Source organism: Halosegnis longus (assembly GCF_009663395.1).
Classification (GTDB): Archaea; Halobacteriota; Halobacteria; order Halobacteriales; family Haloarculaceae; genus Halosegnis; species Halosegnis longus.
On record NZ_QKNW01000001.1, the window covers coordinates 2,149,562 to 2,259,278 of the forward strand.

Annotated in this window: 115 protein-coding genes, 1 tRNA gene and 1 pseudogene (1 of these 117 only partly in view); 53 read left to right on the forward strand and 64 right to left on the reverse strand. The window is 67.1% G+C overall.

Annotated features, from left to right (window positions below; all coding sequences use genetic code 11):
- Positions 1-57: 57 nt before the first annotated feature.
- Together DM818_RS11660 and DM818_RS11665 are read left to right on the forward strand one after the other, a co-directional pair.
- Entirely contained in the window at positions 58-1,059 is a 1,002-nt protein-coding gene (locus DM818_RS11660) for a DNA-methyltransferase (protein WP_075938396.1), read from the forward strand.
- Between the two features lie 43 nt (positions 1,060-1,102).
- Positions 1,103-1,786 (forward strand): type I 3-dehydroquinate dehydratase, encoded by a 684-nt coding sequence (locus tag DM818_RS11665; RefSeq protein ID WP_075936563.1) that lies wholly within the window; start codon positions 1,103-1,105, stop codon positions 1,784-1,786.
- A gap of 12 nt (positions 1,787-1,798) precedes the next feature.
- Here DM818_RS11665 and DM818_RS11670 read toward each other — a convergent pair whose 3' ends face one another.
- From DM818_RS11670 to DM818_RS11690, 5 genes are all read right to left on the reverse strand, one after another.
- Positions 1,799-2,959 (reverse strand): 3-dehydroquinate synthase II, encoded by a 1,161-nt coding sequence (locus DM818_RS11670; protein WP_075936562.1) that lies wholly within the window; start codon positions 2,957-2,959, stop codon positions 1,799-1,801.
- Between the two features lie 43 nt (positions 2,960-3,002).
- Complete coding sequence (locus DM818_RS11675; RefSeq protein ID WP_123124152.1) at positions 3,003-3,839, reverse strand: aldo/keto reductase; 837 nt, start codon at positions 3,837-3,839, stop codon at positions 3,003-3,005.
- Between the two features lie 56 nt (positions 3,840-3,895).
- Entirely contained in the window at positions 3,896-5,170 is a 1,275-nt protein-coding gene (locus tag DM818_RS11680; RefSeq protein ID WP_123124151.1) for a digeranylgeranylglycerophospholipid reductase, read from the reverse strand.
- Positions 5,171-5,283: 113 nt separating this feature from the next.
- On the reverse strand, positions 5,284-6,150 hold the full coding sequence (locus DM818_RS11685; protein ID WP_123124150.1) for a 2-oxoacid:ferredoxin oxidoreductase subunit beta: 867 nt from the start codon (positions 6,148-6,150) through the stop codon (positions 5,284-5,286).
- Positions 6,147-7,916 (reverse strand): 2-oxoacid:acceptor oxidoreductase subunit alpha, encoded by a 1,770-nt coding sequence (locus DM818_RS11690; protein ID WP_075936558.1) that lies wholly within the window; start codon positions 7,914-7,916, stop codon positions 6,147-6,149. The genes DM818_RS11685 and DM818_RS11690 overlap by 4 nt, the downstream gene beginning before the upstream one ends.
- Positions 7,917-8,128: 212 nt before the next feature.
- Between DM818_RS11690 and DM818_RS11695 the strand changes: the two genes are divergently transcribed.
- The gene (locus tag DM818_RS11695; RefSeq protein WP_075936557.1) at positions 8,129-8,764 is read left to right on the forward strand and encodes an FAD-dependent oxidoreductase; all 636 of its coding nucleotides are present in this window, start codon (positions 8,129-8,131) and stop codon (positions 8,762-8,764) included.
- Between the two features lie 216 nt (positions 8,765-8,980).
- The gene (locus DM818_RS11700) at positions 8,981-9,562 is read left to right on the forward strand and encodes an NUDIX domain-containing protein (RefSeq protein WP_123124149.1); all 582 of its coding nucleotides are present in this window, start codon (positions 8,981-8,983) and stop codon (positions 9,560-9,562) included.
- On the opposite strand, the gene mce is transcribed toward DM818_RS11700, so the two are convergent.
- The 3 genes and pseudogenes from mce to DM818_RS11715 all read right to left on the reverse strand — a co-directional run bounded on the left by mce (position 9,559) and on the right by DM818_RS11715 (position 12,672).
- Positions 9,559-9,945, reverse strand: coding sequence for a methylmalonyl-CoA epimerase (gene mce, locus DM818_RS11705; protein WP_123124148.1), 387 nt, complete (start codon positions 9,943-9,945; stop codon positions 9,559-9,561). The two genes, DM818_RS11700 and mce, sit on opposite strands and share 4 nt — an antisense overlap.
- A gap of 54 nt (positions 9,946-9,999) precedes the next feature.
- Positions 10,000-10,947, reverse strand: a pseudogene (locus DM818_RS11710) (formate/nitrite transporter family protein); the annotation flags it as partial.
- Positions 10,948-10,995: 48 nt separating this feature from the next.
- Positions 10,996-12,672 carry an acyl-CoA mutase large subunit family protein gene (locus tag DM818_RS11715; RefSeq protein WP_123124146.1) on the reverse strand — a complete coding sequence of 559 codons (1,677 nt, stop codon included), beginning with the start codon at positions 12,670-12,672 and terminating at the stop codon, positions 10,996-10,998.
- 150 nt (positions 12,673-12,822) lie between these two features.
- Here DM818_RS11715 and DM818_RS11720 point away from each other — a divergent pair, with 150 nt between their 5' ends.
- Entirely contained in the window at positions 12,823-14,589 is a 1,767-nt protein-coding gene (locus DM818_RS11720) for a CocE/NonD family hydrolase (protein WP_158601433.1), read from the forward strand.
- 18 nt (positions 14,590-14,607) lie between these two features.
- Here DM818_RS11720 and DM818_RS11725 read toward each other — a convergent pair whose 3' ends face one another.
- Positions 14,608-15,090, reverse strand: a complete 483-nt coding sequence (locus DM818_RS11725; protein WP_075936551.1) for an Lrp/AsnC family transcriptional regulator — start codon at positions 15,088-15,090, stop codon at positions 14,608-14,610.
- Positions 15,091-15,256: 166 nt separating this feature from the next.
- Here DM818_RS11725 and DM818_RS11730 point away from each other — a divergent pair, with 166 nt between their 5' ends.
- Positions 15,257-16,192, forward strand: a complete 936-nt coding sequence (locus DM818_RS11730; protein ID WP_123124145.1) for a DMT family transporter — start codon at positions 15,257-15,259, stop codon at positions 16,190-16,192.
- Positions 16,193-16,250: 58 nt separating this feature from the next.
- Here the strand turns inward: DM818_RS11730 and DM818_RS11735 are convergent, their stop codons facing one another.
- Positions 16,251-16,823 (reverse strand): GNAT family N-acetyltransferase, encoded by a 573-nt coding sequence (locus DM818_RS11735; protein ID WP_075936549.1) that lies wholly within the window; start codon positions 16,821-16,823, stop codon positions 16,251-16,253.
- Positions 16,824-16,904: 81 nt separating this feature from the next.
- Here DM818_RS11735 and thyA point away from each other — a divergent pair, with 81 nt between their 5' ends.
- The 4 genes from thyA (at position 16,905) to DM818_RS11755 (ending at position 20,097) form a co-directional block, all read left to right on the forward strand.
- A complete protein-coding gene (gene thyA, locus DM818_RS11740; RefSeq protein ID WP_123124144.1) occupies positions 16,905-17,915 on the forward strand; it encodes a thymidylate synthase in 1,011 nt (336 codons plus the stop codon).
- Positions 17,912-18,409 carry a dihydrofolate reductase gene (locus DM818_RS11745; protein WP_123124143.1) on the forward strand — a complete coding sequence of 166 codons (498 nt, stop codon included), beginning with the start codon at positions 17,912-17,914 and terminating at the stop codon, positions 18,407-18,409. The genes thyA and DM818_RS11745 overlap by 4 nt, the downstream gene beginning before the upstream one ends.
- A 77-nt stretch (positions 18,410-18,486) precedes the next feature.
- Positions 18,487-18,561 (forward strand) — tRNA-Glu (locus tag DM818_RS11750).
- Positions 18,562-18,789: 228 nt separating this feature from the next.
- The gene (locus DM818_RS11755) at positions 18,790-20,097 is read left to right on the forward strand and encodes a glycerate kinase type-2 family protein (protein WP_123124142.1); all 1,308 of its coding nucleotides are present in this window, start codon (positions 18,790-18,792) and stop codon (positions 20,095-20,097) included.
- Here the strand turns inward: DM818_RS11755 and DM818_RS11760 are convergent, their stop codons facing one another.
- Both DM818_RS11760 and DM818_RS11765 read right to left on the reverse strand, forming a co-directional pair.
- On the reverse strand, positions 20,098-21,804 hold the full coding sequence (locus tag DM818_RS11760; protein ID WP_123124141.1) for an ABC1 kinase family protein: 1,707 nt from the start codon (positions 21,802-21,804) through the stop codon (positions 20,098-20,100). It abuts the gene before it with no gap.
- Positions 21,805-21,841: 37 nt separating this feature from the next.
- Entirely contained in the window at positions 21,842-22,327 is a 486-nt protein-coding gene (locus tag DM818_RS11765; protein WP_233571957.1) for an AAA family ATPase, read from the reverse strand.
- Between the two features lie 59 nt (positions 22,328-22,386).
- Here DM818_RS11765 and DM818_RS11770 point away from each other — a divergent pair, with 59 nt between their 5' ends.
- Positions 22,387-22,653 (forward strand): hypothetical protein, encoded by a 267-nt coding sequence (locus DM818_RS11770; protein WP_123124139.1) that lies wholly within the window; start codon positions 22,387-22,389, stop codon positions 22,651-22,653.
- Here DM818_RS11770 and queC read toward each other — a convergent pair.
- Genes queC through DM818_RS11785 form a run of 3 tightly spaced genes read right to left on the reverse strand, consistent with a single transcriptional unit; the run spans position 22,650 to position 24,547 of the window.
- Positions 22,650-23,339, reverse strand: coding sequence for a 7-cyano-7-deazaguanine synthase QueC (queC, locus tag DM818_RS11775; protein WP_123124138.1), 690 nt, complete (start codon positions 23,337-23,339; stop codon positions 22,650-22,652). The two genes, DM818_RS11770 and queC, sit on opposite strands and share 4 nt — an antisense overlap.
- A gap of 3 nt (positions 23,340-23,342) precedes the next feature.
- Complete coding sequence (locus DM818_RS11780; RefSeq protein ID WP_123124137.1) at positions 23,343-24,101, reverse strand: 7-carboxy-7-deazaguanine synthase QueE; 759 nt, start codon at positions 24,099-24,101, stop codon at positions 23,343-23,345.
- Positions 24,101-24,547 carry a 6-pyruvoyl trahydropterin synthase family protein gene (locus DM818_RS11785; RefSeq protein WP_123124136.1) on the reverse strand — a complete coding sequence of 149 codons (447 nt, stop codon included), beginning with the start codon at positions 24,545-24,547 and terminating at the stop codon, positions 24,101-24,103. The genes DM818_RS11780 and DM818_RS11785 overlap by 1 nt, the downstream gene beginning before the upstream one ends.
- An 82-nt stretch (positions 24,548-24,629) precedes the next feature.
- Between DM818_RS11785 and DM818_RS11790 the strand changes: the two genes are divergently transcribed.
- The 3 genes from DM818_RS11790 to DM818_RS11800 all read left to right on the forward strand — a co-directional run bounded on the left by DM818_RS11790 (position 24,630) and on the right by DM818_RS11800 (position 27,093).
- A complete protein-coding gene (locus tag DM818_RS11790; RefSeq protein WP_123124135.1) occupies positions 24,630-25,211 on the forward strand; it encodes a protein sorting system archaetidylserine decarboxylase in 582 nt (193 codons plus the stop codon).
- 40 nt (positions 25,212-25,251) lie between these two features.
- Positions 25,252-26,442, forward strand: a complete 1,191-nt coding sequence (locus DM818_RS11795) for an alpha-hydroxy-acid oxidizing protein (protein WP_123124134.1) — start codon at positions 25,252-25,254, stop codon at positions 26,440-26,442.
- A gap of 276 nt (positions 26,443-26,718) precedes the next feature.
- Positions 26,719-27,093, forward strand: coding sequence for a hypothetical protein (locus DM818_RS11800; protein WP_143823780.1), 375 nt, complete (start codon positions 26,719-26,721; stop codon positions 27,091-27,093).
- A 57-nt stretch (positions 27,094-27,150) separates the two neighbouring features.
- On the opposite strand, the gene DM818_RS11805 is transcribed toward DM818_RS11800, so the two are convergent.
- Positions 27,151-28,884, reverse strand: a complete 1,734-nt coding sequence (locus DM818_RS11805; RefSeq protein WP_075936536.1) for a DNA mismatch repair protein — start codon at positions 28,882-28,884, stop codon at positions 27,151-27,153.
- 106 nt (positions 28,885-28,990) lie between these two features.
- Here DM818_RS11805 and DM818_RS11810 point away from each other — a divergent pair, with 106 nt between their 5' ends.
- Together DM818_RS11810 and DM818_RS11815 are read left to right on the forward strand one after the other, a co-directional pair.
- Entirely contained in the window at positions 28,991-29,938 is a 948-nt protein-coding gene (locus tag DM818_RS11810; RefSeq protein ID WP_075936535.1) for a transcription initiation factor IIB, read from the forward strand.
- A gap of 41 nt (positions 29,939-29,979) precedes the next feature.
- Positions 29,980-31,524 (forward strand): succinic semialdehyde dehydrogenase, encoded by a 1,545-nt coding sequence (locus DM818_RS11815; protein WP_123124132.1) that lies wholly within the window; start codon positions 29,980-29,982, stop codon positions 31,522-31,524.
- On the opposite strand, the gene DM818_RS11820 is transcribed toward DM818_RS11815, so the two are convergent.
- Positions 31,521-32,345: a class I SAM-dependent methyltransferase gene (locus DM818_RS11820; RefSeq protein ID WP_123124131.1), complete on the reverse strand. Its 825-nt coding sequence runs from the start codon at positions 32,343-32,345 to the stop codon at positions 31,521-31,523. The two genes, DM818_RS11815 and DM818_RS11820, sit on opposite strands and share 4 nt — an antisense overlap.
- An 83-nt stretch (positions 32,346-32,428) precedes the next feature.
- On the opposite strand from DM818_RS11820, the gene DM818_RS11825 reads away from it, so the two are divergent.
- The gene (locus tag DM818_RS11825) at positions 32,429-32,833 is read left to right on the forward strand and encodes a GIY-YIG nuclease family protein (RefSeq protein WP_123124130.1); all 405 of its coding nucleotides are present in this window, start codon (positions 32,429-32,431) and stop codon (positions 32,831-32,833) included.
- Here the strand turns inward: DM818_RS11825 and DM818_RS11830 are convergent.
- The 3 genes from DM818_RS11830 to DM818_RS11840 form a co-directional block, all read right to left on the reverse strand.
- Positions 32,830-33,681, reverse strand: coding sequence for a DMT family transporter (locus DM818_RS11830; RefSeq protein ID WP_123124609.1), 852 nt, complete (start codon positions 33,679-33,681; stop codon positions 32,830-32,832). The two genes, DM818_RS11825 and DM818_RS11830, sit on opposite strands and share 4 nt — an antisense overlap.
- A gap of 94 nt (positions 33,682-33,775) precedes the next feature.
- The gene (locus DM818_RS11835; protein WP_123124129.1) at positions 33,776-34,264 is read right to left on the reverse strand and encodes an SRPBCC family protein; all 489 of its coding nucleotides are present in this window, start codon (positions 34,262-34,264) and stop codon (positions 33,776-33,778) included.
- A 40-nt stretch (positions 34,265-34,304) separates the two neighbouring features.
- On the reverse strand, positions 34,305-34,733 hold the full coding sequence (locus tag DM818_RS11840; RefSeq protein WP_123124128.1) for an Lrp/AsnC family transcriptional regulator: 429 nt from the start codon (positions 34,731-34,733) through the stop codon (positions 34,305-34,307).
- A gap of 91 nt (positions 34,734-34,824) precedes the next feature.
- On the opposite strand from DM818_RS11840, the gene hisF reads away from it, so the two are divergent.
- Positions 34,825-35,640, forward strand: a complete 816-nt coding sequence (hisF, locus tag DM818_RS11845; protein WP_123124127.1) for an imidazole glycerol phosphate synthase subunit HisF — start codon at positions 34,825-34,827, stop codon at positions 35,638-35,640.
- A 168-nt stretch (positions 35,641-35,808) separates the two neighbouring features.
- On the opposite strand, the gene DM818_RS11850 is transcribed toward hisF, so the two are convergent.
- Entirely contained in the window at positions 35,809-36,093 is a 285-nt protein-coding gene (locus DM818_RS11850) for a DNA-directed RNA polymerase subunit L (RefSeq protein ID WP_075936528.1), read from the reverse strand.
- Between the two features lie 458 nt (positions 36,094-36,551).
- Between DM818_RS11850 and DM818_RS11855 the strand changes: the two genes are divergently transcribed.
- The 3 genes from DM818_RS11855 to DM818_RS11865 are packed head-to-tail and all read left to right on the forward strand — an operon-like array spanning position 36,552 to position 39,957.
- The gene (locus tag DM818_RS11855) at positions 36,552-38,507 is read left to right on the forward strand and encodes a 3-hydroxyacyl-CoA dehydrogenase/enoyl-CoA hydratase family protein (protein WP_123124126.1); all 1,956 of its coding nucleotides are present in this window, start codon (positions 36,552-36,554) and stop codon (positions 38,505-38,507) included.
- A gap of 1 nt (position 38,508) precedes the next feature.
- Complete coding sequence (locus DM818_RS11860; RefSeq protein WP_123124125.1) at positions 38,509-38,940, forward strand: PaaI family thioesterase; 432 nt, start codon at positions 38,509-38,511, stop codon at positions 38,938-38,940.
- Between the two features lie 57 nt (positions 38,941-38,997).
- Complete coding sequence (locus DM818_RS11865; protein ID WP_075936525.1) at positions 38,998-39,957, forward strand: calcium/sodium antiporter; 960 nt, start codon at positions 38,998-39,000, stop codon at positions 39,955-39,957.
- On the opposite strand, the gene DM818_RS11870 is transcribed toward DM818_RS11865, so the two are convergent.
- The 9 genes from DM818_RS11870 to DM818_RS11910 form a co-directional block, all read right to left on the reverse strand.
- Positions 39,958-40,296, reverse strand: a complete 339-nt coding sequence (locus DM818_RS11870) for a helix-turn-helix transcriptional regulator (RefSeq protein WP_075936524.1) — start codon at positions 40,294-40,296, stop codon at positions 39,958-39,960.
- Between the two features lie 24 nt (positions 40,297-40,320).
- Positions 40,321-41,103, reverse strand: coding sequence for an NRDE family protein (locus DM818_RS11875; RefSeq protein ID WP_123124124.1), 783 nt, complete (start codon positions 41,101-41,103; stop codon positions 40,321-40,323).
- 36 nt (positions 41,104-41,139) lie between these two features.
- Positions 41,140-42,624, reverse strand: a complete 1,485-nt coding sequence (locus DM818_RS11880) for a class I adenylate-forming enzyme family protein (protein ID WP_123124123.1) — start codon at positions 42,622-42,624, stop codon at positions 41,140-41,142.
- Positions 42,617-43,621, reverse strand: coding sequence for a mandelate racemase/muconate lactonizing enzyme family protein (locus DM818_RS11885; protein ID WP_123124122.1), 1,005 nt, complete (start codon positions 43,619-43,621; stop codon positions 42,617-42,619). Before DM818_RS11885 ends, DM818_RS11880 begins: the two co-directional genes overlap by 8 nt.
- On the reverse strand, positions 43,618-44,553 hold the full coding sequence (locus DM818_RS11890) for a 1,4-dihydroxy-2-naphthoate polyprenyltransferase (RefSeq protein ID WP_123124121.1): 936 nt from the start codon (positions 44,551-44,553) through the stop codon (positions 43,618-43,620). The genes DM818_RS11885 and DM818_RS11890 overlap by 4 nt, the downstream gene beginning before the upstream one ends.
- 679 nt (positions 44,554-45,232) lie before the next feature.
- Positions 45,233-46,120, reverse strand: coding sequence for a 1,4-dihydroxy-2-naphthoyl-CoA synthase (locus DM818_RS11895; RefSeq protein ID WP_123124120.1), 888 nt, complete (start codon positions 46,118-46,120; stop codon positions 45,233-45,235).
- A 37-nt stretch (positions 46,121-46,157) separates the two neighbouring features.
- A complete protein-coding gene (menD, locus tag DM818_RS11900) occupies positions 46,158-47,924 on the reverse strand; it encodes a 2-succinyl-5-enolpyruvyl-6-hydroxy-3-cyclohexene-1-carboxylic-acid synthase (RefSeq protein ID WP_123124119.1) in 1,767 nt (588 codons plus the stop codon).
- A complete protein-coding gene (locus tag DM818_RS11905) occupies positions 47,921-49,252 on the reverse strand; it encodes an isochorismate synthase (protein ID WP_075936517.1) in 1,332 nt (443 codons plus the stop codon). Before DM818_RS11905 ends, menD begins: the two co-directional genes overlap by 4 nt.
- Positions 49,253-49,305: 53 nt before the next feature.
- A complete protein-coding gene (locus DM818_RS11910; protein ID WP_075936516.1) occupies positions 49,306-49,896 on the reverse strand; it encodes a sulfite oxidase-like oxidoreductase in 591 nt (196 codons plus the stop codon).
- Between the two features lie 148 nt (positions 49,897-50,044).
- On the opposite strand from DM818_RS11910, the gene DM818_RS11915 reads away from it, so the two are divergent.
- The 5 genes from DM818_RS11915 (at position 50,045) to DM818_RS11935 (ending at position 54,375) form a co-directional block, all read left to right on the forward strand.
- Entirely contained in the window at positions 50,045-50,257 is a 213-nt protein-coding gene (locus DM818_RS11915; protein ID WP_075936515.1) for a ribbon-helix-helix domain-containing protein, read from the forward strand.
- 54 nt (positions 50,258-50,311) lie between these two features.
- Positions 50,312-50,590, forward strand: a complete 279-nt coding sequence (locus DM818_RS11920; RefSeq protein WP_075936514.1) for a UPF0058 family protein — start codon at positions 50,312-50,314, stop codon at positions 50,588-50,590.
- A 75-nt stretch (positions 50,591-50,665) separates the two neighbouring features.
- Positions 50,666-52,318 carry a long-chain fatty acid--CoA ligase gene (locus tag DM818_RS11925; protein WP_153952632.1) on the forward strand — a complete coding sequence of 551 codons (1,653 nt, stop codon included), beginning with the start codon at positions 50,666-50,668 and terminating at the stop codon, positions 52,316-52,318.
- A 68-nt stretch (positions 52,319-52,386) separates the two neighbouring features.
- Entirely contained in the window at positions 52,387-53,541 is a 1,155-nt protein-coding gene (locus DM818_RS11930) for an acyl-CoA dehydrogenase family protein (protein WP_075936512.1), read from the forward strand.
- A gap of 45 nt (positions 53,542-53,586) precedes the next feature.
- Positions 53,587-54,375, forward strand: a complete 789-nt coding sequence (locus DM818_RS11935) for an N-acyl homoserine lactonase family protein (RefSeq protein WP_123124118.1) — start codon at positions 53,587-53,589, stop codon at positions 54,373-54,375.
- Between the two features lie 152 nt (positions 54,376-54,527).
- Here the strand turns inward: DM818_RS11935 and DM818_RS11940 are convergent, their stop codons facing one another.
- On the reverse strand, positions 54,528-55,244 hold the full coding sequence (locus DM818_RS11940; protein ID WP_075936510.1) for a DICT sensory domain-containing protein: 717 nt from the start codon (positions 55,242-55,244) through the stop codon (positions 54,528-54,530).
- A gap of 166 nt (positions 55,245-55,410) precedes the next feature.
- Between DM818_RS11940 and DM818_RS11945 the strand changes: the two genes are divergently transcribed.
- The 3 genes from DM818_RS11945 to DM818_RS15025 all read left to right on the forward strand — a co-directional run bounded on the left by DM818_RS11945 (position 55,411) and on the right by DM818_RS15025 (position 58,454).
- Entirely contained in the window at positions 55,411-57,300 is a 1,890-nt protein-coding gene (locus DM818_RS11945) for a 2-oxoacid:acceptor oxidoreductase subunit alpha (protein ID WP_123124117.1), read from the forward strand.
- 3 nt (positions 57,301-57,303) lie between these two features.
- Entirely contained in the window at positions 57,304-58,239 is a 936-nt protein-coding gene (locus tag DM818_RS11950; RefSeq protein WP_123124116.1) for a thiamine pyrophosphate-dependent enzyme, read from the forward strand.
- A gap of 62 nt (positions 58,240-58,301) precedes the next feature.
- On the forward strand, positions 58,302-58,454 hold the full coding sequence (locus DM818_RS15025) for a DUF7550 family protein (protein WP_172977319.1): 153 nt from the start codon (positions 58,302-58,304) through the stop codon (positions 58,452-58,454).
- Positions 58,455-58,456: 2 nt separating this feature from the next.
- Here the strand turns inward: DM818_RS15025 and DM818_RS11955 are convergent, their stop codons facing one another.
- Both DM818_RS11955 and purL read right to left on the reverse strand, forming a co-directional pair.
- A complete protein-coding gene (locus DM818_RS11955; RefSeq protein WP_123124115.1) occupies positions 58,457-59,725 on the reverse strand; it encodes a hypothetical protein in 1,269 nt (422 codons plus the stop codon).
- A gap of 37 nt (positions 59,726-59,762) precedes the next feature.
- Complete coding sequence (gene purL, locus DM818_RS11960) at positions 59,763-61,880, reverse strand: phosphoribosylformylglycinamidine synthase subunit PurL (RefSeq protein ID WP_153952633.1); 2,118 nt, start codon at positions 61,878-61,880, stop codon at positions 59,763-59,765.
- Between the two features lie 102 nt (positions 61,881-61,982).
- Between purL and DM818_RS11965 the strand changes: the two genes are divergently transcribed.
- Positions 61,983-62,666 carry a PHP domain-containing protein gene (locus DM818_RS11965; protein WP_075936505.1) on the forward strand — a complete coding sequence of 228 codons (684 nt, stop codon included), beginning with the start codon at positions 61,983-61,985 and terminating at the stop codon, positions 62,664-62,666.
- Here the strand turns inward: DM818_RS11965 and DM818_RS11970 are convergent.
- The 3 genes from DM818_RS11970 to DM818_RS11980 are packed head-to-tail and all read right to left on the reverse strand — an operon-like array spanning position 62,654 to position 64,437.
- Positions 62,654-63,130, reverse strand: a complete 477-nt coding sequence (locus DM818_RS11970; RefSeq protein ID WP_075936504.1) for an NUDIX hydrolase — start codon at positions 63,128-63,130, stop codon at positions 62,654-62,656. The two genes, DM818_RS11965 and DM818_RS11970, sit on opposite strands and share 13 nt — an antisense overlap.
- Positions 63,131-63,164: 34 nt before the next feature.
- Positions 63,165-63,416, reverse strand: coding sequence for a hypothetical protein (locus DM818_RS11975; RefSeq protein ID WP_075936503.1), 252 nt, complete (start codon positions 63,414-63,416; stop codon positions 63,165-63,167).
- Between the two features lie 40 nt (positions 63,417-63,456).
- Positions 63,457-64,437: a transcription initiation factor IIB gene (locus DM818_RS11980; protein WP_075936502.1), complete on the reverse strand. Its 981-nt coding sequence runs from the start codon at positions 64,435-64,437 to the stop codon at positions 63,457-63,459.
- A 148-nt stretch (positions 64,438-64,585) separates the two neighbouring features.
- Here DM818_RS11980 and gatC point away from each other — a divergent pair, with 148 nt between their 5' ends.
- Both gatC and gatA read left to right on the forward strand, forming a co-directional pair.
- On the forward strand, positions 64,586-64,852 hold the full coding sequence (gene gatC, locus DM818_RS11985) for an Asp-tRNA(Asn)/Glu-tRNA(Gln) amidotransferase subunit GatC (RefSeq protein WP_075936501.1): 267 nt from the start codon (positions 64,586-64,588) through the stop codon (positions 64,850-64,852).
- Positions 64,849-66,114, forward strand: a complete 1,266-nt coding sequence (gene gatA / locus DM818_RS11990; protein ID WP_075936500.1) for an Asp-tRNA(Asn)/Glu-tRNA(Gln) amidotransferase subunit GatA — start codon at positions 64,849-64,851, stop codon at positions 66,112-66,114. Before gatC ends, gatA begins: the two co-directional genes overlap by 4 nt.
- A 9-nt stretch (positions 66,115-66,123) precedes the next feature.
- On the opposite strand, the gene DM818_RS11995 is transcribed toward gatA, so the two are convergent.
- The 8 genes from DM818_RS11995 to DM818_RS12030 all read right to left on the reverse strand — a co-directional run bounded on the left by DM818_RS11995 (position 66,124) and on the right by DM818_RS12030 (position 72,545).
- On the reverse strand, positions 66,124-66,351 hold the full coding sequence (locus tag DM818_RS11995) for a hypothetical protein (protein ID WP_075936499.1): 228 nt from the start codon (positions 66,349-66,351) through the stop codon (positions 66,124-66,126).
- Positions 66,352-66,388: 37 nt separating this feature from the next.
- A complete protein-coding gene (locus DM818_RS12000; RefSeq protein ID WP_075936498.1) occupies positions 66,389-66,904 on the reverse strand; it encodes a winged helix-turn-helix domain-containing protein in 516 nt (171 codons plus the stop codon).
- 37 nt (positions 66,905-66,941) lie between these two features.
- Entirely contained in the window at positions 66,942-67,784 is an 843-nt protein-coding gene (locus DM818_RS12005) for an alpha/beta fold hydrolase (protein ID WP_075936497.1), read from the reverse strand.
- A gap of 109 nt (positions 67,785-67,893) precedes the next feature.
- Complete coding sequence (locus DM818_RS12010; protein WP_233571956.1) at positions 67,894-69,063, reverse strand: acyl-CoA dehydrogenase family protein; 1,170 nt, start codon at positions 69,061-69,063, stop codon at positions 67,894-67,896.
- A 61-nt stretch (positions 69,064-69,124) separates the two neighbouring features.
- The gene (locus tag DM818_RS12015) at positions 69,125-69,916 is read right to left on the reverse strand and encodes an enoyl-CoA hydratase/isomerase family protein (protein WP_075936495.1); all 792 of its coding nucleotides are present in this window, start codon (positions 69,914-69,916) and stop codon (positions 69,125-69,127) included.
- Positions 69,917-70,067: 151 nt separating this feature from the next.
- Positions 70,068-71,051, reverse strand: a complete 984-nt coding sequence (gene fen, locus DM818_RS12020; protein ID WP_075936494.1) for a flap endonuclease-1 — start codon at positions 71,049-71,051, stop codon at positions 70,068-70,070.
- A 54-nt stretch (positions 71,052-71,105) separates the two neighbouring features.
- On the reverse strand, positions 71,106-71,975 hold the full coding sequence (locus tag DM818_RS12025; protein ID WP_143823779.1) for a DUF7260 family protein: 870 nt from the start codon (positions 71,973-71,975) through the stop codon (positions 71,106-71,108).
- A gap of 39 nt (positions 71,976-72,014) precedes the next feature.
- Complete coding sequence (locus DM818_RS12030) at positions 72,015-72,545, reverse strand: GNAT family N-acetyltransferase (RefSeq protein WP_075936492.1); 531 nt, start codon at positions 72,543-72,545, stop codon at positions 72,015-72,017.
- Positions 72,546-72,610: 65 nt separating this feature from the next.
- Here DM818_RS12030 and DM818_RS12035 point away from each other — a divergent pair, with 65 nt between their 5' ends.
- From DM818_RS12035 to DM818_RS12045, 3 genes are all read left to right on the forward strand, one after another.
- Positions 72,611-73,006, forward strand: coding sequence for a DUF3054 domain-containing protein (locus tag DM818_RS12035; protein ID WP_075936491.1), 396 nt, complete (start codon positions 72,611-72,613; stop codon positions 73,004-73,006).
- Positions 73,007-73,053: 47 nt separating this feature from the next.
- Positions 73,054-74,043: an ornithine cyclodeaminase family protein gene (locus tag DM818_RS12040; protein ID WP_075936490.1), complete on the forward strand. Its 990-nt coding sequence runs from the start codon at positions 73,054-73,056 to the stop codon at positions 74,041-74,043.
- A 102-nt stretch (positions 74,044-74,145) separates the two neighbouring features.
- Entirely contained in the window at positions 74,146-74,751 is a 606-nt protein-coding gene (locus DM818_RS12045) for an NUDIX hydrolase (RefSeq protein ID WP_075936489.1), read from the forward strand.
- Positions 74,752-74,762: 11 nt separating this feature from the next.
- Here DM818_RS12045 and DM818_RS12050 read toward each other — a convergent pair whose 3' ends face one another.
- Positions 74,763-75,746: a presenilin family intramembrane aspartyl protease PSH gene (locus tag DM818_RS12050; RefSeq protein ID WP_075936488.1), complete on the reverse strand. Its 984-nt coding sequence runs from the start codon at positions 75,744-75,746 to the stop codon at positions 74,763-74,765.
- Between the two features lie 81 nt (positions 75,747-75,827).
- On the opposite strand from DM818_RS12050, the gene DM818_RS12055 reads away from it, so the two are divergent.
- Complete coding sequence (locus tag DM818_RS12055; protein ID WP_123124114.1) at positions 75,828-76,727, forward strand: DMT family transporter; 900 nt, start codon at positions 75,828-75,830, stop codon at positions 76,725-76,727.
- 30 nt (positions 76,728-76,757) lie between these two features.
- Positions 76,758-77,342: an MBL fold metallo-hydrolase gene (locus tag DM818_RS12060; protein WP_123124113.1), complete on the forward strand. Its 585-nt coding sequence runs from the start codon at positions 76,758-76,760 to the stop codon at positions 77,340-77,342.
- On the opposite strand, the gene DM818_RS12065 is transcribed toward DM818_RS12060, so the two are convergent.
- The 5 genes from DM818_RS12065 to DM818_RS12085 all read right to left on the reverse strand — a co-directional run bounded on the left by DM818_RS12065 (position 77,339) and on the right by DM818_RS12085 (position 80,710).
- On the reverse strand, positions 77,339-77,605 hold the full coding sequence (locus DM818_RS12065; protein WP_075936485.1) for a DUF5827 family protein: 267 nt from the start codon (positions 77,603-77,605) through the stop codon (positions 77,339-77,341). The two genes, DM818_RS12060 and DM818_RS12065, sit on opposite strands and share 4 nt — an antisense overlap.
- Before the next feature lie 191 nt (positions 77,606-77,796).
- On the reverse strand, positions 77,797-78,138 hold the full coding sequence (locus DM818_RS12070) for a type II toxin-antitoxin system PemK/MazF family toxin (protein ID WP_123124112.1): 342 nt from the start codon (positions 78,136-78,138) through the stop codon (positions 77,797-77,799).
- Positions 78,135-78,494, reverse strand: coding sequence for a MarR family transcriptional regulator (locus DM818_RS12075; RefSeq protein ID WP_123124111.1), 360 nt, complete (start codon positions 78,492-78,494; stop codon positions 78,135-78,137). The genes DM818_RS12070 and DM818_RS12075 overlap by 4 nt, the downstream gene beginning before the upstream one ends.
- A gap of 99 nt (positions 78,495-78,593) precedes the next feature.
- Positions 78,594-79,205, reverse strand: a complete 612-nt coding sequence (gene sod, locus DM818_RS12080; RefSeq protein WP_075936484.1) for a superoxide dismutase — start codon at positions 79,203-79,205, stop codon at positions 78,594-78,596.
- A 101-nt stretch (positions 79,206-79,306) separates the two neighbouring features.
- Positions 79,307-80,710, reverse strand: a complete 1,404-nt coding sequence (locus DM818_RS12085; RefSeq protein ID WP_123124110.1) for a cryptochrome/photolyase family protein — start codon at positions 80,708-80,710, stop codon at positions 79,307-79,309.
- Positions 80,711-80,788: 78 nt separating this feature from the next.
- Here DM818_RS12085 and DM818_RS12090 point away from each other — a divergent pair, with 78 nt between their 5' ends.
- The gene (locus DM818_RS12090; protein ID WP_075936482.1) at positions 80,789-81,019 is read left to right on the forward strand and encodes a BolA/IbaG family iron-sulfur metabolism protein; all 231 of its coding nucleotides are present in this window, start codon (positions 80,789-80,791) and stop codon (positions 81,017-81,019) included.
- Here the strand turns inward: DM818_RS12090 and glpK are convergent.
- A complete protein-coding gene (gene glpK, locus DM818_RS12095) occupies positions 81,016-82,500 on the reverse strand; it encodes a glycerol kinase GlpK (RefSeq protein ID WP_123124109.1) in 1,485 nt (494 codons plus the stop codon). The genes DM818_RS12090 and glpK overlap by 4 nt on opposite strands.
- Positions 82,501-82,587: 87 nt before the next feature.
- On the opposite strand from glpK, the gene DM818_RS12100 reads away from it, so the two are divergent.
- Positions 82,588-83,772 (forward strand): FAD-dependent oxidoreductase, encoded by a 1,185-nt coding sequence (locus DM818_RS12100; protein WP_123124108.1) that lies wholly within the window; start codon positions 82,588-82,590, stop codon positions 83,770-83,772.
- Here the strand turns inward: DM818_RS12100 and DM818_RS12105 are convergent.
- Positions 83,753-84,208 (reverse strand): universal stress protein, encoded by a 456-nt coding sequence (locus DM818_RS12105; protein WP_123124107.1) that lies wholly within the window; start codon positions 84,206-84,208, stop codon positions 83,753-83,755. The genes DM818_RS12100 and DM818_RS12105 overlap by 20 nt on opposite strands.
- 104 nt (positions 84,209-84,312) lie before the next feature.
- Here DM818_RS12105 and DM818_RS12110 point away from each other — a divergent pair, with 104 nt between their 5' ends.
- Both DM818_RS12110 and gatE read left to right on the forward strand, forming a co-directional pair.
- Positions 84,313-85,719, forward strand: coding sequence for a class II fumarate hydratase (locus DM818_RS12110; RefSeq protein ID WP_123124106.1), 1,407 nt, complete (start codon positions 84,313-84,315; stop codon positions 85,717-85,719).
- A 45-nt stretch (positions 85,720-85,764) separates the two neighbouring features.
- Positions 85,765-87,627, forward strand: coding sequence for a Glu-tRNA(Gln) amidotransferase subunit GatE (gatE, locus tag DM818_RS12115; protein WP_123124105.1), 1,863 nt, complete (start codon positions 85,765-85,767; stop codon positions 87,625-87,627).
- On the opposite strand, the gene DM818_RS12120 is transcribed toward gatE, so the two are convergent.
- Both DM818_RS12120 and DM818_RS12125 read right to left on the reverse strand, forming a co-directional pair.
- Complete coding sequence (locus DM818_RS12120; RefSeq protein WP_075936476.1) at positions 87,624-88,361, reverse strand: RNA methyltransferase; 738 nt, start codon at positions 88,359-88,361, stop codon at positions 87,624-87,626. The genes gatE and DM818_RS12120 overlap by 4 nt on opposite strands.
- On the reverse strand, positions 88,358-88,945 hold the full coding sequence (locus DM818_RS12125) for a hypothetical protein (RefSeq protein ID WP_123124104.1): 588 nt from the start codon (positions 88,943-88,945) through the stop codon (positions 88,358-88,360). The genes DM818_RS12120 and DM818_RS12125 overlap by 4 nt, the downstream gene beginning before the upstream one ends.
- 193 nt (positions 88,946-89,138) lie before the next feature.
- On the opposite strand from DM818_RS12125, the gene folP reads away from it, so the two are divergent.
- The 3 genes from folP (at position 89,139) to DM818_RS12140 (ending at position 92,373) form a co-directional block, all read left to right on the forward strand.
- Positions 89,139-90,266 carry a dihydropteroate synthase gene (gene folP / locus DM818_RS12130; RefSeq protein WP_075936474.1) on the forward strand — a complete coding sequence of 376 codons (1,128 nt, stop codon included), beginning with the start codon at positions 89,139-89,141 and terminating at the stop codon, positions 90,264-90,266.
- Positions 90,267-90,393: 127 nt separating this feature from the next.
- A complete protein-coding gene (locus DM818_RS12135) occupies positions 90,394-91,083 on the forward strand; it encodes a 6-hydroxymethylpterin diphosphokinase MptE-like protein (RefSeq protein WP_075936473.1) in 690 nt (229 codons plus the stop codon).
- Between the two features lie 39 nt (positions 91,084-91,122).
- Entirely contained in the window at positions 91,123-92,373 is a 1,251-nt protein-coding gene (locus DM818_RS12140) for an MFS transporter (RefSeq protein WP_075936472.1), read from the forward strand.
- Between the two features lie 22 nt (positions 92,374-92,395).
- Here DM818_RS12140 and DM818_RS12145 read toward each other — a convergent pair whose 3' ends face one another.
- Positions 92,396-93,943 (reverse strand): long-chain-fatty-acid--CoA ligase, encoded by a 1,548-nt coding sequence (locus tag DM818_RS12145; RefSeq protein WP_075936471.1) that lies wholly within the window; start codon positions 93,941-93,943, stop codon positions 92,396-92,398.
- Positions 93,944-94,127: 184 nt separating this feature from the next.
- Between DM818_RS12145 and DM818_RS12150 the strand changes: the two genes are divergently transcribed.
- Together DM818_RS12150 and DM818_RS12155 are read left to right on the forward strand one after the other, a co-directional pair.
- Positions 94,128-95,558, forward strand: a complete 1,431-nt coding sequence (locus tag DM818_RS12150) for an FAD-binding oxidoreductase (RefSeq protein WP_075936470.1) — start codon at positions 94,128-94,130, stop codon at positions 95,556-95,558.
- 39 nt (positions 95,559-95,597) lie between these two features.
- Positions 95,598-96,344, forward strand: a complete 747-nt coding sequence (locus DM818_RS12155) for an HpcH/HpaI aldolase family protein (RefSeq protein ID WP_123124102.1) — start codon at positions 95,598-95,600, stop codon at positions 96,342-96,344.
- A 6-nt stretch (positions 96,345-96,350) separates the two neighbouring features.
- On the opposite strand, the gene DM818_RS12160 is transcribed toward DM818_RS12155, so the two are convergent.
- Both DM818_RS12160 and DM818_RS12165 read right to left on the reverse strand, forming a co-directional pair.
- The gene (locus DM818_RS12160) at positions 96,351-98,045 is read right to left on the reverse strand and encodes a thiamine pyrophosphate-binding protein (RefSeq protein WP_075936468.1); all 1,695 of its coding nucleotides are present in this window, start codon (positions 98,043-98,045) and stop codon (positions 96,351-96,353) included.
- 45 nt (positions 98,046-98,090) lie between these two features.
- Entirely contained in the window at positions 98,091-99,503 is a 1,413-nt protein-coding gene (locus DM818_RS12165; RefSeq protein ID WP_123124101.1) for an MATE family efflux transporter, read from the reverse strand.
- Positions 99,504-99,581: 78 nt separating this feature from the next.
- Between DM818_RS12165 and msrA the strand changes: the two genes are divergently transcribed.
- On the forward strand, positions 99,582-100,136 hold the full coding sequence (gene msrA, locus DM818_RS12170; RefSeq protein WP_123124100.1) for a peptide-methionine (S)-S-oxide reductase MsrA: 555 nt from the start codon (positions 99,582-99,584) through the stop codon (positions 100,134-100,136).
- Here the strand turns inward: msrA and DM818_RS12175 are convergent.
- Both DM818_RS12175 and DM818_RS12180 read right to left on the reverse strand, forming a co-directional pair.
- On the reverse strand, positions 100,133-101,128 hold the full coding sequence (locus DM818_RS12175) for a TIGR04024 family LLM class F420-dependent oxidoreductase (protein ID WP_123124099.1): 996 nt from the start codon (positions 101,126-101,128) through the stop codon (positions 100,133-100,135). The two genes, msrA and DM818_RS12175, sit on opposite strands and share 4 nt — an antisense overlap.
- A complete protein-coding gene (locus tag DM818_RS12180; protein WP_075936464.1) occupies positions 101,125-101,910 on the reverse strand; it encodes an SDR family NAD(P)-dependent oxidoreductase in 786 nt (261 codons plus the stop codon). The genes DM818_RS12175 and DM818_RS12180 overlap by 4 nt, the downstream gene beginning before the upstream one ends.
- Before the next feature lie 132 nt (positions 101,911-102,042).
- Here DM818_RS12180 and DM818_RS12185 point away from each other — a divergent pair, with 132 nt between their 5' ends.
- Both DM818_RS12185 and DM818_RS15030 read left to right on the forward strand, forming a co-directional pair.
- A complete protein-coding gene (locus DM818_RS12185) occupies positions 102,043-103,017 on the forward strand; it encodes an MBL fold metallo-hydrolase (RefSeq protein WP_153952634.1) in 975 nt (324 codons plus the stop codon).
- On the forward strand, positions 103,014-103,697 hold the full coding sequence (locus DM818_RS15030; protein WP_158601431.1) for an HAD family hydrolase: 684 nt from the start codon (positions 103,014-103,016) through the stop codon (positions 103,695-103,697). The genes DM818_RS12185 and DM818_RS15030 overlap by 4 nt, the downstream gene beginning before the upstream one ends.
- A 109-nt stretch (positions 103,698-103,806) precedes the next feature.
- Here the strand turns inward: DM818_RS15030 and DM818_RS12195 are convergent, their stop codons facing one another.
- A complete protein-coding gene (locus DM818_RS12195) occupies positions 103,807-104,280 on the reverse strand; it encodes a redoxin domain-containing protein (RefSeq protein WP_075936461.1) in 474 nt (157 codons plus the stop codon).
- Positions 104,281-104,358: 78 nt separating this feature from the next.
- Here DM818_RS12195 and DM818_RS12200 point away from each other — a divergent pair, with 78 nt between their 5' ends.
- Positions 104,359-104,637, forward strand: coding sequence for a glutathione S-transferase N-terminal domain-containing protein (locus DM818_RS12200; protein WP_075936460.1), 279 nt, complete (start codon positions 104,359-104,361; stop codon positions 104,635-104,637).
- On the opposite strand, the gene DM818_RS12205 is transcribed toward DM818_RS12200, so the two are convergent.
- From DM818_RS12205 to DM818_RS12220, 4 genes are read right to left on the reverse strand one after another with little or no spacing between them, the layout of a single operon-like run.
- Complete coding sequence (locus DM818_RS12205) at positions 104,634-105,035, reverse strand: cupin domain-containing protein (RefSeq protein WP_075936459.1); 402 nt, start codon at positions 105,033-105,035, stop codon at positions 104,634-104,636. The two genes, DM818_RS12200 and DM818_RS12205, sit on opposite strands and share 4 nt — an antisense overlap.
- A 33-nt stretch (positions 105,036-105,068) precedes the next feature.
- Positions 105,069-105,974 carry a WD40/YVTN/BNR-like repeat-containing protein gene (locus DM818_RS12210; RefSeq protein ID WP_148040771.1) on the reverse strand — a complete coding sequence of 302 codons (906 nt, stop codon included), beginning with the start codon at positions 105,972-105,974 and terminating at the stop codon, positions 105,069-105,071.
- Positions 105,974-106,738: an SIR2 family NAD-dependent protein deacylase gene (locus tag DM818_RS12215; protein ID WP_123124096.1), complete on the reverse strand. Its 765-nt coding sequence runs from the start codon at positions 106,736-106,738 to the stop codon at positions 105,974-105,976. The genes DM818_RS12210 and DM818_RS12215 overlap by 1 nt, the downstream gene beginning before the upstream one ends.
- A 29-nt stretch (positions 106,739-106,767) precedes the next feature.
- Entirely contained in the window at positions 106,768-107,961 is a 1,194-nt protein-coding gene (locus DM818_RS12220; RefSeq protein WP_123124095.1) for an MFS transporter, read from the reverse strand.
- 151 nt (positions 107,962-108,112) lie between these two features.
- On the opposite strand from DM818_RS12220, the gene DM818_RS12225 reads away from it, so the two are divergent.
- The 3 genes in view from DM818_RS12225 to DM818_RS12235 are tightly spaced (at most 42 nt apart) and all read left to right on the forward strand, a layout consistent with a single transcriptional unit that may run on beyond the window.
- On the forward strand, positions 108,113-109,186 hold the full coding sequence (locus DM818_RS12225; protein ID WP_075936455.1) for a phosphotransferase family protein: 1,074 nt from the start codon (positions 108,113-108,115) through the stop codon (positions 109,184-109,186).
- Positions 109,187-109,228: 42 nt separating this feature from the next.
- On the forward strand, positions 109,229-109,429 hold the full coding sequence (locus DM818_RS12230) for a hypothetical protein (protein WP_075936454.1): 201 nt from the start codon (positions 109,229-109,231) through the stop codon (positions 109,427-109,429).
- A gap of 41 nt (positions 109,430-109,470) precedes the next feature.
- Positions 109,471-109,717, forward strand: the start of a protein-coding gene (locus tag DM818_RS12235) for an MFS transporter (RefSeq protein WP_075936453.1). The gene runs 950 nt beyond the window's last position; only the first 247 of its 1,197 coding nucleotides appear in the window; it begins with the start codon at positions 109,471-109,473; the stop codon falls past the right edge of the window.

Consider the following 109,717-nt stretch of genomic DNA (forward strand, 5'->3'; position numbering starts at 1 on the left):
GTTCGGCTGTGCGATTCAGACCGCAAGACCCGTAAGCGCGACCCTCTCGTGGAGAGTGTGGAGACGAGCCACGAGGTGCGAGTCGGCGACGCACGCGACCTCTCGGTGGGGAGTGTCGACCTCGTGGTCACCTCGCCGCCGTACCCGATGGTGGAGATGTGGGACGACAGCTTCACCGCACAAGACCCCGCTATCGGGGCGGCACTCGACGCCGCAGACGGCGACCGTGCCTTCCAGCTGATGCACGACGTGCTCGACGACGTGTGGGCGCGACTCGCCGACGCCGTGAGCGACGGCGGTATCGTCGCAATCAACGTCGGCGACGCCACCCGCAACACGGGTGAGTTCCAGCAGTACCCCAACGCCGCGGAAATCACCAGCCGGATGCGGAGCCACGGGTTCAGCACGCTCCCCGATATCCTCTGGCGCAAGCCGACCAACGCACAAAACAAGTTCATGGGCAGCGGGATGCTACCGACGAACGCCTACCCGACGCTCGAACACGAGCACATCCTCCTGTTTCGCAACGGGGGGCCCCGGGAGTTCCCACCCAGCGACGAGACGCGCTACGAGTCGGCGTACTTCTGGGACGAGCGGAACACGTGGTTTTCGGACGCGTGGGAGATTCGCGGCCGTCGCCAGACCCTCTCCGACGGCGGCCGCGACCGGTCGGGCGCGTTCCCGTTCGAGGTGCCCTACCGGCTCGTCTCGATGTTCTCCGTCTACGGCGACACGGTGCTCGACCCCTTCTGGGGGACCGGCACTACGTCGCTTGCAGCACTCGTCGCGGGCCGCAACTCCGTCGGCTACGAGCGCGACGGCTCGCTCCTCTCGGCCTTCGAGCAGGCAGTCACAGAGGCCCCGACCCTTTCGAGTGAGGTCGTCGGCGAGCGACTCGACAGCCAGCACGCCTTCGCCGCCGACCACCCCACCAGCTACGAGGCCGACCACTACGACTTCGGCGTGAAGACGCGCCGCGAGCGCCGGATTCGCCTCTACGAGGTCGCGGACGTGAGCCGCGACGGTCGGACGTGGCACGCGACGTACGACCCCGTCTGAGCCGTGTCGTCGGGGTTTTCATCCCACCGCGCAACCTTCGGGTATGACCGACTACGCGCTCGATTTCGAGCGGTTCCGACTCGCCGCCTCGACGGCCACGCTCGCCGACGAACCCGCGGCCCGCGACCACGCCGACCTCGTCGAGTTCCGGATGGACCTCGCCGCCGACCCGCTCGACCAGCTCGCCGACTACGACGGCGACCTCCCCCTCCTGTGCACGAACCGTCCGACGTGGGAGGGTGGCGAGGCCGGCGACGACGGGCGGCTGGACGCGCTCGAAACGGCGAGCGAGCACGACGCCGTCGCCGCAATCGACGTCGAGGTCGCCGCCATCGAGGACGGCGCACAGCCGACGCTCGAGTACGCCCACGAGCACGACGCCGCAGTAATCGCAAGCGTCCACGACTTCGAGGGAACGCCCGAGAGCGAGCAGCTGGCGCGACTGCTGGCGCGGGCGGCCGCGGCCGGCGACGTTGGCAAGCTCGCCGTCACGGCGGAGACGCGCGAGGAGACGCTTCGACTGCTCTCGATTACGCACGCGATGACCCGGGAGGGTGCGGCCGTCGCGACGATGGCGATGGGCGAGGTCGGGGCGCACACCCGCGCGGTCGCGCCGGGCTACGGCTCGAAGCTCGGCTACGCGCCCGTCGACCCCGCCGACGCGACCGCGCCCGGCCAGTACGACCTCGAAACGCTCGCGGGCCTCGTGGAGTCGCTATCAGAATAAGCTGCGGGGGGATTACTTCTCGATGATGCTCTCGTCGACTTCCTCGCCGAAGTGGCGGGCGGTGTCCTCGTAGTAGACGAGAATCTCGTCGCCGGCCTCGAGTTCGGTCACCGCCGTCCGGCCATCTTCGGTGGCGACCTTGATGGTCTCGGCGTTCTGGAGTAAGGTCTCGATGCGGTCGCCGTTTTCCGTTTCGGCCTCGACGCGGAACATCGGGCGTTTCTCGATTTTCGCACGACCCACGATTGCCTCACGCGTCGAGCCGTCCGTCGCGACGATCTGTACCTCGTCGCCGGAGCCGAGTTCGGCCAGATACTTCGTCCCGCCGCCGGGCGTGCGGGCGTAGGCGTGGACCGCGCCCGCGTTCACGCGGAACGGGCGGGAGGCGACGTACGGCGACTCGGCGGTCTCGGCGTGGACGAAGAACAGCCCCCGCGACATCGAGCCGACCAACATCCCCTCGTCGTGGTCGAACATCGAGCCGGTGTCGACACAGACGCGGTCGGCGCTGCCGGTCTCCTCGACGGCGGTGACGGTCGCGTACTCCAAATCGAGCTGTTCGCGCTCGGAGGCGTCGCGCACGTCCACCACGTCTCGAATCGTCCCCACGTCGCCGCTGTCGAGTAGGACGGCGTCGGCACCGAGTTCGAGCGTCTCGAAGGCGGTGCGAGCCTCCTCGGCGTTGCGCACACCGGTGACGAGCTCCGTCTCGTCGCCGATGCGCGCGATGAGATTCTCGAGCGGGATGATCTGCCAGTCCTCGCCGATGACGACGGTGTAGTCGGCCTCGGTGGCGGCCTCCTGCGCGAACGTCTCGTACTCTTGGTTCAGAATCCGGACGTAGGAGGCGTCGGCGTTGCCACGACGCAGCGTCGTCAGGTCCGCACTCCCGGAGAAATCAGACGGGAGGTCGACCGTCGAATCGCCCTCGCCGCCCTTCCCGACGACGCGGATGTCCGGTTCGCCGTAGTCGTCGTCGCTGTCCATCACGTGCACGTCGTCACCGACGAAGGCGGCCACGGTCACCTGTCCGAGTTCGCGGACGCGGTCGACGTCCTTCGCATCGACGAGAACGACGTCGACGCCGGCCTCCAGCCCGGCGGTGATGCGCTCGCGGCGTGTCTCCCAGTCGCCGACGGTGTCGTCGGCCTTCAGCCAGACAGAGCGTGTCATACCGGAGATTCGAGAAGCCGAATCTTGAACGTGGCGAAAGGGGTTACGCCCAGCTGTCCGGACCGAAATCCGGATTCACGCACCGCTCTGTCGTCTCGATGGCGTCGATTGCCTCGATATCCTCGTCGTCGAGTTCGAGGGCCAGACTCTCCCAGTTATCGCGGATGTGACTCTCGCTGGTCGCCTTCGGAATCGCAGTGACGCCCTTCTCGCGCAGCCACGCCAGACTCACCTGCGGCTCGCTCACGTCGTGTTTGTCGGCGATGTCGGAGACGGTCGGCATCTCGAAGACGCCGCCGCGAGCGAGCGGGGAGTACGCGACAAGTTCGATGTCGGCGTCCGCACAGTACTCGCGCAGTGCTTCCTGTCGGAGCTGCGGATGCATCTCCACCTGATTGACGAACACGTCGTCGCCGAGCACGTCCCGTGCGGCGTCGAGGTGCTCCGGCTCGAAGTTGGAGACGCCGATGCGCTCGATGAGCCCATCCTCCTTCAGTTCGGCAAACGCCGACAGCGTCTCCTCGGCGTCGTACGCCCCGGCCGGCCAGTGAACGTACATCAGGTCCACGTACTCCGTACCGAGCTTTTCGAGACTCTCCTTGGTGGAGGCGATAACGTCGTCGTGGCCGAGCTTCGGTATCCACACCTTCGAGGCGAGGAAGATGTCCTCACGCGGCACGTCGGCGGCGGCGATACCGTCACCGACACCCTCCTCGTTGCCGTAGATTTGGGCGGTGTCGATGTGGCGATACCCCATCTCCAGTGCGGACTGGACGGAGTCTGCGACCTGCTGTTGGTCGTCGTTCTCCCACGTGCCCAGTCCGAAGACGGGCATGCCGTCGCGTACCGGAACCTCGTCGGTCGACTGTTGTTGTGACATACGTCCGGATACACGACGAGACGGAAAACGGCTTACGGTCGCGGCGGGTCCCCGCGCTACGAGAGCGGGTTCCAGCGGCCGTAGGGGTCGGTGATGCGGTTGCGCGCGAGCTGGGCGAGATACGACAAATCGCCCGGTTCGAGGAGCTTGGCGATAGAACGCAGACTTCCGGTGTTTGCACTCGACAGCGTGTCGTTCGGCAGCTCACGCATGGTGCGGACGAACCGGTCGTACCGGTCGTTGTCGACGAGATACAACAGCTCGGTCATGAGCAGCCGCTTCGACATCTTCGGTGCGACCTGCTCGCTCCAGAGCCCGTCGTAGATGCTCATCTCGTCGGCGGAGACGTTGCGGTCCGTCCCCGTCAGACAGTGGTCAGCAGTCACCGCCGCCGCGCGACCCGACTTCATCCCCTGGTGAATTCCCTCGCCCCACAGCGGGTCGATGGTCGGAACGGTGTCGCCGACGGCCATGAAGCCGTCCGTCGAGAGCGAGCCGGGCATCTGGATGTGCGCCGACCCCCGGAGGATGTGCTCTCCCTCCATGGCTTGTGCGCCCTCGAACCGCGGGTCGGTCTCCCGCCAGTAGTCGAGGTAGTCGTCGATGCGCATATCGTCGCGTGCGACCTCGTCGTGGCGCTCGTTCTGGATGTAACAGACGCCGACCTTCGCGGTGTCGCCGCCGGTGTGGAAAATCCACGAGTAGCCGCCGGGCGCGATGTCGTGGTCGAGCCGCAGCATCATCGACCCGGTGAGGTCGGCGTACTCCTCGTGGTCGAGGTTCAGCCCTTCCAGCTTGTAGTCGATGCCGATAGCCTGGTTCGCGCGGTGGAGGTTCACCACGTCGAGTTTCTTCGCCAGCGACGCGCTCGGCCCCGTCGCGTCCACGACGATGTCGGCGTGGACTTCCTTGGACCCGTCGTACGTCACGCCGACGACGCGGCCGTTCTCGGTGATGGGCGTGTTCACCCGCGCGTCGAAGCGCACTTCCGCACCGTTCTCGCGGGCCTCCTCGACGAGCCACTGCTTGAACGCCACGAAATCGAGGACCGCGCCCGGCTGCTCCTGTTCGTAGTGGTCGTTCGGCGACTCGACGATGACGCTGTCCGTGAACTGCTCCACGAGGCGGTCGGGAACGCCGAATGCGCCGGTCATCCGCGGGAACGTTCCGGCGGTCGATTTGTTGCTCTGGCGCGGGAACTCGTCTTCGGGTTCGGTCTCTAAGAGGAGGACATCGTAGTCGCGTGCGGCGAGGTCCCGGGCACACTGTCCCCCGGCCGGACCTGCGCCGGCGATGATGACGTCGAAGTTGTCGGCATCGTCTCCGCTCATACAGATTACGCGTGCTCCCGGCTATCAGGCGTTTCGGTTGGGGACCGTCGCCCCCCTCGCTTCGGAGCCGAGTGCCGCAGCTGTCGGACGGCAAAAACGGAAAGAAGTCGGCGTTAGTAGAACTCGCGCACGAGGTCCATCGCCTCCTCCGGCGGGGACTCCTCGATGTCGGCCATGTTCTCGGTCGCGCCTTCGAGTTCGTTGTACGGCGTCGAAGACTCGTCCTGATAGAGGACGCCCTGGTACTCGGTCTCGCGGTCGAGAATCTTCTCTTTCGCGGCGTCGTAGTCCGTCGGATCGTGGTCGGAGTCGCCGACGTCGACGAGCGAGTCGCGGAAGTAGTCGTACGTGTCCACGTCGTTGAACGTGACGCACGGCGAGAAGACGTTCACGAAGCCGAAGCCGTCGTGTTCGACGGCCTTCTGGACGATTTCTGCGTGTCGCTGTGCGTCCGACGAGAACGACTGCGCGATGAAGCTGCCGCCGGCGGCCATCGCGAGCGCCAGCGGATTGATGGGCTGTTGGTGGGTGCCGTCCGGCGAGGTCGAAGTCTCGAAGTCCTCGCGCGAGGTCGGCGAGAACTGCCCCTTCGTCAGCCCGTAGATGCGGTTGTCCATGACGACGTACGTCATGTCGACGTTGCGGCGCACGGCGTGGACGAAGTGCCCGGCACCAATCGAGTAGCCGTCACCGTCACCGCCCGCGACCATCACTTCGAGGTCGGGGTTGGCCATCTTCACGCCCGTGCCGACCGGGAGCGCGCGCCCGTGCACGCCGTGAAGCGCGTACGAGTGCATGTACGTCCCGATCTTCCCCGAGCAGCCGATACCCGCGACGACGAACGTGTCGTCCGGGGTGTTGCCCGTCTGGGCCAGTGCTTTCATCATCCCGTTCATCGTCCCGAAGTCACCGCAGCCGGGACACCAGGTTGGTTGTTTGTCGGACTTGAAGTCGACGAATCTGACGTTGTCTGAGCTCATGCTTGCACCTCCGCCTCGTCGACGATGCCAAGGGCCTCCTTGAGCTCGCCGGCGAGTTCGTCCGCCTTGAAGCGGACACCGTTGTACTTGTTGACCCGCTGCACCCGCTGGAGCGTGTCGTGTTCTAACACGTCCGCGAACTGCCCGGTCGCGTTACACTCCACGACGACGACATCCTCCGCGCGCTCGAACTCCTCGGTGAGGTCCGGCCGCGGGAACAGATACGGCACCGACAGGACGCGAATGTCCACGTCGTCTTCCTCCAGGAGGTCGATTGCCTCGCGGAGCGCGCCCTCGTTGGACCCCCACGAGACGACGAGGTTGTCGCTGTCCTCGTTCCCGAACTCGCGGGGCGAGAGGTCCTCCTGTTCGCGAGCGGTCTCGACCTTCCGGTTGCGCTTGTCCACCTGCTCGATGCGCATGTCGGTGGACTCCGTTCGGCGACCGAGCTCGTCGTGTTCGAGACCGGTGCTCATGTGTGCACCCTCCTCCGTGCCCGGGAAGGCACGCGGGGAGACGCCGTCGTCGGTGATGGCGTGCGGCTTGAAGTGGCCGGACTCGTCCTGCCACTCCTCGATGGAGTCTTCGTCGACGACCTTCCCGCGGTCGATTTCGACGTCGTCCATGTCGAAGACCTCCGGCGGGAACGTCTGTTCCGTGACGGCCATCGCGAGGTCCGACAGGACGTACACGGGCGTCTGGTACTGCTCGGCGAGGTTGAACGCCTCGACGGTCTTCCAGAAACACTCCGAGACGCTGGACGGCGCGAGGACGAACCGCGGAATCTCGCCGTGCCCACCGTACAGGGCCATATTCAGGTCGCCCTGCTCCTGTTTCGTCGGCATCCCCGTCGAGGGACCGGAGCGCATCACGTCGGCGATGACGAGCGGGGTCTCCGAGGTGGCGATGAGACCGAACGTCTCGGCCATCAGGTCGATACCCGGGCCGGAGGTGGCGGTCATCGACCGCGCACCCGCGCGGGCCGCGCCGAGTGCCATGTTGATGGCCGACAGCTCGTCTTCCGCCTGGACGACGTTCCCGCCGAAGCGCTCGATGCGCCCCTTCAGATACGTCATCACGTCGGTCGCGGGCGTAATCGGATAGCCGGCGTAGAAGCGACAGCCGGCGGCGATTGCGCCCATACCGATTGCCTCGTCACCGTTGAGGAGGACGTAGTCGTTGTCGGTCGTCTCCAGCTCGTACGGCGTCGAGAGGTCGTACTCCTCCTGGACGTACTCCTGGCCGAGTCGGGCCGCCTCCTTGTTGTTGGCGACGATGGACTCGCCTTTGTTGCCGAAGCGCTTTTCGAGCGACTCGTCGAGATTCTCGATCGGGAACTCAGACACCTCACACGCGGCACCGAGCGCGACGATGTTGCGCATGATTGCGCCCCCGGCGTCCTCGGCGAGCCGCTTGAGCGGCACGTCGAGTCCGAACATCTCCCCGGGCGCTTCGAAGTCCGACATCATCGAGCGTTCGCCGTCGAAGATGATGATCGAGTCGTCGTGTAGTTCGTCCATGTTCTCCTCGACGGTGCGCTCGGTCAGCGCGATGAGGATGTCGAGGCGATCGACCACGCTCTCGACGCGGTCAACGGACGTGCGAACCTTGTAGGCCGTGTAGCCACCGCGGATCCGGGAGGCGAAATCCTTCGAGGTGAAGACGTGTCGTCCCGCCCGCGAGAGAGCCTGAGCGAAGATCTTCCCCGTGGAGTCGATCCCGTCGCCGGCTTCCCCGCCGACGGCCCAGTTGAGGTCCTCTGTCATGCTGTGTTGCGATTCACTCCGCCGGACGTTAAGACTTCTGAATAGCCTACTCCGCGCTATCTCGAATCCCTCGAAGGACGGGCAAATACCGGCGATTACGGCCCGTTTCCACAACTCTGTCCACGCAGTCGCACAGAAGCGTTCGAACGTCCAATCGCGCCCGGCGGCCGCTGACCGAAAGTGCCTTTCACCGCCCGCCACTCCCCACCGGTATGGAACCCACCGAAACGACCGTCCGTACCGTCCGCGATGTCGGTCCCGACACCGTCGCTATCGACCTCGATACGCCCGCCGACTTCGAGGGCAAACCCGGCCAGTTCGTGAAGCTCTCGACCATCATCGACGGCGAGCAGGAGGCCCGATTCTACACGATTTCCTCGCCCGATACCGAGGAGACGTTCGAACTCACCGTCGGCTACGACCCCGAGGACGGCGGCGACTTCTCCGAGTATCTCCTCTCGCTCGACGCCGGCAACGCCGTCACCGTCACTGGCCCGTTCGGCTCCGACTTCTACGAGGGGGAATCCGCGTCGCTCGTGCTCGCCGGGGGGCCGGGCGTCGGTCCCGCGGTCGGCATCGCCGAGGCCGCCGTCCGCGCCGGCAACGACGTGACCGTCGTTTACTTCGACGACGAGCCGGTTCACGCCGAGCGGCTCGACGCCCTCGCAGCCGACGCCGAAGTTCACGTCGTTGACGACGAGGACGGCTTCCGCGATGCCGTCGCGGCCAGCTTCGACGACCAGCAGCTGTTCGTCTACGGCTTCGCCGACTTCCTCGAACTCGCCGAGGATGCTATCGAGGACGCGGGCGGGAGCTTCGAGGACGCGAAGGTGGAGAACTTCGGCTGAGCACCTTTTTCGCCGCTCGGGTGTCCTCGGCACGGCTTCGCCGTGCCTGTGGGCACCGCTCGGGCGAAAAATCTGCACCAAAATCCGCAGCCGAGCCTCCCTGCGGTCGGCTCGGTGAAACGGCGCGCTCGCGGTGCTCGCGCGCCGCATGCTGGACGTAGTGGTTTTCATCGATTTCGGCAGTTTCTTTCAGTTCGCCTCGATGGTTGTTCTCCGATGGTCTCACACAACGCCGACACCGTCCGGTCGCGGCTCGCTCGCCTCACCGACGAGTACGACCCCGAGGTTATCGAAGAGCGCGAGACGCTGGACGACGACCTCTTCGCCGAACTCGCCGACTACGCGGCCGACGGCTACACCGGCGGCGGCTACGCGTGGGTCGTACGCGAATCGCCGCCCGACCTGTCGGATTCGATGCCCGACGCCGAGGACATAGCGGAACCCTACCCCCGCGTCCTCCTCGGCTACGGGCGCGGCGACAGCGCGTGGGGACCGACCGGCGGGGGCAGAGAAGACGGCGAGACCTACGAGGAAGCCGCACAGCGCGAGGTGTTCGAGGAGACCGGCACCGAGTGTTCGGTCACCGACTGCCGGCGCGTTCGCCATCTCGTCAGCGAGTCGGAGACGGGCGAGGGGACGATTCACACGCTGTGGGTCACGTTCCTCGCTGCGGAGACGGGCGGCAGCATCGACGTACAGGAATCGGAACTCAACGGCGCGGCGTGGTTCCACGACCTCCCCGACCGACTCCACCCGACGGTCGAAGACCGGCCCCTCTCGTGGGACGAGTGGGGTTAGTGTTCGACGAACTCGACGAGCATCCCGCCCGTCGACTTGGGGTGGAGGAAGGCAACGTCGTGACCCCACGCGCCGTCGCGCGGCTCCTCGTCGATGAGCTCGACACCCTGCTCGCGTGCGCGTTCGAGCGCAGCCTCGATGTCGTCGGTCGCGAAGGCGAGGTGGTGAATCCCCGGCCCGTTCGCGTCGAGATAGCCGGCGATTGCGCCCTCGCCGTCGACGGGTTCGATGAGTTCGAGGTAGTCGCCGCCAACGTCGAGAAAGGCGATTCGCATCCCGTCGAACAGTTCCTCGTGGGCGACCTCGGCGTCGAGTAAGTCTTCGAAACAGAACAGCAGCGAGTCGAGGTCGGTCGTCGCGAGCCCGGTGTGGTCGAGGTGCATACCCGACAATCGGCGACCGCCACCAACAGCGTTGTGCTCGTCGGCTCAGTCGTCGTCCTGCTGTGGCACGTACGACCGCCCGGCGCGCTCGCCGACGAAGAGTTCTTTCGTCGTGAGCCGGCGGTCGACCCCGTCGGCTCTGGCGATGTCCAGCCGCTCTTCGGTCGTCTGGAAGTAGTTGACGACGGTGACGAGGACGACCCCCCCGACCGTGTTGCCCAACAGGACGGGCACGACGAATCCACCGAGCGCCGGGGCCAGCCCGACGGTTCCGTTGAACACGAGATACATCCCCTCGGTGAAGGAGACGACGACGTGGAAGAGGTCACCCAGCGGAACGGCGAGGAAGGCGAGATAGATGACGAGCACCCGCGCCACGTCGTCGCGGACGGCGTACACGAGCCAGACGATGCCGGCGACGATGAGGCCCGCGAAGGCGGCCTTGAAAAACAGCGTCACCGGCGTCGCCTCGATCCCTTTCCGCGCTAGGTCGGTCGCGGCCGCCGCGCTCTCCGACGAGAACACGCCCGTCTGTGACAACACGAGCGCCCCCGCCAGCCCGCCGGTGAAGTTGCCGAGCAGGACGATACCCCAGATGGAAAGCAGCCGCGGCACGCTGATGAGCCGCTCCAACAGCAACACCACGGGCGGGAGCGTGTTCTCCGTGTACAGCTGGTAGCCACCGAGGATGATGAAGACGAACCCGAGCGGATACAGGAGAACGCTGGCGATTGGTGCTCCTCCCGTCGCGGCCGTCATGGAGGCGTACAGCAGGTAGGTGACGGTGATGGCGAACCCCGCCGCGAGCGCGCTGAAGAACAGTTCACGCGCCCCCGTCGTCGCCTCCTCGTCGGCCGCGACGACGATACGCTGGAACACTTCGTGGGTCTCGAACCGGTCTCTGACGGTGTGGCCGACGGCGGGCGCGCCGCTTCGCGACCGCTCGATGGCCGTCCGGACGGTCTCGCCGTCCGTCTCCGACTGCTCGGTGTCGTCGCTCATGTTCACGTCGAACGACTGGCCAACTCAAAAAATCCAGCTACTTCCGTCTCAGATGCCGGCGCGGTGCTCGCCGAACACGTCACGCATCGCGTTCGCAATCTCGCCCGTCGTCGCGTACGCCTTCACCGCGTCGACGATGGCCGGCATCACGTTCTCGTCGGAGTCACACACCTCGCGCAGTTCGTCGAGGGCTTCCTCGACGGCCTCGCTGTCGCGGTCCTCCCGCAGCTGCTGAACGCGCTCCTTCTGGCGCTCCTGTTCCTCCTCGCTGACTTCCTCGATGTCCTCTTCCGGCTCCTCGTCGACCTGGTAGTCGTTGACGCCGACGATGGTGCGCTCGCCGGTCTCGATTTCGCGCTGGCGCTCGAAGGCCACGTCCTGAATCTGGCCCTGCACCCAGCCGGACTCGACGGCCTCCTGCATCCCGCCGCGCTCGTCCACCTCGTCGATAATCTCGAACGCCTCCGCCTCGATGTCGTCGGTGAGACTCTCGACGTAGTAACTGCCAGCAAGCGGGTCAATCGTATCTGCTGCACCCGACTCGTGGGCGAGAATCTGTTGGGTTCGCAGCGCGGTCCGGACGGACTTCTCGGTCGGCAGCGACAGCGCCTCGTCTTTCCCGTTCGTGTGGAGCGACTGCGTGCCGCCCAACACGGCCGCGAGCGCCTGATACCCCACCCGGACGACGTTGTTCTCGATCTGCTGGGCGGTGAGCGTCGACCCGGCCGTCTGGGTGTGGAACTTCAGCTGTTTGGAGGCGTCCTTCTGGGCGTCGAACCGCTCGTCCATAATCTGGTACCACATCCGGCGGGCGGCCCGGAACTTCGCGACCTCCTCTAAGATGTTGTTGTAGGAGGCGAAGAAGAAACTCAACTGCGGGGCGAACTCGTCCACGTCCTGGCCGGCCTCGATTGCCCGCTCGACGTACTCCATCCCGTCCGCGAGGGTGAAGGCGATCTCCTGTGCGGCCGTCGAGCCGGCCTCCCGGATGTGGTACCCCGAGATGGAGATGGTGTTGAAGTTCGGAATCTCCTCGGCGGAGAACTCGAAGATGTCCGTAATCAGTCGCATCGACGGCTCCGGCGGGAAGATGTAGGTGTTGCGCGCGATGTACTCCTTCAGCACGTCGTTTTGAATCGTCCCGCGCAGTTCCTCGCGGGGGACGCCCTGCTTGTCGCCGACGGCGATGTACATCGCCAGCAGAATCGAGGCGGGGGCGTTGATGGTCATCGACGTGCTCACCTCGTCCAGCGAGATGCCGTCGAACACCGTCTCGAAGTCGGCGAGCGAGTCGATGGCGACCCCCGACTTCCCGACCTCGCCTTGTGCCATGTCGGCGTCCGAGTCGTACCCCATCTGTGTCGGAAGGTCGAACGCCATCGACAGCCCCGAGGATCCCTCGTCGATGAGATACTGGAACCGCTCGTTGGTCTCTGCTGCGGTCCCCATCCCGGCGTACTGGCGCATCGTCCACAGTCGCCCGCGATACATCGTGGAGTAGACGCCCCGCGTGAACGGGGCCTCAGCGGGATAGCCGGCGTCGTCCTCGTAGTCGTGGTCGTCGATGTCGGCCGGCGTGTACAGCGGGTCGACCTCGCGACCGCCGGTGTCGGTGGTGAACTCCTCTTTGCGCTCGCCGAACCGGTCGACCGTCGGCTCGAAGGTCTCCTCGTGCCACTCTTCTTTCCCCTCGCGAATCGCGGCGAGGTCCTCGTCGTCGAACATACCACCGCTCCGTTCCGGCGTCGCTTAACGGTTGGTGGGTCACCGACGACCGCTCGCCTGTTCTCTCGGACATCGCCCTCGGTCGGCGTCCTATTGTGTCCCTTGTACACCTCCAAACATTTAATATTCGTATGTACTCGGAGTTATGCCGTGGCAGATAGTGACACGCAGACGACGGAGACGCGGCGAAACGTACTGAAGTATCTCGGCGCGGCGACGGGACTTGCCCTCGCGGGGAGCCAGCTGGACCCGTTCGCTCACCCGGTGGCGGCACTGGAAAGCGACGAGGCGACCTTCGAGCGCGACGAGCGCCGAATCGAATCCTTCGACGGGACCGAACTCGCGGCCACGTTCTATGAGCCGACGAGCGAGGGACCCCACCCTGCGATCCTGATGACCCACGGGTGGGGTGGGAACAAGAGCGACCTCCAGCCGCTCGCGGAGGTGTACGCGAGCAACGGATTCGTCGCGCTGGCGTACACCTCCCGCGGGTTCGGACAGGGAGAAAACGCCGACCCTTCCGGCGGCGAGGTCCACTCGACGAGCGAACTCGAACGACAGGACGCGAGCGCACTCATCGACTATCTCGCCGGACAGACCGCGGTGATGACGGACGGCGAGAACAACCCGCGAATCGGGATGGACGGCACCTCCTACGGGGGTGGGATTCAGATGCGAACCGCCTCCGTCGACGATCGGCTCGACTCCATCGTTCCGCGGGCGACGTGGAACAACCTCGCCCAGTCGCTCGCCCCGAACGGCGTCATCAAACGCGGCTGGATCGAGGCGCTCGAATACGGCGCACAGACCGGCGACATCTCCGAGGAGAACACGGCGACGACGAGCGGCGTGCTCGAACGCGGCCGAATGACCGAGGCCGACCGAGAGTACTACCGCCAGCGCTCGCCCGTCTCGTACGACGCCATCGAGGACACCCCGGCACTTGTGATTCCGGAACTCACCGACCAGCTGTTCCCGATTAACGAGGGCGTACGGAACGCCCGGAAGCTCCAGTCGGACGGGAGCACAACGACGCTCGTGCTCGGACAGGACGGGACTCACATCCTCGGGCGGGCCGACAGCTACCCGCCGGGGTCGGAAACGTCCAGGGAGTTCGTCGGCCAGCTGGCGCTTCAGTGGCAGGAAGCCCGGCTCAAGGACGGCGACATCGACGTGTCGCCGCTCCACTACTACGACGCGCAGGCAGACGAGTTCATGGCCGCCGAGGAGTACCCCCCGCACCCGGAGCGCTCGACGACGAGGACACTCTCCGAGGCGGTCGAACTCGACGGCGCGGAGGGGAACGTCGCGGGCGTCGATATCGAGATTACCGAGGCGACCGAGGTTCTCGGCATTCCGTCGCTCAGCGTCGACCTGACGCCGACCGGCGAGGGACGAAGCCACCTGTTCGTCGCCCTCCAGCGCGTTCGCGACGGTGAGGCGACGACAATCAAGGACAAGGTGACGCCGCAGGCCGTCACGGAGTCCGGCGAACTCGAACTCGACCTGTTCGGCGTGCACGCGCACCTCGAAGCCGGCGACACGCTGCGGGTGGCGATGAGCGCCCGCGAGGACGACCTCACCGCCGCCGAGGTCATTGACCTCTTCGGCGGGTCGCTGTACCGACCGTCGGACGACAACGCGGGCATCGAACTGGCTGCCGACACCGAGGTCGAACTGTCGATTCCGGCGAGTCAGGCGCTGTCTGCGCCTGCGACCGCAACCCCGACCGCGACCGATACGGAGACGGCGACTGCGACCGCGACGGACACCGCCACAGAGCAGACGAGTACGAGTGGGAGCCAGCCCGGATTCGGGGTGCCGGCGGCCCTCGGGGGCGCAGGTGGACTCAGCTATCTGCTCTCCCGACGGTTCGGGCGGTCGGAGTCGACCGAATCAGCCGAGGGCGACGACTGACGCTGCGGCGTCCATCTCTCACTCGGCCAGCAGTTCGACCAGCGTCTCCAGCGAGTACGACGACAGCGCGCGGGCGTCGTCGTACAGCGTCTCGATGACGTACGTCGAGTTCGTGCGTTCGACAGCCGAAATCTCCTCGAACTCACGGAGCAGTCGTCCGACGGCGTCCTCGTCGGGCAGGTGTGCGACGGCCACGAAGTCCGTCTCGCCCATCGTCGAGAGCAGGGTCGTCACGCCCTCCAGTTCGACAATCTCGTCGGCTACGTCGCTGTGCTTGCCGGCGTAGTCTGCCAACACCTCCACCAGAATCGTCACACCGAGCCCGAGCGCGTCGAGGTCGATATCGTAGAGGTCGTTCTCGATGATGCCCGCCTCGCGCAGATTGTTGAGTCGGTAGTGAACCGTCGAGACCGGAATGTCGGTTTCCTCGTGAATCCGCTCTGGACTGCCGGTCCCCAACTCCGAGATGGCCTTCAGTATCGCGAGATCGCGCTCGTCCATACCAATCCTGTAGCGGCCCGCCTGATAATTCCACTCCTATCTAAGATACGCGCCGATTCTCGAACCCAATCCGAACTATCTCCAATCCGCACGGTTTTGCTCTCAACCATTTGTCTCTGTTTCGAATAGCTTATTACCAGATGTGGCTTTCACCGGAACAGAACCAATGAATCTCGATTCTCTTTGGAGTCGGCTCCCAACGGCTCCCCTACTGTTCGTCACGGTTGCACTGTTGTGGGGCGGCTCGTTCGTCGCCATCGAGCGCGGCGTCGAGTCGTGGCCGCCGCTGCTATTCGCGGGGCTGCGGTACGCGCTGGCCGGGGTCCTCGTGCTCGGAATCGCTCGACTCCGACACACACAGCTTGCCGTCCGCACGCGCGACGACTGGCTCGCCGTCGCGGTGACGGGCGTGTTCATCATCTTCGCCCACCACGCGCTCCTGTACGTCGGCCAAGAGACGGTTCCCGGTGCGGTCGCGTCGGCGCTCATCGCACTCTCCCCGGTCGTGACCGTTCTGCTCGCGCCCCTCGTCGTCGGTGACGACCGACTCACGCCGGTCGCGCTAGTCGGTGTCGCCGTCGGCTTCCTCGGCGCGGTGACGATTGCCGGTCCCGGCGGCGGCGGTGACCTCCGCGGTATCGCGCTCATCGCCGGCGCGACCGTCGCCTTCGCCCTCGGCAGTCTTCTCCTGCGACGGGTCGAGCCGACCCTCTCGCTCGCCGGGATGCAGGGGTGGGGAATGCTGCTCGGTGCCGGACTGTTGCTCGTCGGCAGTCGCGGGCTGGGCGAGCCGCTCACAATCCCGGGTTCGCCCGTCGCGCTCGCGACGCTCGTGTACCTCGTCGTCGGTCCGGGCGTCATCGCGTTCTTGCTCTACTTCCGGCTGCTCGCGACCGTCGGCCCGTCGCGCGCGAACCTCGTCGGCTACCTCGAACCGGTCGCGGCGACGGGACTCGCGGTGCTTCTACTGGGGTACGAGCCGACGCTCGAAACGCTGGTCGGCTTCGCGCTCGTGGCCGTGGGCTTCGCGCTCGTTGACGGTCGCCGCGTTCGCGGGGTCGCTCGCACCCTCGCCGGTCGGGTTCGCGCGTCGGTGGCATAACGCGTAGAAGATCGGTGGTCGCGCTCACCCGGTGTCGTACACCGTTGAGCCGGAACCGTTACCCAGTATCGTACTTGTACGTCGCCGAGTCGCTGTCGATGCCGAAGTCCTCGGGCGACTCGGTCGGCTCCGGCTCTGTGCCGACGTTTTCGGCGGCGTTCTTGAACCGCTCGCGGAGCTTCTCGGGCATCGAGAAGCCGTCGCTGTCGATGACCATCGGAATCACCGTGTCGTGGCGTTCGCGCTTTTCGTCCAATCGCTTCTGGAGCGCGTCGGGGAGCTCGTCGGCGTCGACCGGTTCGAAGCCGAACTGCGCGAGATACTCGTGTGCGGGCGAGAGCGCGTACACGCGGTCGTACCCCTCGATGCCGGCGTTGCGAATCAGTCGCTCGACGATGTGGGCCCCGACGCCGTTCCCCTCCCAGCTGTCGAGGACGCCGATGCTCGTCAGCTCACAGACGTCGTCGTCGCGGTGGACCCGGAAGCGGCCGAAGCCGGTCTTCGAGGTGGAGTCGTCATCGACCGCGATGACGTAGTCGCGGGAGCGGAACGCCGTGTCGTCGAGTCCCATCGCCTCGATGTGGTCGAGGAGCCACGCCTCGTCGCGGTTCCGTGCATCCCTGACGTACATACCCGCGGGTAGGACGCGGGGGCTGAAAACTCCTCGCCAGAGGACGGTAACTCTATGCCGATGGCTTCGTACGTCCCGCCAATGCGTCAGTATCTCGACCTCGTGGCCGACACCCTCGCCGCCGGCACCCACAAGCCGAACCGGACGGGCGTCGACACGATTTCCGACTTCTCACACCACTACACCGTCGACCTCCAGGAGGGGTTCCCGCTGCTCACGACGAAGGACCTCTCGGGCTTTCGGTGGAACTCGCTCATCCACGAACTGCTCTGGTATCTCTCCGGCGAGGAACACATCCGGGACCTCCGCGAGGAGACGGGTATCTGGGACGCGTGGGCCGACGACGATGGGCACCTCGACACCGCGTACGGCCGCTTCTGGCGACGCTTTCCGGTCCCGGAGGAGCCGGCCCAACTGCCCGGCGAGTCGTGGGCCGGTGGGGACGAGCTCCACCGGTGGCAGAACGACGACGGCACCTTCGACCAGCTCGCGTACGCCATCGAACAGCTGAACGAGAACCCCCACTCCCGGCGTATCGTCGTGAACGCGTGGCACCCGGCCAACGCGACGGTCTCGACACTCCCGCCGTGTCACTACACCTTCGTGTTCAACGTACAGGACGGGCGACTCAACACCCACCTCACCCAGCGCTCGGGCGACATCGCGCTGGGGGTGCCGTTCAACATCGCGGCCTACTCGCTGCTCACCCACGCCGTCGCCAACCGGACGGGCCTCGATGTCGGGGAGTTCGGCCATACCATCGTCGATTCGCACATCTACTGTGGGACGGACGCCCGCGCCGACTGGTACGCCGACAACCTCGCCGACCTCCAGTCGCGGGTCGCTGCCGTGGACACGCGCGAGGGATACGCCGACGTGCGCGAGTGGCTCGAATCCACTGCCCCGGCTGAATCTGCGGGCGACGAACAGACCGACCACGTCCCCGGACTGCTCACCCAGCTCTCCCGAGCGCCGCGCGAGCGCCCGTCGATGACGGTCGCCGACAAGCCGCTCGACGACCTCGCGTTCGACGACTTCCAGCTGTCGGGCTACGACCCCGCGCCGGGCATCCCCTTCTCCGTGGCCGAATGAGTCCGGATATCGACCTCACCCTCGTCGCCGCCGTCGCCGCAAACGGCGTCATCGGGCGCGACGGCGAGATGCCGTGGTACTACCCTGAGGACCTCGCGCACTTCAAATCGCTCACGACCGGCCACCCGGTCATCATGGGGCGGAAGACGTACGACTCCATCGCGGCCCGGCTCGACGGCCCGCTGCCCGACCGCACGAACATCGTCCTCTCGGGGTCGTCGCTCGAGTTGCCCGAGGGTGCCCTCCACGCGGCGGACACCGACGAAGCGCTCGCGCTCGCTGCCGACCGCGACGACGAGGCGTTCGTCATCGGTGGCGCGACGGTGTACGAGCAGTTCATGGGCCGCGCCGACCGGCTGGTGCTCACCGAACTCGCCGACAGCTACGAGGGTGACACCCACTTTCCGGAGTTCGGCGACGAGTGGGTCGAGACGGAGCGAGACGAGCACGACGAGTTCGCGTTCGTCACCTATCGACGCGCCGCCGCCGAGTGAGAAACCCAGCCACGGAGCCGCCAAAACGCAACCGTTATACGATACACCGCGCTACCCGAAAGTACGCTACGAGGCGTGCTCTGGTGGTGTAGTCCGGCCAATCATATCACCCTCTCACGGTGATGACCAGGGTTCGAATCCCTGCCGGAGCATTCTGACGTAACTAACCGAAGAGCAACCGCTGTGCGTGTTGCTCCGACGGGAACGCCGACGCCGCTTGCTGGCTTCGAACGAGACCGAACGCGCACAGCGAAGCGAGCACGTTCGGGCGTGGTTCGAATCCCTGCCGGAGCATTTCTGCGACGACCAACGTGTGGAGCGACAGCCGTGCGCGTCGCCCGAACCGTCGGCTTCTCGGTGGGGGCCGTCGAAGCCGACGTATGACCGACGGTCACGCCCTCGCGCGCCGGTGTCTCCGGGCGGGTATCGACGCCGCACACCCCGAGACGGTCGTCCGAGACCGACTCTCGCTCGACGGCGGGACGCTCACCATCGCCGGCCGCGCCTACGACCTCGACAGCTACGAGCGGGTGGTCGTCGTCGGTGGCGGAAACGCCGCCGGCACGGTCGCGACGGAACTCGAATCGCTGCTCTGCGACCGTATCGACACCGGGGTCGTCGTCACCGACCTCCCGACGGCGACGGAGCGAATCGAGCAGGTCGAGGGCGCGCATCCACGGCCGAACGAAACTGCCGTCGCCGGCACCGACCGCGTCCGGGAGCTGCTCGCCGCGGCCGACGCGCAGACCCTCGTGCTCGCCGTCGTCACCGGCGGAGCCAGCGCGCTCCTCCCTGCTCCGGCGGGCGATCTCTCGCTTGCCGATCTCCGTGCGACCACCGACGAACTGCTGGCGAGCGGCGCGAGCATCGGCGAGATGAACGCCGTCCGCAAACACCTCTCGGCGACGAAAGGGGGGCGACTGGCGAGCGTCGCTGCGCCCGCCACGGTCGCGACACTCCTGTTCAGCGACGTGGTCGGCGACGATGCCAGCGTCATCGGCAGCGGTCCGTTCACGCCCGACGACACCACCTACGGTGACGCGCTCGCGGTCGCCGACCGCTACACTCTCGACCTCCCGACCGCGGCCGTCGACCACCTCCGGGCAGGACGGGACGGCGAACACACGGAGACGCCAGACGCCGACGCACCGGCCTTCGAGCGCGTGACCGAGCACCTGCTCGCGAGCAACCACACTGCGGCGCGGGCAGCCCTCGACGTGGCGCGTGCGGCCGGCTACGAGCCGCTGTTGCTCTCGACGCGCATCCGTGGCGAGGCGCGGGAAGCAGCCAAGTCGGCAGTCGCGGTCGGGGAGGAAATCGCGGCGACGGGGAACCCCGTCGAGCCGCCGGCGGTCCTCGTTACCGGCGGCGAGACGACCGTGACGGTTCGGACGGACTCGCCGGGAACCGGCGGGCCGAACACCGAGTACGCGCTGTCTGCCGCGCTCGAACTCGACACGTCGGGCGTGGTCGTCGCCGCCCTCGACACGGACGGCATCGACGGTAACGGCTCACTCGCGGGGGCGAGCGTCGACGGCTCCACGGTGGCGCCGGAGAACCGACGACGGGCGCAGCGCGCGCTCGACAGCCACGACGCCGCGACGTATCTCGGCGGGTGTGACGCAGCTATCGACACAGGGGCGACGGGGACCAACGTGAACGACCTGCGCGTGGTCGTCGTCGAGTAATCAGCGATTCCGGGTGACGCTGCGTTCTGCCACCTTCGCGCCGGCCGCGACCGTCCGACTGCGCGAGCGTTGGAACGACCGCCACAACACGACGCCCCCGCCGGCCGTCGCGAGCGCCATCCCGCCGGCGGCGAGGGGCGCGCCGAACGCGACGAGCGCGCTGGTCGCCAGTCCGCCGACGCCGACGCCGATACCGAGCGAGACGCGCGCGACCAGCTTCCGGAGAATGCTCGGGTCCTCGCGGTAGAGGAAGGTGAGCGCCGCGTCGCCGCGAACGATTGTCGAGAGGGTGTCCTCGCCCTTCGCGGGGACGTTGACGAACGCCTCCGTCGTCGTTCGGAGGATAGCCGCTATCTCGTCGCGGGCGATGTCGGTCGCGCCGAGGTCGTCGACCCCCTTCTCCGTGACGAGGTCGGTCACCGTCTCGATGAAGTCGAACTCCTCGTCGAGCGTGCGGGTGACGCCTTCCAGCACCGTCGCGACCCGGACGATGAGCGCGAGGTCCTGCGGGAGCCGGAACGGGAAGTCGCTGATGTCGCCGACGGCTGCCTGAAACTCCCTGATGTACTGTTGTATCTGCTCCTGCTCGAACGGCTGGCCTTCGAGCTGTTGGATGACGAGCGCGAACACCTCTCGCATCAGCTCGCGGTCGACCTGGGGGTCGAGCGCGCCCATGTCGATGAACGCGTCGATGACGCGGTCGATATCGTCGGTCGCGAGCCCGACGTAGAAGTCGAGAATCTGGTCGCGCCGGGCCTGCGAGAGCCGCCCGACGACGCCGAAGTCGTAGAAGACGATGGAGCCGTTGTCGAGCACGGAGAGATTTCCGGGGTGCGGGTCGGCGTGGAAAATCCCGTCCTCGACAATCATCTGGAAGTAGATGCGCGCGAGCCGCTCGACGATCTCCGTCGGGTCGAGTCCCTTCGATTCGAGCGTCGACACGTCCGTTATCTTCGTCCCCTCGACGTACTCCATCGTGAGCACGCGGGTCGTCGAGCGGTCGTCGACGACGGCCGGAATCGTCACCTCGGGGTCGTCGCCGAAGTTGTCCCGCACCTCGTTCAGCCGGTCGGCCTCGGCCTCGTAGTCCATCTCGCCGCGAATCGTCGAGGCGAACTCGTCTGCCAGATTCTCCATCGTGAACTGCTGGCCGGGCGGGGCAAACCGGAGCAAGAGCGGCAGCAGCGTCTCCACGACGATGAGGTCGCTCTCGACGCGTTCACGGATGTTGGGTCGGAGCACCTTCACGGCGACCGGCTCACCCTCGTAGGTCGCGGTGTACACCTGGCCGAGCGAGGCTCCGCTCATGGCCGCGCGGTCGAAGTCGTCGAACGCCTCGTCGACGGGGCCGAGCGCCGTCTCGAACACCGGGCGAATCGACTCCCACGGCTCCGGCGGGACTTCGTCCTGCAGCGAGGACAGCTCCTCGATGTAGGCCGGCGGGAGCACGTCCGGCCGGGTGGAGAGTATCTGGCCCACCTTCACGAACGTCGGTCCCAAGTCGAGCAACACGTCGAGGAGATACCTCGCGCGCCGCCGCTGGTCGTCGACGGTCACGTTCCGGCGGCGACCGAACAGCAGGAATCGGCGGCGGTCGCGGGCAAAGGCGAGCGCGAGCGGGAGGAACGCCCGGATGACGGCGACGAACCGCCGGAGCGTCCGGCGTCTGTTCGGCTCCGGGTCGTCGACGGGGTCGCTCGCTGACACAGCCGACCTTCGTGCGCGGCGAGCAAATGGTTGTTCCCTACAGGTCGTCCAGTTGGTCGAACGTCTCCGCCAGCGTGCCGGAGTTGTCGACCACGAGGTCCGGCGCGTCGAGCGGCTCGTACTGCTCGCGGAACAGCTCGTACACCTCGATGTCGGCGTCGCTCTCGTCGTCGGTGCGCTCGCGGATTCGCTCGCGCACGACGGCGTCGTCACACTCGACGCCGACGAGCCGGAACGTCGCGCCGGTCTCCTCGGCCACGGCGCGGGCCGCGTCCCGGACGGCGCGCGTCTTGAACGTGGCGTCGACGACGACGCTCTCGGAGTCGAGTCGCTCGCGGGCGCGGTCGAGCACCTCGTCGTAGACGGTCTCGGTCTCGGCGTCGGTGTACTCCGGGGCGTCGTACAGCTCCTTGCGGACCACGTCCGTGCGGAGGACGGTCGCGTCGATGCGGTCGGCGATGGCCTCCGCGACCGTCGTCTTCCCCGTTCCGGGGACTCCGGAGACGGCGACCAGCGTGTTCACAGCCACAGTCCCCGACGGCCGATAGTAACTGTTTGGAGTGACGACGACCATGTGTACGTATGTATCTCTCGCCCGCCGTCCGAACGGCTCGCGACGACCCCACAGAGGGAGCCACTGCACGGCTCACCGTCCGAACCGACGACGAGGTCGCGTCGATACGGGAGACAGTCGAGACGTACGGCGCCGTCGAGGAGGAGACGCGATTCGGGAGCATCCGGGCGTCGGTCCCGGAACCGGCGGTCGCCGACCTGCTCGATTCGCTCCCGGAGGTGGAGGCCGTCGAGACGTGGACCGCGATGGCGGAAGAGGACGGCTCGGAAGGTTAGTAGTCGGGTCGCTCGGCGTACGAAATCGGGTCGCGCTCGTCGAGGTTCTGGAACGCCTGTAGCCGGAACGCGCAGGCGTCGCAGGTGCCACACGCCGGCTCTGTCTCGCGGTAACACGACCACGTGTACTCGTACGGCACGCCGAGTTCGAGCCCGCGCTCGGCGATGTCGGTCTTCGACCACTCGACGAAGGGCGCCTCCAGCGAGATGTCGGTGTCGGGTTTCGTCCCCACGTCCATCACCTGCTGGAAGGCGTCGAAGAACGCCGGCCGGCAGTCCGGATACCCCGAGAAGTCCTCGGAGTGGGCACCGATGAAGACGGCGTCGGCGTCGTTCGCCTCCGCACACGAGACGGCCATCGAGAGCAGGTTCGCGTTCCGGAAGGGGACGTACGAACTCGGAATCTCGTCGCTGTCGAGGTCGGCGCCCTCGACGTCCATCTCGTCGTCGGTGAGCGAGGAGCCGCCGATGGCCGCGAGGTGGTCCGTCTCGATGTGCAACAGCGACGCGTCGAGTTCCTCGGCGAGTGCGCTTGCACACGCGTACTCCTTGCTCTCGGTCGCCTGTCCGTAGCTCGTGTGGAGCAGGAGCGGTTCGTAGCCCTGTTCGACTGCTTCGTAGGTCGCGGTGGCGCTGTCCATCCCGCCCGAGGCGAGGACGACGGCGCGCTGTGGGGTGTCTGTCATAGGTTATCGTTCAGGGGCGTCGTTCCAGAGGTCGACGTGGATGCGCGGTGTGTACCGGTACCCGTACTCCTCGGCGAGTCGCGCGGCGGTGGCGCGCGTCTCGTCCAGTCGCTCGCGGGTGGCTCCCTCCGGCATCAGGAGCACGTCGGTGTCGCGAATCTCGCGGCTCGTACTCGCACGGAGGTCCGCCAGCAGGGACTCGATTTCGCCCATCGGCGACTCGTCGGCGACGACGAACTTCAGTTGGAACTCGTAGTCGTCGATGAGCCGCGTCAGGGCGTCGTGGTCGATGCGGCGCTCGTCGTGGCGGTCGGCCCACTCCCCGTCGCCGGCGGGGGCACGCTCCGGGGTCGGCGTCGAGTTCGCCAGCTTCGGACTGATGGACGCGAGGTCGATGTCCGCGTCGACGTACCGCGTCCCGTTCGTCTCGACGGTCGTGTGCATCTCGACTGCATCGAGCAGGTCGACCGCGGCGTCGTGTATCAGCGGTTCACCGCCCGTCAACACGAGGTGGTCGGGGTCGCGACTCGCCACCTGCTCGCGAATCTCCCCGACAGCCATCCACGCGCCCGTCGGCTCCCACGAGGTGTGGTACGAATCGCAGTACCAACACCGGAGATTACAGCCCGAGGTGCGGACGAACGTGGAGGGGACGCCCGCCAGTTTCCCCTCGCCCTGCAGGGAGGCGAACAGTTCGTTGATAGGGAGGGCGTCGTCGTCCGGCTCGCTCGCCCGTTCGGGCGCTGTGTCGGAGACGGGCATCAGTAGGTGGTGAGTTCGCCGGTCTCTGCAATCGAGACCGACACCGCGGAGACGGTGTCCGGGAGCCGGTCGAGCAGCTTCTCCTCCAGCAGGACGGCCATCACCTCTGCCGTCGGCGGCTCGTCGAGGACGACCAGCGCGTCGGCGTCGCCGCTCGCCTCGAATCCTTCGATGAGCGGGTCGCCGCGCTCGACGAGGAACATGTGGTCCCACTCGTCGATAACGTCGGTCACCACGCCCTTGTCGACGACCCAGCCGGTGTCGGCGAGTTCGCCGCGAAGCTCGACGGTGATGTCGTAGTTGTGACCGTGGGGGCGGGCACACTTGCCGTCGTGGTGGCGCAGGCGGTGGCCGGCGGAGATGCGGATGGGGCGGTCGGCACCGACGACGAGCGTCCGTTCGCCCGCGCGGTCGTGGAGGGATTCTTCCAGTGCACTTCGGGACATACTCGGAGATTATACGAACCCGCATATGAACCTATCCCCTCGCGACCGACAGGCGTTTGCACCTCCCGAAGCGAGGTCGAGTATGCAGCTCGCGCCCGGAAGTTGGCGGCTTGCGACGCCCGTCTTCGTCGCCGCCGTCCCGCTCACGCTCCTAGTTGCCCCTCTCGGTGTCCTGGCGGTCGCACTCGGACTTGCGGTGTTGTGGTTCCACCGCGACCCGCCGCGGCCGGCCGGCGAGGGCGTCGTCGCGCCCGCCGAGGGGACCGTCTCCGTCGTCCGCGAGGAAGCCGGTCGACTCCGCGTCGGCGTCTACATGTCGGCGCTGTCGGTCCACGTGAACCGCTCGCCGCTTCCCGGGACGGTGCAGCGCGTCGAGCACGTCCCCGGCGCGAACAAGCCGGCCTTCTCGAAGGACTCCGACCGGAACGAGCGCGTCAGGGTCGAGAGCGACGACTGGACGCTCGTCCTCATCGCCGGCTGGTTCGCCCGCCGCATCCACCCGTACGTCGGCGCCGGCGAGACGATCGGCCGGGGGGACCGCATCGCACACATCAGCTTCGGCTCGCGGGCGGACGTGCTCATGCCGGCGGACGTGACCCGCGAGGACCTGACCGTCGACATCGGCGACGAGGTGCGGGCCGGCGAGACGATTGCCCGCCGGTAGCCGGGCGTAGCTACTTGGTGACGGGGTCACACTGCCGGGTATGAGCGACGACTCCGACGGCTCGCGGGGAAACGACCGCGTGACCGAAATCTACGTGAACGGGCTCGCAGAGGTGTCGCCGGATATTCCCATCGAGCCGAGCGAACTGGAGACCGCGGCCTTGGAGGCGATGGACGAGACCGCCCGCGGCTACGTCGAGGGCGGGGCGGGCAGCGGAAAGACTGCCGAATCGAACGAGACCGCGTTCGACCGCTGGCGCATCGAACCGGAGATGCTGCGGGGCGTCGAGTCGCGCGACCTCTCGGCGGCGGTGTTCGGCACTGAGTTCGACGTGCCCGTGATGTGTGCGCCGATCGGCTGTCAGTCCATCCTGCACGACGGCGCGGAGCGAGCAAGCGCCGAGGGCGCAGCAAGCGAGGACGTGCCACTGTGTCTCTCGACCGTCTCCAGCACGCCACTGGAGGAGGTGGGGGAGGCGATGGGTGACGTGCCGGCGTGGTTCCAACTGTACTGGTCGCCCGACCGCGAGCTCACGGCGTCGTTCATCGACCGCGCCGAGCAGGCCGGCTACGAGGCCATCGTCGTCACGGTCGACACGCCGATCGTCGGCTGGCGACCGCAGGACCTCCAGCAGGGGTATCTCCCCTACCTCCACGGGACGGGCATCGCGAACTACACGACGGACGACGTGTTCCGGTCGTATCTCGACCACGACCCCGAGGAGAACACCCTCTCGACGGCACAGACGTTCCTCGACCTCTTCGGCGACGCTTCGCTCACCTGGGACGACCTGGAGTGGCTCCACGACCAGACCGACCTCCCCGTCGTCGTGAAGGGCATCCTCTCGCAGGCGGACGCGCGCCGCGCGGTCGAGCACGGAGCCGACGGCGTCGTCGTCTCGAACCACGGCGGGAGACAGGTCGACCGGTCGGTCGCCGCGCTGGAGGCGCTGCCGGGCGTCGTGGACGAAATCGGCGACGAGGCGTTCATCGGCTTCGATTCGGGGATTCGTTCGGGCGCGGATATCCTGACCGTCCTCGCGCTCGGTGCTGACCTCGCGTTCGTCGGTCGCCCGTACGTCTACGGACTCACCCTCGACGGGGCCGAGGGGGTCGCGACGGTCCTTTCGAATCTGCTCGCCGACTTCGACCTCTCGCTCGGCTTGAGCGGCTACGACGACGTGGCGAAGTTGGACCGGGAGGCGCTGGTCCACGAGTCGGCGCTCCAGTAACTGCGTCACTCGTTAGCACGCCTCGGCAAAAATTAATATCCTACCGCTGAACCGTTCGGTTGAACACGAACGAGGTTCCATCCATGACCCGCTATCTCCACACCACGGTGTCTGCACTCGCCGAGAGTGCAGCACGCGGCGTGGGGAACTGGATGGGCTTCGACGCCGTCCCGACCCTCGCCGCGTAGGCGGGCGTTGGCCCGTCACGCGACGTGATGGGTCGGGATTTCTCTGACTTCTCACGTCGCACAGCGGCGACTCGCGAGCGGCACGTGTGTGCGTGGCTCGCCACGCGCTCGCCCACCAGCCAGCGACAGCACCCTCGATAGCCACAGGTGTCCGACGGACGCGCGTTCGAATCGCGCCGAGGGGATGATGGCAATCCAGATGACCACCACCGAGGTCGAAACCGACCTGCGGCTGCGCATCGCGCGCGGCGACGCGGGGAGCCTCGGCGACGGTGCACGACAGCTACTCGAACAGACCGACGCGGTCGAACGCGTCGAAGGAATCGACATCGAGACCATGCGCCCGGACGCGTTCGACCTCTACGTCGATGCGACGGCCCGGCTCACCCTCGCGGACGACGCGGACATCGAGGCGGTTCGCGAGGGCTTCGGCGTCGAACGCGCCGACCCGGCCGACGGATGACGAATCGCACCGGGACGAACACGCTCGACCCGCCCTGCGGGTGAGCGTGGTCAGTTCCTACTCGTCCCAGCGCGCGTCCGCGAGGGTGCGCTGGACGGCTTCCTCTCCGACCGCTGCCGCGAGATGCTCGTAGCCGCTGCGCTCGCCCCGGTCGGTCGCCTCCGCGACGAGTCGCGAGACGATGAACTCCGGCGTCGACTTGCCGAGCTGACCGAACCGCGGCTGGTAATCGACTTCGAGGTCGAGGTCCGGGGTCAGCCCCTCGGCGAAGATGCCGTCGACGCGTGCCACCTCGGGAAGCGGTTCCAGGTCCTCCGCGAGGTGGGTGACGAACGCGCCGAGCGCCTCGCGTTCCACGGTGAGCGTCACCAGCCCGTGCAGGAGGTCGGCCGCGCGGCCCGGTTCGGTGATGGCCTCGAACTCGTCGACCAACATCAGGGTGCGACCCTCGCGGGTCAACGGCGGGACGACAGACCGGAGGGTCGATTCGAGCACGCCGGCGTTGAAGGAGGCGTGGCGACGGTGGAAGACGATCGAATCGACCTGCCCGACGGCGGCGGCCTCGGCAGGGACGGGAAGTCCCATCGACGCGAGCAGCTGTACCTGACACAGCGTTTCCAAGACGGTCGTCTTCCCGCCGGAGTTCGCGCCCGTCAACACGGCCACGCGGTCGCCCGTCGGCACGTCGAGGTCGTGGTCGCCGACGGCGTAGTCGATTGGCTGCACGTCGATGCCGGCATCGAGCAGATCGAGGTTGCGCGCTCCCTCGACGGCCAGCGTCTCCGTCGCCACGAGGTCGGGCGCGGTGAGGTCGTACGCGACGGAAAAGCGCGCGAGCGACACGTCGAAGGCGAGGTCGTCCACGGCCGCGACGGCCGCGTCGAGTTCCTCGCGGGTCGCCTCGACCGTCTCCCGAAGGTCGGCCGCCACGCTCGTCTCGCGTTCGTCAACGCGGGTCCGGAGCGCGGTCGCGAGCGAGCGCAGCCCTTCCGTCACGAAGCCGGCAGCGTCGGCGGCCCCGTCGGGTGCAGCGTCGCGAACCTCCCCAGAAGGGAGTCCTGTCTCGTCGGCGACGTGGCGGACGAACGCCGACTGGAACTCCGCGGCGTCGCGGGCACTCGACCGGACGGCGTCGAGCACGCCGTCGGGGTCGGCGGCCATATCCTCCACCGTCGCGAGTGCGTCGCGCAGGCGGTCGAGTTCGTCGTCCGCACCAGCGCCGAGTCGGTCGTCGCCGTCGAGGGCGCGCAGCGCGACCGCGGCCTCGGCCAGTCGGTCGGTGTCGAGGTCGGCGATCGCGGCGAACACGCCCGAATCGGCCGCGGTCTCGGCGAGCGCGACGGCGGTCTCGGCGGCCGACAGCTCTCCGACCGCGCCGTCGTGGCGGTCGAACGCCTCCAACACGGCCTCCTGTGTCGCCTCGTCGAGCGCGCGCCACGACTCCGTCGCCGCCATCACGTCGTCGAGGCGGGCGCGCATTGCGTCGGTGTCGGTCAGCGGCGTCAACACGCGGATGCGGTCGCCGGCGTGGCGGGTGACGGCGTGCTCCTCGGCGAGGTCGAGCAGGGACTTGTACACGTCGCGGGTGTCACGGGTCGTGAGCGTCTCTAACCCCTCGCCGCCGTTGGCGCGCCGGAGGATACGCGTTGCGCGCCCGGGGGTGAGACCGGCGTCGACGAGCGTGCGCGCGTCGGCTGACTCGATGGCCTCGACCGCCCGCTCGGTACCCAGAGACTCAGACAGACGGGTCGCCGTCTTCGGACCGACGCCCCAGTACTCCTGCAGTCGCATACGTGTCGCTCTGCTGGGGGCGCAAAGAAGCTCCCGACGCACCGTGCTAGTGTGTCACAGTCCCAACGCAAGGCTTAAATGTGAGTAATTTTCGATATTAAGTGTAATGGCAGGTCCCACACGGCAGCGACAACGTAGCTCCGAGACGGAGTCGGAGACGGAATCGGTAGGGTGTCCCGAGTGCGAGTCCGACTCGCTCGTCCAGTCGGGAGAGGGCGAACTCATGTGTGACGACTGCGGGCTCATCATCGAGGAGTCGAACATCGACCGGGGGCCGGAGTGGCGGGCGTTCAACCACTCCGAACGACAGTCGAAGTCCCGGGTCGGTGCGCCGACGACCCAGACGATGCACGATAAGGGACTGACCACCCAAATCGACTGGAAGGACAAGGACGCGTACGGGCGCTCCATTTCCTCCGAGAAGCGGAGCCAGATGCACCGGCTCCGGAAGTGGCAGGAGCGTATCCGCACGAAGGACGCCGGCGAGCGCAATCTCCAGTTCGCGCTCTCGGAAATCGACCGGATGAGTTCCGCGCTCGGCGTTCCGCGCTCGGTGCGCGAGGTCGCCTCCGTCATCTACCGGCGCGCGCTCAAGGAGGACCTCATCCGCGGTCGCTCCATTGAGGGGGTCGCCACCTCCGCGCTGTACGCGGCGTGCAGACAGGAGGGGATTCCGCGCTCGCTCGACGAGGTGGCCGAGGTCGCCCGCGTCGAGCAGAAGGAAATCGGGCGCACGTACCGGTATATCGCACAGGAACTCTCGCTCGGGCTCGAACCCGTCGACCCGGTCCAGTACGTCCCGCGCTTCTGTTCGGAACTCGAACTCAGCGAGGAGGTCGAACAGAAGACGCGCGAGATCATCGAGGTGACCGCCGAGAAGGGGATGCTCTCGGGGAAATCGCCGACGGGGTACGCGGCCGCCGCGATCTACGCCGCCTCCCTGTTGTGCAACGAGAAGAAGACCCAACGCGAGGTCGCGAACGTCGCGCAGGTGACGGAGGTCACCATCCGGAACCGCTATCAAGAGCAGATCGAAGCGCTCGACATCCACTGACGGACACCGGGCTTTACTACCTCTCGGTGCCGTTTTGAAGTATGGTTAGTTTCGACCCAGAGACGCTGCTAGGTGAGGCGACCCTCACCGACCGCGACCACGACACGATGTCGGTGGAGGCTCCCTTCACCGGCGGGGAGTTCGCCACGCTGCCGCTCGGCGACGAACGCGACGTTGCACACGCCTTCGAGCGCGCCCGCGAGGCCCAACCGGAGTGGGAGGCTCGCGACCCCGACGAACGCGCCGAGATGCTGTTGGAGTATCACGACCTGCTGTTCGAGCACTCCGAGCCGCTGCTCGATTTGGTGGTCGAGGAGTCCGGAAAGGCCCGCCGACACGGCTTCGAGGAACTCATCGACACGGCGATGGCCTCTCGGCACTACGCCCACCGCACCGAGTCGTATCTCGCTGATGAGTCACGCAAATCGCCGATGCCGGGACTCGTCGACGTGGAGGTGAACTACCGCGCGAAGGGCGTCGTCGGCGTCATCTCGCCGTGGAACTACCCCTTGACGCTCGCCGTCTCGGATGCCGTCGCCGCGCTGCTCGCCGGCAACGCCGTCGTCCTCAAGCCCGCCGAACAGACCGCCTACACCGCGCTCGCGGCCGTCGCCCTCCTGCGTGAGGCCGGCGTTCCCGAGGACGTGATGCAGGTCGTCCCGGGCACCGGGCCGGACGTCGGCGAACCGCTCGTCGAGGAGAGCGACTACCTCTGTTTCACCGGCTCCTCGAAAACGGGGAGTCTCGTCGCCGCGAAGGCGGGCGAACAGCTCATCGACTGCTCGCTCGAGCTCGGCGGCAAGAACCCGGCCGTCGTGATGCCCGACGCCGATATCGACGCCGCAGTGAACGGGCTCGTCCGCGGTGCGTTCACCAACGCCGGGCAACTGTGTATCGCCATCGAACGGCTCTACGTCCACGAGTCGGTGCGCGAGGAGTTCACCCGGAAGTTCGTCGCCGCGACGGAGGCGCTCGACATCCGGGCGAGCGACGACTGGAACGTCGAGATGGGGTCGCTGCTCTCGCAGGCGCAGTTGGAGAAGGTGTCCAGCCACGTCGAGGACGCCCGCGACGCGGGCGCGACGGTCCTGACGGGCGGCGAGATGCTCCCCGACGTTGGCCCGTACGCCTACGCGCCGACGGTTCTGACCGACGTGTCCGGCGAGGCCGACCTCGCGCGACAGGAGACGTTCGGTCCCGTCGTCTCCATCTACGGCTTCGAGGACACCGACGCGGTCATCGAGCGAGCGAACGACTCCACCTACGGACTCAACGCCTCGGTCTGGACGGCAGACACCGAGCGGGGCCGCGACATCGCCCGCCGCATCGACTGCGGGACGGCGAACGTGAACGAGGCTTATGCGCCCTCCTTCATCGCGCACGACGCCCCGATGGGCGGGATGAAGGATTCGGGCGTGGGGCGTCGACACGGCAAGGAGGGGTTCTACCGGTTCACCGAGCCACAGACGCTCGCCACCCAGGAGCGGGGCGAAATCGACTCCCCGCCGGGCGTCCCGTACAAGTGGTACGCCGCCGGGATGAAGCGCATCTTCACGCTGTTGCGCGACGTGCCGGGCTTCCGTTAGGCCCGACACACTGCGAGCATGTGCGCCGAGTGGTCCACGACGCTCCGGGCTTCACGCAGGCTCGCGAGCGTCTCTCGAATCGCCGACTTGTGACTCGCCGTCAGCGCGTCCTGTTCGTCGCGCCGCTGTGAGAACGGCCCCTCCAGCGCCGCCAGCGTCTCGACGGTGAACTCGCGTTCGAGCAGCGTCTCGAACTCGTCGACCCGGAACAGATGCATCGGCTGGACCGACAGCTCCTGTCCGTACCGCTCCACGAGCTCGCGGTCGTAATCGCCGGTCGCCACGAGGTCTGGGAGCAGTTCGGTCTCGTCGGGCTCCGTCTTCCCGGCGTGGCGCAACATCCGCGTCACGCTCGCCAACAGCCCCATCACCGAGACGAAGACCGGTGCGCCGGACCGGGTCACTCGGCGTAGCTCCTCGACCGCAGTCTCGCGTTCCGTCTCGTCGAGGACGTGCGAGAGCGCACCGCCGAGACACAGCGTCGCGTCGAACTGCCCGTCGAGGCCGAGCGCGCGCACGTCACCCTGCTGTGTCGTGACGCTGTCCGCGACGCCGTGTTCGCGCGCCTTCTCGCGGGCAATTCTGACCTGTCGCTCGCTCACGTCGACGAGGGTCACGTCGTAGCCGCGTGCTGCGAGCCAGACGGCGTAGCGACCACCGCCGCCACCCACATCGAGGACGCGTCCTGAGTCGGGGAGCTGTTCCGTCAGGTACTCCGTCGTCACCTCGAACTCCAGTCGGTGGTGGAAGTCGCGGTCGAGCCGCTCCCACTCGCGCTCGCCGTACTCGTCGTAGAAGGCGGCGATGTCGTCGTCGCGCATACACGATACCACTGGGTTCGGGAGTGTCAACGCTCTGGTCGCGCAGTCGCGACTGCTTTGTCGCGGGCGGTCGAACCGCGGCCATGGGCGGCACCTACACGCTCCTCATCCAACTGGCGGCGCCGACCGATATCGAGGTCGGTGCGCTCGGCACCCACCGGTTCGAGGCCGGCTGGTACGGCTACACCGGGTCGGCGCTCGGTGCCGGCGGATTCTCGCGAATCGACCGCCACGCCGAGGTCGCGACCGGGGAGCGCGACACCCGTCACTGGCACATCGACTACCTGCTCGGCCATCCCGACGCGACGCTCGCCGCCGACGTGCGAACCGAGGCGGACGTGGAGTGTGCTGTCGCGCGAGCGCTCCCGGCCGGACCGGTGGCGGGGTTCGGCGCATCCGACTGTGATTGTCCGAGTCACCTCGCGTACGCGCCCGACCGCGAGACGCTCGAACGCGCCGTCGAGTCGGCACACGAGCAGGTGCGTTAACGCCGACCCCGGGCAGTGAGGTAGATTCCGCCGATAACGACGGCCCCGCCCGCGAGCGTGAGCGCGCCGGGCACCTCCCCGAGGATGACGAGCGCGAGCAGCGTCGAGCCGACCGGCTCGCCGACGAAGGAGACGCTGACGACCGAGCTCTCGACGTGCGCCAGCGCCCAGTTAACCACGGTGTGACCGAGCAGTCCCGGCCCGATTGCCATCCCGACGAAGAGCAGCCACTCGCGAGGCGGGTACGAGACGATGGGGTCGCCGAGCGCGAGCGAGTACGCGAGCAGGCCGCCCGCACAGACGACGTAGACGACAGTGACGTAGGGAACGAGGTCGACGCGCTGGCGCACCGACCGCCCGGCGAGGACGTACAGGCCCGCGAGCACCGCACCGGAGAGCGCGAGGAGATTCCCGAGGACGGGTTCGGGAGCAGTCGTCCCGCCGAGCAGGCCGTCGAGGCTCATGACGGCTGAGCCCGCGAGCGCGACCCCGATGCCGGCGAGCGACCGGCGCGACAGCGACTCGCCGAACAGGAAGTACGCCCCGACGGCGACGAACGCCGGCTGTGTCGTGACGAGCGTGACGCTCGCGGCGACGGTCGTCTTGTCGACGGACTCGAACCACGTCGCGAAGTGGGCCGCGAGCGCGAGCCCCGCGAGGAGTGCAGACAGCAGGTCGCGGCGGTCGAACTTCTGAAACTCCGCCCGCGACCGGAGCGCCAGCGGCGCGAGCAGCAGCCACGTCAGCGTGACGCGCCAGAACGCCATCGGCCCGCTCGGGGCGTCGGAGAACCGAATCAGGATTGCGCTCGTGGAGACGGCGACGATGGCGACGGCCAGCGCGGCCATCGGCGGCGTCCGTCGTTCGAGCGCGGCGAGCAGTCCCACACCTTCGCTCGTCGGGGCCGGTAGTTACCTGTTTCTCTCGCGCTGCTTCACCGACTCACTCGAAGTGCGCCTTCGTCGTGCGGTGACGGTGATAGAACATCGGCTCGAAGCCCAGCCCCCCGAACGGCTCGGCGACCGTCCCGAGCGGGCCACCGGGGAGTCGGTAGACGACGCGGTCGTCGACGAGCGTCTCGCCGGCCTCGTTCTCGAAGAAGCGGTGGGTGTGTTCCCACTCCGGGAATGGGCCATCCTCCATCACGTCCCGGAAGTAGGCGCGCCCGTTGTCGAGGTCGGCCTCGCGCTCGGTGATGACGGAGGTCCACGACTGGCGCGGGCCGATGTCGAAGGGACGCAGCGACATCTCGATGCGAGCGCCCTCCTCCAGAATCTCGGGGTCAGTCTCCCCGTCAGGACCGGTGACGGTTCCGACTTCGAGGTTCGCGACGGCGGGCGTGAGTTCGGTCAGGCCGGCGACACGCGAGTGGAAGTCCCAGACCTCATCGAGCGGTGCATCGACCCACGTGGCGCGGTGGTACGTCGGCATAGGTGGACAAGGGGCGGCGCGGGGAAAACAGTCGCGGCGGCTACTTCAGTCGCTCCTGCAGGAAGGAGGGGTGTGCTTCCTCGACGCCGTCGACCGTGAGAATGTCCTCGGAGATGACGGAGCCGACGGCGTTGCCGTCCGTGCCCCGGACCTCGGCCATCAGGGTGTGGTCGCCGGAGGAAGCGTACAGCGCCTCGACGGAGTCGAGCGCGGCGAGTTCGCGGGAGGCCTCGACGTACTGCTCGCTTGCGACCTCGATGCCGACGAGCGCGATAGACCGGGAGGCGAGCTTCTTCGGGTCGATATCGGCGGAGTAGCCGACGATGACACCGTCCGATTCCAGCTTGTCGACGTACTTGCGAACCGTCGGCTTGGAGACACCCGCTTGGTCCGCAATCTCGGCGTAGGAGGCCTGGGCGTCCTCCTCTAACACCGAGAGGATACGTTCCTCGGTGGTGTCGGTACTCATACCATGTCATTTCACGCGCCGAGAAAAGTATCTTCCGTATGGGAAACTCTGGCGACGAAACCGTGAAACCGTCCCCGGGAGTAGCGTGGGTATGACTCTGACGAAGCGCATCATCCCCTGTATCGACGTGGACTTAGACGAGGACGGCAACGCAGCCGTCTACACCGGCGTCAACTTCGAGGACCTCGAGTACACCGGCGACCCCGTGGAGATGGCAAAGAAGTACAACGAGGCCGGCGCGGACGAGTTCGTCTTCCTCGACATCACGGCCAGCGCGGAGGGGCGCGAGACGATGCTCGACACCGTCTCCGCCGTGGCGGACGAGGTGTTCATCCCCCTGACCGTCGGCGGCGGCATCCGAACGAAGGAGGACATCAAGGAGACGCTCCGTGCCGGCGCGGACAAGGTCTCTATCAACTCCGGAGCAATCGCCGAGCCGTCGCTCGTGAACGACGGAGCCCGCGCCTTCGGCTCGCAGTGTATCGTCATCTCAGTCGACGCCCGCCGCCGCTTCGACGAGCAGGGAGAACACTACGTCGAGGTGGACGGCGAGTCCTGCTGGTTCGAGTGCACCGTCAAGGGGGGCCGCGAGGGGACCGACCTCGACGTGGTGGAGTGGGCAAACGAGGTCGAGTCCCGCGGCGCGGGGGAGCTGTTCGTCAACAGCATCGACGCCGACGGGACGAAGGACGGCTACGACATCCCGCTGACGAAGGCCGTCTGTGACAGCGTCTCGACGCCCGTCATCGCCTCCTCCGGCTGTGGCGGTCCCGAAGACATGTACGAGGTGTTCACCGACGCCGGAGCCGATGCCGGGCTCGCGGCCTCCATCTTCCACTTCGACGAGTTCGGTATCGGCGAGGTGAAGCGGTATCTAGACGAGAAGGGCGTTCCTGTTCGGCTGTAGCTCCGCGACTACTTTCATTCCGGTTGTGCGAAACTGAACACGCTCTACGTCTCGGGCGACTGAGCGGTGCTGGCCGGCAAATCAACCGACTGCGCGACCACTTTCACTTCGGTCTCTGCGGTGGCGGAGCGGTCGCTGTCGAACACAGAGAAGCGAGAAGCCGAGAGATTACGCGGCGGCGTCGTAGGCGTCGGTGAAGGAGTCGGACTTCTGTTTGACACTCGTGGTCGCTGCTTCGAGGGCGTCCAGCGGTGCGGTGCCGGATTCCGTCTCGATGTTGAGAATCGGGTCCGTCTGGCCACCGGACTGCTCGGGGTTCATGTCGTAGGTCGCGGTGGCGACGCCGTCTGTCTCCAGCAGCGCGCTCTTGAGGACGTTCATGAAGGTGTGGTCCTCGCCGGCGATTTCGATGGCGAGTTCGGTTTCTTCGTTCTCGATGACGCGCAGGTCCATACCGAGTAGAGGGGGAGGCGGTCGGAAGTACGTTTCGGAGTAGCGGGACCGAACAGCGTGAGGTCCCGAGAACGCCGAGCGGGAGGAACGGAGTGACGACACGCGAGGAGATGGCACGAGCGGAGCGAGTGCCAGGCACGTGAGCGGGAGGAGCGACGCGACGACACGCGAGAAGATGGCACGAGCATAGCGAGTGCCAGGCACGTGAGCGGGAGGAGCGACGCGACGACACGCGAGAAGATGGCACGAGCATAGCGAGTGCCAGAGATGTGAGCGGGAACGGAGTGACGCGACGACACGCGAACGACGAGACCGAACAGCGTTTCGTCTCGCGGCCGTCTCGCAAACGCCCCGAAACACGCACCGAGTTTACGCCAGTAGCCAAACGTCGGCGAAACGCTAACATCGCTAAACTGTGGCGGTGGAGTTAAGACGAATCGCCCGCCAGATGCGCCCGTATGAACGTGGATGACATCTCTCAGGTGACGGTACTTGGGGCAGGGAACATGGGTCACGGTATCACGGAGGTCGTCGCTATCGCCGGCTACGACGTGGTGATGCGTGACATCGAACAGGACCTCGTCGACGACGGCTACGAGTCCATCAAGTGGTCACTCGAGAAGCTCTCGGAGAAGGGAATCGTCTCGGAGGACCCCGAGACGGTGCTCGACCGCGTCGACACCGAAGTCGACCTCGAAACCGCCGTCTCGGACGCGGACCTCGTCATCGAGGCCGCGCCCGAGCAGATGGAAATCAAGAAGGACATCTTCTCGGACCTCGACGAGTTCACGCCCAAAGACGCGATTCTCGCGTCGAACACGTCCTCGCTCTCGATTACGGAAATCGCGACCGCAACCTCGCGACCAGAACAGGTCGTCGGGATGCACTTCTTCAATCCGCCCGTGAAGATGGACCTCGTCGAGGTCATCTACGGCGGGGAGACGACCGACGAGACCGCGGAGGCGACCTACGAGTTCGTCGAGTCCATCGACAAGACGCCGATTTACGTCCGCAAAGATGTGAACGGCTTCGTCGTCAACAGCGTGCTCGGCCCGTTCAGCGACGAGGCCGCCTGGATGGTCAGCGAGGGCGTCGCCGATATCGAGGAGGTCGACGCCGCGATGGTCCACCGCCGCGGCTACCCGATGGGTCCGTTCGAACTCAGCGACCTGACGGGGATCGACATCGGCTATCACGTCCGGAAGGAGGCCGGCCGCGACATCCCGCCGATCGTCCAGGAGAAGGTCGACGCCGAGGACCTCGGTCAGAAGACCGGGCAGGGCTACTACGACTACGAGGACGGCGACGGAACGACCTACGAGGCCGGACAGGGCGAGGACGTCGACACCCTCCGCATCGAGGCGCGCATCATCAACGAGGCCGCGCGACTCATCGGCAACGACGTGGCGACCGCCGACGCAATCGACACCGGAATGCGACTCGGTGCCGGCTTCCCCGAAGGACCGTGCCGTCGCGGCGACAAAATCGGGCTCGACGCCGTGCTGGAAAAGCTCGAAACACTCCACGAAGAGTACGACCACGAGCGCTACGAGCCATCCGAACACCTGCGCAGCCTCGTCGAATCCGGCAAGACCGGTGAGGAGGCCGGCGAAGGGTTCTACGACTACGGCGGCGACGGCGGCGAGCGCCACTACTCCACCATCGAGTACGAACTCTCGGAGGACGGCCTGCTCGAGGTCACGCTCGACCGACCCGAGCGCATGAACGCGCTCAACGACGACCTCATGGACGAGGTCGTCCACCTGCTCGACAACTCCGACCTCGACGAGGTCCGGGCGGTCACCTTCGAGGGTGCGGGCGACCGCGCCTTCTCCGCCGGTGCGGACATCACCGGCTTCGCCGGCCGCGAGCCGTACGAGGCGGCCATCACGGAGTTCTTCGAGGTCGTCGCGGAGTATCCGCGCCCGACGCTCGCGAAAATCGACGGCTTCTGTCTCGGCGGCGGCCACGAACTCGCGCTGGCGTGTGACCTCCGCATCGCGACGGAAGGCTCCGAGTTCGGCTTCCCGGAGATCAACCTCGGACTGCTGCCGGGCGGCGGCGGCACCCAGCGCGCCATGCGGATGCTGTCGGACGCTCGCGCGAAGGAACTCGTCTTCCGCGGCGAGCACATCTCCGCCGAGCGCGCACAGAACTGGGGACTCATCAACCGCGCCGTCCCCGAATCCGAGTTCGAGGAGACCATCGAGGAGTTCCTCGACGACCTCGTGTACGGCGCGCCGATTGCGCTCCAGAAGGCGAAACGCGTGATGAACGTCGGCCGCGACCAGGACCTCGAAGCCGGGCTCGAACTGGAGTCGCAGGCGTTCGGCCACCTCCTCGCGACGGACGACATGCAGGAGGGTGCCGCGGCGTTCATGGAAGACCGCGAGCCGGAGTTCGAGGGGAAGTAGGATGTCGACCGAGGGGTACGAGCCGCTGGCCGCACAGCTGTCCGACCACGGTCTGCTGTCGTGGCTCGACCTCTCGGCGGTCGACATCGAACACGGCCGCGTCGTGTTCGAGCTCCCCTTCGACGAGAAGTTCGCCAACATCGCCTCCGGCAGCGTCCACGGCGGCGTGACGGCGACCATCATCGACACCGCGTCCGGGTTCGCGCTCCGGACGACGTTCGAGAATCCGACCGACGTGGCGCTGACGACGACCGACCTCAACACCCGCTACGTCCGGCCGGCGACCGACGACGTGCGCGTCGAGGCCGAGGTCGTCCGCGCCGGCAGTTCGATGGGCGTCACCGAGTGTGAGGTGACCTCCGTCCACGAGGGCGAACGCAAGGTCGTCGCGACGGGCGGGACGACCTACCGGCTGTTCCGCGACGCCAACTGACGGCGACACGCTCGGCCGTTGCGGTGGGTTCTTTTCCCCCGGGACCGGCTCCTCTGTGTGACCCTCGCTACGGACCTGTTTCTTCTCCTGGTCGGTGCCGGTGCGCTGTGGTACGGCGCCGAGCGGTTCGTCGAGGGGGCCGTCGGCCTCGCCCGCCGAGCTAACGTCCCCGAACTCGTCGTCGGGGTCGTGGTCGTCGGCATCGGTACGTCGATGCCGGAAGTCGTTGCCTCGGCGGGCGCAGCGCTCGGTGGGCGCACCGACCTCGCGGTCGGGAACGCCGTCGGCTCGAACCTGGTCAACCTCGGGGTCGTGCTCGGAGCCGTCGCGTTCGTGACCCCGCTGCGCGCGCGGCGACCCCTCCGTCGGCGTGACGCGCCGGCGATGCTCGTTGCGACCCTCGCCGTGTTGGTCGCACTCCTCGACCTCCGGTTGACCCAGATGGAAGGGGTACTTCTGCTCGCCGGGCTAGCCGCGTATCTCGGCGCACTCCTGTTCGTGAACCGCGAGGGGGAACGAGAACGACGACGCAACCGCCCACAAGCGGACGCCGACGCGACAGCCGCCGGTGTGCTCCCGCCGGCCGGTGCAGCCGTCGCGACGGTCGGCGGGCTTGCACTCGTCGTGGTCGGCGCGGACGTGCTCGTGGAGGCGGCCGTGGAGGTCGCGCTCGCGGTCGGCGTCTCGGAGTGGGTGGTCGGCGAGACGGTCGTCGCGCTCGGAACGTCCAGCCCGGAGCTGGCGGCGGCACTCGCGGCGGCCCGCGCCGGCTATCCCGAACTCGCCGCCGGTAACGTCGTCGGCTCCTGTATCTTCAACGCCTTCGGCGTCGTCGGGCTGGTTGCGGTGCTCGCACCCAGTCCGGTGACGAGTGCGGCGACGGCGACGACGCTGTGGCTCGTCGGACTGACGGCACTCGTCACGGTACTGCTGTTCACGGGTCGGAAACTGACGCGGGCAGAAGGCGTGGTCGCGACGGCGGTGAATCTGGTTCGGTGGGCGCTGGATATCCTCTGATTACTGATAGGCGAGCGTCATGACCCACTGCGTGAACTTGTCGGAGTTGGCGTCGATTTCGTCGTCGCCGACGAACGGCGAGAGCATGTCACCGGCCATCAGCAGGGAGAAGTCGAGGTCCTCCGGGTCGACAATCGGCTCGACGAAGTACGTCGTGTGTCCGTTGTGGACGCTCTCTTCCCGCTCGATGTGGCCCTTCTCTTCGAGCGACTCGATGAGTCGGCTCCCCTTCCGGGAGTCGATGTCCATCTCCTTCCAGAACTCGCTTTGGTGGATGCCTCCCTCGCGGGCGATGAGTTCGAACGCCGTCTCCTCCTCGTCGGTGAGCGACTCGGCCATACCACATCGACGACGGTCGGACTGTTAAACCCTGCCGTCTGGCCCGTATCGCTGGAAGGGCGTCTCACACGGCGGCCCGTCGGCGTACCGCCACGTCGCCGTCTCGCCGACTTCGACCAGCGTCGCAGACTTGGTTCCGAACTCCTCGCCGTGGATGCAGACGCCGTACTCGTGGTCGCCGAGTATCTCGCCCGCCTGGTCGAGCCACGCGGTCGCCGTTGCTGTCTCGCTCTCGACCAGCGCATCGAGCACAGCCTCGTCGTTCGCGGCCTGCTCGCGGCCCCGATTCGGCCCTTCGGCGGGAACGAAGAACGACCGGGTGCGCTGTGGCTCGCCCGCGTCGTCGGGACTCGCTCGAACGCCACACCAGCCGGCGTTGCCGACGACGTACGTCCCGGGCGCGAGTCGGGTCTCCGAGTCCGTCGCGTCGTGCTCGAACAACAGTGCGCGCTCGCGGTCGGCGACGAGCAGGTGGAACGGCTCGTAGGCCCGGGCGTCGAGTTCGCGCCGGACGAGGGTGCCGGCGGCTTCGGCGCTCGATTCCGCGAGCGCGTCGCGGACGAGCAGGCCCCGCGACCGGTCGCCGTCGGTCACGTCCCGGCTCCAGCGGTTCGTAATCGCGACGAGTACGCCGTCGTCGTTCGTTCCGGTCCACGTGCCGCCGGCCTGGTCGTCGCGGGGAGCGAAGATATCGGGGTCCTCCCACCGGTGTGGCGGGCTGGAGGGGCGCGCGTACAGTTCGTCGCGGTTGGCAGCCACGGCAAGCGGCGCGTCGAACTGCCGGTACGCGACGGTGAGAGTGCACATACGCCGAGTACGCGAGCCGGCATAAAAAGTGGCGAGTTACCGGGTCCCGTCGGCGTCTTCCAGCAGGAGGTTCGCGGCGGCGCGGTCGACGGTCCCCGACGCGGTTCGGGGGAGCGTGTCGACGAGCTGCCACTGGCGGGGAATCTTGAAGCCGGCGAGCCGGTCGCGCGCGAACGCCTCGACCGACTCGGTGGTGTCGGGACCGACCAACAGCGCGGCGACCCGCTGGCCGAACCGGTCGTCCGGAACCCCGGCGACGAAGGCATCCTCCACGTCGGGGTGGTCGCGGAGCACGTCCACCACCTCGCCGGGGTCGACGTTCTCGCCGCCCGTGATGATGCGGTCGGTCAGGCGATTGAGCACCCACAGCTTCCCCGACTCGTCGCGGTAGCCGGCGTCGCCGGTGTGGAAGCCGTGCGGGCCGAACGCCTCCCTGGTCGCCTCCGGGTTGTCGTAGTAGCCCGGGGTGACGGTCGCGCCGCTGACGACGATTTCACCCGATTCACCGGGTTCGACTGGTACGTCGTCGGTGTCGACGACGGTCACCTGCGTGAACATCAGGGGTGAGCCGACGGTGCCGAGCGCCTCCCGCGTCTGTGCTGGGCTCGCGGTCGCAATCTGTGAGCTCGTCTCCGTCATCCCGTAGCTGGGGTACAGCGACACGCCGGCCTCGCGGGCCGTCTCGACGAGCGAATCGGGGGTCGGTGCGCCGCCCACGAGGACGAATCGCAGCGACGTCAACACGTCCTCGTCGTCCGTCTCCAGTAGCTCGCGACACATCGTCGGGACCAGCGAGGTCGTCGTCGCGTCCACGCGGTCCAGCTCCGCGAGCGACGCTTCTGGGTCGAAGCTCCCCGGCGAGACGGCGACGCTCGTCCCGTAGAGCACGCTCCGGTACACCGGGGCCAACCCGCCCATGTGGTACATCGGAAGGGTGCAGTACCAGCAGTCGTCGGGGAGCACGCCGAGCCGCCACGACGACGCGGCCGCGCTCGCCGCGAGATTCCCCATCGTGAGCTCGACGAGCTTCGGTCCGCCGGTCGTTCCGGAGGTGGCGAGCAGCGCCGCGGTGCAGTCGCGCGTCCACGACCCGAGCTCGAACGACTCCGGGTCGATGGTCGAGAGGCTTCGCGCCCCCTCGCTCGGCGGGTCGACGGTTGCGAGCGGGCCGTCGAACGCTTCGGTCGCCGTCGCCTCCGTCTCGGCCGTACAGACGAGGGTGTCAACGTCGGCCGCGTCGAGCGCACCGTCGAGCTCCCGGGCCGTCAGCCGGGCGTTCAGCGGGACGAGAACGGCCCCGAGTCGGTTGGCGGCGTGGACGAGCCTGACGAACTCCGGGCGCGTCTCCGCGAGCACGCCGAGGTGGTCGTCGACGCCGACGCCGAAGGCAGCCAACTGCCCGGCGAGGTGTTCGACCTCGTCGTCGAACTCACCGTAGCTGGTCGATTCGCCCGAAGCCGCGTCGACAAGGGCCGTGCTGGCCGGCGTCGCGTGCGCTCGAATCGCCAGCCAGTCACGCATAATCTGCCGGTAACACGGCCGGGGTATTTCCATCTTTCTGTGGCACCGCGGCCACCCCTCCGGTGACGGGTGCCGGGTCGGGCATCTCGCCCGTCGCGAGCAGCGACCCGGTCGCGAGCCCGCAGGCCGACACCGCGGGTATCGCGGCCGCGACGTGGACCGCCGCCGCGCGCGCAATCGGACCGTCGATGGTCGTCGTCACGACCGGCTCGATACCCGCCCCGCGGGCCAGCCCCGCGAGCTCGAGGGCGATATCCGGCCCGCCGAGCGCCATCGGCTTCAGGACGAGATGGGTTATCTCGCTGTCGAGCACGGCGTCGATGCCGTGTTCGTAGAGTCCTTCGTCGAGCGCGATGCCGACGCCCGTATTCGGGAGCGCGGCGAATCCCCCCAAGTCGCTCGCCGGAAGCGGTTGCTCGACGTACGACACGTCGAACGTCGCCAGCGTTTCGAACGCGCGAGTCGCCGTGTCCCGAGTCCAGCCGCCGTTCGCGTCGAGTCGAATCTCGATGTCGGGGGCGACCTCGCGGGCCGCCGCGACGCGCTCGACATCCGCCGCGAGCGGTCGGTTCGCGGCCTTGAGTTTCACGCAGGTGTACCCTTCCCTCACGGCGTCGGCGACGCGCTCGCGGGTCGGTTCGGGCGGGGCGTCCCCGACGGTCGCGTTCACGGGGACCGTCTCGACTCGCTCGTCGCGGCCGAGGTGACGGTAGAGGGGAACACCGTCCTCGCGCGCGTCGGCGTCGAGCAGCGCGAGCGCGACCCCGTGGCGAGCCGCCGGCGGGAGCGTATCGAGGTCGGCCGGCACCGCGTCGGCGAGTGCGTCTCGGCACTCGTCGTAGCTCTCGGTCCACCCCGGCAGGGGACAGGCCTCCCCGACGCCACGACACCCGTCGTCCTCGTCGAGCGTGACGAGAAACCCCTCGCGTCTCGCGATGTCGCCGGCGGCGGTCGCGAGCGGTTCGTGCAAGTCGAGCGCGAACGACTGAATATTCATACGGCAAGCCCCACGGCGAAGAGGAGGCTGTGTGCGAATAGGAGTTTGCCGGTGGTTTCGAGCGCCGGATTCAGCGCCTCGCCGCCCGTTTCCGTGAGGACCGTCCGCGCGAGTCGGGCAGCGAGTGGGAGCGTCACCAGGGGTGCGAGGGTCGCGATGCCGTAGCCCGTCGCGGCGAAGACGACCGGAACGACGTACGCCATCCCGAGCATGAGGAGAAACTCGATTCGCGAACCGGTGTAGCCGAGCGTGACGGCGAGCGTCCGTTTCCCCGCCTTCGCGTCGGTCTCGCGGTCGCGGATGTTGTTCACGATGAGGATACACGTCGACAGGCCCGCTGCTGGAAGTGCGGCGACGACCGCCGCGAGCGGGACGAGGTCGGCCGGGGCGGTGAACGCCGGAACGCCGGCGACTGCGACGGCGGCCGCCTGCACGTAGTAGGTGCCGGTGACGGCGACGAGACCGAAGTAGACGAAGACGAACAAGTCGCCCAGGCCGCGGTAGCCGTACGGGGCCGGACCGCCGGTGTAGGCGATGCCGGACGCGACGGAGGTGAGTCCGACGACGACGATTGCCGGGCCGCCGACCCAGACGAGATACGTGCCGAGCAGGATGGCGAGCGCGAACGTCGCGTACATCGCCCGCTTGACCGCTGCGGGTTCGATGAGGCCGCCCGCGGTGACGCGGGTGAACCCCTCGCGCTCCTCGGTGTCGGCCCCCTGGACGGCGTCGTAGTAGTCGTTCGCGAAGTTGGTCCCGATTTGGAGGAGGAGCGCGCCGACGAGTGCGGCGATGGCCGGCAGCGGGGCGAAGACGCCGCGCTGGAGTGCGACGCCGACGCCGACGACGACCGGTGCGGCCCCGGCCGGGAGCGTCTGTGGCCGTGCGGCCATCAGCCACGCGCGTCGCGTCGTGATGTCGGCGTCGCTCATTACCCCTCGGTAGCAGGGGACCCGACTAAGCGACTGCGATTGGCGAACTGGTGTACCTGTGGTGGCGTCATTGAAGAGTTCGGCTCCGATACCGCGGACTTGTTTGGCGTCAGCTTCAGCCTCGCGACTACTCTCGTTGCTTGGCTCCGGGGAAACAGCACCGCGCCAACCCTTCCCCGGACCGCACACGCGCCACGGGCGCGGTGCGGTAGGCCACCGCCACGGTTGCCTGTGCGGATGGCGTGGGCCGGCGCGCCTCGTGCGCGCCCGTCGTCGCGAGGTCGTCGCGAGGGCACCAAGCGACGGCTTGTCAGAGCGTGCTCTGACAGTGGACGAGCGAACGCAGTGAGCGAGTCGGCTGGGGAGGCGTGTGGACTGTTGTTGTGGATGGACTGAAAGGGGTCCTGAAGTCTGCCATGGCAGACTTCAGGGTCAGCAAGACGCGCAGCGTCTTGCTTAGACGGGCGTGTCGCGCGCGTTTGGTCGGGTCCGTGACAACTATCGGGAGCGAGCGAACGCGAGCGACTGATATGTCACGGGGAGACCGCGACACGCCCGGGGCTTTCGTCCCGTGCTTGTTGATGCAATTTCAGTCAGCAAGCAATGCAACCGAGTATTTCAGGCCATTTACGACGTCAAAACAGCCGAGGTATCCAAGACTAAGACAAACAGAAACGGGTCAGTAGTAGTAGGGGAACTCCGAGAAATCCGGCTCGCGATTCTGGTTGAACGCGTCTCGACCCTCCTGTGCTTCGTCGGTCATGTACCCCAACCGCGTCGCCTCGCCGGCGAAGACCTGCTGCCCGACGAGTCCGTCGGTGTCCATGTTGAACGCGTACTTGAGCATGCGCATGGCGTTGGGCGACTTCGAGAGCATCTCCTCGGCCCACTCCAGTGCGCGCTCCTCGAGTTCGGCCTGCGGGACGACCTCGTTCACCATCCCCATGTCGGCGGCCTCCTCCGCGGAGTAGGTCTTCCCGAGGAAGAACACCTCGCGCGCCTTCTTCTGGCCGATTTGGTGGGCGAGATACGCGCTGCCGAAGCCGGCGTCGTAGCTCCCGACGTCCGGGTCCGTCTGGAGGAACTTCGCCTCGGTTCCGGCGAGCGTCATGTCACAGACGACGTGCAGGGAGTGGCCGCCGCCGACCGCCCACCCCGGCACGACCGCGACGACGGGCTTTGGCATGTGGCGAATCTGGCGCTGGACTTCGAGGATGTGGAGTCGCGGGCCGGGCGTGTCGTCGTCGAGGTCGTCGTCTTCATATTCGTAGCCGGCCTCGCCGCGAATCCGCTGGTCGCCGCCCGAACAGAACGCCCAGCCGCCGTCCTTCGGGGAGGGGCCGTTGCCGGTGATGAAGACACAGCCCACGTCGGTCTGGCGCTTGGCGTGGTCGAGCGCAGTCGAGAGTTCGTCCACCGTCTCCGGGCGGAAGGCGTTGCGGACCTCCGGGCGGTCGAAGGCGATGCGGAGCGCGCCCACCTCGGTCGCGCGGTGATACGTCAAATCACGAAAATCGAACCCCTCGACCGGCTCCCAGCTGTCGGCGTCGAATAGCTCTGAGACCATACCCCGCCAACGGGGGCCACGGCAAAAATCCGGCCGATTACAGCAGGTCCTCCTCGACGCGCGACTGGACCTGCTCGCGCACCCTGTGGCTCGCGTCCGAGTCGAACCGCACTTCGATGACCTGCGTGCCCGACTGGTCGAGACTCGCTGCGTACGCCTCGCGAAAGCCCTCGCGCGTGCTCGCGCGAGCAAACGACAGCGAGTGCAGGTCGGCGGTCGCCGAGAAGTCGAGTCCGTGTGGCGTTCGGAAATACCCCTCGAAGGTGTCGTGGGCCTCGATGGGGAGCAGATGGAAGATGCCGCCGCCGTCGTTGTTGATGAGGACGATGGTCGCGTCCAGCCCGAACCGGTCGAGCGCGAGCAAGCCGTTGGTGTCGTGGTAGTAGGCCAGGTCCCCCGTGACGAGCACGAGGGGGTCGTCGCTCGCGCTCTTCGCCCCGAGCGCCGTCGAGGTGATCCCGTCGATGCCCGAGACGCCACGATTGCCGAGCGTGGTCACCTCGCGCGCACTCGGCCGGGCGAACCGGTCCATGTCCCGAACGGGCATGGAGTTGGAGACGAAGACGGTGCTCGGGTCCGGCGCGCGGGCGAGGGCGTCGGCCACGACCTGCCCCTCGAAGAAGCGGTCCTCGTCGGCGACGAGGGGCCAGTACGCACGCTCCAGCGCGGCGAGTCGGTCTGCGTACGGCGTCTCGTCGGGCGCGGTGAGTCGGTCGGCGAGCGAGCGCGCCAGCCGAGTCGGCTCCGCGACGAGGGCCTCCGTCGCCGCGAACTCGGCCTCGCGCCAGCCGCCGGCCGGGTCGACGAGATACTGCCGGAGCGACGGGTCTGCCGTCGCGAGTGCGGCCAGCCGCTTCCGGAGCGGCTTCGAGGTCGGCGACGCGCCGAATCTGAGCACGAGGTCGGGCGCGCGCTCGTCGGTCAAGCCGTCGGCCCACGCGTCGTAGCCGCCGAGTATCGTCACGCCGTCCTGCTCGGTGTGGGGGCCGAATCGCAGTCCCGACAGCGGGTCCGCGAGCACGGGAAAGCCGGCCGTGCGAGCCAGCGCGGCGAGGGCACCGCGATCGGGCGTCGGCTCGTCGGACGGACCACAGACGATGAGGCCCCGCTCTGCCGACTCGATGGCCGACACGAGGTCGGCGTGGTCGCCCGCCGCGAGCGTCGGCGTCCCCTGCGTGGTCTGGACGAACGGGCCGTCCCGACCCTCCGCCGCGAGCGGGTGCGCGTCGAGCCACGCCTCGGACACGTCGTCGGTCTCGACGGTCGGCTCCAGCGGCTTCCGGAACGGGACGTTCAGGTGGACGGGACCGGGGTTCGTCGCCGTCGTCGTGGCGACACCGCGGGAAATCGCAGTTCGGAGCGCCCGGAGCTTCCGGTCGTGGACCTCCGGTTCGGGGAGGGTGCGCTGGTGGCGCAGCGAGTCGCCGTAGAGGTTCGACTGCGAGACGGTCTGGTTCGCGCCCGAGTCGTCGAGTTCGGGCGGTCGGTCGGCAGTGAGCAGGAGCATCGGCACGCGAGCGCGGCCGGCCTCCATCACGGCCGGGTGGTAGTTCGCGAGCGCCGTCCCCGAGGTGCAGACGAGCGGCGTCGGCTTGCCCGTCTGTTTGGCGCGTCCGAGCGCGAAGAAGGCCGCCGAGCGCTCGTCCAGCTGCGAGTACGTCTCGATGTCCGGGTGGTGGGCGAAGGCGACCGTCAGCGGCGTCGAGCGCGACCCCGGCGAGAGCACCGCCGCGTCGACGCCCGCCTTCGCGAGTTCGTCGACGATGATTTCGCCCCACAGCGTGTTGACGTTTGGTGGCGTCATTCGAGTTCGTCGAGCATCGGCCGGTACTTGAGCTGCACTTCGTCCCACTCGGCGTCGGGGTCGGAGTCCTCCACGATGCCGACGCCGGCAAACAGGGTGGCCGTGTCGCCGGCGGTCACGGCAGAGCGAATCGCCACGGCGAAGCTGCCGTGGCCGGCGGCGTCGAACCAGCCGACCGGCGCGGCGTACCAGCCGCGGTCGAACGACTCGGTGTCGCGAATCGTGGCCAGCGCGCGGTCCGGGGGGAGGCCCCCGACGGCCGGCGTCGGATGGAGCGCCTCCACCAGCGTCAGGACGTGTTCGTCGTCGGACAGCGTCGCCGTAATCGGCGTTTCGAGGTGTTGGACCGTGGCGAGTCGGCGCACGTCGCGCTCGCCGGTCGAGATGGTAGCCGCGAACGGGGCCAGCTGGTCGCGAATCGCGTCCACGACGATGTCGTGCTCGTGGACGTTCTTCTCGTCGCGGCGAAGCTCGTCCGCCAGCCACTCGTCCTCGGCGGGGGTGTCGCCGCGCCCGGTCGTCCCCGCGAGTGCCCCCGTCGCGAGCGTTCGCCCGCGGAGGGTGGCGAGTCGTTCGGGCGTCGCGCCGATGAACGCCGGCGTCGGCTCCGTGTCCCCGGTCGGCTCGAACAGGAATCGGTAACAATCGGGGTAGGTGTCGGCGAGTCGGGCGGTCACCTCGTGGGCGGCGAGCGGGCCGTCCAGCCGCGCCCGGAGGGCCATCGCGAGGACGACCTTCCGGAGTTCGCCGGCGGCGATGCGGTCGGTCGCGTCCGTCACCGACGCCCGCCACGCCTCCTTCGTCGTCGTGCGCTCGCGCTCGACGACGCTGGACGCGCGCATCGTCTCTGGAGTCGGGAGATTCGACAGGTTCGTCGCCGTGTCGTCGAGTTCGTCGGTGACGACCTCGGCGGTGGCGTCCGGGCCGACGCCGTTCACCGTCAGCCACGCCGCGTCGTCGGTGTAGGTGACCTGCCGGCGCGGGAGGACGAACTGCGCGCTCGGAAACGCCCCCCACGGCTCCTCGGTCGTGTCGTGTTCGTCGTGGAAGGCGAAGCCGCCGAACAGCCGCGGACGGGCGGCCTCGGTGCCGGCGTGGACGTCCCCCTCGGCGAACAGGCGGTCGGCGGCCGCCCGCACGTCACCGAACCGGTCCTCGCCGCCGGCAGTGAGCGTCGCCGCGGCTCCCGACCCGATGACGGTCTCTTCGCCGTCGCCGCTCCAGAACACGCGCGGAGTCGCGGCGTCGGCCAGCGCGGCCCGTGCAGGGGGCGCGGAGATCTCGCGCGCACGGGAGACGACCCGCATCTCGTCGCCGAGCGATTTCATTACCCCACGGTAGGGGTGCCACTGGCTTATGTATCCCGTTCGGGTACCCCGTCTCAGGCGTACCGTTCCTCGTTCCAGGGGTTCGCCGTGTTGGAGTAGCCCCGCTTTTCCCAGTAGCCGCGTTCCGGCTCGGTCAGGAACTCGATTCCGGTGAGCCACTTGGCCCCTTTGTACGCGTAGCGGTGCGGGACGACGACCCGGACGGGTCCCCCGTGGTCGGCGGGGAGGCGCTCGCCGTCGTGTTCCCACGTCACGAGCAGCTCGCGGCGGTCGCACACGTCGAGCGGGAGATTCGTCGTGTAGCCGTCCGCGGCGTGGAACATGACGTGGACCGCCTCGTCTGTCACGCCGGCCGCCTCCGTGATGGTCGGGAACGTGACGCCCGTGAACTCGTTGTCGAGTCGCGACCACCCCGTCACGCAGTGGAAATCCTGTCGCTGGGTCTCGGTGTCGAGTTCCCGCAGCGCATCGAAGTCGAGTTCGAGCCGTTCGTCGACGGCTCCCCACACGTCGAGCGTCCACTCGCTCAGGTCGACGGACGGTGTACCGGACTTCGACAGGACGGGAAACCGCGTCGTCTCGCGTTGTCCCGGCGGGACGCGCTCGCCGTCGAACTCTTCGTGGAGGGAGGTGGCGTCGTACATACGCTCGAATACGGCTCAGTCGACGTTAGCCTGCCGCTCTCCTCGCTTGCGAACGGACAAGAAATTTGTCGGTATCGGTAGCCCAAATTCGTCTCTCGTTAAATTATCCAGTACTGTTAAATGCCCCAGCATCAAATTTTGATGCAACATGGTGAAAGCCGACATCACGGTGCCGGAGCATCTCGAGATGCAACTCACGCAGCTCGTCGAGCAGGGCGAGTTCGAGAGCCGGGAGGAGGCCATCGAAGACGTGCTCTCTGCGGGGATTCGCGCCTACAAGACCTCGGGACCGATGGAGGACGAAGAGCCGAGCTACGAGGAAGACGGGATGATGGGCCACGACGACGAGTACGTCTTCTAATCGTGTAACTGGGTTCCACACAAGGTTTATCGGCGTTTCTACGGAACTACGCGCATGCACAAAGAGGAACTGCTCGAGCTCCACGGCCACATGGTCGAGATCATGCAGACGTTCCGCGAGATGGACGCCGTCGAGACGAACGCCTTCGACGCCTACGACGAACTCGACGTGGAGCCGGGCGACGTACACAAATCGAAAAGCGAGCACAAACACGCCGTCTTCGTCCTCGGAAACGCGCTCGCAGACGTGATGAGCGACGACGAGTTCTCCGACGCCGGCCGCATCGGCAAGCGCATGGAGGAGCTCGCGAAAGACGCACAAAACAAGCTGTAGCCTCGTTAGCACTCTCGGCTGCGTGTCACGCCATCTCGTGGCAAGAATCATTACGGTCCCCCACGAGATACGGATATGCCCGGAGGTCACACCCAGACACTGCGGCCGTTCCTGTGGCGCGCGAGCAAACTGTACCCGGACACCGAAATCGTCTCTCGCGACCACGACGGCATCAGCCGGACGACGTACAGCGAGTACGCCGGTCGCACGGCACAGCTTGCGAACGCGCTCGACGACCACGGCATCGAACACGAAGACCGCGTCGCGACCTTCTGTTGGAACACCGAACGCCACTACGAGACGTACTTCGGCGTTCCGTCGATGGGCGCACAGCTGCACACCATCAACCCACTGCTGCCGGACGAACACGTCCGGTACATCGTCGACAACGCCGACGACGAACTCATCTTCGTCGACCCGTCGCTCGCGGAGAAGCTCGCGGGCGCAGCCGAGGGAGCCGAGGAGTTCGACGGCGTCGACTTCGTCGTGATGGGCGACGAGGAGGTAGATGTGCTCGACGCGCCGGACTACGAGTCGTTCCTCGACGGCCACGACACGGAGTACGACTGGCCCGACCTCCCCAGCGACCAGCCCGCCGGCATGTGTTACACCTCCGGCACGACGGGGAAGCCGAAGGGCGTCGAGTACACCCAGTCGATGCTGTGGAGCCACACGATGACGACGCTCACCCCGCAGGGGATTCCGATGGAGGACGACGACGTGGTGATGCCGGTCGTCCCGATGTTCCACGTCAACGCGTGGGGGATGCCCTTCACCGCGACCGCGGCGGGCTCGAAACACGTCTACCCCGGTCCCTCGCCCGACCCGGAGGACATCGCGATGCTCATCGAGGAGGAGGGGGTCACCGTCACCGCCGGCGTCCCGACGGTGTGGCTCGGCCTGATGGAGTACTGTGAGGACAACGAGGTCGACCTCACCTCTCTGGACCGCATCATCGTCGGCGGCTCCGCCGCACCGCGGTCGATGATTCGGTGGTTCGACAACCGCGGCGTCGAGGTGCTCCACGCGTGGGGCATGACGGAGATGTCGCCCATCGGGAGCGTCTCGATGCTCAAGTCCGACCTCGAGGACGCCGACTACGAGACCCAACTCGACAAGCGGGGCAAGCAGGGTATCATGGTCCCCGGTATCGAGTTCAAGGTCATCGACGAGAACGACGAGGAGATCGCCTGGGACGGCGAGGAGTTCGGCGAACTCCACGTCCGCGGGCCGACGATTACGAAGGAGTACTTCAAGCGTCCCGAGGCGAACGAGGAGGACTTCGAGGACGGGTGGCTCAAGACCGGCGACGTGGTGAGCGTCGACCCGGACGGCTACATCCAGATCGTCGACCGCGCGAAGGACGTCATCAAATCCGGCGGCGAGTGGATTTCCTCGGTCGAACTGGAGAACGCGATCATGGCCCACGACGACGTGACCGAGGCGACCGTCGTCGGTGTCCCCCACGAGAAGTGGCAGGAGCGACCCGTGGCGTTCGTCGTGCCGGCCGACGGGGCCGACCGCGACACGCTCGAAGAGGGAATTATGGAGCTGTTGCGCGACGAGTACCCGAAGTGGTGGCTCCCGGACGCCGTCGAGTACATCGAGGAGGTACCCAAGACGGCGACGGGGAAGTTCTCGAAGAAGGACCTGCGCGAGCAGTACAGCGGTGACCGCCTGCTCGCGGGCAACACGCCCGACGAGGCGGCCCCCGGCCAGGACGACTGACGCGTAAACGCACGAGAACTGTTTACACGTTTCAGGAGGTATTTACTGCCGGAACTCCAACCTTCCGTATGGATTTACTGGACGATACCGTCGTGCCCGAGCACGCACACGACATCAAGCAGGAGGCCCGCGAGTTCGCCGAGGAGCACATCGAGCCGAACGCCGAGGAGTACCACCGCTCCGGTGAGTACCCGTGGGAGGTGCTCGAAGCCGGCATGGACGCGAACCTCATCGCCCAGGACATCAGCGAGGAGTACGGCGGGCGCGGACTCGACCTGCCGCAGGTCCTCGCGGTCGCGGAGGAGTTTTACCGTGCCGACGCCGGCATCGCCCTGACGCTCCAGCTCGCGAGCTTCGGTGCCGGCATCATGGAGGAACACGGCACCGACGAGCAGTGTGAGGAGTATCTGCGTCCCGTCGCCGAGAACGACCAGATTACCGGCCTCGCCGTCTCCGAACCCGAGACCGGCTCCGACCTGGCCGGCATGACCACGAGCGCCGAGAAGGACGGCGACGAGTGGGTGCTCAACGGGGAGAAGTACTGGGTCGGCAACGGCGTGGAGGCCGACTGGGTGACGCTGTACGCGAAGACCGGCGACGACCCCGACAACAGATACGGCAACTACTCGATGTTCATCGTCCCGACGGACACCGAGGGGTACGAGGCCCAACACATCCCCGAGAAGATGGGGATGCGCGCCTCGAAGCAGGCCCACATCGTGCTCGATGACGCCCGGATTCCGGAGGAGAACCTCATCGGCGTCGAGGGGGGTGGCTTCTACATGCTCGCGGACTTCTTCAACCACGGCCGTATCGTGGTCGGGGGCCACGGGCTCGGGCTGGCGGCCGCCGCCATCGAGGAAGCGTGGGAGTTCGCCCACGGCCGCAACGCCTTCGGCCGCACCATCAACGAGTTCCAGTCCGTCCAGCACATCCTCGCGGACATGCGACTGGAGTTCGAGTCGGCGCGCGCGCTCAACTGGCGTGCCGCCGAGAAGGTCGAGAACGACGACCACGGCGGCTTCTGGGCGTCCATGGCGAAGGTGAAGTCCACGGAGGTCGCCAACGACTGCGCCGAACGCGGGATGCAGCTTCACGGCGGTCGCTCCGTCCTGCTTGAGAACAAGATTTCACGCGTCTACCGCGACGTTCGCATCCCGGTCATCTACGAGGGCGCAAACGAGATTCAGCGCAACCTCATCTACCGACAGGCACCGAACTAACCCGAGCGCACACTGTTTTTAGCGTCGCCGGCCGTACGTGAACGCATGTCGTACGACGTGCATCTGCTCGACAGGGGCCGCATCGAAGCCGACGCGAACTTCGTCCTCGACGGTTCCGTGGCCGCGACCGCCGGCAATCAGAATCCCGACCTCCGGTACGAGGAGTTTCTCGTCTGGAATCTCGTCATCGACCACCCGGAGGCGACCGTCCTCTTCGATACCGGCTCACACCCCGAGGCGGGCGACGGCTACTGGCCCGCGCCGCTGTATCAGGCCTTCGCGCACGTCGACGCGGCCGACCACGACCTCGAAGCCGACCTGAACGCGGCGGGCTTCGAACTCGACGACATCGACGCCGTCGTGATGTCGCATCTCCATCTCGACCACGCCGGCGGGCTGTACCACTTCGACGGGACCGACGTGCCCATCTACGTCCACGAGCGCGAAATCGAGTTCGCCTACCGGTCGGCGAAGACGGACTCCGGCTCTATCGCCTACTTCGCGCCCGACTTCGAGCACGACCTGAACTGGACGGTCGTGGAGGGCGACCGCCAGCTCGTTCCGGGCGTCGAACTGCTCCACCTGCCCGGTCACACGCCCGGACTGCTCGGGGCGCGCATCGACCGCGACGGCGAGACGCTGCTCGTCGTCGGCGACGAGGCCTACTGGCAAGAGAACTACGAGGGTCAGTCGATGGCCGCTTCGCTGCTGTGGGACAATCAGGCGTGGAAGGAATCGCTCGCGTACGTGCAGGACCTCGAACGCCGGACCGACGCCGACGTGCTGCTCGGCCACGACATGGCGATGCTAGAGCGATTTGAAGACGGATGGTGAACCCGCATCGAACAGAGCGGGTTCGACAGGTGGTGAGCCTGCATCGAGCAGAGCGGGCTCGACGGGGTAGCCGGTAAGATGGAGCGACGCTGTCCGGACTGCGGCGTGGCGATGGAGTCTTGCTTCGGACGTACGTCGAAACCGACGAGTAGCTACTGGGCGACGAGCCCGTACGTCTCGTTGAGGTACTCGAGCAGCCAGTCGACGGTTTCGGGGTCGTAGGTCCAGAAGCCGTAGAACGACCGCGGCTCGCGCTCCTCCGCGACGAGCGCGCACTTGTTCACGTCGACGCCGCCGCCGTCGTAGACGACGAACCACGACTCGCGGATCTCGTCCGAGCGCTCGACGTGGATTGTGAGGTCGGTGTCGTGTTGCGGCACGTCGTCGTCGGGGGCGGCGTAGGCGTGAACCTCGAGGCCGTCCTTCGAGGCGAGCCGCTTGTAGATATCCATCTGCGGGCCGAGGATGGAGAGCTTCTGGAAGCCGGCGTGGAGTTCACCCGTCCCGAGCCGCCACGCCCGGTCTTCGATCTCCCGGGAGGCGGCGATCATCTGTTGGGTGTCGTAGGAGGTGAACATCGTCTCGTCGAGGTGGTCGAGGATGGGACGGTACGCCTCGGCGTCGAACTCCGGCGTGGTGTCGTCGCGGTCGGCGAGCACGTCGGCGATGCTGGCGGCGGTGACGAACTCCGACTCGCGAGAGAGGACGACGTAGGAGTCCGGGCCGGCCTCGGTCGTCCCGCTGCGGACGGTGAGGTTGCGGTCGCCGAACTGGGTCCGCAGCGATTCGACGGTCTCGTCGTCACTGTTGAACGCAGTCAGCGTCTTCTCGTGGTCTTCGACGCCACGAATCAGTTCAGTGAGCGACATTCGGGTCGGTAACATACACGCGCTAATCGCCTATATAACTGTGGGGTGGCCTCGCTCCTGCATGGTTAATCCTCCTTTATCACTATTAATCTGTGCTAATACTTCACGAATGCTTTTGGTAGCGGCAGTCCGAAGACGTGCAAGGCGTTTCGACGCCACCAACACTATGTCAGGAAACGAACTAATCTGGCGAATCGCAGGCGGTTCCGGAGACGGAATCGACTCGACGAGCCAAAACTTCACGAAGGCGCTGTTGCGCGCTGGACTGCACGTCTTCACGCATCGCCACTACCCGTCACGCATCCGCGGCGGCCACACCTACGTCGAGGTTCGGGCCCGCGACCAGCCGGTCAAGTCGCGCGGCGACGGCTACAACGTACTCCTCTCGCTCGGGGACTCCTTCGCTCGCAACCCACAGGAGGAAGCCTACTATGGCGACGAGGAGACGAAGCCGCTCACCGAGAACCTCGACGAGCTGCGTGAGGGTGGCATCATCATCTACGACTCGGGACTGCTCGACGAGGACGACCTCTCGGCGGACTTCGAGGAGCGCGCCGAGGCGAACGACTGGCACGTCTACCCCGTGGACCTGCGCGCCATCGCGAAGGAACACGGCCGCGAAGTGATGCGCAACACCGCCGGCGTCGGTATCACCGCCGGCATCCTCGGGCTCGACTTATCCTACTTCGAGGACCTCATGCGCGAGAGCATGCCCGACGAAATCTTCGAGCCGAACCTCGCCGTGCTCGAGGACGCCCACGAGCAGGTCGCGGAGATGGACCACGACCACGACATCGAACTGCCGGAAAACGAACACGAAAACGAACAGGTCCTGCTCTCCGGTTCGAACGCCATCGCCTACGGCGCGCTCGACGAGGGCTGTCGGTTCATCGCGGGCTATCCGATGACGCCGTGGACGGAAGTGTTCACGCTGATGAACAAACACCTCCCGAAGTTCGGCGGCGTCGCCGAGCAGGTGGAAGACGAGATCGCCGCCGCGGCCCTCGCCATCGGTGCCTCACACGCCGGCGCGAAGGCCATGTCCGGCTCCTCGGGCGGCGGCTTCGCGCTCATGTCCGAGCCGCTCGGTCTCGCGGAGATGACCGAGACGCCGCTCGTGTTAATCGAGGCCGCACGCGCCGGTCTCTCGACCGGGATGCCGACCAAGCCCGAGCAGGGCGACCTCGAACACGTCTTGTACACGAGTCAGGGCGACTCCAACCGCGTCGTCTTCGCGCCGGCGAACGTCGAGGAGGCGTACACACAGACGCGGAAGGCGTTCGAAATCGCGTACGGCTACCACATCCCCGCCATCGTCCTCTACGACCAGAAGCTGTCGGGCGAGCTCCGCAACGTCGACGCGGAGTTCTTCGACGAGGAGCCGAACCCCGACCTCGGGGCGACGCTCACCGAGGACGAAATCGCAGAGGCAGCCCACCACGCCTCCGGGAAGTTCCAGCGGTTCAAACACAACGTCGAGGACGGCGTCTCCCCGCGGTCGATTCCCGGCCAGAAGGGCGGCCGCTTCCTCGCGTCCGGCAACGAACACACGCCGGAGGGACACATCTCAGAGGACCCGAAAAACCGCGTCGCGCAGATGAACCGTCGCCTCCAGAAGATGGAGGCGATTCGCGACGACCTCGACGCCAACTCCAGCCACCAGACGTACTACGGCGACGAGGACGCCACCTACGGTATCATGACCTACGGCAGCCAGCAGGGCACCGTCGAGGAGGCCGTCGACCGGCTTCGCGCGAACGGCCACGACGTGAAGATGCTCGGGGTCTCCGACCTGATGCCGTACCCCGAGACGGACGTCCGCTCCTTCCTCGAATCGGTCGATGAGTGTCTCGTCGTCGAGATGAACACGACCGAGCAGTTCCGCGGACTCACCCAGAAGGAACTGGGCGAGTTCGGCCCGAAGCTGTCCAGCCTCCTCAAGTACAACGGCAATCCGTTCGAGCCGGCAGAGGTAGTGGAGGGATTCGAAGCGACCATCGACGACACGGAGTTCGAGCGCGAGACCGCTCGCTTCCAGCCGGCAGCAGGTGATTAAGTTATGAGTGCATTCAACGCAATCGGACAGAATCGCGAGGTCGATCAAAACGAGTTCACGCCCGAAATCGAGCCGCAGGCGACGTGGTGTCCGGGGTGTGGTGACTTCGGCGTCCTGAAGGCGCTGAAGGGCGCCGCCGCCGAACTGGGTCTCGACCCCGAGGAGATCCTCCTCGTCACGGGCATCGGCTGCTCGGGCAAGCTCTCCTCGTACTTCGAGAGCTACGGGTTCCACTCCATCCACGGCCGCTCGCTCCCGCTCGCGCGTGGCGCGAAGCTAGCCAATCCGAAGCTGACCGTCATCGCCGCCGGCGGTGACGGCGACGGCTACGGTATCGGCGGGAACCACTTCATGCACACCGCCCGCGAGAACCACGATATGACGTATATCGTGTTCAACAACGAGATTTTCGGGCTGACGAAGGGTCAGACATCCCCGACGAGCCCGAAGGGCCACAAGTCGAAGACCCAGCTCGAAGGCTCCGCGAAGGACCCGCTTCGACCGCTGTCGATGTCGCTGTCGGCCGGCGCGAGCTACGTCGCCCGCACCGCCGCGGTCAACCCGAACCAGGCAAAGGAAATCATCGTCGAGGCCATCCAGCACGACGGCTTCTCGCACGTGGACTTCCTCACCCAGTGTCCGACGTGGAACAAGGACGCAAAGCAGTACGTCCCCTACGTCGACATCCAGCAGAGCGAGGAGTACGACTTCGACATCACCGACCGCCGCGAGGCGGGCGAGGCGATGTACGAGACCGAATCCGCCCTCTACGAGGGAAAGGTGCTGACCGGTCGCTACTACAAGGACGAGAACCGCAAGGACTACCAGACGGAGAAGCTCGACCGCGGTTCGATGCCGGAACAGCCCATCGCCGAGCAGTACTTCGACGAGGACCACGAGTGGAAGCGGTCGCACGACCTGCTCGACGCTCACAAATAACGCACCGCACTTCTTTCAGCGCCGACCGCAACGGCGAAGTACCACACCCACGAGCTACCGGTATGAGCGACGACCACGACCACGACAGCGAGTACGCGACCGAGCGCACGACCGCCCCGCAGTCTGATTACACGAACCGAGAGGTCGCGGTCGGGGCCGTCGTCGCGGCCGTCGGCATCGGCATCACGTTCGGCGTCCCGCTGCTGCTCGCGTAACGCTACACCGAGACGGTGACGACGCCGTCGCTCTCGACGGTCGCCTCCTCGACGAACGGCTCTACACCGGCCAGCCAGACGACCGTCTCGGTCCCGACGCTCGTGAGTCGGTAATCCCCGCGGTCGCTGGTCCAACCCGCATCCTCGCGGGTCGCGCGCTCGTCCAACCACGCGCGAGCGACGGCTTCGAACTCACTCGCGTTCGCCGAATCGTCGAATCTGAGCACCCACGCGTAGCCACGATTCCCCGCAGGCGTCACGAAGTCGAGTCGCGTATCGCTCCCCCAGCCGGCGGCCGCCCGCGTCGCCGCGGATTCGTTGACCGCCGTCCCGAGTGCCGTCCGGACGAACAGCTCACCGAACCGCTGGTTCGACGCGCTCGCGAGCCACTCCGTCTCGCCGACCTCTGCGGTCAGTTCGCGCGGCCCCTCTCGCACGCCGGGATGGAGGAGCTGTTCGGTCGTCGTCGGTGGACGTTGATACACCGCGCCGAGTCGGGCCGGGTCATCGATTCGCGCGGCGACGTGCTCGTAGCCGAGGGCGTAGGCTGCGGCCGTGAGTCGCCCGCGTCCCGTCGAGTTGCGGTACAGTCGCGCGGCGTCGTCCGCTGGCGAGACGCCCGTCTCGATGTACTGCTCCCAGTAGGCGTTCGCGCCGAACACCGCAGCCCCCTCGATAGCCCCGTTGCTCGCGAGTCGCCCGTCGAGCGTGTAGTCGGTCGCGCCCCGAACCGCACCGATGGCGTTCTCGCGGAACTGCACGGTGTGAACGTACTCGTGGGCCAGGATCGACTCCACCCGCGAGTCACCGAGTATGGCCGCGTTGACGTTCACCGTCGAGGGGCGGGCGACGTACGCCGCGACGGTCCCGCCCGCGTCCGAGTCACTGCTCGACAGCCCGAACAGGTCGTAAAACGAGCCGGAGTCGTTGACCGACATCGGCGAGGTGGACTGTCCGCCGAGCGTCCGGATGCGGATGCGCTCGGGACCCTGTGCCGACGTGTCCAGCAGTCTCGCCATCCGGTCGTACACCTGCCCGGCGTTGAATTCGAGTCGCCCGCCCGTGACCTCGATACCGCCCGAGTCGTACGAGGTTGGCGTCTCGCTCCGGCTGTCTGTTTCCGGGGTCGGCGTCGCAGTTCTCGCGTCCGGGTCCGGCGTGGGTGTCGTCTCGGGTGCGGGGGTCGCCGTCGGCCCGCTGTAGCCGACAGTACAGCCCGTGAGCGCGAGACAGACGACGAGAAGCAGCGTCGGCAGGCGGCGAGTACGCATGCAGGAAAGTAGTCGCGGAGTCGACTAAAACGTTCGTTCAGTCGAGGGTTCGGGTGATGTGGCCGCGCGTCTCGGCGATTGCGTCGCTCGCGTATTCGAGGCGCTCTCCGGCGACTGACACCGACAGCGTCCCCGAGTCGTCGCTCGTCCCGAGTTCCGTGACCGGTACGTCGCCGACGGTCTCGCGCACTGTCTCGGGGTCGGTCGTCTCGACGACGGCCCGACCCGGCAGCTCAGAGAAGAGTCGCTCCTCGGCGAGCGCGTCACCGTCGAGCGTGACGGTCACACCGGCGTCGTCGGTGACCATCTCCGCGAGCGCGACACCCAAGCCCCCGTGACTCACGTCGTGGACAGCGGTCGTCGTGGACTGGTTCGCCACGGTCGCGAGCGCGTCGACGACGGCCGCCGGGTCCTCGGGGAAGGTCGGGAACGCGTCTTCGCCTCCGTGGCTGGCGAGATACTGGCTCCCGCCGAGGGTGCCCGACAGTTCGCCGACGAGCAACAGCGTTCCGTCGCCCGAGAGGTCGGTCCCGGGGGCATCGTACCCGTCCTTCGAGCCGACGACGGCGAGTGTCGGCGTCGGGGGAATCGGGCCGGTCGCGGAGTCGTTGTACAGCGAGACGTTCCCGCCGACGACGGGCGTATCGAGCGTCGAACACATCTCCGCGAGCCCGTCGACGATACCGCGGAAGCCACCGTACACGTCGGGCTTCTCGGGGTTACCGCCGTTGAGGCAGTCGACCGCCGCGAGCGGGCGGGCACCCATCGCGGCGAGGTTGGTCGCGTTCTCCAAGGCGACGGCGCGGGCACCCTCGTAGGGCGCGGCGTCGGTCCAGTTCGGGTCGGCTCCGGCGGAGATGGCGACCCCGCGGCCGGCGTCGCGAATCGCGACGAGCGCGGCGTCGTCGCCGGGGCGCTTCGCCGTCCGGTTGCCGACCTCGTGGTCGTACTGGCGGTACACCCACTCCTTCGAAGCGGTGTTCGGGTGGGCGAGCACCGCCTCGAACGCGTCCGCGAGGTCGGTGTCGGGGAGGTCGCGCGACTGTGGCTCCGGCTCGACCGACTCGAGGTCGTTCATCGGCGCGCCGTCGGCGAGATACTTCGCCGGCGCGTCCACGACCGTCTCGCCCTCGAAGGTGCAGACGTAGTTCCCGTCCGTGACCTCACCGATGACCGAACAGCCGAGGTCGAACCGATCGGCGATGTCGGCGACCGCCTCGGTGTCCTCGGGACGAACTTCGTACACCATCCGTTCCTGGCTCTCCGCGAGCAGGATTTCGAGCGCGTTCATGTTCGGTTCGCGCTGGTGGACCGTTCCGAGGTCGATATCCGCACCCTTCCCGCCCTTCGCGACGAGTTCGGAGGATGCGCCACCGAGGCCCGCCGCGCCGAGGTCGCGCGCCGACTGGACCAGCGACTCGTCGACGAGTCGTTCGTTCGCCTCGATGAGCAGCTTCTCGGCGTACGGGTCACCCACCTGCACGGCGGGCCGGTCCTCCGTTTCGGCGTCCTCGGCGAGGTCCTCGCTGGCGAACGACGCGCCGCCGAGACCGTCTCGTCCGGTCGCGTTGCCGAACAGGACGAGCTTGTTGCCCGCTTCCTGCGCCTCGGCCGTGACGAGGCGCTCGTCGTCCACGACGCCGACGCAGGCGACGTTGACGAGCGGGTTCCCCTCGTAGCCGTCGTGGAAGGCCACGCTGCCCGTCACCGTCGGCACGCCGATACAGTTGCCGTAGTGACTGATACCCTCGACGACGCCCTCGAAGAGATACTGTGAGTGCTCGCGGTCGAAGTCACCGAAGTAGAGCGAATCGGCCAGCGCGACGGGATACGCGCCCATCGAGAGGGTGTCGCGGACGATGCCGCCGACGCCGGTGGCCGCGCCGTCGAACGGGTCGACGTACGAGGGGTGATTGTGGCTCTCGATACCGAACGTGAGGTAGGTGTCCTCGTCGAGCGCGACGACGGCCGCGTCGTCGCCCGGCCCGACCACCACGTCGTCGGACTCGCTGTCGAACGCGGACAACAGGGGTCGCGAGGAGCGGTACGCGCAGTGTTCACTCCAGAGGTTCTCGAACAGGGCGGCTTCCGCTGGCGTCGGCTCGCGACCCAGCTCCGCGACGACGAGGTCGTGGTCCGATGGCGAGAGGCTCATTCATCTGGATGCTGACTCGGCGGTGTAAAATCCCTTTCCATATGCACGAACGTGTCACCCGGGACCGGGGCGCTTTTGCGCGCGTGTCTCGTCGTGTCGGATGTGTTACGGGCCGAACTCCACTGTCACTCCTCGCTGTCGTACGACGGACGCGACCCGGTGGAGATGTTACTCGCACAGGCGGAGGCCGTCGGACTCGACGTGCTCGCCGTCACGGACCACGACGAAATCGACGCCAGCCTCGCCGCCGCCGAGCGCGCCGAGGAGTACGGACTCGTCGGCATCCCTGGCATGGAGGTGACGAGCGAGGCGGGTCACGTCCTCGCGCTCGGTATCGAGGAGCTGATTCCGCCCGGTCTCTCCTTCGTCGAAACCCTCGACCGCATCCGGGAGCAGGGGGGTATCGCGGTCGTCCCCCACCCGTTCCAGCGGTCGCGCCACGGCGTCGCACCCCACATCTCGGAGGAGACGCTCGCCAGCGCCGACGCCATCGAGGTGTACAACTCGCGGCTGTTCACTGGCCGGTCGAATCGCACGGCAGAAACGTTCGCTACCAGCCGGAATCTCCCGATGACGGCCGGCTCCGACGCGCACATCGCCGAGATGGTCGGACAGGCCGTCACCGAAATCGACGCCGACGAGCGCACCTCCGAGGCTGTCCTCGATGCGATTCGTGCGGGTCGAACCTCCGTCGTCGGGAGACGGACGCCGTGGCGCATCTCCGTCAAGCAGTTCAGCGGCGGCGTCAAGCGGCGTATCGTCCGCGCGCTCCTCTACCCGTTCTGAACCGTCTCGATTGCCTCGATACCGACTTCGACCACGTCAGCCGGAAGCTCCGCTGCCCGGCCTGTTAGCTCCTCGACGGTGAACCACTCCCACGCCTCTGCGGGCGTCTCGTCGTCGCCCGCAGGGTCGACGGTTCGCGACTCCCCTTCGCCGTAGTAGACGTGGTCGATGTGCTGGTGGCCGACCTCGCCCTCGTGAACGTGGATATCTTCGAGTAGGAACTGCTGTGGCTCCGGCAGCGAGCGCGCGGTTTCGCTTTCCAGTTCGCCGGAGTCGGCGACGAGGTCTGGCTCCAATCCCGTCTCCTCGTAACACTCCCTGAGGGCAGCCTCATGGGGGAGTTCGTCGCGGTCGATGTGGCCGCCCGGCGGGAGCCACATGCCGAGCTTCTCGTGTTCGTGTAGCAGCGTCGCTCCGTCGTTGACGACGTAGATCGTCGCGACGAAGTGGCGTGTCGTCTCCATACCGTCGGGTCGGCCGGGGGCGAGAAAAGCCCCGCTACTGGAGGTCGGGGAGCGAGAGAATGCCTTCCTTCAGCGCGACGTACACCTTCTTCTCGTTGTCCATCTCGTCCCACTCCTCGGGGCGGTCCTCCTCGGGGACCTCCTCGACTTTGTCGAGTAAGTCGGTCCGGATGTAGTGGTCGAAGCCGCAGTCGTTCTCACACGAGCGAACGATGGAGGGGACGCGGAACTCCCGCTCGACGGTGTTTTGACACTCCGGGCAGACGTACTCGTAGCTCCGGGTCACACCGGCCGTACGGGACGCAACTGGAAAAACGACTCTCTCCTCAGGTCGTGATGCCGTCTTCCGCCTCCAGCAGCTCGTGGTAGCGGTTGCGGATGGTGACCTCGGAGATGTTCGCCACCTCGCTCACGTCCGACTGTGTCACCTTCTCGTTGGTGAGCAGCGAGGCGGCATACACCGACGCCGCGGCGAGCCCGACCGGTGACTTGCCGGAGTGGATGCCGGCCTGCTTCGCGCTCTTCAGGAGCTGGCGGGCGCGGCGCTCGGATTCGTCCGAGAGGTCGAGGTCGGAGGCGAACCGAGGGACGTAGCTCTCGGGGTCGGCGGGGGCGACCTCCAGGCCGAGTTCGCGCACGACGTAGCGGTAGGTGCGCGCGATTTCGTCCTTCTCGACCCGGGAGACCTGCGTAATCTCGTCCAGCGACCGGGGCGTCCCGGCCTGTCGCGCGGCGGCGTAGAGACTCGACGTGGCGACGCCCTCGATGGAGCGGCCGGGCAGGAGATTCTCGTTGAGCGCGCGGCGATAGATGACGGATGCCGTTTCACGGACGTTTTCGGGGAGACCGAGGGCGCTTGCCATGCGGTCGATTTCACCGAGCGCCTGCTTGAGGTTGCGCTCCTTGGAGTCGCGGGTGCGGAACCGCTCGTTCCAGGTGCGGAGCCGCTGCATCTTCTGGCGCTGGCGGTTGGACAGGGAGTTGCCGTAGGCGTCTTTGTCCTGCCAGCCGATGTTCGTCGACAGCCCCTTGTCGTGCATCATGTTCGTCGTCGGTGCGCCGACGCGGGACTTCTCGTCTTTCTCGGCGGAATCGAACGCACGCCACTCCGGGCCGCGGTCGATGCTGTCCTCCTCGATGACGAGCCCGCAGTCCTCACAGACAGTCTCGCCGTGCTCGGTGTCGGTCGCGAGCGAACCGCCACACTCCGGGCAGGTCACCTCGTCGACGGACTCGGCTTCGGATTCGTCTTCGGTTGTTTCGTCGTCCGTGCGAGCGCGCTGGAGTCTGCGTACGTTGTCTGACATGATTGTGGGAAACAGCCGCGCTGGTAGAACGAATCTACTCAACACTTATATTCGTGCGACAGCCACATAAGTCTCCCCCCGAACCGAGTCGTTTTCCGGTTCTCGGCCGCTCCGAAACGCTTACTGCCGGTCGTCGGAACCTTCGCACATGGTCGACCACGACGCGGTCACACACGTCGCCTCGCTCGCGCGTGTGAACCTCGACGACGAGGAAGTCGAGCAGTTCGCCGCCCAGTTCGACGACATCCTCTCGTACTTCGAGACGCTGGATTCGGTTCCCGAAGTCGAGAGCGACGAGGAGCTGGAGAACGTCTTCCGCCCCGACGAGGTGCGCGACGGTCTCACGCAGGAGGAGGCACTCCAGAACGCCCCCGAGACCGAGGACGGCTACTTCAAGGGACCGACCGTCTCATGAGCGAGACGAACGCCTTCATCACCCGCACGGACATCGAGAGCGACGAGTCCGGCCCGCTCGACGGCAAGACCGTCGCCGTCAAGGACAACATCTCGACGAAGGGCGTCCGCACCACCTGCGGCTCCGCCATGCTCGACGAGTACGTCCCGCCGTACGACGCGACCGTCGTCTCCGAGCTCAAGGACGCGGGCGCGACCATCGTCGGGAAGACGAACATGGACGAGTTCGGGATGGGCACCACGACCGAGACCTCGGCGTTCGGTGCGACCGAGAACCCCGCCGCGCCGGGGCGCGTTCCCGGCGGCTCCTCCGGTGGCTCTGCTGCGGCCGTCGCCGCCGGCGAGGCCGACCTCGCGCTCGGCTCCGACACCGGCGGCTCCGTGCGCTGTCCCGCCGCCTTCTGTGGCGTCGTCGGCATCAAGCCCACCTATGGGCTGGTCTCCCGGTACGGGTTGGTCGCGTACGCCAACTCGCTCGAACAGATTGGCCCCATCGCGCCGACAGTCGAGTCGGCCGCACAGCTGCTCGAGGTCATCGCCGGCGACGACCCCCACGACGCGACCACCCGCGAGACCGACACCACCTACGCCGACGCCGCCGACGGCGACGTGGACGGACTCACGGTCGGTGTGCCGACCGAACTCATCGAGGGCGCGGACGACGCCGTCGTCGAACAGTTCGAGGCGACGCTCGACTCCCTGCGCGAGCAGGGGGCCGAGACCGTCGAGGTGTCGCTGCCGTCCGTCGAGACCGCCGTGCAGGCGTACTACGTCATCGCGATGAGCGAGGCCTCCTCGAATCTCGCGCGCTTCGACGGCGTGCGCTACGGGCCCGACGCCGAGGTCGAGGGGAACTGGAACGACTCCTTCGCCGCCGTCCGCGAGGAGGGCTTCGGCGAGGAGGTCAAACGGCGCATCCTGCTGGGGACGTACGCGCTCTCTGCCGGCTACCACGACAAGTACTACAAGAAGGCACAGGACGCTCGCGCGTGGGTCCGACAGGACTTCGCCGAGGCGTTCGAGTCCGCCGACGTCATCGCGTCGCCGACGATGCCCGTCGCCCCGTTCGAGCGCGGCGAGAGCCTGGACGACCCGCTCCAGATGTACCTCGCCGACGCGAACACCGTCCCGGCGAATCTCGCGAACCTCCCGGCCATCTCCGTCCCGGCCGGCGAAACCGACGAAGGGCCGGTCGGACTCCAGCTCGTCGGCGAGGCGTTCGACGAGCGGACGATTATCCGCGCCGCGAGCGCCGCCGAGTAGCGTCCCCGGTTACTCCGTTCGCACGTCGTCCGCGGATTCGGCTCTCGCCTGTCCGTGGGTGTGGTGATAAAACCGGATGACGGACGTGTCTCCGCGCGTCCCCGGCTCGAAACAGACCCGGCGGTAGCGCTCGTTGTCCAAGAGATTCACCATCAGTCCCGACTCGTGGACGGACACCGAGTCGTACACCGTCTCACAGACCGGACACCTCGCGGGTGGCTCCTCGCGCGTGGCCATACAGGAACGAGGGGCTGCGTCCGTATTGGTTTAGCTCTTACTCCCCCTCGTGGAGGGTCGCCAGAATCTCGGGGTCCGTACGGAACTTCAACACGTTGTGGATGACGCTGTTTCTGATGTTGGCAATCACGTCGCCGTGGCGCTTGTAACACTCGTGAATCCAGTAGGACTCGTCCGGTCGCGTCGGGAACATCATCACCGACTTCCACTGGTACTCCCCGTCAGAGAGGAAATAAAAGAGCGTGTTCGGCGAGTCGCGGATGTACTCCATCGCCTCGCGCCACCCCTCGTCGAAGTTCTCCGTGTTGAACTTGAACTCGAACAACCCGAACACGAAGTACTCCTCGTTGGGGATGACGGCCTCACGGAAGACGCCCTGTTCGCGCATCCCGCGAATCGACTCCGAGACGGTGACGTGGCTCACCTCGATGCCGTGTTTCTCATCGAGGATGCGCGCCAGGTCGCGTGAACTCAACTGGGTGTCGCGCGACAGCTCACGCAGGATGAGCACGTCGCGTTCCTTGAACTCCCACTCCGGTGGTTCGTCGCTCATACCCACCCCTCGCCGTCGGCAGGGCTATCCGTTTCGGTCACGGTTCGAGGAACGCGTCGAGCTCACTCGCGAACGTCTCCGCGCGGTCTTCCGGCACCCAGTGGAACGCGTCGTCGAGCCGAATCATCTCGCCGCCGACGTCCTCGACGAGTCGCTCCCCGTACTCGACCTGCTGCATCTGGTCGGCTTCCGCCCACAGACACAGCAAGTCGGCCGTAATCGCCTCGTAGTCGATTTCCGTCGTGTGGTTCGTGTTCGTCGCGACCGCGGCCCGCGCGAGCGCGCGCTTGCCGCCGTCGCGCTCTAGCCACGGGTACTTCATGCCGGCGACGAAGTCGGGGTCGGCCTCGCCGTAGGCCCCGTCCGCGAACGCGAAATCCAGCTTCCCGTCGAGTTCCTCGTCGCTAAAGCCGGCCGTCTTCGGCAGCCCGATGGTCGAGACGAACTCGACGGGCCAGGAGTCATAACAGACGACGTTCGAGCAGACCAACTGTTCGACGCGGTCCGGCTGGTGGGCGGCAAACCGGAGTGCTGCCCCGCCGCCGATGTCGTGAGCGACGAGGTGGAACGTTTCGACGTCGAGGGAATCGAGTAGCCCGTCGAGCGCCTGCTCCTGTGCGCGAATCGAGCGGTCGAACCCCTCGCCGTTCTCGCTGTTGCCGTAGCCGACCATGTCGGGGACGATGACGCGGAACTCCCCGGCGAGTTCGGGGGCGACCTTCGCCCACAGATACCCCCAGGTCGGAACGCCGTGCATGAACACGACCGGGGTCGCGTCGGCCGGACCGTCCTCGTAGTAGGCCATCTCCACGTCGTGTCCGTCCACGTCGACCGTGGCCGACGACTGCGCGTCGGTCCACTCGGTGTGTGTCAGTGACATACTCGGGCGTTCCAGCGGGGAGTACAAATATGCGACGCTCACCGTGACGGAAATCGAGGGATGGCAGTCGCTCGCGGCGGATGAAAAAACGGAGGAGTCGGTGGCCGGATTAGAGGAGGCGGTCGGAGATGATGTTCTTCTGAATCTCCGAGGTCCCCTCGTAGATCTTCGTAATCCGGGCGTCGCGGTAGTAGCGCTCGACCGGGTGGTCGGTCACGTAGCCCGCGCCACCGTGGACCTGGATCGCGTCGTCTGCGACCTCGACGGCGTTCTCGGAGGCGAAGTACTTCGCCATGGACGCCAGCTTGACGGCCTCGTCGTCCTTACCGGCGGCGACCTGACTCGCCGCGCGGTAGGTGAGCGAGCGTGCGGCCTCGACCTTCGTCGCCATGTCGGCGATCTTGTGGCTGACGGCCTGGAACTCGCTGATCTTCTGGCCGAACTGCTCGCGCTCGCCGGCGTAGTCGATGGAGGCGTCGAGGGCAGCCTGTGCCGCGCCGACGGCCTGTGCTGCGACGCTCGCGCGACCGGACGCGAAGAAGTCCATCAGCTGGTAGAAGCCCTTGTCCACCTCGCCGATGATGTTCTCTTCGGGGACGCGCACGTCGTTGAGCTGGAGCTCCGCGAGGTCCGAGGCGCGGATACCGAGCTTGTTGTCGATCTTGTTCGACGAGAAGCCGTCGCGGTCGCTCTCGACGAGAATCGCGGAGATGCCGCGGTGGCCCTCGTCGGGCGTCGTCTTCGCCATCAGGACGCCCACGTCGGCGATGGTGCCGTTCGTGATCCACGTCTTGTTGCCGTTGATGACGTACTCGTCGCCGTCTTTCTCTGCGACCGTCTCGATGCCCGCGACGTTCGAGCCGTGTGCCGGCTCCGAAATCGCGGAGAAGGACGCGGCCTCACCTGCGGTGATCTTCGGGAGCCACTCCTCTTTCATCCACTCGTCGCCGTACTCCAGAATCATCGACGTACCGAAGCCGGCCGAGCCGATTGCGCTGCCGATGCCGGGGTCGGCTCGCCACAGCTCCTCCGTCACGATGGTCCGCGAGATGGGGTCCATCCCAGCGCCACCGTACTCCTCGGGGATTGAGGGTGCGACGAAGTCGTAGTCTGCTGCGAGCTTGCGCAGCTCCAGCGGGTACTCGTGGCTCTCGTCGTGTTCCTGTGCGACCGGCTTGATCTCCTCCTCGCCGAACTCGCGCACGGCACGGCGCACGGCCTCGTGTGCACCGTCGAGCAGGAACCGCTCCTGACCGCTTTCCGCCATTTGTGATGCCATACCTCTGTTACAGGATTACGATGTAAAAGATGTTCCGGGCGAAGCCGAACGTCGTTAGCTTCTATCGCCCCTCGAACTCCGGTTCGCGCGACTCCATGAACGCCGCCGTCCCCTCGGCGTGGTCGTGGGTCTCGAACACCGCCGCCTGGTTCGTCGCCTCGTTGTCCTGTGCGGCCTTCAGATCCAGCGAGAACCCCTGCACGATGGACTGTTTCGAGGTCTCGAGCGCGACCGTCGGCCCGTCCGCGATGGTCTCGATGAACGCGTCCGCCTGCTCCTCGAACGACTCGTACACGTGGTTGAACAGTCCCAGGTCGCTCGCGCGCTCGGGTTCGACGAGCTCACCGGTGAAGACGAGCTCCTTTGCCGTGCTCTCTCCGACGATGCGCGGGAGCAGATACGACGTGCCGGTGTCGACCGCGAGTCCCACCTGCTTGAATCCGAAGCTGATGCGCGCTCGCTCGCTCGCGACCACACAGTCACACGCGATAGCCAGATTCGCGCCGGCACCGAACGCGACCCCGTCGAGCTTCGCGACCGTCGGCGTCCGGAACTCGTACACCCGGCGAATCACGCGCGAGGTGTCGTCCTGGATGTGCCGCACCACGTCGTGCAGCTGCTGTTCGTCGTCAGATTGCCCGGCCATGGAACTCACGTCGCCGCCGGCACAGAAGGTCCCCTCCGCGCCGGTCAAGACGAGACACCGCACGTCGTCGCGGCCTTCGAGGTCGTCGAGGGCGTCGAGGATGCCGTTCGACACCTCGTCGCTCAAGGCGTTGCGCCGCTCCGGGCGGTTCAGGGTCACTGTTGCGACGCCGTCCGATACGTCCACGAGGACTGCTTCGTCACTCATACTCGCAGATGCGAGCCTGCCGTTGTAAAGTTATCCCGCCGAGGAGCTTCCACTGTTAGCCCCATCGAATCCGGGGCAGGCTCACCGGCGTGGCCCGGTTCGGCCGAGCCGGACTACCTCCACTGATATAGCCCGGTCTGTCCGAGCCGGGCTAACTCCATTGGTCCAGTCCGGTCTGGACGAGTGACTCTTCGATGCGCTCGAAGCCGCGTGCCACCTCGTCGGCCGGCACCTCCCACTCCTCGGTGACGTACGCGCGGGCCGCGTCCATGTCGGGGTTGATGTCCGTGTCGAACGCTGCGTCGTCGGTCACGTCCGGGTGCAAGAACAGCTCCCGGATGAGTTCGGCCCCGTCGATGTAGGCGTCGCGAGCGTCGAGTGCTCCCCACAGGTCGCCGTGCTCGCGCACCAGCTTCACGGCCGTCTTCGGGCCGACGCCGTCGACTCCGTCGTTGAAGTCCGTCCCCATCAGCAGCGCGACGTCGACCAACTGCTCCCACGTCAGGTCGTGCTCGGCGAGCGTCGCCTCGAAGTCCATCAGCTCGGGATTCCCCTTCGAGGTGAGCTGTCGGAGGGTGTACGGCGCGCCGAGCAAGAGCGCGTCGTAGTCCTCACTGCCCACGTAGTCGACCTGCCCTTGTCGGGCCATGTGTGCCGCCTGTGCCTCCCCTTCGGCCGGCGCTTCGACAATCGGCACGTCCAGCCGTTCGAGCAGCCCCCGCGTCGTCTCGTGGATGGTGTCGGTCAGCCGCTGTGTCCGGGATTCGAGCGTGGCGATACGCGCCGAGTCCTCGCCGGACTCCTTTGCTTCCTCCAGTTCGGCCTCGTAGCGCTCGCGCTGTTCGCGCCGCTCGTTCACCTCGTCGGCCTTCAGTTCCGTGACGCCGCCGTCGAAGACGAACACGGGCGTGATGTCGTGCTCGAAGAACTTCGGTACCCCCTGGACGACGCCGATGAGGTTCGCCACCTCCTCGCCGTCGGCGGTCGTGTACGCGCCGTCGCGCGTGAACTTCACCGTCGTCGTCAGATACCGGTACAGCCAGTTGTGCGCGTCGACGGCGACGACGCTGCCCGCGAGGTCGCCGAACTCCACCTCCGAGAGCGCCGCCAGCGAGCGAAGGTCCGCGTTTCCCATACCCACCGTCGGGTCGCCCGCGGCTTGAAGCTGTCAGTCTGGCGTCGGCGAAACTCAGTTCGCGCGCGTCAGCGCGTCCGTCACCTGCGCGCGCCGGTCGCGGATAACGCCGAGCGCGGCGCTCGCGTCGGCGACCACGGGGTCCGGCACCGGGAACGACTCGTAGAGATACGAGGGAATCGAGGTCGTCTCGTCGGTCGTGTGTCTCGACCGGTCCGTGACGACCTGTTCGACGTGTCGCTCGATGGTACCGAACCGCTGCCACCGGGCTTCGAGCGCCGGATACTCGTCGTCCAGCGGCTCCACGAGCGTGCTCGACTCGGCGACCGGGGCGGTGAGTCGCTGTTCGCTCTCGCGCAACGACTCCGCCTCGGCGTCCATCTCGGCGAGGAACTGCTCGCGCTGTCTGATGGCGGCGTTCGTCCGGTCGACGAGCACCGACCGGAGGCCCGGGGTGAACGCGTCCGCCTCCGCGAGCGCGCCTCCCGCGTCCGGCCCCAACTCGGCGCGTGCGTGTTCGATGAGCGTCTCGTCGTAATCCTCCTCGTAGTGGTCGACGGCCATCACCGTCTCGGCGAACGCCTCGCGAACCGCCGCCAGGCTGTCGTTCGACTGCTGGACCAGCGTTCGCTGTGGTTCGGCCGGCGTCGCCGGCGACTCGGCGGGCGTACTCGACTGGAGATACGCCTGGAACTCCTTGAACGCCTCTAGCTCCGCGGCGACGCGTCGCCGCTCGCGTCGACACAGCGTCCGCGCGGCGGCGATGTACGAGAAGAGCCCGCCGGCACCGACGATACACAGCGTCGCGACGAACAGAAGCTGTAACAGCGCCGCAGTGGTGACCGACCCGTACGGCGTCTGCACGCCCCCGATTTCCGCGACCTCCTGCACCCCAAATGAGACAGTTGCTCCCGTTCCGACCATGATAGCTCATCACACGACCTCACCCTACAAATAGCCACCCTATCGTTCACCCGGTGGCTCCGACCGGCCGTCGAGAAACGACCGTTCCGCATCGGAGAGGTCGCGCCCGCGGTACCGGTCGAGTCCCGCCCGGTAGGCCTGGGTGTCGGCGTCATGGGGCCGTTGGAGCACCAGTTCGGCGATGCCCGTCGTCTCGCCGGTGAAGCCGAAGCCGGCCTTGTAGAGGGCCTCGTACGCGAACGGATTGTTGACGGCGATTCGAACGCGGTCGTAGCTATCGAGGAGGTCGCCGCTCACACGCTCACAGAGGCGCGCACCGAGACCCTCACCCCGGCGGTCCTGCCGCACCGTGACGTACCGGAGCCACGCGGTCCGGTCGTCGGTTCGGTCCTCGTTGAACGCGACCGCTGCGACGACCGACTCGTCGAACTCGCCGTCGCCCGGCCTCCCCTCGCGAAAGACGCCCTTCCCCGTGTTCGTCATGACGAACTTCCCGGCGTAGCTGAACCGCTGCCAGTCGAGTCGGATGGATGGGCCGCCGGTCGCATCGCCGAGTGTCTCGAACTCCACACCAGAGGGAGGAAGCGTGCGGAAAAAAGCGCGACGCCTAAACCGTCTCCGCCCCGACTGCGCGTATGTTCCGGGCTGGCGTCACGACCGACCGCCGCGTCGGGCTCGTGTTGGTCGGCGACCTGCTGTGTATCGCGCTGTTCGCGACGCTGGGAGCGATGCAACACCCCGAAGGCGGGAGCCTGCTCGCTCGCATCCCCGAGGTCGCGGCCCCGTTCGTCGTCGGCTGGCTCCTCGTCGGAGTCGCCGTCGGAACGTTGCGAACCGACGCGCTCACGGATACGCGAACCGCCGTCGTCCGGGCCGCGGCCGGCTGGCTCGGTGCCGACCTGTTCGCGCAGGCGGCGCGGTCGCTGTCGTTCGTTCCCGGTGGCGCTGACCCGGCGTTCTTCGTCGTGGCGCTGCTGTTCGGCGGTGTGCTGCTTGTCGGCTGGCGCGCGCTCGCGAGCCGGGTCATCTGACCGGCCGGTGCCACCAGAGCCAAGAGCATCGCCCGTGAACGACGGGTATGTCAACGCTGTTTCTCACGAGCGAGGAGACTCGGGGACTGGCGACGATGGCCGACTACGTCGCGGTCGTGCGCGACGGCTACCGCGAGGTCGGCGGCGGCAGCCCGGCCGAACCGCGACAGAAGCTCCCGCACGAGGAGCCTCCCGGCTTTCTGACCAGCTATCTCGCCATCCTGGAGGAGACGGGTGCGATGGGCGGGTACACCTACGCGGCCGGCTTCGGCGGCGGCGACGCCCACTTCATGCTCCCGCTGTTCGACGCCGAGAGCGGCGACCCGCTCGCACTCATCGACGGTGCGGCGATGAACCCCTACAAGACCGGTGCAGTCGGCGGGGTCGCGGCCGACGCGCTCGCCCGCGAGGACGCCGACACGGTCGCGGTCATCGGCTCCGGCCCGCAGGCGAAGGGCCAGCTCCGCGCGCTCGACGTGGTCCGTGACATCCAGACGGTGAACGTCTACTCGCGCACGTCGGAGAACCGCGAGAGCTTCGCCGCGAGCATGAACGACGAACTCGACGCCTCCGTCGGCGCGGTCGCCTCTTCTGACGCCGCCGTCGAGGGGTCGGACATCGTCGTCACGGCCACCTCTGCGCCGGAACCGGTGTTCGACGGCAACCTCCTCGAACCGGGGATGCACGTCACCGCGATGGGACAGTACGACCCCGCCGTGCGCGAGGTGGACACGCAGACGGTCGCGAACGCGAAGTACGTTCCCGACCTGCGCGCTCGCGCCTTCTCCGACTCCGGCGAGTTCCTGCAGGCCCGCGAGGAGGGCGCTATCGACGACGACCACATCCACGCGGACCTCGGCGAAATCCTCGCCAACCACGCCGCGGGCCGCGAGAACGACGAGGAGATTACGCTGTTCGACTCGGGTGGGACGGGTATCGAGACGGTCGCCGCCGGCTACATGCTGTACGAGCGCGCCAACGAGCAGGGGCTCGGACAGGAACTCGCGTTCGCACCGGCGAGCGAGGCGCTCCGATAACCCCGTAGCGTCAACCCCGGATTCGGCCCGATACGTGTCCGTTCTCAGTCGTCCAGTAGATGGGCCGAACGGTTAACACGACTCGCCGGCCACACACGGGCGATGGGCGACGACTGGGCGGCGACCCGTCGCGAAATCGAATCGTACACCGAGACGACGCTCGACCGACTGGAATCGGAGTGGAGCGTCGAGAGCCGCCGACCGACGCTGGAGCTGGGACCGCGCGGCCACGACCCCGACGCGCCGCCGGCCTCGGCGAGTGAGTGTCTCGACCACATCGGCGGTATCGCCTCCGTCATCGTGTTCTACACCGACGAGCACCGCGAGACGGTGCTGGTGTACAACAGAGCCGGCGGGTGGGAGCCGCCGGGCGGTGTCGTCGAGAACGGGCAGTCGCTGGCCGAGACGGCGCGCACGGAGGCGCGCGAGGAGACGGGGCTGACGGTGTCGCTCACCGACCTGCTGTACACCCGCACCGTCGAGTTCGCGTTCGCGGACGGGTCGACGGTCCCGCTCCCGGTGGCGCAGTTCGTCGGCCACCGGACCGACGGCACGCTCCGAATCGAGCGAGAGGGCCGAACCCACCCGGGGTGTACCCGCGCGACGGGGCTGTTCGACATCGAGACGCTCCCCGAGGTGCGCCGGGAACGAGCGGCAATCGCCGACCTGCTGAACGACCCGCCGGCGTGGGAGCCTGGCGACGAGTGAGCGGGTGTGACCTACAGATACGGGGCTAACCCGAGCGCCTCGACGAGCGGAATCCCGGCCGCGAGCGCACCGAGGACGTACCCTCCGATCGCGCCGCCGTTGAGCAGCGGGAGTCCGGCGTGTGCCCGGCCGGCCGCGACCATCCGCATCAACACGAGCAGTCCCGCGAGCATCCCGACTGCGGCCGTCACCGCCGGAAGCGGAGCGTCCAGCCCGGGCACGAGCGTCGGCAGGTCCGAGAAGTGGGCCGCACTCGCGATGAGCACCGTCGGCATCACCGCATCGCCCAGTCCGATGAAGAAGGCGTCGCGCTCGTCGTCACGGTCTCCGTCTGCTGGCTCTGGCTCCGGCTCACCGGCGTCACTCTCCTCGTCTTCGCTTCCGGTCGCGTCCATCGCGTCGATGAAGGAGTACGACAGCGACAGCGGCATGACGAGAACCACCGGGAGACGGAGATTCATCACGCCGTCGGCGAGGTCGAGCATGTGCTCGGTGCCGTAGACGGAGATGGCGTCGTACACCGCGAGGATGGCGAGCAGGACGACCGCCGGGAGCACGCCGAACGAGATACCGAACAGGCCGGCCGCGCCACCACCCATCACGACGCCCGCGGTGTCGATGACGTACCACTCCGGATAGACGAGCATGGCGGCGACGAGCGCGACCGCGACGCCGAGCGCGAGCACCGGAATCCCGGCGATAGCGACGGGTGGAAACAGAACCGAAAAGACGTAATAACAGATGTACGTCGCGCTGAGCGCGATGACGCCACGCACCAGTAGGTCGGCGTCGTAGCGGAACGCGAGTAACATCAGGCCGGTCGCGACGAGGATGCCGGCGACGTAGACGACGCTGTTGAGCGGATTGTCGGTCTGGCCGTCGGGCACCGCCTGGTACCCCGCCGCGTCGAAGGGAGTCACGAGCGCGAGCGCGAGCACCTGCACGAGCACGAACAGGGTGACGATACCCCCGACCGCGACGGCGGTCCGATTCATACCTCCACCTCGGCCACCTCCGTGAAGGCGATTTCGACATGCGTATCGCAAGCCACTACCTCACCAGCGCGAACCGTCGGTATGGCCGACCGGAACACCGTCCTGTTTCTCCTGCTGGCCGCCGTCTGGGGGTCGGCGTTCCCGGTCACGCGCATCGGTCTCGACTACCTGACGCCGACGCTGTTCGCGAGCTTGCGATTTTACCTCGCGACCGCGGTGATGGTCCCCCTCGCGCTCGGACTCGGGCGTGACCTCCACCTCCGGACGCGGGCCGACGCCTACTACGTCGTCGCCGGCGGACTCCTGACGGTCGGACTCCACCACGCCCTGCTGTTCGCCGGCCAGCAGTACGTCACCAGCGCGGTCGCGTCGGTCCTCCTCGGGCTGATTCCCGTCGTCACGCCGGCGCTCCAGCGCGCGGTCGGCACCGACGAGACGATTGCCGCCCTCGACGTGGTCGGCGTGCTCGTCGGCTTCGCCGGCGTCATCGTCATCGCGAACCCCGACCTCGCGACGTTCACCGAGAGCGTGCGCGGGGCGGCACTCGTCTTCGGGTCGGCGGTCGCCTTCGCCGCCGGCGCGGTGTTCACCGACCGCGTGTCGCCAACCCTCGATGCCGTCGGGGCACAGCCGTGGATGTATCTCATCGGCGCGGTGTCGCTCCATCTGGCGACCGTGCTCCTGCCGGGAAGTGCGGTCGCGAGCGCGACGGTCGAGCCGCGGGCAATCCTCGCGGTCGGCTACATGGCCGTCGTCGCTGGCGTCGGCGGCTTCACGCTCTACTTCGTACTCCTGCGCGAGCTTGGGCCGTTCTCGATGGGGCTGCTCGAATACGTCATCCCGCCCTTTGCCGCGCTGACTGGCTACCTACTCCTGCAGGAACCACTCTCCGAGACGACGCTCGTCGGCTTCGCGCTCGTGGTCGTCGGCTTCCTCGTCGTGAAGCGACGGCAGGTCGCCGACAGCGTCGCCTTTCCGTAGGTTTTCCTGCGGCTGTCGCCACGCTTCGGTATGCACGACATCACGAATCTCGCCGCGGACGAACAGGTGTTCACGAGCAACGTCTTCCTCGTCGAGGGGGAGCGAACGGTCCTCGTCGACCCCGGTGACGAGTTCGACGTCGTCTCGAAAATCGAGTCGCGTTCGGGCGGTCTCGACGCGGTCATCCTCACTCACACCCACCACGACCACGTCGGCAACACGGACGGTGTCACGGCGGCGTTCGACGTTGACGTGTGGGGATTCGACCCCGACCACGACCTCGTCGACCACGAAATCGGCGACGAGACGACGGTCGCGCTCGGCGACTACGAGTACCGCGCGCTCCACACCCCCGGCCACAAGAACGACCACCTCTGTTTCCTGCGCGAGGACGGCCGGGACCTCGTCGCCGGCGACCTCGTCTTCGCCAACGGTGGCTTCGGTCGGACCGACCTCGACGAGGGTGACCACCCGCGGCTCATCGAGAGTATCGAGCGCGTGCTCGACGCGACGGACGACACACTCCAGGCGTTGTACGCCGGCCACGGCCCGACCGTGGACCGCGAGCCGCGCCAGCATATCGAACTCGCACTTCGTAGCGCGCGGATGAGCTAGTCGCGCAGACCGTAGAAGCCGGGGCTTTCCTCGTCGTTCGGCTCGGCAAAGCAGAACTCTGCTTCGTTGTCGAGCATCCACGGAATCGCCCAGTCGAGGAACACGCCCTCCGTCGCGGCGTCGAGTTCGCGGTCCACGTCGACACCCTGCAGCAGCCGCGCAATCTCGTAGACGGTGTACATCGTATCCTCGTCGAGCACCTCGTCCGGCTCGCGGAACTCGAACTCGCGGACGTCGTCGAACGTCGATTTCGGTCGTGGCATACCAGCGGTTGTGAGCGACGGGGTACAAGCGTGTCGTTGCCAACTCTTCGGGGTGGAACCGAGAGTCGGCCGCTCGATTACTGTTCCACTAGCTAAAACACGCTAATCGTCGGGTCCAACCGAGAGATGTCGGCCTTGTAGCTAAACGATGCTCCCCAATTTCGTGTACCCACTTCCCGATACGGGCCGAGCTACGCAGAGATGTAGGCGACCACTTGTCTCACCACGTCCTCAGTGCGGTCGGCCACGAGCGATGTCAGGTAGTGATCAACATCCACGGCACTGTTGAGCGTCACAAGCGACCACGGCAGGACGTGACTCTGTTCTCCGAGCGGCTCGCCCTCGTAGTCGTCGTCGCTGAGCGCGAGTGCGGATTCGTGATAGCCCTTCGTGGAAATCAGGGCCGTAATGAGTTGCACACCGTGGCTCTGGAAATGAGGGGTTCCAATCACGAGCACTGGGCGACCTTTCTCAGAGAGCGGGTCCGTCGCCCAGATGATATCACCACGCTCTAGTTCATCGAACGGAGTCACTGTACCTCGTCCATCTCCTCCGTTCGGAGGGCTTCAAGCGACTCTTCGCGGTACTCGCTGTCGGCCGCTTCGTGCTGCCGGTGGAGCTGGTAGGCTGACCGAAGTCGTTCCGTATCGTCCGTAATTGCCCAGTACGGTCGCTTGTGTCGCACAAGCCCTCGTTCCTTCAGCCGTGAGAGAATCGCATTAACGGCGTCCGCCTCTAGCCCGAGGCGCTCGGCAACCGTCGCGGCCTTCCACGCTCGGTCGTCATTTCGATCGAGAAACAACACGATTCGTTCGGTGGCGTTCCGTTCGGTGAATTCATCTGCGTCGCCGTCTTCGAACTCGTCGATATCGATGGTCCCGCTCGACATAGGTGGTTGTTGGGACTGTTGGAAATTAGCTGTTTGGTGTGTTTGTTACGACCCGAGCCGGCGGCTACGCGGCGAAGAAAAAACGGAGAAGCGGACTGCTTACTCGACGCGCGAGACGACGTTCTCGTACTGCTGTGCGACGTTGTCCCAGTCGACAACGTCGAAGAAGCCGCTGATGAAGTCGCCGCGGGCGGGACCGTAGTCGTAGTAGTACGAGTGTTCCCACACGTCCAGCGCCAGAATCGGGTGTGACCCCCACAGCGCGCCCTGGTCGTGCTTGTCGACGACGACGTTGCGAAGCTGCTCTGCAACGGGGTCGTAGACGAGCAGCGCCCAGCCACCGGCTGCGCCTGCAGCGGCCTCGAATTCGCCCTTCCAGCCCTCGTAGGAGCCGAAGTCCTCCTCGATGCGGGCCAGCAGGTCACCCTCCGGTTCGCCACCGCCGTTGGGGTCCATGTTCTCCCAGAACAGCGTGTGGAGATAATGTCCCGAGCCGTTGTGGGTGACGTTGCGGATGGCGGAGCTGGACGAGCCGAACTCGCCAGCCTCGCGGTTCTCCGCGAGGGTCTCCTCGGCGCTTTCGAGACCGTTTACGTATCCCTGATGGTGGGTGTCGTGATGCCAGGTGAGCACCTGCTCGGAGATGGACGGTTCCAGCGCGTCGTAGTCGTACGGGAGCGGGTCAAGCTCCGGGTTGGAAAATTCACTCATTGTTGTAACCTCCACTGGATGAAATGCCCGCCGTGGTAAAAAGGATTGAGGAGCTACCCTCGGATTCCCGGTAGTGCGTTTCAGTAAGAGCGCTTACACGTTCACTCGTCGGGGTCTTCGCCGCGGGCGCGTTTGAACATCGCGAGCGCCTCCTCGCGGCGCTGGCTGTGGTCGACGATTGGCGCGGGATACTCGGGGGCGGCCGACTCGCGTTCCGCCTCGGAGAGCTCGTGCCACGAGTGGATTGTGTCGGCGTCGACCCCCGCGAGTTCGGGCACGTACTCGCGGATGTACTCGGCGTCGGGGTCGTGACGCTCACCCTGCGACATCGGATTGAAGATGCGGAAGTACGGCTGTGCGTCCGTCCCCGTCGAGGCGGCCCACTGCCAGCCGCCGTTGTCGTTGGCGGTGTTGTGGTCCACGAGGTGGTCGCGGAAATGCTCGTAGCCGTGTCGCCAGTCGGCCAGCAGATCCTTCGTGAGGAAGGAGGCGACGATCATCCGGACGCGGTTGTGCATCCACGCCTCCGCGCGGAGTTGGCGCATCCCGGCGTCGACAATCGGGTAGCCGGTCTCCCCCTCGCGCCACGCCGCGATTTCGTCGGCGTCGTCGCGCCAGTCGATGCCCTCCTCGTACTCGTTGTAGTTCTCCGTGACGACGTGGGGATAGAAGTAGAGGACGTGGTGGTAGAACTCCCGCCACGCGAGTTCACCTTGGTACTCCTCGACGGCCTCGGCGGCCGCCTCGCTCGGGGCACTCGCCGCCGCGTCCTCGGTGGCTGCGTACACTGTTCGCGGGCCAATGGTGCCCCAGCGCGTGTGGGCAGAGAGCTTCGAGGTGTTGTCTGCGGCCGGGTCGTCGCGCAGGTCCTCGTACTCGTAGATGGGACCGTCGACGAAGCTGTCGAGTCGCTCCCGTGCTGCAGTCATCCCGCCGGGTTCGATATCGGCTTCCGGCTCGTCGAAACCTAACTCGAAGAGCGTCGGTAGGTCTTCGCCCGTCACGTTCGCGATAGCATCGGGCGCGTCGTACGGGTCGGCCTTCTCCCGGTCGCGCCACTTCTTCCAGAAGTAGGTGTACACGGAGTAGGGGTCGCCGTCGTTGGTCCGAATCGAGCCGGGTTCGTGGTGGAGGGCGTCCTCGTGGTCTTCGAGGGCGACGCCGTCGGAATCGAGCGCCTCCGCGACGGCCGAGTCGCGGTCGCGCGCCAGCCCGGAGTAGCCGGCGTTGCAGTGGACCGTCTCGGCGTCGTGTTCGACAGCGAGGTCCGGCAGGATCGCTGTCGGGTCGCCGCGCGCGACGTAGAGATCGCCGCCGCGGTCGCGGTACCACTCGCGGAGTTCGGCGAGCGATTCGAGCATGAAGGCGACGCGGGGCGGCGAGCCGTGCTGGAGAACCCGGTCGTCGAAGACGAACACCGGGAGCACCTCGCCGTCCTCGCCCGCGGCGGCGAGGCCGACGTTGTCGGTGGCCCGGAGGTCGTCGCGGTGCCAGTGGATGTCCATACCGACACGAGGGGCGGCTCCCGTGTATAGCTATCCCGTCAGCGTCGGGCTTTTGCCCGGCGGTCGCCACCCTCCGGTATGGACCCTGCCGACGTCGAACGACTCATCGAGGAGAACATCCCCGAGGCCGAGGCGACCGTCTCCCGCGCACGGGGGAAACACGACGACGACCACCTCGAGGCCGAGGTGACGGCTCCGGAGTTCGCCGACCTCTCTCTGCTCGACCAACACCAGCGCGTGTACGACGCGCTCGGGGAACACATGACGACGGACATCCACGCGCTGGAACTGACGACGCGGGCACCCTAGCGCTCTTCTCGCGCCCAGTCGCGCGCCCGGTCGACGGCCTCGTTCCAGCGCTCGTACCGGCCGTCCATATCTCCCGTCTCGCTCGGACGAAAGACCCGCTCCGTCCGGTGTTGTTCCTGGAGCGCGTCGAGGTCTTCCCAGTAGCCGACGGCGAGCCCCGCGGCGTAGGCCGCGCCGAGTGCCGTCGTCTCGTCGACCGCCGGGCGCGCGACGGTGCAGTCTGCGATTGTCGCCTGTAGCTCACACAGCAGGTCGTTCTGGACCGCGCCCCCGTCGACGCGCAGCCGGTCGATTGTCTCGCCGGTGTCGGCGGCCATCGCCTCCAGCACGTCGTGGGTCTGGAAGCCGATTGATTCGAGCGTGGCGCGGGCGATGTGCTCGCGGCCGGTCCCGCGCGTGAGTCCGAGAATCGTCCCGCGGGCACGTCCGTCCCAGTGGGGTGCGCCCAACCCCGAGAAGGCGGGGACGACGTAGACGCCGTCGATGGAGTCGACCGACCGGGCGAGCGTCTCCGTCTCGGCGGGACTTTCGACCAACGACACGTCCTCCAGCCACTCGATTGCCGCGCCGGTCGTGAAGATTGAGCCTTCGAGCGCGTAGCGCGGCTCCTCGCCGGCCCGCTGGAAGGCGACCGTCGTGAGCAGGCCGTGGTCGCTCTCGACGGGGTCGGGGCCGGTGTTGACGAGCAGGAACGAGCCGGTGCCGTAGGTGTTCTTCGCCGACCCGGCCTCGAAGCAGGTCTGGCCGAACAGCGCGGCCTGCTGGTCGCCGAGCACGCCCGCGACGGGTATCTCGGCCCCGAGGAAGCCGTCCGCGCTCGTCGTCCCGTACGATTCGGGGTCCGACGAGGGCACGACCGTCGGCAACACCGCACGAGGTACGTCGAACTCGGCGAGCAGGTCGCCGTCCCACCGGAGGTCGTGGATGTCGAACAGCATCGTCCGGGAGGCGTTCGTCACGTCCGTCACGTGCTCGCCCGTCAGCTTCGAGACGAGCCAGCTATCGACGGTGCCGAACCGGAGTTCGCCGGCTTCCGCGCGTTCGCGTGCGCCCTCCACCTCGTCGAGGAGCCACTCCAGCTTGCTCGCAGAGAAGTAGGCGTCCGGCTCCAAGCCGGTGCGGTCGCGAATCCACTCCGTCTCCAACTGCTCGATGCGCTCGGTCGTCCGGCGGTCTTGCCAGACGATGGCATTGTGAATCGGCTCGCCCGTCGCAGCGTCCCACAGCACGGTCGTCTCGCGCTGGTTCGTGACGCCGAGGGCCGCGAGGTCAGACGCCGCGAGACCGGCGTCGGCGAGCGCGTCGGTGACGACGGTCTTCGTGTTCTCCCAGAGGACGGTCGGGTCGTGTTCGACCCACCCCGGCTGTGGATACTGCTGCTCGTGGGTCTCGTAGGCCTGCCCGACGACCGCGCCGTCGTGACTGACGAGGAGACACCGCGTCCCCGTCGTCCCTTGGTCGATAGCCGCGACGTAGTGCATACCTCCACGGTCGGCGGGGTGTCTAATGTAGTCTGCTTTCGACACACACACACACATCCTAAGTGGGACTACCGCCGACACCCGCGTATGCACGAGACGGGAGTCGTCGTAGTCGGTGGCGGCGTGACGGGGGTCGGGGTGGCGCGCGACCTCGCGCGCCGGGGCGTGGACGTGACCCTACTCGAACGCGGTGAACTCGCTGCCGGAGCCAGCGGTTCGATGCACGGGCTGCTCCACTCGGGCGCGCGCTACGCGGTCGAAGACGCCCAATCCGCGCGCAGTTGTATCACGGAAAATCGCGTGCTGCGCGAGATTGCGGCCGACTGCATCGAGGACACCGGCGGGCTGTTCGTCTCGCTCCCCTCGGACCCCGACGACTACCTCGACCGACTCGACGCCGCCTGCGCCGACGTGGGTATCGAGACGGAGCGGCTCACCGGGGCGGAGGCGCGCGAGCGCGAACCCGGCCTCGCCCCGGCGACGGAGGCTGCACTCGCCGTCCCGGATGGAGCCATCGACCCGATGGCGCTCGTCGCGGCGACGGCCGCCGACGCCGAGGCCCACGGCGCGGTGATTCACCAACAGACGCCGGTGGCCGACCTCGTCGTTGAAGACACGAGTGTGGTCGGCGTCGAGGTAGGTGAAAAAACGATTCGCGCCGACCACGTCGTCAACGCGGCGGGCGCGTGGGCCGACCGCGTGGCGGCACTCGCCGGCGTCGACATCGAGATGCGCGCCTCCCGCGGCGCGATGAGCGTGACGACCGGTCGCCACGCCGACACGGTCGTGAACCGGTGTCGGCCCAAGTCGTCGGGCGACATCGTCGTCCCGTCGGACGGCCACTCCATCCTCGGGACGACCGACGTGACCGTCGAGAACCCGGACAGCTTCGCGACGGAAGAGTGGGAAACCGAACTCCTGTTCGAGGAACTAACCCCGGTACTTCCGGCGCTTGCTGACGCAGAGCTATCACACACCTACTGGGGCGTTCGGCCGCTGTACGAGCCACAAGCGACGGGCGATTCGGTCGGCTTTTCGCGGGATTACTCCGTGCTCGACCACGCCGAGCGCGACGGCGTCGCCGGGCTGACGAGCGCCGTGGGCGGCAAGCTCACGACCCACCGGGCGATGGCAGAGTCCGTGAGCGACGCGGTGTGTGATCGACTCGGCGTCGACGCCGAGAGCGACACGGCGGACGCGCCGCTGCCGGACGCGGCGGCGGCGATGAAGAAATACGACCTCGATTCGCTCGTTACTCGGACTCGCGCTTGATGAACGTCACCGGACACGGCGCGTCGAGCAGAATCTCCTGTGCCGTGGAGCCGAACACCGCCTTTCCGGTCGGGGAGCGGCGACGCCCGCCGACGGCGAGCATGTCGGCGTCGGTCTCCTCGGCGAACCCGATGACGCCCTCGGCGCGGTTACCGATGGTCCCCATGTGTTCGACCTCGATGTCCTGCTCCTCGAAGCGGTCGCGAAGCTCTCGGACGACGAGGTTCCGTCCGGCGACGGCGTCCGGCGTCACCTCCGTGTCGTCGTCGAACTCCAGTCGTTCGAGCGCGTCGTCGTAGTCGTCTTCGGTGAAGACGTGACCGAGGACGATTGTCGCGTCCGCGGGAGCGGCGACGTCCTCCGCGAGCGTCGCCATCCGTTCGACCTGGTCGTCAGATTTCCCGCCGACAGCGAGCAGTACGGTTTCGAGTGCCATACGCGAAGGCAGGTGTGCATCCGTGTTAAGCGTCATCCCTCCGGCTCCCGACGCGCTTGCCCGGTTCCGATGGCTTTTCTTCCCGACCGCGCGACCCCCGGAGTATGAGCGACGACTACCGGACGGAATCGGACAGCCTCGGAGAGATGCAGGTGCCCGCGGACGCCTACTGGGGCGCACAGACCCAACGCGCCGTCGAGAACTTCCCCATCTCGGGTATCACGTTCTCGCGGCGGTTCATCCGCGCGCTCGGCATCGTCAAGAAGTCGGCCGCGCTCGCGAACAACGACCTCGGACTCGTGGACGACGAGAAGGCCGAAGCAATCGTCGAGGCGGCCGACGAGGTCATCGCGGGCGAACACGACGAGGAGTTCCCCGTCGACGTGTTCCAGACCGGCTCCGGCACCTCATCGAACATGAACGCCAACGAGGTCATCGCGAATCGCGCGGCCGAAATCCTCGGTGAGGGCATCGGCGACCGCGTCGTCCACCCGAACGACCACGTCAACTACGGCCAGTCGAGCAACGACGTGATTCCGACGGCGATGCACGTCGCCGCACTCGAAGCCGCAGACAAGGACGTGCTTCCCGCGTTGGAGACGCTCGCTGCTGAACTCGGCGTGAAGGAGGCCGACTTCGACGGCATCGTCAAGACGGGCCGCACCCACCTGCAGGACGCCACGCCGGTCCGTCTCGGCCAGGAGTTCGGCGGCTACCGGACGCAGATCGAGAAGGGCATCGCCCGCGTCGAGTCGACGCGCGACCACCTCGCCGAACTCGCGCTCGGCGGCACCGCGGTCGGGACGGGTCTCAACACGCACCCGGAGTTTCCGGAGCGTGCGGCCGAGTACATCGCCGACGAGACGGACCTCCCCTTCCGCGAGGCGGACAACCACTTCGAGGCGCAGGCGGCCCACGACGCGATGGCGGAGGCTCACAGCGCCCTGTCGGTCGTTGCGGGGTCGATGAACAAGATCGCAAACGACCTGCGTCTGCTCGCGTCCGGCCCGCGCAACGGCTTCGGCGAACTCGACCAGCCGGAGAATCAGCCCGGCTCCTCCATCATGCCCGGCAAAATCAACCCCGTCGTCGCCGAGGCGGTGAACCAGGTGCACAAGCAGGTCGTCGGCAACGACGCCGCCGTCTCCGCCGGCGCGGCCGAGGGACAGGTCGACCTGAACCTCTACAAGCCGGTGCTCGCGCACAACTACCTCGAATCGGCGAACATGATTGCGAACGCGGCCGAGGTGTTCGGCGAGCGATTTGTCGCGAAGCTGGAGGCCGACGAGGGGCACATGCAAGAGCGCGTCGAGCAGTCGATGGCGCTCGCGACCGCGCTGAACCCGGCCATCGGCTACGATAAGGCCTCGAAGGTCGCAAAGCAGGCCCTCGCGGAGGACAAGACCATCCGAGAGGTAGTCATCGAGGAGGGGTATCTCACCGAGGAGGAAGCCGACGAGGTGCTCGACCCCGAGGCGATGACCCACCGCGTCATCCTCGGCCAGGACTGACGGCGACTGGATGGTTTTTTGCCGGCGGCTCCCGGACCCCCGGTAATGAGTACACAGGAGTACGACTACGACGACCTCGGACTCGTCGCCGGGCTGGAAATCCACCAGCAGCTCGACACCGAGACGAAGCTGTTCTGTAACTGTCCGACCCACCGTCGCGAGCCGGAGGAGTCGATTCGGTCGTTCTCGCGGTATCTCCACCCGACCGCCTCCGAGCTGGGCGAAATCGACGACGCCGCGCTCGAGGAGTCGCGCGTCGACCGGCAGTTCACGTATCTCGGCTATGACACCACCTGCCTCGTCGAGGAGGACGACGAACCCCCCCGCCGGCTCGACGAGGAGGCACTGGAGACGACGCTCGAAATCGCGAATCTGCTCGACGCGACGGCCGTCGACGGGCTCCACGTCATGCGGAAAATCGTCGTCGACGGGTCGAACACCTCGGGGTTCCAGCGCTCCGCGCTCGTCGCGACGGAAGGCGAAATCGAGACCGAGGAGGGACCGGTCGGCATCGAGGACCTGATGCTCGAAGAAGAGTCCGCGGCCCGCATCGAGGAGACCGAGGAGGGCGTCACGTTCGGACTCGACCGACTCGGCATCCCGCTTGTCGAAATCGGGACGAAGCCGGACATTCGCTCGCCCGAGCAGGCGCGCGACGCGGCGGGGCGTATCGGAATGTTGCTCCGCTCGACGGGCAAGGTGAAACGCGGGCTCGGCACGATTCGACAGGACGTGAACGTCTCCATCGCGGAGGGTGCCCGCGTCGAACTGAAGGGGGTGCAATCGCTCGACGACATCGAGGCCATCGTTCGGGAGGAGGTCGGGCGACAGGTCGCACTCTTAGACATCGCCGAGGAACTCACCGACCGCGACGCCTCAGTCGCCGACTCGCAGGACGTGACCGACGTGTTCGCCGACACCGACTCCGGGGTCATCGCCGGCGCGGAGTCAGTGCAGGCCGTCCGGCTGGCAGGGTTCGACGGTCTCGTGGGGCGAGAGATTCAGCCGGACCGCCGGCTCGGGACCGAGCTGTCGGACCACGCCAAGCGCCACGGCGCGGGCGGCATCTTCCACACCGACGAGCTGCCGGCCTACGGCGTCACCGAGGAGGAAGTCGAGGCGCTCCGGGATGCCGTCGACGCCGACGCCGAGGACGCAGTCGCGCTCGTCGCCGCCGACGCCGACGTTGCGGACCGCGCCATCGCCGCGGCGGCAGACCGTGCTCGCGACGCGCTCGACGGCGTGCCGGAGGAGACGCGCGACGCGCTACAAGACGGGACCTCCAGATACCTGCGCCCGCTCCCGGGCGCAGCGCGGATGTACCCCGAAACCGATGTCCCGGAGATTCATCCCGAACCGAGCGACGTGGAACCGCCGGAACTGCTGACCGAGCGCGTCGAGCGCTACCAGTCGGAGGACGGCCTCGGCGAGGCGCTCGCAGAGCAGGTCGCCTTCGGTCAGTTCATGCCGCTGTACGAGCGCGCGGTCCGGGAGGGCGTCGACCCGACGTTCGCCGCGACGACGCTCGAATCCACGCTCACCGAACTCCGCCGCGACGACGTACCGGTCGACGTGCTCGACGACGCCCACCTGCTCGCCGTGATGCAGTTGGTCGAGGACGGCGACCTCGCACAGGAAGGGGTAAACGAAGTCCTGACGACGTTAGCCGACGACCCCGACCTCACGGCCGAGGAGGCAGTCGAGGAGGCTGGCCTGTCTGGCGTCAGCGAGGCGGAAGTGCGCGAGGCGGTCGCCGAGGTCGTCGAGCGCAACGCCGAACAGGTCCAAGAGGAGGGGATGGCAGCATTCTCCGGGCTGATGGGCGAGGCGATGGGTGCGCTCCGCGGGAAGGCGGACGGCGAGGTCGTCTCCGCCGCCCTGCGCGAGGAGATTCAAAAGCGAAGCTAATCCTCGTCGGTCGATTGCTTTCCGGGCGGCACCGCGTACTCGCCGGCGCGTCGAAGAATCCCGCGCAGGGTGCGCGCCTCGCGCGGGGTCGGGTGTGCGCGGCCGACGACCCGCCGGAGCAGTCGCCGCGCCTTGTCGCGTTTTCCTTCGGGATGGTTAATCGCATCGAGCAGCGCACCGAACTGCTCGTTTAGCCCCTCCACGTCGGACTCGTCGGCGCGCTCGATGGCGTCGGGCTGTTGGTACGAGTCGACGGTTAGCTCCCGAAGCTCGTAGAGCACCACCGTCGCGGCCTGCCCGAGATTCAGGACGGGGTACTCCTCGCTCGCCGGAATCGAGACCACCTCGTCCATCGCGGCGAGTTCGTCGTTCAACAGCCCGACGCGCTCGCGGCCGAACACGACGCAGGTGTCCGTCTCGACGTCGCGCAGCGATTCGCGAAGCTCGACGGGCGTCCGGAACGGATACCGGACGTGGCTCCGGGCGTCCTCGTTGGTGACGGCCGTCGTCCCGACGGTGTGGAACTGCTCGGTGAGGACATCGAGCGTCGTCTCGGTGGCGTTCGGTAACACGTCTTCCCGGGCGTGGCCGGCGAAGCCGTAGGCGTCACCCTCGGGGTCGAGTTCGGGCGGGTCGACCAGATACAGCTCCGACAGCCCGAAGTTCTTCATCGCGCGGGCGATGGTTCCGACGTTTCCGGGCGTTTCCGCGCCGACGACCGCGACCGCAATCATACGTCCAAATCACCGAGACCGGGGTCGTCGATATCGAGGTCGTCCTCGTCACCGTCGCCGTCGAAATCGAGGTCCGAGAGGTCCACGTCCAGCGCGTCGAGTTCCTCGTCGTCCATCCGGGCAAGCTCCTCCTCCAGCGTCGGTATGTCGCCCTGCTGTGGCTTGGGGACCGCTTCGGGTTCCGTGTTGACGTACTCCATGCCGCCGTAGTCTTCGGGCGCGCGGTTGCCGTCGTCGAACCACTCGTAGAAGGCGTCCTCGAAGTCCGTCGGGTGGTTGGCGAGGTCGCGACCGCCCTCCTCGCGGAACCAGTAGAGGAAGTCGGGTTCGTGATCGGCGCACAACAGCACCTCGTGGAGCGGTTCGCCGTAGATGACACGCGCGACGTTACACTGCTGGACGTTCGCGCGGCCGTGTTTGAGCCAGCAGGCGTCACACGGCTGGCCCGCGGCGACGGTGAGCCGGATGATGCGCGTCCGCGTCTCGTTGTCCATGTCGCGCAGCGGGCGCATCTCGCCGTCTTCGTCGAACACGGCGTCCTCGTCGAACCGCCAGCCGCGCAGCGCGATAGAGACCTTTCCCATACTTCGAGGTCGGGACGCGAAGCCAAAAGCAGCGCGAAGCTTCATAAACCAAGCCGGGACCACGCACACCGTGACGTAGCCGTCACCCCGGCGGTCACGGTGACCGCGTGGAACAGCCGCCGGGGGACGTTGCGGGTTCCACCTGTTTGCCCGCCTTCCCGGGCTTTATCGCCCGCCCGCCCTACCGTCCGGTATGCGAACAGTGGACGCCGCAGGGTTGGCCATCGGCGACGACCAGCCGACCCGCATCATGGGGGTACTCAACGTCTCGAAGGAGTCGCCGTACGACCCGAGCGTGTTCGACGAGCCGGGCGAGGCCGCCGCGTACGTCGACGAACAGCTCATCGAGGAGGGGGCCGACATCGTCGACGTCGGACTCGAATCCGCGAACAAGAAGTTCGAGGTGCTCGACGCCGAGGGAGAACTCGAACGGCTCGACACCGCAATCGAGACGATGGAGTCCGTCTCGGGCGACGCCGTCTTCTCCATCGAGACGCGCTATCACGAGGTCGCGGAGGCCGCTCTCGATGCCGGCTTCGACATGGTCAACGACATCTGTGGCTTCGCCGACCCGGAGATGCCCGCAGTGTGTCGCGACTACGACGTTGCCGTCGCGAAGATGGCCTCGCCGCCGGACCTCGAACGCCCCGGCGCAATCGAAGACGTGGACGACATCTACGACGCGCTCACGCAGAACGGGCTGACTGACAAGACCATCGTCGACCCGGCCTTCGGCGGCTGGTCCGAGGCGAAGACGGTCGACGACGACCGCGAGACGTTCGACCGGCTCCGAGAGTTCCGCGGCTACGGACTTCCGATTCTCGTCTCCATCAACCGGAAGAACTTCCTCCGGTCGCTGGCCGGTCGCGACACCGACGAGGCGTTGCCCGTCTCGCTCGCGGCGACGGCGATGGCCATCGAGCGTGGCGCACACGTCGTCCGAACCCACGACGTGGCCGAGACGGTCGACGCCGCCCGCATCGGTGACCGGTTCACGCCGGACCGCGTGCGCGACACGGCCACGGGAGTCGAGGAACTCGACGTACAGACGCCCGGCGACGCGAGCCGGCATCTCGACCGGGTCGGTGCCGACGCCGACCCGGAGACGGCCGTGACGCGCGTCCTCGAGTTCACCGACCTCACCGAGAGCGACCACGACGAACTCACATCGCTCGCGACGACCGTTCCGGGCGTCGAAATCGCGAGCGGCGAGGACGGAACCCTCGTCTTCGGAACCGTCGCTGCACTCCGGGCCGCGAGCCGTGAGAGCGACGGCGACCTGAGCGCTCGCTTCACCGCCGCACTCGGGGGGTCCGAATGACTTTCACCGGCAAATCGCCAAGAGAAAGCTTATACCGAACCCGAGAGTACCGCCGGATGGAAGCCCAGGGGTCACGCTGGGTAGGGGTACCTTGTGACCACTGGGCCAGCGGTCCGTTCTTTGGGTGATGCGCTACGACACGTGGCGACCGGTGTACGAGTCGATACTCGACAGCTTCGGCTACGACCCGGCCGGCGACGAACGAGCCCGCGACGAACTCGCGTTGTTGTGCGAACCGTTCGACCACCGGAAGCTCGCCCACGTCCGAGATGCGACCGTCGCAATCTGTGGCGGTGCCGACTCGCTTGCCGAGGAACTGGGTGTCGCGCGACGCGCCGACGTGGTCGTCGCCGCCAGCGTCGCCGCCGACACGCTCCGCGAGGCACGCGTCGACGTCGACCTCATGGTGACCGATTTGGACAAGAACCCCGACACGGCGCGCCATCTCACCCGCGAGGGCGTGCCCGTCGCGGCTCACGCCCACGGCGACAACGTCGACCTCGTCCAGCGCGAGATACCGGGGTACGACGGCGAGTTCGTGCTCCCCACGGTCCAGTGTTCCCCGACGGGACCCACCGAGAACTTCGGCGGCTTCACCGACGGCGACCGCGCGGCGTTCATCGCCGACGCCTTTGGTGCGGCAGAACTCCGGTTTGCCGGCTGGGACTTCGACGACCCGACCGTCGGCGACGCGAAACGGCACAAACTGGAGTGGGCGGCGCGACTGCTCTACTGGCTCGAACAGCGCCGCGGCGAACAGTTCGACCTCCTCGACGGTCGCCGCGAATCGCTGACGCTCCCGCCGGGGTCGTCGTGACTCCGGCAGACTTGTTAGTCCCTTGTTCGACGCCCGGGTATGGACGATAGCCACGACCACTCCGTCCGGGCTATCGCACTCGCGGTGACGGCCGGCGTCTTCCTCGGCGGCGTGGCGACCGGCGTCGCCTTCCCGACGCTCCCGCTGTTGGACCAGTATCTCGGCATCTCCGCTGCCCTGTTGGGATTTATCCTCTCGGCGAACCGCATCGCCCGGCTGGTCGCGAACACGCCGGCCGGCAACGTCATCGACCGGGTCGGTCCGCGCCGCCCGATGATCGTCGGCCTGTTCGTGCAGGGGCTCGCGCCGTTCGGCTACGTGCTCGGACTCAACGTCCCGCGTGTCGATCTCTTCGTCCTGCCCGCCGTCGGGACCGTCTCGCTCCCGGCGCTCGTCTTTATCAGCGCGCGAATCTTCTGGGGACTCGGCAGCGCGTTCGTCTTCATCGGGGCGTTCGCCATCATTACCGGCGTGACCGACCAGTCGAATCGCGGCCGCTGGACGGGGTACATGCGTGCCGGCCAGTCGATGGGGTTCCCAACCGGACTCGTCGTCGGCGGCATCGTCGCCGACGTGTTCGACATCACGACTGCGTTCCTCGCGGCCGGTACCCTCGCGCTCGCCGCCGGCGTCCTCGGCTGGTACGTTCTGCCGGACGTGCAGCCGAGTGGGACCGACGGGCGCACGCCGCGGCTCCGTGACCTCCCCGAGACCGTGCGCTCACTCCCTGGCGTGCTCCCAATCGGGCTGGCGAACGCGGGGGTCCGACTCCTCTTCGGCGGCGTCCTGCTCACGACCGCGGTCCAGTACGCCGACTACCTCGGTCTCACCATCGGGGCGCTGACCGCGGCCGGGGTCTCGGGACTCGTCACCGGACTCGGAGTCGTCGCCAGCGCGGGCGCGACGGTCGTCTCGGGGCGCGTCTCCGACACCGTCGACTCGCGAGCGGTCGTGACGCTCCCCGGCTTTGCCCTGCTGGCGGCCGGCTACGCCCTGCTCGCGCTCTCTGGAAATCTTCCGGGCGTCACCGCCGGGATTGTCCTCGTCGGAGCCGGCACGGGAGCGGTCGGGCCGGCGCTGTTGGCGACGCTCGGCGATATCGCGCCCGGTGACGAACTCGGCCGACTCGCCGGGGTCTACAACGTCTTCGGCGATATCGGGCTCTCCGTCGGCCCGCTTGCGGCACTCCCAATCGCCGAGGCCGTCGGCTTCACGCCGACGTATCTGGCCTGTGCCGGCGTGGCCGTCGCGTGTCTCCTGCTCGTGAACGCGACGCTGTTGAAAGCGTGAACATCGAAAAACGGGAGGTCGCTTACGCGTCGCGGAGTTCGAACTTCTGGACCTTCCCGGTGGAGGTGCGGGGGAGTTCGTCGACGAACTCGACCTCACGCGGGTGTTTGTACGGCGCGAGGTTGTCGAGACAGTACTGCTGAATCTCGTCTTCGGTCACCTCGGCACCCGGCTTCAGGACGATGAACGCCTTCACCGTCTCGTTGCGGCGCTCGTCCGGGATGCCGACGATGGCGGCGTCTGCCACGTCGGGGTGCTCGAAGAGCAGTTCCTCGACCTCTCGCGGGTAGACGTTGTACCCGCCCGTGACGATCATGTGCTTCTCGCGGTCGACGACGTAGAAGAAGCCGTCCTCGTCCTGGTAGCCGAGGTCGCCGGTGTGGAACCAGCGCTTGCCGTCGACTTCGGTGAACGCCTCCTCGTTGGCCTCCGGCAGCTGGTAGTACCCCTGCATCACGTTCGGGCCGTGGATGACGAGCTCACCGACCACGTCGTCGAGTTCCGTCTCGTCGTCGACGGGTCCTTTCTCGACGGGTGGCAGCTCGTTGAAGTCGTGGTCGACGATCTTCGACTCGATGCCGGGGAGCGTCTTCCCGATGGAGCCGGGGCGTCGGTCGTTCGGGCGGTTGGCGTGCGTGACCGGCGCGGTCTCGGTCAGGCCGTACCCCTCGAACAGCTCCACGTCGTACATCGACTCGAACTGCTCCATCACTTCGATTGGCAGCGAGTCGCCGCCGGAGTTGGCGAACTCGACGGACGAGAGGTCGTACTCCTCTGCGCCGGGCGTGTTGACCACGTCGTTGAACATCGCCGGCACGCCGTGGACGTGGGTGATGCCCTGACTCTCGATGAGTTCCAGCGCGGCCTCGGCGTCCCACTCCGGCATCGGCCAGTAGGAGCCACCCTCGAACAGCGTCGAGATCATCGTGATGGTCATCCCGTAGATGTGGAACAGCGGGAGCACGCCGAGGAACTTGTCGTCCACGTCGATGCCGTCGTGGATCTTCGCGGAGGCGCGTGCGTCGAACGTGAGGTTGTGGTGGGTGAGCAGCACGCCCTTCGGCTGGCCGGTCGTGCCGGACGTGTACGGCTGGACCGCCACGTCGTCGTCCTCGCGGTCCTGGACGGGGAGCATCTCGTCGGCGAGGAACGCGTCGAACTCCGTCGCGCCCTCGGCGGGACCGCCGACGGAGACGACGGTCTCCACCTCGGTGTCGTCCTGTACCTGCTTCACCTCGGGGACGAGGTCGGCCAGCGTGATGACCGCCTTCGCGCCCGAGTCCGAGAGCAGGTGGCTAATCTCCCGCGAGCGATACTGCGGGTTCATCGGCACGACGATACCGCCGGCGCGAAGCGTTCCGACGAAGGAGAGGACGTACTGTGGGACGTTCGGCAGATACAGTCCGACGCGGTCGCCTGGCTCGACGCCCGCGTCCGCGAGCGCCTGTGCGAACTGGCCCGTCTGGGCCCAGAACTGCTCGTAGGTGAACTCGTGGCCGTCGTAGCCGAGCGCCGTCGCGTCCGGATGCTCTCCCACGGTCTTCTCGATGTCCGTGACTAAGTTACTCATACGTTTGCTACTCCGAACGGGACACCGAAAAGCTTGCCATACGGGTGAACGATGGTAACGAAATCCCACCCAGCGATACGACTGTTAGCCGATTACCGCTCGACAGTTACCGACGGACGCGCACCGTAACGTCGCGTCGAACGACCGTGCGTAGATTTATCACGGTCGACCCATCTCATCGGGTATGAGCCACGACTGTACGTTTCTCACCGACCTGCTGTCCGACGACCAGGTCGCCTTCACCGACGCGACGCGTGAGTCACACGCCTCCGACTGGGGGTCCCGCGAGAGCGGTCACGCGACCGTTCCCGACGCCGTCGTCTTCCCCGAATCGACCGCGGACGTGGCTGCCGTACTCGCGGGCGCACACGACCGCGAGATTCCCGTCACCCCCTACGCGGCCGGCACGTCGATGGAGGGCAACGCCGTCCCCGCGTTCGCCGGCATCAGTCTCGACCTCACCCGGATGGACGCGATTCACGACGTGCGTCCGGCCGACTTCCAAATCGACGTGGGACCCGGCGTGCTCGGCTCCGCGGTCGAGGAGCGCGTCGCCGAGGAGGGGCTCTTTTTCCCGCCGCTCCCCTCCTCGGGTGACCTCTCGACCATCGGCGGGATGATAGCCAACGACGCCTCTGGAATGCAGACCGTCAAGTACGGCGAGGTGGGCGATTGGGTACTCGAACTCGAGGCGGTCACCGCCGAGGGAGAGGTATTCACGGCCGGCTCGAAGGCGAAGAAGACGAGTGCCGGCTACAACCTCGCCGACCTGCTCGTCGGGTCGGAGGGAACGCTCGCCGTGGTGACCCGCGCCACGCTCGAACTCGCCGGGCGACCGGAGCAGATTCGCGGCGGCCGCGCCGTCTTCCCTTCTCTCGATGCGGCGACCGATGCCGTCGCCGACGCCGTGCAGTCGGGCGTCGACGTGGCGAAAATCGAACTCGTCGACGAGACCGCCGGCGCGATGGCGAACGCGTATCAGGGGCTCGACCTGCCCGACTCCGCGATGTTGTTCGTCGAGTTCCACGCAAACCACGGCATCGAGGCGGAAATCGACTTCTGTCGGTCGCTGTTCGAGAGCCACGGCGTCGAACGGTTCGACATCGCGAGCGACGAGGAGATGGACACGCTGTGGGAAGCGCGCGAGGAGTTGGCCTTCGCCGTCAGCAGCTACGACCCCGACCTCTCGCCCGTCCACCCCGGCGACATCACGGTCCCCATCTCGAAGTTGGGTGAGATAATCCGCTACGCGAAACAGCGCGGCCGCGAGGAGGACCTGCTCGTCCCCTGCTTCGGACACGCCGGCGACGGCAACGTCCACTACTCCGTGCTCGCGAACCCGAGCGACCCGGAGATGCGCGCCGCCGCCGAGGCGGTGTACTCGGACGTCGTGAAACGCGCCATCGAGATGGGTGGTACGGCCACCGGCGAACACGGCGTCGGGCTCGGCAAGCGGGAGTATCTCGAACGCGAGCACGGCGCGGTCGCCGTAGAGCTGATGCGACAGGTGAAACGCGCCTTCGACCCGGCGGACATCCTCAATCCGGGGAAGATATTCCCGGAGACGAGCGAGGAAGGTGGCCGCGTCGCCTTCGACCTCGCCACGGACGACTGAGAGCCAGCACTTTTGCCCGTCCCCTGCGGCCCACCTGCTATGTTCTCCACCGACACGTTCACCGTCGGCGCGTGGGTCTCGCTGGCCGACCCGGCCGTCGCCGAGATGGTCGCCCCCGACGCCGAGTTCGTCATGCTCGACACCGAACACGCGCCCAACAGCACGGCCACCATCGCGAACCAGATTCGGGCTATCGAGGCCGCAGACGGGGAGGCGGTCCCGTTCGCCCGCGCGCTCGACAACGACACCGGCGCTATCAAACGACTGCTCGACGTGGGCGCACAGGGTGTGATGGTGCCGATGGTCGAATCCGCAACCGAGGCCCGCGAGGCGGTCGAGGCGGCGCGGTATCCGCCAGACGGGAGTCGTGGTGTCGCCGGCACCCGCGCCTCGGCGTACGGTCGCGACCTCGGCGAGTACGTCGCGACTGCCAACGACGAGATAACGCTCATCGTCCAAATCGAGACACGGGCCGGGCTCGACAGCGTGGACGAAATCGCGGCCGTCGACGGCGTCGACGCGTTGTTCGTCGGGCCGGCAGACCTCTCGGCGAATCTCGGCGTGTTCGGCCGGTTCGAGGGCGACGTGTTCCGGGAGGCAGTCGAGACGGTGCTCGCTGCCGGCGACGCGACCGAGACGCCGGTCGGTACGCTCGCGACGAGTCCAGACGGTGTTGACCGCTACTGTGAGTGGGGATTCGACTACCTCATCGCCGGGACGGACGCTGGCCACATCCAGCGCGGCGTGCGGGCGATGGGCGAGCGCGCGCGAGAAAACACCGAGTGAGGGACGTCAGTCGTGGACGAGGGTGTCGATGACGTCGACGCCCGGAGTCGAGAACGCCTCGTTCAGCACCGGGCCGAGTTCGTCGATGGTCTCGACGAGGTGGCCGCGCGCGCCGTGGCTCTCGGCGTTCATCGGAATATCGACGTGCGGGTCGAAGTCCATGCCGACGTAGTCGTGATCGTCGTCGTCCCCGCCGAACATGCTGTTCGTGTTATCTTTCAAAATTCGATAGTTCCGGTTGTCGACGACGAGGACGGTCAAGTCGAGGCCGTGGCGGACGGCGGTGTAGATGCTCTGCGGGTAGTAGAGATACGAGCCGTCGCCGATGTGACCGAGCACGTCGCGCGGTTCGTCCTGCAGGGACTCGGCCGCGGCGGCCCCGATTGCGGCCGGCAGCCCGTAGCCGAGTCCGCCGCCCTTGTTCGAGAAGTAGCTCTCCGGTTCGAGCGGGTAGTGGGTGAGCAGCGCGTACTTCGCGGTGATTCCCTCATCGACGATGCGCGGGTCGACGTCGGCCTCGATGATGGCCTCCACGACCTCGCGCTTGGACGCCCGGGGGTCGGATTCCGGGGCGTCTCCCTCCCCCATCGCGTCCATCGAGGCGGCCATCGACTGCTTCATCGCAGCGACGTGCGAGAGCCGCGCCTCCAGCGTCTCAGCGTCAAGCTTGTCGTCGACGCGGGTGGCAATCGACCCCATGATGCGCCCGGGGTCACCGATGACGGCTACGTCGGCCGGCTCGTTCTTCCCGACCTGCCACGCGTCGTCGGAGAGGTGAATCGTCGTCGCGTCCTCGGGGACGAGCGGCTCCTCGTGGCGCAACAGGGTCGTGTTGGTCGAACAGCCCGCGAAGACGATGGTGTCCGTGTTCTGTAACATCACGGCCAGGTTCTCGCGGGGTGGCATGTACGAGAGCCACTGCTCGTGGCTGGTGGGGAACGCCACCTCGGAGCCGAGCATCTCGCCGTGGACGCGCGCCCCGGTCGCCTCTGCGAGCTCGACCGCTGCGTCGATGGCGTCGGTGCCGGCCCGCGCGACGTGGTCGCCGACCACGAGCAGTGGGTTGTCCGCCTCGACGAGCGCGTCCGCCGCCTCGCGAATCTGCCGCGGGTCGCCGCCGCCGGCGTCGGGAATCGGCCCGAGCGGCTCGGGTCGGTCCTCGGTCTCGGCCATCATCACGTCGACCGGAAGCCCGAGGAAGACCGGTCCCGTCGGCGGCGTGAGCGCCGTCCGGAAGGCCCGTCTGACCATCATCGCCAGCGAGTCGACGGACGTGACCTCGGCGGCGTACTTACAGAACTGGTCGGTGAGCGCTTCGAGGTCGCCGGTCAGGATGGGTTCCTCGTGGCGGAAGTCGAGCTCGTGGTTGCCCGCCGTGAGGACGAGCGGTGCGCCGGTCATCGACGCGCCGTAGAGGTTTCCGATACCGTGGGCGAGACCGGGCGTGATGTGGAGATTCGCGACGCCGGCCGGACAGATGTCGGGGTCGTGGTCGGCGTGGTAGCGGCGGGTCTGTGCGAAGCCGGCCGCCGCGCCGACGGCCACGTCCTCGTGGAGTCCGAGCATGTACTCGATGTCCGAGTCGGGCAGCGCCTCCATCAGCGGGAGTTCGGTCGTGCCGGGATTGCCGAACAGGTAGGGCACGTCGTACGCTTCGAGCGCGTCGACGAACAGGTCCGCACCGGTGTAGCTGTCGGTCATGCGATGACGTGTCAGGGCCACCGGCAAATAGCTGCCGGCAGCTACTCACTCCTCGGCGGACGGTCGATACGCTCGGCTGACCGCCAGCCACCGACCGGAGCGCACGCGCCAGAGGTTGATGAGCGCCGGTACCGTCGTCTCGGCGACGAGCGCGAGCAACAGCAGGCCGGCACCGAGAGCGACTCTCGTTCCGAGATACGCCACCGGGAGCGCGACGAGATACAGGCCGACGAGCGTCGCGGCGAAGGGGATTCGAGTGTCGCCCGCCCCCCGGAGCGTGCCGGTGATGGAGCCGTCGACGCCGAGCGGCACCGAACTCACGGCCGCGGCGACGACGAACGGGACCGTCTGCGCCACGGCCGCCGGCTCGACGAAGACGGCCGCAATCGGTCGGGCCGCGAGGAGGACCACTCCGCCGGCGACCAGGTACACGAGCAGGGAGAGCGTGGTCACCTCGCGGCTGTACGCCGTCGCAAGACTCTCTTTGCCCGCGCCGAGCGCCTGCCCGACGAGCGTCGAGACGGCGATGGAAAAGCCCCACGTGAAGCTGTTGAGCAGCTGGCGAATCTGGCGGGCGACGCCGAGCGCCGCCAACACGACCGGGCCGAACGTCGCCGCGATAGCGAGCAGCGGGAAGATGACCAGTCCCTGTGCGGTGCGGCGTGCGACCAGCGGCACGGACACGGACAGGAGCTGTCGCGGGAGGGTTCGGCCGACGGCGACGCGGTTCAGAATGGGAAGCGGGCTCGCGCCGCGGCCGCCGTACGCTCGCCCGGTGAGTCCCCACGCGAAGATGCAGGTCACGAGCAGGGTGGCGACGGTCGTCCCGAGTCCCGCGCCGTACACCCCAAGGTCGGCGACGAAGACGAACGTCGCGCTCAACGCGATGTTGAGCGCGGCACCGGTCGCGCGAATCGCCATCGGCGTCGTCGTGTTGCCGACGGCCGCGTAGGTGCGCGAGGCGACGAGATTGACGGCCTCAAAGAGCAGCCCCGGCGCGAGAATCGCGAGATACGTCGCGCCGTAGGTGGTCGCGTTCGCGCCCCCGTCGATGAGGCCGACCAGCGGGACGCTGGCACGATTGTACAGGAGCGCGATGGGGACGGCGAGGAGTATCGCGGCGAGCAGACTCAACTGCACGACGGCGGTCGCGCGGTCGCGTTCGTCGCCGCCGTAGTTCTGTGAGACGAGCGTGAGAGTTCCGCCCGCCAGCCCGATGAAGATGAACTTCCCGACCGTCCAGAAGCCGTTCGCGACGGTGATGCCGGCGACGGCGTCGGTTCCGACCGCGATACCGACGATAGCCAAGTCGACGGTCCGCTTCGACATGATGGCGAAGCCGGTGACGATGCGCGGCCACGAGAGGTCGAACACGTCGCGCAGCCGCTCGTCGTCGATGACGCCGGCGCGGTCGAGGAGGCCGGCGACGTAGCGCCAAACGGCCGCGAGGAGTGACACGCCGGCCGTTCGTCCGGGGGCCAGTTAGCCGTTTGCAGTCGGCGTGAGGTTCAAACGGACACAGGCCCTCCGTCACGTATGAGCGAACTCCAGACGGCGACGTTCGGCGGCGGCTGTTTCTGGTGTACCGACGCCGCGTTCGACGAACTCGCGGGCGTCGAGCAGACGACCGCAGGGTACGCCGGCGGTCACGTCGACGACCCCAGCTACGAGGCGGTGTGTGAGGGCACGACGGGCCACGCCGAGGTGACCCGCATCACCTATGACCCCGAAGAAATCACCTACGACGAACTGCTCCGCGTCTTCTTTACGATTCACAACCCGACGACGCTGAACCGACAGGGGCCGGATATCGGCGAGCAGTACCGGTCTGCCATCTTCTACGAGAGCGAGGAGCAGCGCGAGGTCGCGGCCGCGTTCATCGAGGGGCTCGAATCCGAGAACGTGTACGAGGACGACATCGTCACGGAACTGGAGCCCCTCGACACCTTCTACGAGGCCGAGGCGTACCACCAGAACTACTACGAGAAGAATCCGGGCGACGCCTACTGTCAGTTCAACGCCGACCCGAAAATCGAGAAGGTGCGCGAGCAGTTCGCGGAGAAGGTCGCCGCGAAGCCGGCCGACGATTAGGGCGCGAGCGCTTCCGTCGTCGCTTCGATTTCATCGAGCGTCGCCTCCCGCGGGAAGGAGACGGAGACGGCGTCGACCGCGTCGATAGCTTCCCACGCGTTCAGTTGCTCGCGGGCTTCTTCCGGCGTGCCGGCCACGGCCAGCGAGTCGAGCAGGTCGTCGTCGATTTCGGCGACTGCCTCGCCGTGGTTCCCCTCCTGCCACGCGTCGTAGACGGCGTGGGCCGTCTCCTCGTGGCCCTGTCGCGCCAGCGAGTCGCGGTAGAAGGTCCCCATCGAGCCGAGATAGAAGGCCGTGTGTTGTCGGACGATGTCGCGGGCGCGTTCACGGTCCTCCAGTGCCGCACAGGTGAGCGACATCGTCGTCCGTGGAACCTCGTCCTTCTCGGCCATCTCCGCGCCGCGTTCGAGGTCCGAGTGGCGCTGTCTGATGCCGTCGCGCGTGAACATGAGCGCGTGCCAGCCGTCGGCGAAGCGTCCGGCCAGCTCGACCGCCTTCGGTCCCATCCCGGCCACGTCGACCGCGGGCGCGGGGTCGGGAGCCGCACACCGGAGCCGGAACCCGGAGAGGTCGAAGTTCTCGCCGTCGTACTCGACCGTCTCGCCCGAGAGCACCTGCTTGACGACATCGACCGTCTCGCGGGTTCGCTTCAGGGGGTTGCCGTAGTCGACGCCGTGCCAGTTCTCGACGACGATGGGTCCCGACGGACCGAGGCCGAGTCGGAATCGACCGTCGGAGACCTCCTGTAGCGTGGCGGCGGTCTGTCCGAGCAGCGCGGGGGACCGAGAGTACACCGGCGCGATGGAGGTGCCGATGCCGATATCGTCGGTCTCGCGGGCGATGCTCGTGAGGACGGTGACGGCGTCGCGGCCCCACGTCTCGGGGAGCCACGCGCGCTCGTAGCCGAGTTCCTCACCCGTCTTCGCCATGTCGACGAGCGATTCGACGCTCGGCTGGGCGGCCACGGGCAAGAACAGCTCGCGGCTGGTCATACGTCGCGGCCTTCGCCGATGTCCGGGACCCCCTTCGTGACGATGGTCTCGCCGACGATGTAGGAGGAGGCGTCACTGCCGAGGAACTGGACGATGTCGGCCATCTCTTCGGGCACGCCGATTTGGCGGTCGACGCTGTCGCGGTCGACGTTGTCGGCTGCGATACCCATCTGCGACTCGACGCCGGGCGTGGCGACGAGTCCGGGGGCGATACAGTTGACCCGGATGTCGTGGGGTGCGTACTCGACGGAGAGCGTCGTGGTGAAGTTGACGACGGCGGCCTTCGCCGCGCCGTAGTGGCTCATGTACGGAGAGCCGCGCGTCCCGGCGATGGACGCGAAGTTGATGATTTTCCCGCCGTCGCCCTGTTCCTGCATCCGTTCGCCCGCGGCCTGCGCACAGTGGAATGTGCCGTGGAGATTGATGTCGACGATGGTCTTCCAGCCGTTCTCGGAGATGTCGTCGAAGCTCTCCATGAAGGACGCGCCGGCGTTGTTGACGAGCGTGTCGATGCGGCCGAACTCCTCGACGGTCGCGTCCATGAGCGCCTCGACGGCGTCGCGGTCGCGCACGTCACACTCGACGGCGATTGCCTCGCCCGGCACGTCGGAGTCGTTGATTTCCTCTGCCACTGCGTCCACCTTCTCCTGTGAACGCGAGGAGACGACGACCTTCGCGCCGTCCGCCGCCAGCGTCTCCGCCGTCGTCTTCCCGATACCCTGACTCGACCCCGTAATCACTATCACGTCGCCGTCGACGCTGAATCGTTCGTTTCGTGTCATGTTTACAGTCATAAGCTCGTTTGGCGACAGCGGCCCCAGCGTAAATAAACACACCGACGAGCGTAGCCGTTGTTCGAGATTTTCGGTCGCGAGGAGCCGAACGTTTATTCGCCCGGACGGTCCGGTTCGAGTATGCACGACCAACAAACACAGTCGGTCCACCGGGTGGAGTTCCCGGTCGACTGGCCACCGGGCCACGTCGCCTGTCACCTGCTCGGGGGAGCAGAGCCGGTGCTCGTCGACGCCGGAATTCCAACCGCGCCGGAGCAAGAGACACCCGCCGACGAGCGTCTCGAATCCACGCTCGCTCGTGCGGGGTACGACCTCGCTGACGTCGAACACCTCGTCTTGACCCACCCGCACGTCGACCACATCGGACAGGTGCAGACCGTGCTCGACGCCGGCGACCCGACGGTCTACGCGCCCGGCTCCGTCCGCGAGCGATTCGCACAGGACGCGACCGAACTCGGCGACCGCGTCCGCGAGAACGCCGCCGCTGCCGGAATCACGGGCGACGCCCTCGACGACGAGGTCGAGTCGGCCGTCGAGTCGCTCGAGCGGAACCGGCGACTGCTCGCCCCCGAGGCGGTCGACGAGTGGCTCACGCCGGGCGAAGCATCGTTCGGTCCCGTCTCCGGAACGGCAATCCACACCCCCGGCCACCAGGCCGACCACCTCGCGTACCTGCTCGAACACGACGACCAGACGCTCCTGTTTTCGGGCGACACCGTGATGGAACCGTTCCGCGCGGTCGTCATCCACGACGGGATGGACGACGGGTACACCGAGGCGTTCGAGGCCGCGTTCACCGCGTTGGACCGCCTCGAACCCCACGACCCCGACCGCGTCTTCTCCGGGCACGGCAAGCCACACGAGCAGTTCGGGGAGATTCTCGACCGCGACCGCCGCCGGCTCCACAAGCGACTGGACGCCATCGAGGACCTCGTCGACGACGGCTTCGAGACCATGCCCGAGGTCGCGGCGGAGCTCGCACGGGGGCGCAAGCCGCGATACATGTACGCCGAGACGATGAGCGGGCTGGCACACCTCGAACAGACCGACCGCGTCGAGACCGAACTCGTCGACGGCGTCCGGAGGTACGCGTGACCCGCTACGAGGCGGTCTTCTTCGACCTCGGCGGCGTGGTCGCACACCTCCCGAGCATCCGTGAGGGGTACGCGCTGTTTATCGACCGGCTCGGTGCAGAGTACGACCTGCCGGAAAACGCACTCGACCGGTGGAAATCGGCTCTCGGGAGCTACTTCAAAGAGCGCGACGGAAACGAGTACAAGACCGCCCGCGAGGGGTACCGGGTCGCCACCGAGCGGCTGTTCGACGGCTCGCCGCCACCCGAAGCGGAGTGGCGTGACATCTTCGAGACGGCGACGAACGAGACGGCCCGCACCGAGGACGGCGTCATCGAAGCCATCGAGGCGCTCGACGAGATGGGCGTGTATCTCGGCGTCATCAGCGACATCGACACGGACGCGGCCCACGACCTGCTCGAGCGCAACGGCATCGACGACTGTTTCGACGCCGTTACGACGAGCGAGGCAGTCGGCTACACGAAACCCGACTCACGGATGTACGAGACCGCACTCGACGCGTGGGGCGGTGACCCGGCCGACGCCGTGATGGTCGGCGACCGCTACGACCACGACATCGCGGGCGCGGTCGACGCGGGACTCGACGCCGTCGCGTACGGGCCCGAGGCGACGGGACCGAAGGCAACCTACGAAATCGACCACTTCGACGAACTCCCACCGCTCATCCGGGGCGACACGTAGCTTCTTATCCGAACGCGAGCCACCGGCTCCGTGCGTCAGTAAGCCGCCCGGAGCGCGACAGGCGAATGCGTGACACACCGCTCCGGGGCGGGCCGGTGTCACCTGTTCGCTACGACAGTTCAGCGACCGCGTCCTCGATTTCCCCGCGCGGAACCGGCGAAATCCAGTCGTCGGCCAGCCACCGGTAGCGAATCTCGCCCGTCTCGTCCACGACGAACACCGAGCGGCGCGCCGTCCGAACCCCGGCCATCCCCTCGCGCTCGACGAGCAGGTCGTATCGCTCCGCGACCGACCCCTCAACGTCGGCGATGGCGTCGAACGGTACGTCGATATCGCGCAGGAAAGCGTTCACCGCGTAGGGACCGTCGCGCACGACGGGGACGACGGGCACGTCGAACTCGTCCCAGCCGGCGCGCGCGTACTGTTTCCACCAGTTCTCGTTGATGGCATTGAACGCGAAGCCCGCGAACACGAGGACGCCCCCATCCTCTAGCAGGTCACGCGCTTCGCGCTCGCGAAACGTCTCGCCGTCGCAGTACAGCGCGGTGAACTCCGGGCTCGTGTCGCCGACAGCAGGTGGCATACCGGCGAGTCACCCGCTCGTGACAAAAGCATTCGCCGCGCCCGTGAGATTATGTGCCGCGGCGTCCAACGACCGGGTATGAGCGACCGCGTTCTCTACCGGCTCGAAGGCTGCCCGTTCTGTGAACTCGTCGTCGACGAGCTGGACGACCTCGGACTCGACTACGACTCCGTCTGGACCGAAGGGCTTCACTCCAAGCGCAACGAGGTGCAGGCCGTCTCGGGCCAGCGGGCCGTGCCCGTCCTCGTCGACCCCGAACACGGCGTCACGATGGCCGAATCGGCGAACATCGTCGAGTACCTCCACACTACCTACGGCGACGCCGACTCCCCGGAGGAAGTCGAGGCATCGCTCTAATCGAGCGAGTGCGGGTCTAATCCGGGGTCGTCGACGTACGGCGCACCAATAGCGAGCACGACGCCCTGCTCGTCACCGACGCAGCGGTGGCCGTGGCCCATCTCCGGGCTCGCGACCCAGAACGTTCCGGGACCGGCCTCGACGTACTCCTCCTCGCCGGACTCCCCGAGCTTCAGCGAGAACTCGCCTTCGAGCACGTAGAACAGCTCTTCCTGTTCGCTGTGGGCGTGATAGCCGATTTCTTCGCCCGGCTCGAAGTACCACAATTTTACGCCGATTTGCTCGGTTCCGAGCGCGGCGTCGATAGCCCGGATGTTCAGGTCCGGCGGCATCTCCTCGGACGCCGAGAGGTCTTCCAGCGGTACGTCGTCTGTATCGACCACTTCGTAGTGTGGCATACACTACCGCGCGCTTGCCGTCGACAAAAGTGCTTACCCGAGTTCGAGACACCGTCCGCCTGCGGGAACTGTTCCGAGCATGGTCCACTCCCCGTCGTACCGGACCACTTCAGCGGGATGTGACTGTCCGAACCCATCACCACACTGTAGCGTCACGGCGTACAGTCCCTCACTCGCGACGGCGCAGCCGACGAGAAACCCGGTGTCGACAGGCGTCTCGATTCGGTCCACGCCGTCGTCGCCGTATCTAAACACCCCACCGGTCCCCGTGTCTGGTCCCCAGCCGGCGGCGGAGGTAAACAGGCTTCCGTCGTGGGTCGTGACCGTCCGGTGGTAGTTGTACCAGAAGTCACGGAAGTCGGTGTCGAGCCGCTGCCACGACCGACCGGCGTTGGTAGTCCGGTAGAGTCCGTTTCCGGTGGCGGCGACGAACTCCTCTGCTCCGACGGGATGGAGTTCGTGAACGTCATCGTGGAGTCCCTCTGATCGGTCCGTCCACGTCGCCCCACGGTCCTCAGAGACGAGTGCGCCACCGACCTCAACACCGGCGACGATTCGCCCCGTCGGGTCAACGGCTATCGACCGGACCTGCGACCCGTCCGACCGCGGTGACCGGTCTGCCCACCGACCGGTGTCTGCACACGCACGGAACTGTTCGGCTTCCTGCCATTCTCCGGTCGCGTCACGGGCGAACACCCGTGCTGGGTACGTTCCGGCAAAGACACATGCTCCGTCACCGGTGACCGCGACGACGCTCTCGGCGACTGACTGCCGCTGCCACTGTTCTCCGTCGGTGGACTCAAACAGCCCTGCGTCGGTGGCCGCATACCAGCTATCGCCACGCCAAAGATCGTTGATACGTCCGTCCAACAGTTGCTCGACCGACTCAAACGGCTCGCGAGGGACTCGATACAGACCCTCGTGTGTGCCGACGAGCATCACTCGTCCACCTCCGCTGTCACCTCATGCAACGCCGGCAACACGTCGGTCACGTCCTGGTGGAAGACGAACTCCGCGCGCTCGTCGGCGCGCGTCGCTTCGAGGTTCACGACGACGAGCGTGCTCCCGGTGTCGGCTGCGAGGTCCGGAAGCGACGCCGCCGGCTCGACGCTGAGCGACGACCCCGCGACGAGGAAGTAGTCGCTCTCCCTGGTGAGGGTACGAGCGCGATTCAGCGGGCCGAGGGGCATCTGCTCGCCGAACAACACCACGTCGGGTTTGAGCAGGCCGTCGCAGGTGGGACACGCCGGCGCGCCGTCGATATCTCCCTCGCGCACGGCCTCGTAGTACGGCTCGGCGTCGAACCGCGCCTCGCAGCTCCGGCAGGCGACCCGGCTCCCGGTGCCGTGAATCTCGACGGGGTCGTCGCTGCCGGCGTCGCGGTGAAGTCCGTCGACGTTCTGCGTGATGGTAGCGTCGAGATAGCCGTCGGCTTCCAGACCGGCGAGCGCGTCGTGTGCGCTGTTCGGCTCGTGGCCGTCGTACACCTCGGCCACCATCGCGGCGCGGTCCCGCCAGAACCCGTCGGGGTCGCGCTCGAAGCGACGGATGTGGAAATCCATCGGGTCGTACCGGTCCCAGATACCGCCGTCGCTGCGGAAGTCGGGTATCCCGGATGCCGTCGAGAGCCCCGCACCGGTGAAGGCGACGGCGCTGTCGGCGGCCCGGAGTCGGGCCGCGGCCTCGCTGACGCGGTCGGTCATACGCGAGGTTGTGACCGCGGTCGGATAACCTATGCGTCGACAGCGGCTCGCCGCGTGGCAAGCCAGAGAAGCGCGATTGCGAGCAAACAGACGACGGCCACGGCTCCGAAGACGGGCCGCGGCCCCCGGCGGTCCGCGAACGCGCCCGCCGCGACCAACAGCGGGAGTCTGGCGAGCGCGTACGTCATCGACGCGGCCGAGAGCGTCGTCGCCCGGCCGGCGTCGGTCACGCGGTCGTTGAGGAAGCCGGCGGTCACGCTCCGGAGCAGCGTCGCTGCTCCCTTGTACGCGAGGAAGGCCGGAATCGCGAGCAGCGGGAACAGCGTCACGAGACCGACGCCGAGAATCACTAGCGGCGCGGCGAGAACGACCGTGCGCCGCGAGCCGAGCCATGCGTCGACAGCGCCGGTGTAGTAGCCCGCAACGGCCGACACGAGGGTGAAGCCAGCGTACAGGGGTCCGAGGAGCGACACAGGCAACCCGACGACGTCCCGCACGGTCGGCTGGACGTAGCTGTTGACCGTGTTGGTGTACGCGAACAACACCGCGGCGACGGCGACGACCGTCCGCGTTCCGGGGGCGGTGAGCTGTTCCCGGACGACGCGTGCGGTGGCACGCACTGGGACGGCACCATCGCGGCCGTCCTCGAACGCGGTCGTCTTGGGGAACGAGAGCAGTATCGGGACCCCGAGCGCGTGGAGTCCAGCTGAGACAGCGAAGGGAAGCGCCGGCTGGACGGTGTACAGTGCCCCGCCGGCGAGGGTCGCGACCACCGTCACCCCGAGAGTCACCGCCCGCCCGCGCCCCCGGACCGCGGTGAATCGTCGCTCGTCGTTGAGTCGGTCTCGAAGCGTCTCGTAGAGCCACGCGTCCCCGGTCCCCGACCGGAACACCCGCGCGAGTGCCCACAGACCGTAGAGGATGACGAAGGCCGGAAACGACTCCGCGACGACGAATCCTGCGATAGAGAGCGTCATCGCCGTCGTAGAGACGAGCAGACTCGTCCGCCGGCCGAGTCTGTCGCCGAGATAGCCGCTCGGCACCTCGCCGACGACGGTGAGTATTGCACTCTCCGTCGAGAGGAGCGCAATCTCGGTGTACGAGAGGTCCCGGGCGAGGAGGAAGATGGTGAACACCGGCGCGAAGAACCCGAAGGAGAGCGTCGCCTGGTACGCGTAGTACGTCGCGACCACGCGCGAGGGGAGCCGCGACCGGAGCGCCATCACCAGAGTGTCAGTCGGCCCGCTCTAATCGGTTTCCTGACGCGAGATTTTGTACGCCGACTGGTATGTTCTCTCGGCGTGCGCTCGGGTAACCCGTACACTTTCCTCCTTGCGGTCGGAAGCCCCGGCTAACAATGTTAGGTGTTCACCCGTGAGCGAGAAAACGTACTTCGAGCGAATCGTCGACGTGGAGAAGCTCGCCGCGTTCCTCGAAGCGGAGCTCGGTCCCGTCGACGAGTACGAGGTCCACCACCACCAGGAGGGCCACTCCAACGAGACGCTGTTCGTGACGTGGGGCGACGACCGGCTCGTCATCCGTCGTCCACCGCCGGGCGAGACGGCCGACACGGCCCACGACGTGCTCCGCGAGTATCGCGTCATCGACGCACTTCAGGACACTGACGTTCGGGTGCCGAAGACCTACGTCGCCTCCGACGACCACGACGTGCTCGGGTCGGACTTCTACGTGATGGGCCACGTCGAGGGCGACGTGCTCCGCGAGGGCGAGCCGGAGCGATTCCAGAATCCCGAGGCGCGCGAGCAGATCGGCTACGAGCTGGTGACGAACCTCGCGCGCATCCACCAGGTCGATTACGACGCCGTCGGGCTCGAACACGGCGACTTCGGCTACCCCCCGGGGTTCACCGAGCGACAGGTCGACCGCTGGTCCGAACAGCTGATGTGGGCCTTCGACGTGACCGCCGAGGAGCGCGAGGTGCCAGAGCTGTACGACGTGATGTCGTGGCTGAAGGACAACGTCCCGGAGGACCCGCCGGCCACCCTCGTCCACGGCGACTACAAGCTGGACAACGTGATGTACGGACCCGAGGCCGACCCCGAGGTCGTCGCCGTCATGGACTGGGAGATGTCGACGCTCGGTGACCCCCTGACCGACCTCGGCTGGATGCTCTCCTACTGGTGGGACCCGAAGGACCCCGACCCGCCACGCGGTGACGACACCGCGAACGACTTCATGGCGACCGACGACTACCCGACGCGCCGCGACCTCGTCGACCGCTACGAGGAGCTGACGGGCTTTTCGTACGACAACGACCGGTTCTACCGGGCACTCGCCGTCTACAAGCTCGCCGGTCTCGGCGAGATGTTCTTCCGCCGCTATCTCGAGGGGAACAGCGACGACGACATGTACCCCCAGATGCGCGAGGGAGTCCCGAACCTCGCCGACCGCGCGCTCCGCATCATCGAGGGCGACGAGCCGCTGTAGCCGGGGCCCGACGCTTTTTTGATTGCCGTGTGGCCCTTCGGTATGGGCTCTGACGGACTCATCGACATCGACCAGTCCTGCTGGCGGCTGCTCGCGAAGTACAACCTCGCCCTCGCGACCGTCTTCGGCGTGGTTACCCTCGCCGCGCGGGTGACCGACGCCGGGACGCTGCTCGTCGCCGAGAACGGCATTCTCGCGCTCGTCTTCGGCGCGCTTCAGACGTACGCGTGGCTCTCTGCCTGAGCCACGCCGCTTTTGCCCGTCGTCGCGCTCTCCGCGAGTAGATGGCCGACGACCACGCGTCCGACTCGCCCGGCGTCGAGCCGCTGGTCTTCGTCGGCGGGCTCTGGCTGACGGCGAAGCTGGCGCGGTACAGCTTTCCCGCGCTGTTCCCGACGCTCGAGGTGTCGCTGTCGGTTTCGAACAGCGAACTCGGCGTCGCCTACACCGCGATGCTGCTCGTCTACGCGGTGGTGCAGTTCCCGAGCGGCGCACTCGCCGACGCGCTCGACGACGTGCGCGTCATCGCCG

What these genes read in the sequence shown, in the direction of transcription:
- DM818_RS12110 (WP_123124106.1), top strand. Translation starts at nt 84,313, where the DNA reads ATGAGCGACGACTACCGGACGGAATCGGACAGCCTCGGAGAGATGCAG.
- thyA (WP_123124144.1), top strand. Translation starts at nt 16,905, where the DNA reads ATGCGTCAGTATCTCGACCTCGTGGCCGACACCCTCGCCGCCGGCACC.
- DM818_RS12055 (WP_123124114.1), top strand. Translation starts at nt 75,828, where the DNA reads ATGGCCGACCGGAACACCGTCCTGTTTCTCCTGCTGGCCGCCGTCTGG.
- DM818_RS11745 (WP_123124143.1), top strand. Translation starts at nt 17,912, where the DNA reads ATGAGTCCGGATATCGACCTCACCCTCGTCGCCGCCGTCGCCGCAAAC.
- DM818_RS11910 (WP_075936516.1), bottom strand. Translation starts at nt 49,896, where the DNA reads ATGTACGACGCCACCTCCCTCCACGAAGAGTTCGACGGCGAGCGCGTC.
- DM818_RS11780 (WP_123124137.1), bottom strand. Translation starts at nt 24,101, where the DNA reads ATGCCCGTCTCCGACACAGCGCCCGAACGGGCGAGCGAGCCGGACGAC.
- DM818_RS11885 (WP_123124122.1), bottom strand. Translation starts at nt 43,621, where the DNA reads ATGAATATTCAGTCGTTCGCGCTCGACTTGCACGAACCGCTCGCGACC.
- DM818_RS15025 (WP_172977319.1), top strand. Translation starts at nt 58,302, where the DNA reads ATGAGCGACGACCACGACCACGACAGCGAGTACGCGACCGAGCGCACG.
- DM818_RS11735 (WP_075936549.1), bottom strand. Translation starts at nt 16,823, where the DNA reads ATGTACGTCAGGGATGCACGGAACCGCGACGAGGCGTGGCTCCTCGAC.
- DM818_RS11670 (WP_075936562.1), bottom strand. Translation starts at nt 2,959, where the DNA reads ATGACACGCTCTGTCTGGCTGAAGGCCGACGACACCGTCGGCGACTGG.
- DM818_RS12005 (WP_075936497.1), bottom strand. Translation starts at nt 67,784, where the DNA reads ATGTCACTGACACACACCGAGTGGACCGACGCGCAGTCGTCGGCCACG.
- DM818_RS11995 (WP_075936499.1), bottom strand. Translation starts at nt 66,351, where the DNA reads ATGGCCACGCGCGAGGAGCCACCCGCGAGGTGTCCGGTCTGTGAGACG.
- DM818_RS12050 (WP_075936488.1), bottom strand. Translation starts at nt 75,746, where the DNA reads ATGAATCGGACCGCCGTCGCGGTCGGGGGTATCGTCACCCTGTTCGTG.
- DM818_RS11785 (WP_123124136.1), bottom strand. Translation starts at nt 24,547, where the DNA reads ATGTCCCGAAGTGCACTGGAAGAATCCCTCCACGACCGCGCGGGCGAA.
- DM818_RS11790 (WP_123124135.1), top strand. Translation starts at nt 24,630, where the DNA reads ATGCAGCTCGCGCCCGGAAGTTGGCGGCTTGCGACGCCCGTCTTCGTC.
- DM818_RS11855 (WP_123124126.1), top strand. Translation starts at nt 36,552, where the DNA reads ATGAACGTGGATGACATCTCTCAGGTGACGGTACTTGGGGCAGGGAAC.
- DM818_RS11870 (WP_075936524.1), bottom strand. Translation starts at nt 40,296, where the DNA reads ATGGCCGAGTCGCTCACCGACGAGGAGGAGACGGCGTTCGAACTCATC.
- DM818_RS12120 (WP_075936476.1), bottom strand. Translation starts at nt 88,361, where the DNA reads ATGATTGCGGTCGCGGTCGTCGGCGCGGAAACGCCCGGAAACGTCGGA.
- DM818_RS12100 (WP_123124108.1), top strand. Translation starts at nt 82,588, where the DNA reads ATGCACGAGACGGGAGTCGTCGTAGTCGGTGGCGGCGTGACGGGGGTC.
- DM818_RS12135 (WP_075936473.1), top strand. Translation starts at nt 90,394, where the DNA reads ATGCGCTACGACACGTGGCGACCGGTGTACGAGTCGATACTCGACAGC.
- DM818_RS11820 (WP_123124131.1), bottom strand. Translation starts at nt 32,345, where the DNA reads ATGCGCGACGACGACATCGCCGCCTTCTACGACGAGTACGGCGAGCGC.
- DM818_RS11905 (WP_075936517.1), bottom strand. Translation starts at nt 49,252, where the DNA reads ATGAAATCGCTCGGCGACGAGATGCGGGTCGTCTCCCGTGCGCGCGAG.
- gatE (WP_123124105.1), top strand. Translation starts at nt 85,765, where the DNA reads ATGAGTACACAGGAGTACGACTACGACGACCTCGGACTCGTCGCCGGG.
- purL (WP_153952633.1), bottom strand. Translation starts at nt 61,880, where the DNA reads ATGAGCCTCTCGCCATCGGACCACGACCTCGTCGTCGCGGAGCTGGGT.
- gatA (WP_075936500.1), top strand. Translation starts at nt 64,849, where the DNA reads ATGAGCGAGACGAACGCCTTCATCACCCGCACGGACATCGAGAGCGAC.
- DM818_RS12195 (WP_075936461.1), bottom strand. Translation starts at nt 104,280, where the DNA reads ATGCCACCTGCTGTCGGCGACACGAGCCCGGAGTTCACCGCGCTGTAC.
- DM818_RS11980 (WP_075936502.1), bottom strand. Translation starts at nt 64,437, where the DNA reads ATGTCAGACAACGTACGCAGACTCCAGCGCGCTCGCACGGACGACGAA.
- DM818_RS11815 (WP_123124132.1), top strand. Translation starts at nt 29,980, where the DNA reads ATGGTTAGTTTCGACCCAGAGACGCTGCTAGGTGAGGCGACCCTCACC.
- DM818_RS12215 (WP_123124096.1), bottom strand. Translation starts at nt 106,738, where the DNA reads ATGACCGACCGCGTCAGCGAGGCCGCGGCCCGACTCCGGGCCGCCGAC.
- DM818_RS11680 (WP_123124151.1), bottom strand. Translation starts at nt 5,170, where the DNA reads ATGAGCGGAGACGATGCCGACAACTTCGACGTCATCATCGCCGGCGCA.
- DM818_RS11755 (WP_123124142.1), top strand. Translation starts at nt 18,790, where the DNA reads ATGACCGACGGTCACGCCCTCGCGCGCCGGTGTCTCCGGGCGGGTATC.
- DM818_RS12175 (WP_123124099.1), bottom strand. Translation starts at nt 101,128, where the DNA reads ATGACCAGCCGCGAGCTGTTCTTGCCCGTGGCCGCCCAGCCGAGCGTC.
- DM818_RS12060 (WP_123124113.1), top strand. Translation starts at nt 76,758, where the DNA reads ATGCACGACATCACGAATCTCGCCGCGGACGAACAGGTGTTCACGAGC.
- DM818_RS11805 (WP_075936536.1), bottom strand. Translation starts at nt 28,884, where the DNA reads ATGCGACTGCAGGAGTACTGGGGCGTCGGTCCGAAGACGGCGACCCGT.
- DM818_RS11730 (WP_123124145.1), top strand. Translation starts at nt 15,257, where the DNA reads ATGAATCTCGATTCTCTTTGGAGTCGGCTCCCAACGGCTCCCCTACTG.
- DM818_RS11810 (WP_075936535.1), top strand. Translation starts at nt 28,991, where the DNA reads ATGGCAGGTCCCACACGGCAGCGACAACGTAGCTCCGAGACGGAGTCG.
- menD (WP_123124119.1), bottom strand. Translation starts at nt 47,924, where the DNA reads ATGACGCCACCAAACGTCAACACGCTGTGGGGCGAAATCATCGTCGAC.
- DM818_RS12010 (WP_233571956.1), bottom strand. Translation starts at nt 69,063, where the DNA reads ATGGCATCACAAATGGCGGAAAGCGGTCAGGAGCGGTTCCTGCTCGAC.
- DM818_RS12035 (WP_075936491.1), top strand. Translation starts at nt 72,611, where the DNA reads ATGTTCCGGGCTGGCGTCACGACCGACCGCCGCGTCGGGCTCGTGTTG.
- DM818_RS11890 (WP_123124121.1), bottom strand. Translation starts at nt 44,553, where the DNA reads ATGAGCGACGCCGACATCACGACGCGACGCGCGTGGCTGATGGCCGCA.
- queC (WP_123124138.1), bottom strand. Translation starts at nt 23,339, where the DNA reads ATGACAGACACCCCACAGCGCGCCGTCGTCCTCGCCTCGGGCGGGATG.
- DM818_RS12065 (WP_075936485.1), bottom strand. Translation starts at nt 77,605, where the DNA reads ATGCCACGACCGAAATCGACGTTCGACGACGTCCGCGAGTTCGAGTTC.
- DM818_RS12200 (WP_075936460.1), top strand. Translation starts at nt 104,359, where the DNA reads ATGAGCGACCGCGTTCTCTACCGGCTCGAAGGCTGCCCGTTCTGTGAA.
- DM818_RS12025 (WP_143823779.1), bottom strand. Translation starts at nt 71,975, where the DNA reads ATGGTCGGAACGGGAGCAACTGTCTCATTTGGGGTGCAGGAGGTCGCG.
- DM818_RS12205 (WP_075936459.1), bottom strand. Translation starts at nt 105,035, where the DNA reads ATGCCACACTACGAAGTGGTCGATACAGACGACGTACCGCTGGAAGAC.
- DM818_RS11795 (WP_123124134.1), top strand. Translation starts at nt 25,252, where the DNA reads ATGAGCGACGACTCCGACGGCTCGCGGGGAAACGACCGCGTGACCGAA.
- DM818_RS11665 (WP_075936563.1), top strand. Translation starts at nt 1,103, where the DNA reads ATGACCGACTACGCGCTCGATTTCGAGCGGTTCCGACTCGCCGCCTCG.
- DM818_RS11880 (WP_123124123.1), bottom strand. Translation starts at nt 42,624, where the DNA reads ATGCGTGACTGGCTGGCGATTCGAGCGCACGCGACGCCGGCCAGCACG.
- DM818_RS12160 (WP_075936468.1), bottom strand. Translation starts at nt 98,045, where the DNA reads ATGACCGACAGCTACACCGGTGCGGACCTGTTCGTCGACGCGCTCGAA.
- DM818_RS12040 (WP_075936490.1), top strand. Translation starts at nt 73,054, where the DNA reads ATGTCAACGCTGTTTCTCACGAGCGAGGAGACTCGGGGACTGGCGACG.
- DM818_RS11830 (WP_123124609.1), bottom strand. Translation starts at nt 33,681, where the DNA reads ATGGCCGCGCTGGCCGTCGCCATCGTCGCCGTCTCCACGAGCGCAATC.
- DM818_RS11725 (WP_075936551.1), bottom strand. Translation starts at nt 15,090, where the DNA reads ATGGACGAGCGCGATCTCGCGATACTGAAGGCCATCTCGGAGTTGGGG.
- DM818_RS11895 (WP_123124120.1), bottom strand. Translation starts at nt 46,120, where the DNA reads ATGGTCTCAGAGCTATTCGACGCCGACAGCTGGGAGCCGGTCGAGGGG.
- DM818_RS11940 (WP_075936510.1), bottom strand. Translation starts at nt 55,244, where the DNA reads ATGTCGCTCACTGAACTGATTCGTGGCGTCGAAGACCACGAGAAGACG.
- DM818_RS12125 (WP_123124104.1), bottom strand. Translation starts at nt 88,945, where the DNA reads ATGGGAAAGGTCTCTATCGCGCTGCGCGGCTGGCGGTTCGACGAGGAC.
- DM818_RS11695 (WP_075936557.1), top strand. Translation starts at nt 8,129, where the DNA reads ATGGAACCCACCGAAACGACCGTCCGTACCGTCCGCGATGTCGGTCCC.
- DM818_RS11970 (WP_075936504.1), bottom strand. Translation starts at nt 63,130, where the DNA reads ATGGAGACGACACGCCACTTCGTCGCGACGATCTACGTCGTCAACGAC.
- DM818_RS12155 (WP_123124102.1), top strand. Translation starts at nt 95,598, where the DNA reads ATGTTCTCCACCGACACGTTCACCGTCGGCGCGTGGGTCTCGCTGGCC.
- msrA (WP_123124100.1), top strand. Translation starts at nt 99,582, where the DNA reads ATGAGCGAACTCCAGACGGCGACGTTCGGCGGCGGCTGTTTCTGGTGT.
- DM818_RS12145 (WP_075936471.1), bottom strand. Translation starts at nt 93,943, where the DNA reads ATGAGTAACTTAGTCACGGACATCGAGAAGACCGTGGGAGAGCATCCG.
- hisF (WP_123124127.1), top strand. Translation starts at nt 34,825, where the DNA reads ATGACTCTGACGAAGCGCATCATCCCCTGTATCGACGTGGACTTAGAC.
- DM818_RS12015 (WP_075936495.1), bottom strand. Translation starts at nt 69,916, where the DNA reads ATGAGTGACGAAGCAGTCCTCGTGGACGTATCGGACGGCGTCGCAACA.
- DM818_RS11915 (WP_075936515.1), top strand. Translation starts at nt 50,045, where the DNA reads ATGGTGAAAGCCGACATCACGGTGCCGGAGCATCTCGAGATGCAACTC.
- DM818_RS11835 (WP_123124129.1), bottom strand. Translation starts at nt 34,264, where the DNA reads ATGCCGACGTACCACCGCGCCACGTGGGTCGATGCACCGCTCGATGAG.
- DM818_RS12230 (WP_075936454.1), top strand. Translation starts at nt 109,229, where the DNA reads ATGGGCTCTGACGGACTCATCGACATCGACCAGTCCTGCTGGCGGCTG.
- fen (WP_075936494.1), bottom strand. Translation starts at nt 71,051, where the DNA reads ATGGGAAACGCGGACCTTCGCTCGCTGGCGGCGCTCTCGGAGGTGGAG.
- DM818_RS12210 (WP_148040771.1), bottom strand. Translation starts at nt 105,974, where the DNA reads ATGCTCGTCGGCACACACGAGGGTCTGTATCGAGTCCCTCGCGAGCCG.
- DM818_RS11690 (WP_075936558.1), bottom strand. Translation starts at nt 7,916, where the DNA reads ATGACAGAGGACCTCAACTGGGCCGTCGGCGGGGAAGCCGGCGACGGG.
- mce (WP_123124148.1), bottom strand. Translation starts at nt 9,945, where the DNA reads ATGCACCTCGACCACACCGGGCTCGCGACGACCGACCTCGACTCGCTG.
- DM818_RS11875 (WP_123124124.1), bottom strand. Translation starts at nt 41,103, where the DNA reads ATGTGCACTCTCACCGTCGCGTACCGGCAGTTCGACGCGCCGCTTGCC.
- DM818_RS12085 (WP_123124110.1), bottom strand. Translation starts at nt 80,710, where the DNA reads ATGGACATCCACTGGCACCGCGACGACCTCCGGGCCACCGACAACGTC.
- DM818_RS11860 (WP_123124125.1), top strand. Translation starts at nt 38,509, where the DNA reads ATGTCGACCGAGGGGTACGAGCCGCTGGCCGCACAGCTGTCCGACCAC.
- gatC (WP_075936501.1), top strand. Translation starts at nt 64,586, where the DNA reads ATGGTCGACCACGACGCGGTCACACACGTCGCCTCGCTCGCGCGTGTG.
- DM818_RS11930 (WP_075936512.1), top strand. Translation starts at nt 52,387, where the DNA reads ATGGATTTACTGGACGATACCGTCGTGCCCGAGCACGCACACGACATC.
- glpK (WP_123124109.1), bottom strand. Translation starts at nt 82,500, where the DNA reads ATGCACTACGTCGCGGCTATCGACCAAGGGACGACGGGGACGCGGTGT.
- DM818_RS11945 (WP_123124117.1), top strand. Translation starts at nt 55,411, where the DNA reads ATGTCAGGAAACGAACTAATCTGGCGAATCGCAGGCGGTTCCGGAGAC.
- DM818_RS12140 (WP_075936472.1), top strand. Translation starts at nt 91,123, where the DNA reads ATGGACGATAGCCACGACCACTCCGTCCGGGCTATCGCACTCGCGGTG.
- DM818_RS11850 (WP_075936528.1), bottom strand. Translation starts at nt 36,093, where the DNA reads ATGGACCTGCGCGTCATCGAGAACGAAGAAACCGAACTCGCCATCGAA.
- DM818_RS12150 (WP_075936470.1), top strand. Translation starts at nt 94,128, where the DNA reads ATGAGCCACGACTGTACGTTTCTCACCGACCTGCTGTCCGACGACCAG.
- DM818_RS11700 (WP_123124149.1), top strand. Translation starts at nt 8,981, where the DNA reads ATGGTCTCACACAACGCCGACACCGTCCGGTCGCGGCTCGCTCGCCTC.
- DM818_RS11675 (WP_123124152.1), bottom strand. Translation starts at nt 3,839, where the DNA reads ATGTCACAACAACAGTCGACCGACGAGGTTCCGGTACGCGACGGCATG.
- DM818_RS11925 (WP_153952632.1), top strand. Translation starts at nt 50,666, where the DNA reads ATGCCCGGAGGTCACACCCAGACACTGCGGCCGTTCCTGTGGCGCGCG.
- DM818_RS11770 (WP_123124139.1), top strand. Translation starts at nt 22,387, where the DNA reads ATGTATCTCTCGCCCGCCGTCCGAACGGCTCGCGACGACCCCACAGAG.
- DM818_RS11920 (WP_075936514.1), top strand. Translation starts at nt 50,312, where the DNA reads ATGCACAAAGAGGAACTGCTCGAGCTCCACGGCCACATGGTCGAGATC.
- DM818_RS12185 (WP_153952634.1), top strand. Translation starts at nt 102,043, where the DNA reads ATGCACGACCAACAAACACAGTCGGTCCACCGGGTGGAGTTCCCGGTC.
- sod (WP_075936484.1), bottom strand. Translation starts at nt 79,205, where the DNA reads ATGAGTGAATTTTCCAACCCGGAGCTTGACCCGCTCCCGTACGACTAC.
- DM818_RS11955 (WP_123124115.1), bottom strand. Translation starts at nt 59,725, where the DNA reads ATGCGTACTCGCCGCCTGCCGACGCTGCTTCTCGTCGTCTGTCTCGCG.
- DM818_RS11685 (WP_123124150.1), bottom strand. Translation starts at nt 6,150, where the DNA reads ATGAGCTCAGACAACGTCAGATTCGTCGACTTCAAGTCCGACAAACAA.
- DM818_RS12000 (WP_075936498.1), bottom strand. Translation starts at nt 66,904, where the DNA reads ATGAGCGACGAACCACCGGAGTGGGAGTTCAAGGAACGCGACGTGCTC.
- DM818_RS12105 (WP_123124107.1), bottom strand. Translation starts at nt 84,208, where the DNA reads ATGGCACTCGAAACCGTACTGCTCGCTGTCGGCGGGAAATCTGACGAC.
- DM818_RS11950 (WP_123124116.1), top strand. Translation starts at nt 57,304, where the DNA reads ATGAGTGCATTCAACGCAATCGGACAGAATCGCGAGGTCGATCAAAAC.
- DM818_RS12075 (WP_123124111.1), bottom strand. Translation starts at nt 78,494, where the DNA reads ATGTCGAGCGGGACCATCGATATCGACGAGTTCGAAGACGGCGACGCA.
- DM818_RS11825 (WP_123124130.1), top strand. Translation starts at nt 32,429, where the DNA reads ATGGGCGGCACCTACACGCTCCTCATCCAACTGGCGGCGCCGACCGAT.
- folP (WP_075936474.1), top strand. Translation starts at nt 89,139, where the DNA reads ATGCGAACAGTGGACGCCGCAGGGTTGGCCATCGGCGACGACCAGCCG.
- DM818_RS12180 (WP_075936464.1), bottom strand. Translation starts at nt 101,910, where the DNA reads ATGACACGAAACGAACGATTCAGCGTCGACGGCGACGTGATAGTGATT.
- DM818_RS11715 (WP_123124146.1), bottom strand. Translation starts at nt 12,672, where the DNA reads ATGTTCGACGACGAGGACCTCGCCGCGATTCGCGAGGGGAAAGAAGAG.
- DM818_RS11935 (WP_123124118.1), top strand. Translation starts at nt 53,587, where the DNA reads ATGTCGTACGACGTGCATCTGCTCGACAGGGGCCGCATCGAAGCCGAC.
- DM818_RS12090 (WP_075936482.1), top strand. Translation starts at nt 80,789, where the DNA reads ATGGACCCTGCCGACGTCGAACGACTCATCGAGGAGAACATCCCCGAG.
- DM818_RS11840 (WP_123124128.1), bottom strand. Translation starts at nt 34,733, where the DNA reads ATGAGTACCGACACCACCGAGGAACGTATCCTCTCGGTGTTAGAGGAG.
- DM818_RS12220 (WP_123124095.1), bottom strand. Translation starts at nt 107,961, where the DNA reads ATGGCGCTCCGGTCGCGGCTCCCCTCGCGCGTGGTCGCGACGTACTAC.
- DM818_RS12045 (WP_075936489.1), top strand. Translation starts at nt 74,146, where the DNA reads ATGGGCGACGACTGGGCGGCGACCCGTCGCGAAATCGAATCGTACACC.